The organism is Nocardiopsis sp. CA-288880 (assembly GCF_050955985.1).
GTDB classification, from domain to species: Bacteria; Actinomycetota; Actinomycetes; order Streptosporangiales; family Streptosporangiaceae; genus Nocardiopsis; species Nocardiopsis tropica.
The window spans coordinates 7,459,957-7,572,591 of the sequence record NZ_CP192105.1 but is presented as its reverse complement, the minus strand read 5'-3'; the positions used below and the strand labels follow the sequence as shown (position 1 = coordinate 7,572,591).

Here is a 112,635-nt window from a genome sequence, read left to right as displayed (position 1 = left end):
ACGGCACGAACACGCTGGCCAGCAACCCGCCGATGAGCAGGTCGTAGATCATGTACGGGACCATGCCCGCGGTCTGGTAGGCGTCGCCCAGCAGCTGGGTGCCGATCGCCGCCGCCAGGAGGATGGTCCGGACGAACCCCGTCACGCGGGAGACGATGGTGCCCAGCGCCATGACCGCGCTGGACCTGGCGATGTTGCCGGGGGCGGTGTGGGCGCTGCCGCCGATCTCGTCGCCGTCCTCCAGGCGGTCGGCGGTGCCCACGTCACCGATGTCGCTCGGATCGCGGACCGTCCGCAGCCCGGTCTCGGGCACGCCCTCCGGCTCGTCGCGCTCGTACGTGTCGAGCACGTCCTCCGGCATCACCACGGGGCGGCGATGGCGCGTCCTGGCCTCGGCGGGCGCCCCGCTCGGTGCGGGGTCCTGCTCTCTGGGGTGATCGCTGGGCACCGTCGGGACGTCCTTATCTCGGTCGGGGCGCTTCGGGGAGACCTTCGGCGGGATCAGAGCCGGGGCGCTACGGCATCAACGACGCATGCGGCCGCGGACCAGTTCCACCGCCGCGCTCAGTTCCGGCACGCGCAGCAGTCGCGCGAACCCGAGGAAGAGCAGCGCGCCAAGGACGCACCCGGTGACCGGGGCGCCGATGTAGGAGGCCAGGCCGGGGCCGACATAGGCGTCGAAGAACCAGAGCACACCGAGGCCCGCCGCGATGCTCGGGACGACGGCCAGGTGCAGGCGCAACATTGTGCCAATGATGTGCTTTCCGTCAAGTCCGCCGATGCGCCGGCTCAGGACCAGTCCGGCGATGGTCAGACCGGACAGGAACGAGACCATGAAGCCCGAGGCCACACCCACGACCACCAGGTTCGGCGGAAGCAGCAGGTAGGAGACGAGGGCCAGGCCGCTGTGCACGGCGAGGTTGGCCGCCCCGATCATCGCGGGCGTCCGGGTGTCGCCCATGGCGAAGAACACCCGCAGCATGAGCTGGAAGACGGTGAACGGCACCAGGCCCAGCGACATGACGGCGAGGATCTGGCCGATGCTGGAGGCGTCGCCGACCGAGATGGACCCGCGCGCGAAGGCCAGGACCGACAGCGGCTCCGCGAACATCGCCACCGCGAACGCGGTCGGCACCAGGACGAACGCGGAGACCCGCAGGGTCCTGGAGAAGTCCCCGCGGACCGCGTCCCAGTTCCGGTCGTCGGCGTGGGCGCTCATCCGGGGGAGCAGCACGGTGATGAGGGAGACCGCGATGATCGCGTACGGCAGCTGGAAGAGCTGGTACGCCAGGTTGTAGGCGCTGATGCCCGCGCCGACGTCGAGGCCCCGCTCGATGCTCGCCACGTTCGCGGCGTTGGCGATGTTGGTGGTGATCCACAGGCCGGCCTGCGTGAGCAGGGTGTAGAGCATCATCCACCCGGCGGTGCGGAGCGCGTCGCCGAGGCCGGAGCCGCGCAGGTCCAGGCGGGGGCGCCAGCGGTAGCCGGTCCGGGAGAGGGCGACGAACAGCACGACCGCCTGGAGCAGCATGCCGCCCGCCGTGCCCGCGCCGAGCAGCGTGAGCTGGCCGTCGGTGACGGTCTCGGGGGTGCGGCCGGGGCCGGCGACCCACAGGAACACGGCGGCCACGGACATGATGACGACGTTGTTGAGGACCGGCGCCCACACGGCGGCGCCGAACTTGCCCCGCGTGTTGAGCATGGCGCTCAGCAGGCCGCTCAGGCCGACGAAGAAGATCTGCGCGAGCAGGAACCTCGCCAGGTAGACGGACGCCTCGAACTGGACCGGTGTGAACCGGGACCCGTACATCCAGATGAGGAACTCGGCCGCCAGGATCGCGGCGGCGGTCAGGAGGAACAGGGCCAGGACCGTGGTGGTGAACAGGCGGTCCTCGGTCGCCTTACCGCCGTCCGCGTCGTTCTTCCTGCGCTTGACCAGGAACGGGATGATGACGCTGGCCATCAGCCCGCCGATGAGCAGGTCGTTGAGGATGAAGGGGATCGTGTGGGCCGTGTGGTAGGCGTCACCGAGGAGGTGGGTGCCGATGGCGGCGCCGAGCACGATGGTGCGGGCGAACCCGGTGAGGCGGGAGGCCATGGTGCCCACGGCCATGATCATGCTGGAGCGCATCATCCCGCCGGAGTCCGACCCGGAACCCGCCCCCGAGCCGCCCGCCCCGGAACCGGAAGCGGCGTCCCCGGCCGGGACGGCGCCGGGCTCGGGCAGTTCGCCCTCCTCGAAGGAGGGCATGGGGCCGCCGCTGGGACGGAGAGTGCTCTCACCCGGGAGGGGGCCTTCGGGCTGGGGGGAACGGCGGTGTTTCCCGCCGCCGTTCGGAGAGTCGGTGACCACCGTGGATCAGGGTTCCTTTCGTCCGACTGGAAGGGTCCGTCCGCGGCGCCGTGGTCCGGCGCCTGTCCGGTCGGGCCGGACACGCGGCTCGGCGCCGCGTGTGCCGACATGGAGATGTGCGGGTGTGTCGACATGGCGTCCTGTCGGTAAGGAGCCGTGTCACCCATCGGTCCGCCGGGGCCCCGGGGTCACTTCCCGGAGCCGTCCTTGTCCCGTTCCGGGGCGTCCTCCCCGGCCTCCCGGGAATCTGCCCCGGTGGCCCCGGTGCCCTCACCGGGCCCGGTGGAGGACGCGGACGCCCCGGTCTCCCCGGAGTCCGCGGGGTTCCCGGACGTCTCGGTCTCCCCGGAGTCCCCGGGCGTGGCGACCGCCCCGGGCGTCCCGGAGTCCGCGGGGTCCCCGGAGCCTCCGTCGCCGCCCCCGGCGTCCCCGGGAGCCGCGGCGGCGCCGGTCCCGGCGCCGTCCGGCCCTCCGGCCCCGGCGGCCTCGGCGTCGGAGCGGGACGCCTGCTTGCGCGCCCACTTGCGCAGGGCGCGGGGCGCCAGCGCGGCGACCAGGATCAGCAGGCCGATGCCGCTGATGAGCAGTGCCTGGGTGCCCAGGCCGGTGGCGTTCACCGGGATCACGGTGTCCTGCGTGCTGATCGGCTCGCCCGCGGAGTTGTGCAGGCTCACGGTCAGCTCGGTGCGGCCGTTGACCCGGGCCGACAAGGGGACGTACACGGTGGTCTTGGCGCCGGGGTCGATCTCGAAGAAGTCCGTGTACGAGCCGATGCTCAACCGCTCGGAGTTCTCGGAGAACACCGACAGGCGCACGATGACGGCCTGGTCCTCCAGGTCGTTGGCCACCAGGACACCGGTGGTGCCCGTCTGGCTCGCCAGGGTGACCGGCTCGCCGGGGATGACGCGCACGTCGCCCATACGGTCCTGCACGGAGTCCAGGACGAGGGACCGGGTCGCACCCGCGAGGGCCTCCTCCTCCCGCCAGTACACGGACTCCAGGCGCAGGAGCGCGGGGCGGAACGGGTCGACGTCGTCCACCAGGACGCTGTTGAACAGGCGCACGTCGTTGTTGACGTCCTCGACCAGGCCCAGATAGGTGGGGCTGAGCTCGTCCTCGGAGGCGCTGTCCGGGTAGGCCAGGTTGCGCCGGGTGTCCTCGCGCTCGTCCGCGTCGGCCGGCTCGATCTCGTCCAGCTTCTCCGGCGACAGCCACGGGAGGCCGTCGGAGGCGGCCAGCACGCCGTCGGCGAACTCCGGGCTGGGGTCCCACCCCGGCTCCGGCGACGCGACGACCACGCGGTCGCCGCCCGCGTTCTCACCCGCGATCATCGCGGTCTCGGCGGCGAACCGCTGGAGCGCGAGCGCGGACTCGCCGGGCTCCCACGACGGCATGGACAGCACGTCGGTGAGCCCGGAGTCGGCCACCAGCGCGAACGGCTCCTCGACGGGCTCCTCCTCGGGAGCGGCCAGCGGGGCCTGCGCGGTCGGGGTCGTGGACATCCAGGACGCGGGCGGCATGGCGCCCTCGTCCAGGAGGAAGCGGGTGGCGCCCTGGGCGGCGTACAGCTCGTAGACGGAGTCGTCCATCAACCCGCCGGACGGCATCGCGAAGGCGCCGTCCGCCTCGAACGACAGGGCGCGCAGGACCGCCTCCTGCCCGATCCGGAGCGAGGCGGCGGCGTCGTCCCCCATGTCGTTGCGCAGAAGGGCCCCCAGGTCGGCGCCGGCGTAGGGGGACGCCACGACCGTGTCGCGGGCGAGCACCGCGCGCGCCTCGCGCAGCCACACCTGGGCCGCCTCGTCGGGGCCGGCCCCGTGCCTGACCGGGTCGGCCTCCGCCGGCACGGCGAGGAGGTCCTCCAGGACCTCGTGGTCCTCCGCGGCCATCCGGTGGATGTCGTCGAGGGTGCCGGGGTCCACCGCCCAGGTGACCGGCACGCCCTCGGTGCGCGCGGGGCGGGGCTCCTCCTCGGCGCCGGGATCCTCCCCGCCTCCGTCGCCCTCGGCGCCGGGCTGCTCCTCGTCACTCTCCCCGCCGTCCTCGGCGGCCTCCTCGCTGGGGACGGAGTCGGCGGTCTCCTCCGCGGTGGCCTCGTCCTCCTCCGACGGCGGCTCCTCGGGCTCCTCCCCGAGGCCGAGCAGCTCGACCAGGTCCTCCTCGCCGGCCGCGAAGTCCAGGGGGACCTGCGCACCGGACGAGAGGAGGCGGCCCAGCCTGCCCTCGGCGCGGACCGATTCGTGCAGCTCGCCGCTGAGGAAGGTGTCGTCGTCGGCCCGCTGGGGGCGGTCCATCAGCGGCCACACCCACGCGATGTCGACGGAGGGCACGTCGTCCCCTCCGGAGCCCGTGTAGGGGAGGAACGTGTACTGGGAGCCGATGACACCGCCGTCCCCGTCGACCGCCTCGACCACGAGCGGGTACACGCCGTAGGACGAGAGGTCCAGGTCCTCGACCGGGACGCTCAGCGAGTACTCCTCGGAGGCCTCGGGCGGCAGTGCGGAGGCGACCTCCTCGTCCGGGCCGGGCGCGTTGGGCTGCCAGCCGTCCCCCGAGGCGAACTCGTCCAGCTCGTCGCGGTTGGTGAACGGGTGCCGGGAGTACCTGACCCGGACCGTCACGTCGCGCACGCTGTCCGCGGTGGTGTTGGTCACCTCGCCCGCGATCCGCAGGGTGCTGTCCTCGCGGACCGCGTCCGGTGTGATGCGCTCGACGACGAGCGGCTCGACGGAGCCGTCGTCCTCGGGGTCCGCCAGCGCGGGTGAGTGCGCGGCCGGTATCGGGAGCAGCGCGGTGGTCATGGCCATGACCACCGTCGCGGAGGCAATTCGACGCAACGCTTGACCGGTTTCCTGATTCGGGTCCAGGTGGCCGTCCCGCCGGGGAACACGGTGAAGGGGCGGAGACGCTCGGGGTGCCCGCACGGCGCACACGGCGTACGCGGGTCGGGTGGGCGCGAGATGACCGCGGTCCTACCACTCCACCCGAAGATACCGTCTTCCCTGTCCGTCGGGTCGGGGGAGGACCACCGCGTGGTGCTCGGCGGAGGGGCCACTCTCTCATCAAACGGGTGCGATCCACCAGAGCCGGGGCCGACCTGTGGACGACCCGGCCCGGCCGGGGGGCCGCGGGACGATTCGCAGTTTGGACCGACGGCCGCCTAATCTGCGTGGTGTGCCGAACACAGAGTTTTCGAGTGAGAACGACGCCGACCAGCGGCCGGAGGCCGGGGAGGCCCCGGGACCGGGGTCGCTGAACGGTACCCGGCGCGCGGCGATCACCGCGCTGGCGGAGGCCGTCCAGCCGGTATCGGACGAGCTCGGCGCCCGTTTCGCGTCGAACGGACAGCAGCTCGCCCTCGTCGGCGGCCCGGTCCGCGACGCGCTCCTCGGCAGGCGCTCCAACGACGTCGACCTGACCACCGACGCGGTCCCCTCGCGCATCCTGGAGCTGGTCGACGGCTGGGCCGACTCCGTGTGGACGGTCGGCATCGAGTTCGGCACGGTGGGCCTGCGCAAGGGCGGTCACCAGCTGGAGATCACGACCTACCGCAGCGAGTCCTACTCGCCCAAGTCCCGCAAACCCGACGTGGCCTACGGCACGGACATCCGCGACGACCTGTTCCGGCGCGACTTCACCGTCAACGCGATGGCGGTGCGCCTGCCGGGACTGGAGTTCGTGGACCCCTTCGGCGGGCTCGCCGACCTCGAGGCGGGCGTGCTGCGCACACCGGGCCGCCCGGAGGACTCCTTCAGCGACGACCCGCTGCGCATCATGCGCGCGGTGCGCTTCGCCGCGCAGCTCGGCTTCACGCTCGCGCCGGAGGTCGCCGAGGCGGCCCGCGGCATGGCCGACCGCCTGTCCATCGTCTCCGCCGAGCGGGTCCGGGACGAGCTGACCAAGCTCATGGTCAGCCCCGACCCGCGCCGCGGCATCGAGCTGATGGTGGACCTGGGCATCGCCGAGTACGTGCTCCCGGAGATCCCCGGGCTCCGCCTGGAGATCGACGAGCACCACCGGCACAAGGACGTGTACGAGCACTCGCTCACCGTCCTCGACCAGGCCCTCGACCTGGAGCGGTCGCGCGGCCACGAGCCCGACCTGGTGCTGCGCCTGGCCGCGCTGCTGCACGACGTCGGCAAGCCCAAGACGCGCGAGTTCGAGGGAGGGGGCAGGGTCACCTTCCACCACCACGAGGTGGTGGGGGCGTCGATGAGCCGCAAGCGGCTCACCGCCCTGCGCTTCCCCAAGGACGTCGTCTCCGACGTGTCCACGCTGGTCGGACTGCACCTGCGCTTCCACGGCTACGGCAAGGGCGAGTGGACGGACTCCGCGGTGCGCCGCTACGCCCGCGACGCGGGATCCCAGCTGGAGCGGCTGCACATCCTCACCCGGGCCGACTGCACCACCCGCAACCGCCGCAAGGCGGCGGCGCTGTCGAAGGCCTACGACGACATCGAGCGGCGCATCGGGAAGCTGGCCGAGCAGGAGGAGCTGGACCGCATCCGCCCCGACCTCGACGGCAACGAGATCCAGGAGGTCCTGGGCCTCTCGCCGGGGCCTGTGGTCGGCAAGGCGTACCGCTTCATGCTGGAGCTGCGCCTGGAGAACGGGCCGATGGGCAAGGAGGAGGCGGCGGCGGAGCTGCGCGCCTGGGCGGCGGAACACCTCTAGGAACGCCGCGCGGGGATCAGCGGTGCGGCTTCACCGCGGTCACGGCCATCGCCATGCCGAACACCCGCAGAGGGGTGCCCTCCAGGCCGTCGGACAGGGACTGGAGTCCACGGGTCCGGCGGTCGAACGGCGGCATCACGTAGTCGATGGCGCGCATGCTCAGCCCGGCCGCGCGCAGCAGCCGGCCCATCTCCTGGGTGGTGAAGGAGCGCGCGTCCGACATGCGCTCGTGGAGCGGCCGGACCCAGGGCAGGAACGGCGCCGTCAGGGCGGACCTGCGCCTGCGCCCCCACAGCACCCCGTGGGTCTCGAACGGGAACCACCGGTTGGGCGTGGTGAGGGAGAGCGCCCCGCCGGGCTTGAGGACGCGGCGGATCTCCGCGAGGCTGCCCTCCACGTCCTCGATGTGCTCGACCACCTCGAACGCCGTGACCCGGTCGAAGGTGTGGGCGTCGAAGGCCAGCGAGTCGGCGGACATCTTGTGGAGGCCGATCCGGTCCTCGAACCCGGTGCCCGCGATCCTGGCGGCGAACGCGTCGAGGCGGCCGGGCTCGACGTCGATGGCGTCCACGCGCACGTAGCCCTGGGCGAGTTCGACGGTGTACGTGCCGTCCCCGCACCCCACGTCCAGCAACCGGTCGCCGCGGACGGGCAGCTGCCGGGACACCGCCCCGATCCGCTTGGTCACCCCGCGCGCCCCGAAGGCGCCGGAGGGGTTCCCGGGGCCCAGCTCGCCGCCCATGGCGCACCATCCCTGTGTGTCGACAAGTCCTTTCCGGGACACTACAACACGTGACTCCGCCGTCACGGACGGATCGGGCGGTGTGCGGCCGGACCGGCCGGGGCACCGTTCCCCCCGCCCGGCCGGGGGGAACGTGTCGACCCGTCGCCGTGTCGCCGTGTCGCCGTGTCGTCGTGTCGCCATGTCACCACGTCGACACGTGTGCGGCCCCGCGGACACGGCGGCCCCGGAGGAGGACCGGCCGGGGAGTGACCCCCGTCCTTGTCGTGCCAGGTGGCAGCGGGGAGACTGGCGCGGTGACGATCACCACCTGGTACCTGGAGTCCACCGACCCCGCCGACCTGCGCCCCGCGCGGGATCCCGGGGCGGACGTGACGTTCTCCCGGGCCGAGATCCCCAGCCCCGTGCTGAGCCGTTTCATGCACGGCGGCGAGGTCGGCGGCGACTGGGAGGCGGCCGACGGGCTCGGGCTCTCGGCCGAGCAGTGGCGGGAGTGGGTCGACCACCCGGGGCGCGAGACCTGGGTCCTGTACGAGGAGGACACCCCCGCGGGCTACGCGGAGCTGGACGCCCAGCCCGACGGGGCGGTGGAGATCGCCTACCTCGGACTCGTGCCCGGCTTCCTCGGCAGGGGGATGGGCGGGCACATGCTCACGCTGGCCCTCGAACGCGCCTGGGACCTGGCCGGGCGCTGGCCGGACCGGGACCCGACCCGGCGGGTGTGGCTGCACACCTGCTCCCTCGACGGGGAGCACGCGCTGGCCAACTACCTGGCCCGCGGCCTCCGTGTCTACGAGGAGACCACGGAGCACGGCTGACGGGGAGCCGGTCGCGCCGGGTCGGCACGTCGACAGGTCCCCCTGTCGACATGTCGCCGGACCGCCGGACCGCCGGACCGCCGGGGCGCGTCGCGCGGACGCCCTCGGCGGGCCCGGAGCCCGCGGGCCCGGAACGCGTCCTACGCCGCCTCCCGCACGGCCTCCGGCCCCGGGACGCGGAAGCCGCGCACCACCCAGGCGGCGGCCGCCGCCGTGTAGGCGGTCGCCATCCCCGCGACCGCCGGAACGCTGATCCCCGAGGGCGGGACCAGTGCGGCGGCCAGGGCCGCGCCCAGGACGAACGTCGCGTTGAAGAGCACGTCGTACACCGAGAACACCCGGCCCCGGAACGCGTCGTCGACATGTCGCTGGACCAGGGTGTCGACGGTGACCTTGACCCCCTGGGAGACGAAGCCGAGCACGAACGCGGCCACGGGGAACAGCGCGGCGGAGAACGGCAGGCCGAACACCACCAGGGCCGCGGCCGCCACCGCCAGCTGGAGGGCGATCCAGCTCCCGGCCGCCATCCGGGCCGTCGCCCAGGGAGTCGCCACGGCGCCCAGGAAGAACCCCGCCGCCAGGAGCCCGGCCGACACGGAGAAGCCGGCGAGCCCGGCAACGCCGCCGTCGGCGAACGCGTTGTTGTACAGGAGCAGCGTCAGCAGGGTCGAGACGCCGAACAGGACCCGGTGGACGCCGATGGTGGCGAGGGCGTCCCTCGGGGCGGGGCGCTCCCAGATGTGCCGGACCCCGGAGGCCATGCCCCGCACCACGCTGCGGACGGCGTCCGCGACCTCGGTGGGTTCGCGCTCCAGGTGCGGCCCCAGCTCCCGGCGGCCCAGGGTGAGGGAGACGAGGGCCGCGCCGGCGAAGCCGAGCGCGGCGACGAGGAGGACCAGCCCCGTTCCGAGCGCGGCCCCGCCGCCGACGAGGCCGACGGCCAGGCCCGCTCCGGTCCCGAGGGAGCTGGCCGCGGTGCCGCAGGTCGGCGTGACGGCGTTGGCCATCATCAGCTTCTCGCGGGGCACGACATAGGGCAGGCCGGCGGAGAGGCCGGACAGGAAGAAGCGGTTGACGCTCAGCACCAGCAGCGCCGCGACGAAGAAGGCCGGCCCCTCGCCCCCGGACACCAGGAGGGCGCTCACGGCCGCGAGCGCGGCCTTGGCCAGGGAGGACAGGAGGAGGACCTGGCGGCGGGGCCACCGGTCGATGAGGACCCCGGCGAACGGCGCCACCACCGAGAACGGCAGGAGCAGGACGGCGAAGGCCGCCGCGACGGCGCCCGCGCTCGTGTGCTGCTCGGGGTTGAAGAAGACGAAGCCGGCCAGCCCGGCCTGGTAGATCCCGTCGGAGAACTGCGAGACCAGCCGGGTACCGAAGAGGCGGCGGAACCGCGGGCCCCGCAGGACCGCGCGCAGATCACCGAAGAAGGACACCGGACCAGGGTAGGGCGTGCCCGGGGCCGGGGCCCCGGGCAGCCGCCCCACACCGGCGGCTACTCGCCCGCGATGAAGCTCTCGACCTTGTCGTGGGCCTCGGCGTCGCTGTACTGGACGGGCGGGGACTTCATGAAGTAGGAGGAGGGCTCCAGGATCGGGCCGCCGATCCCGCGGTCCTTGGCGATCTTCGCGGCGCGGACGGCGTCGATGATGATGCCCGCGGAGTTGGGGGAGTCCCAGACCTCCAGCTTGTACTCCAGGTTGAGGGGGACGTCGCCGAACGCGCGCCCCTCCAGGCGGATGTACGCCCACTTGCGGTCGTCGAGCCACGGCACGTGGTCCGACGGGCCGATGTGCACGGAGCCGGCCTTGAGCTCGTGGGGGATCTGCGAGGTGACGGACTGCGTCTTGGAGATCTTCTTGGACTCCAGGCGCTCACGCTCCAACATGTTCTTGAAGTCCATGTTGCCGCCGAAGTTCAGCTGGTAGGTGCGGTCGACGATCACGCCCCGGTCCTCGAACAGCTTGGACAGCACCCGGTGGGTGATGGTCGCGCCGATCTGCGACTTGATGTCGTCGCCGATGATCGGGACGCCGGCCCGGGTGAACTTGTCGGCCCACTCGGGGTCGGAGGCGATGAACACCGGGAGGGCGTTGACGAAGGCGACGCCCGCGTCGATCGCGCACTGGGCGTAGAACTTCCCGGCCTCGTCGGAACCCACGGGGAGGTAGGAGACGAGGACGTCGGCCTTGGCGGCCTTGAGGGCCGCGACCACGTCGACGGCGTCCTCGGGGGACTCCTGGATGATCTCGCGGTAGTACTTGCCGAGGCCGTCGTAGGTGGGGCCGCGCATGACGGTGACGCCGGTCGGCGGCACGTCGCAGATCTTGATGGTGTTGTTCTCGCTGGCCGTGATGGCGTCGGCCAGGTCGTGCCCCACCTTCTTGGCGTCCACGTCGAAGGCGGCGACGAACTCGATGTCACTCACGTGGTACGGCCCGAACTGCACATGCATGAGGCCGGGCACCCGGGACTCGGGGTTGGCGTCCTTGTAGTAGTGAACGCCCTGCACGAGCGATGCCGCACAGTTGCCGACGCCCACGACGGCTACACGTACCGAACCCATTGGTCCTTGCTCCTTCTTCTCCGCGAACATGGATTCCACAGCGCACGGCGACGGCCCCGCGCCGGAGGCGGTCGGGTTCGTCGTCCTGCGTTCGTCTTCCGTATGTGGTCAGCAGCGAACACGGCGTTTCTGTTCCCCCGTGGGCGGCTGTCGGCCGCCGGGGAGAGAACATGCATGTATGGCTGTTTTGTTCAGCTATGACTCTATCTCCGCCCGATCGGGGGACCGCATGGCGCACCGCCGACACGGCCGGACGGCGGCGCCCGGACCCCCTCCGTCCAGCGGATATCCGGAGACACTGGGGGCAAAATCTCACACACTGCCCCCGACCTGCGCGAACGAGGCCCCCGAGTGCGGCGCGGGCACGGCCCTTGCGCCTGCCGGCGTTCGGTTCCCACGCCCTGAACAGGCGCGACGGGCGGTTTCGGACACAACATGGCCAGGTGTCCCATGACGCGCGATACCCTCGCGCGTGGGTTGTGCTATACCGTTCCATCGCTCTAACGTGACCTTTGATTTGCGTGCGTAGCCGGTAGAGCCCCCGGACGGAGCCCCCGCCGCGGTGACGTCCCGTCGGCACGGAGCACCGACGAGCGGGCAGCGCTCCCGCAGGCCAACGATCAGGAGGATGAAGCGGCTAACGTCTTCGCGACCTGTTGAAAACCCCGAACCGCCTCTGTGCGTCCCTTTTATCAAGCCTTGAACGACCGGTGAGGAGGCGGACGCGGCCCCGCGGGGCCGATTCGCCCAGGTCGCCCGAGGAACAGGTCGCGGATCACCGATCCCCCAGGGGGACCGTCCCCCCGTTTCCACCAAGGAATCGTCAGGCCGACCGGCCGTGAGAGGCAATCGAGGACCACGTGAGTACCGAACGACGACGGAATGCCGACGGCGGCCGTCGCCGGGCCGATGGCCCGGGCGACGGTCCACGGGGCGAGGGCGGAAGGCGCAGGGCCGACGGCCCGCCGCCGGGTGACCAGCAGTCCGGAGGCCGGCGTCGATCGGGCTCCGGCGGCGGCGCCCGCCGAGGCGACGGCGGGGCCGAGCGCCCGCGCCGTCCGCGCCCCCCCGAGAACGAGGCGCGCTCCGAGGGTCAGGGCGGCCGCCGCAGAGCCGAGGGCGAACGCCCCCGCCGCCCCGAGGGCCAGCGCAGGCGCCCCGAGGACGGCGACCGGCCCCGCAGGCGCCCCGAGGGTGACCGGCCCCGCAGGCCGGAGGACGGCGACCGGCCCCGGCGCCGCCCCGAGGGCGAACGCGGCGGACGCCCCGAGGGGCAGCGCCGCCGCCCCCCCGAGAACGAGGCGCGCTCCGGCGGACGCCGCAGGGCGGGGAACGGCCCGCGCGACCCCCGCGACCGGGACCGCGAGCACGGATCGCGCTCGGAGGGCCGCCGCGCCGCCGGCCGGGGCACCCGGGCCGCGGCGGCTTCGGGCGGCAGGGGGGGCGGCGGCGGACGCCGCCGGTCCCGCGACGAGGAGCCGGACGACCGCCCTTGGTACAAGCGCTTCTTCGCCAAGGCGTGGAAGCCCGCGCTCGCGGCCTTCGGCCTGATGGTCATCGGCGGCGTGGGCGCCTTCGCGGTCCTGTACGCCCAGGCCCCCGACAGGGACGAGCTCGAGACCAAGGCCGAGAACACGATGTCGGCCACCCAGATCATGTGGGCGCCCCAGGGGGACGAGAACCCCGAGGTCGCGGTCACCACGGGCGAGGTCCGGCGCGTCGAGGTCAACTACGAGGACATCCCGCCCGAGGTGATCGACGGCGTGCTCGCCGCCGAGCAGCGCACCTTCTTCCAGGACCCCGGCATCAGCATCAGCGGCATCGGGCGGGCCATCCTCTCCCGCGGCGAGGCCGGCGGCGGCTCCACCATCACCCAGCAGATGGCCCGCAACTACTACAGCGACCTCGAGCAGGACGACCGCATCGTCCGCAAGATCCGCGAGATCTTCATCGCCATCAAGCTCGGCCAGCAGATGGAGCACGAGGAGATCCTCGAGGCCTACCTCAACACGATCTACTTCGGCCGCGGCGCCTCGGGCATCGAGATGGCCTCCCAGGCCTACTTCGACAAGAGCGTGTCGGAGCTGAACTCGGAGGAGGGCGCCTTCCTGGGCGTCATCATCCAGATGCCCAGCAACTTCGAGGCCAACGAGATGGGCGACTGGACCACGACGTACCTCAACGAGGAGCGCTGGCCCTACATCCAGGAGCAGCTCGCCCTCATGCACGAGGAGGGCAGCGGCCGCGGCCTGCCGCGCGAGGAGGCCGAGGCGCTGGAGATCCCCGAGCGGATCCCCTACGACCCCACCGCCGAGGCCGACGTCGACCCCAAGTTCGGCTACGTGCGCAACGCGGTCATCCAGGAGATCACCGAGCGCTACGCGGGCTCGGGCATCACCGACGCGACGATCGCCACCCAGGGCCTGGTCGTCGAGACCTCCCTCGACCCCGCGCTCATGGACGCCGCGACCGGCGCCTTCGACGTCCTCCCCGGCACCCCCGACGACACCATGAAGGGCCTCACCGCGGTCGACCCCGCCACGGGCGAGATCCGCGCCTTCCACGGCGGCCCGGCCGTGTCCGAGGTCGTCAACAACTCGCTGCAGCACCGCACGCAGGCCGGATCCTCCTACAAGCCCTACGTGCTCGCCACCGCGCTCAGCAACGACATCAGCCTCCGGAGCATGTTCGACGGCGACTCGCCGCAGAACTTCCCGGAGCTGCAGAGCCCGGTGCAGAACGCGGGCGGCCGCAGCTACGGGCCCGTCGACCTCGTCCGGGCCACGGCGGACTCGGTCAACACCCCCTTCGTGGAGCTGACGTCCCGGCTCGGCGCCGCGGCGGTGGACGAGACCGCGGTCGCGGCCGGGGTGGACGAGGACCAGATCACGACCTCCACCCAGGGCCCGCTGGTCGCGCTCGGCACCCACCAGGTGACCGCCCTCGACCAGGCGTCCGCCTACGCCACCTTCGCCGCGGGCGGCGTCCACAGGCCGGCGCACATGGTCACCGAGCTGAGGATGGCCGACGGCACGGTCGTCGAGCCCGACGACGCGGACCAGATCGAGCAGGGCACCCAGGTGGTCTCCACCGAGGTGGCCGCCGACGTCACCTACGCCATGACCCAGGTGGTCGAGGCGGGCGGAGGCTCCAGCGCGGCGCTCCCCGACGGGCGCCCGGTCGCCGGCAAGACCGGTACCTCCAGCGGGGCGGTCTCCGCGTGGTTCGTGGGCTACACGCCGCAGCTCGTCGCGGCGGTCGGACTCAGCCGGGCGGACGCCAACCTCTCCCTGGAGTTCGAGGGGCAGGCCGAGAGCGAGATCTTCGGTGGAACCACCTCGGCCAACGTGTGGAAGGAGTTCATGACGACGGCCGTGGAGGGCATGCCCGTCGAGCAGTTCCCGGCGCCCGCCTACGTCGGCGCGGACCAGAGCTTCCTGCCCACGCCGAGCCCGAGCGAGGAGCCCACCGAGGAGGAGAGCGAGGAGCCCTCGGACGAGCCCTCCGACTTCCCGGAGTGCGACCCGGCGAACATCGACCCGAACAACCCCAACTGCGAGGGCGTCGAGTCCCCGCCGGAGTGCGAACCGTTCGACCTGGAGTGCCAGAACGAGGAGAACCCCGAGGTCCCGGTGGAGTGCACCGGACCGAACCCGCCCTCCTGGTGCGAGGAGCAGACCACGCCGGGCGAGCCCGGCGACGACGCGAGCGGTGACGACGACGGCGGCTGGGGCAACTGGGGCCGGAGCACCACCAACGAGAACAACAGGATGATCGTCCTCGGCAGGGACGAGTGACCCCCCTCCCGCCACGGCGGTAGGCCTGACCGAGGGGCCGGTGCGCGGAGGTTCCGCGCACCGGCCCCCTCGTGTGTCCGGCCGTCCACAGCCATCACCGGTGGTACGCGGCGACTGGTAACCTTGGGGGCTGTATGGCTCAGAGTCCGTGCGAGGCCCGCCGACCCCGGCGCGGAACAGCTCGCGGACTCCTGCCCTCCTGCCATGGAGATTCCATGGCCGCAACAGTCCAGAGGAGGAACGTACGCCTATGCGTCGTTACGAAATCATGGTCATCCTCGACCCGAACCTCGACGAGCGCACCGTCGCCCCGTCGCTGGAGAACTTCCTGGGCGTCGTGCGCAACGACGGCGGCTCGGTCGAGAAGGTCGACATCTGGGGCAAGCGCCGTCTCGCCTACGACATCGACAAGAACCCCGAGGGCATCTACGCGGTCATCGACCTGACGGCCACGCCCGCCACGGTCAAGGAGCTCGACCGCCAGCTCGGCCTCGCCGAGGCCGTGCTCCGCACCAAGGTCCTCCGGCCCGAGGTCCACTAGGACGGCCCTGCCCGTACCCCTCACCCCCTCCCGTCCGCCCCGGTTCTGTCAGTGCCGGCGCGGATGATCGGGGGAGCAGGCGAAACCGCCTGAACCGACTACCTCGAACCGGAGCCCATCCATGGCAGGCGAAACCCAGATCACGCTCGTCGGCAACCTCGTCGACGACCCTGAGCTGCGCTTCACGCCCAGTGGAGCCGCGGTCGCCAACTTCCGTGTGGCCTCGACGCCCCGCACCTTCGACAAGCAGTCGGGGGAGTGGAAGGACGGCGAGTCCATGTTCCTCACCTGCACTGTCTGGCGGCAGTACGCGGAGAACGTGGCCGAGAGCCTTCAGCGGGGCATGCGCGTCATCGTGCAGGGCCGGTTGAAGCAGCGCTCGTACGAGACCCAGCAGGGTGAGAAGCGGACCGTCTTCGAGATCGACGTCGAGGAGGTCGGCCCGGCTCTGCGCAGCGCCACCGCGAAGGTGACCAAGACGCAGCGCCAGGGTGGCGGCGGCTTCGGCGGCGGCAACGGCGGCGGAGGCGGTTTCGGCGGCGGCCAGCCCCAGCAGGGCGGCGGCGGCTACGGGAACCAGGGCGGCGGATTCGGCGGGGCGCAGGGCGGCGGAGGCCGCAGCGGCCCCCCGGCCGACGACCCCTGGGCGACCAACGGTGGCGGCGGTGGCGGCGGGTTCGGTGGCGGCGGCGGAGGCTTCTCCGACGAGCCCCCGTTCTAGCGCACCACCCCGCACCACGCAGCACACGGCCCGGTGCCCCAGGGCGCCGAGTCACCTTTCCATCCACAGACCATCCCCGGGAGGACCCCGGGGCTCTTGCGAAGGAGCACCACGATGGCGAAGCCGGCAGCGCGCAAGCCCAAGAAGAAGGTTTGCCTCTTCTGCCAGGAGAAGCAGTCCTACATCGACTACAAGGACACCACGCTTCTCCGCAAGTTCATCTCCGAGCGCGGCAAGATCCGTGCCCGCCGCGTCACGGGCAACTGCACCCAGCACCAGCGCGACGTCGCGACCGCGATCAAGAACGCGCGCGAGGTGGCCCTGCTGCCCTACACCAGCACCGCTCGCTAGCGGCGATATCCGAGGGAGGTTTTTGTCGTGAAGCTGATTTTGACCCACGAGGTCAACGGTCTCGGAGCCCCCGGCGACGTCGTCGAGGTGAAGAACGGTTACGGTCGCAACTACCTGCTGCCCCGCGGGTTCGCCATTCGGTGGACGCGCGGCGGTCAGAAGCAGATCGACCTGATCCAGCGCGCGCGCTCCGCGCGTGACATCCGCACCCTGGACGAGGCCAGGCAGGTCGCCGGCCAGGTCGGTGCGCTCACCGTGCGCCTCCAGCAGCGCGCCGGCGAGGGTGGTCGTCTGTTCGGTTCGGTCACGCCCGCGGACATCGTCGACGCCGTCAAGGCGACCGGCGGTCCCGAGCTGGACAAGCGCCGGATCGAGGTCAAGACCCCGATCAAGTCGGTCGGAAGCCACAAGGTCCAGGTCCGCCTGCACCCCGAGGTCTCCGCGACGATCAAGCTGGACGTCGTCGGCGCCTGATCCCAGGCACCGGACGCGTCAGGGCCCCGCCTCTCCTCGGAGAGGCGGGGCCCGCTTCGTGTCGGGACGTGTTCCGGCGGTGGCGGCCGTGCTCTCGCGGGGGTGGGGCATTCCTGACACGCCTCATTACCAAAAGCAACCCTTTGACTACTCTTTGTAACCTATCGTGTTGTCTGTGTTGGTGTCGCACCTCGCGGCGCCCCGCACGGAGAGGACGACGACCGATGGCCGTAGAGAGAACGACCGATCCGGACCGACACCCGCAGGTGGACCGCAGGACGATCCTGCGCGGGACCGCCCTCGCCGCAGGGGGAGTGCTCCTCGGCGGGATGATGGGCATCTCACCGGCGGGGCAGGCCTCCGCCGCCGCGATGCCCAAGGTGTACACGCGCGCCGACTGGCAGGCCAGGGCGCCCAGGAACAAGATCGACCTGGTGTCCAAGGGGCCGACCCACATCGTCGTGCACCACACCGCCACGGGCAACGTGTCCGACACCTCGACACAGCACGCCGCCGCGCTGTCCCGGTCCATCCAGCGCTACCACATGGACAGCAACGGGTGGAGCGACACCGGCCAGCAGCTCACCATCAGCCGGGGCGGGCACATCATGGAGGGCAGGGACCTGTCCCTCAAGGCGATCCGCGACGGCAAGCACGTGGTCGGCGCGCACACCGCCAACCACAACTCCCACACCATCGGGATCGAGAACGAGGGCACCTACACCTCGGAGACCCCGACCCAGGCGCTCATGGGGTCGCTGGTCGACACCTGTGCGTGGCTGTGCCTGGTCTACCAGATGGACCCGTCGGAGGCCATCGTCGGCCACCGGGACTACAACGCCACGAGCTGCCCCGGGGACCAGCTCTACTCGATGCTCCCGCAGCTGCGCAAGGACGTGACGAGCAGGATGCGCGAACAGCTCAGCCACCTGAGCCGGGTCGCCGGAACCGAGCTGACCCTGGAGCAGCTGCCGACCTACCCGAGGGTTCCGCAGGCCGAACGGACCGTGCCGTTCCACCACGGCCCGGCGGTCGGCGACCTCGACGCGTCCCCGTGACCCGAGGGACCTGACACGATGCCCGTCGGAGAGCCGCCCCGACCCCCGGGGCGGCTCCTTCGCGTCCCGGCGGGCCCGCACCGCCACGCGGGAGCGGCGGCGGCCGGCAGCGGCCGGGGCACGTCCCGCGGGTGGCGCGGGTCCGGTCCGGTACGCACAGGGGGAGGGACAAGCGGACCGCTGCCGTGCGGGCGGTGTCGACCCGTCCGCATATCGGCTTCCCGACAGGTCGACAAGCGGCGGAGAGGACATGTCCACAGGTCGACATGTCGGAGCGACTTGTCCACAGGTCGACATGTCCGCTCTGGACGGTGCCCGACGGTCCGTGGTCCCCTGGTTCACAAGGGGGAGCCCGCGGCCCGCCACCATGAGGCGTGCCCCCACGGGGTCCGGGCGCGACGCTCCCGCCTCCCCCTCCGGCGGGCGGCCTTTCACGCGCGTGCCCGCCCGGGGCCGGGAGCACGACGGGGCCGGGGCCCGGAGCCGACCTCCACGCGCCCGCCCGTGCGGCGGCGCCCCGTCAGGGCCTCGTCGCCCCGGTGACCAGCCAGGCGGTCCCCCGCGCACGGGCGCCCAGGGTGACGGCGCGCGCGAGGATCCACACCGTGAAAGCGATCCACAGCCCCACCAGGCCCCACAGCGAGTCCTCCGCCAAGCGGGGGATCACCAGGGCGCACGGCAGGAACGCCGCCATCGTCCACAGCGACGCCCACGCCAGGTAGCGCTGGTCGCCCGCCCCCATCAGCACCCCGTCCAGGACCATGGTCACGCCGCTCAGCGGCTGCATGAGGGCGACCACCACCAGCGTGGCCATGATGAGGGTCCGCACCTCGGCGTCGGAGGTGAAGGGGACCGGGGCCCACGGAAGCACCAGGAACACCAGGACCATGAACACCGCACCCAGCATCACCCCCCACTCCACCATGCGGCGGGTGGCCTCCTTCGTGCCCCGCACGTCCCCCGCGCCCAGGTACCGGCCCACGATGGACTGACCGGCGATCGCGATCGCGTCCATGGCGAACACCAGCAGGGCCCAGATGTTGTAACTCACCTGGTGCGCGGCGATCGACTCGTCGCCCAGGCGCGCCGCCACCGCGGTGGTCACCAGCGCGACCACCCGCATCGACACGCTGCGCAGGAACAGGGCGAACCCCGCCGAGGCCGAGGCCCGCAGCCCCGCCGCGGTCGGGGCGAGGGAGACCCCCGCACGCCGCGCGGAACGGGAGATCGCCGCCACGTACCAGAACGCCCCGGCGCCCTGCGCGATCACCGTCGACCACGCCGAACCCGCGATGCCCCAGTCCATGACCAGCACGAACACCACGCACAGCACCGCGTTGCCGGCGTAGGAGGCCACCGCGACCAGCAGCGGGGTGCGTGCGTCCTGGAGCCCCCGGAGCACACCGGTGCCCGCCATGACGATCAGCAGGAACGGCGTGCTGAGCAGGCTGATCCTCAGATAGGTCAGCGCGTAGGGCGCGATCTCGGGCGAGGCGCCCAGCAGGTCCACCATCAGCGGCCCCAGCGGCCAGCCGATCGCGATGGCCGCGGCCCCCAGCAGGACGGCGAGCCACAGGCCGTCCACACCGTCGCGGATACCGCCCGCGACGTCGCCGGCGCCGAACCGGCGGGAGACCGCCGCCGTGGTGCCGTACGCCAGGAAGACGCAGACGGCCACCAGGGTCAGGAGGACCTGCCCGGCCACGCCCAGCCCTCCCAGGGCCTGGGTGCCCAGGGTGCCGACGACCGCCGCGTCGGTGAGCAGGAACAGGGGTTCGCTGATGAGGGCGAAGAACGTGGGGACCGCCAGAGCGAAGATCTCGCGGTCGTGGCGGTGCCGGAAGGGGGCGGCCGAGAGCAGTTTTGGCATGACCAGACCACATTATCGGACAGGCGTTCTAGTCGGGTGTGGAGTTGTCCACACCCGCCCGGATGCCTGTGGATAACCTGTGGAAACACTCCCTGTGAGGCATCTTGCACGACCCGCCTACGCACAGTGTTTTTGCAGATCAAAGCCTATATGCGAGGGTCATGGCAAAGTTATCCACAGGTGATGTGCACAACCTGTTCCCGCCATGCCCCGCACGGGGCGGGACATGGTGGTAATGGCTCCGTCCACAGGCCACGTCCACGGCGTCCCCAGCGGTCGCGATGGGGCATCCTGGAGGGGGCGGCCCGTTCGGGCCGGCGGAGTACGGTCCCGGGGAGAGCGTTCGTGAGTGTCGCTGAGCAGCCACCTGAAGAAGGCGGATACGAGCGCACCCCACCCCACGACATCCAGGCCGAACAGAGCGTGCTCGGCGGCATGCTCCTCTCCAAGGACGCCATCACCCAGGTCGTCGAGATCATCCGCTCCGCGGACTTCTACCGCCCCGCGCACCAGATCATCTACGACAGCGTCGTCGACCTCTTCTCCCGCGGCGAGCCGGTCGACGCCATCTCCGTCAACGCCGAGCTCACCAAGCGCGGCGAGGCCACCCGCGTCGGCGGCGCCCTCTACCTCCACACCCTCACCGAGGCCATCCCGACCGCCGCGAACGCCGGCTACTACGCCAAGATCGTCTCCGACCGGGCGGTCCTGCGCCGCCTCGTCGAGGTCGGCACCCGTATCGCGCAGATCGGCTACGCCGGCGACGGCGAGGTGGACGACCTCGTCGACCACGCCCAGGCGGAGATCTACAAGGTCGCCGAGAAGCGGACCGGCGAGGACTACGTGGTCCTCGCCGACATCATGCCCGGCGCCCTCGACGAGATCGAGGCGATCGGGGCCCGCGACGGCACCCTGACCGGCGTGCCCACCGGCTTCGCCGACTTCGACGCCCTCACCAACGGCCTCCACCCCGGCCAGATGATCATCATCGCCGCCAGGCCGGCCGTCGGGAAGTCGACCCTGGCCCTGGATTTCGCGCGCGCGGCGTCGATCAAGAACGACATGGCCTCGGTCTTCTTCAGCCTGGAGATGGGCCGGAACGAGATCGTCATGCGCCTGCTGTCGGCGGAGGCCCGGGTCCCCCTGCACACGATGCGCTCCGGCCTGATGACCGACGAGGACTGGGCCAGGCTGGCCAGGCGCATGGGCGAGGTGGCCAACGCCCCCCTCTTCATCGACGACTCGCCGAACATGTCGATGATGGAGATCCGGGCCAAGTGCCGCAGGCTCAAACAGCAGCACGACCTCAAGCTGGTCATCGTCGACTACCTCCAGCTGATGAGTTCGCCGGGGCGCGTGGAGAGCCGCCAGCAGGAGGTCTCGGAGATGTCCCGGTCCCTCAAGCTCCTGGCCAAGGAGCTCGAGGTCCCCGTCGTGGCGCTCTCCCAGCTGAACCGCGGCCCCGAACAGCGCACCGACAAGCGCCCTCAGGTATCTGACCTGCGCGAATCCGGCTCCATCGAGCAGGATGCGGACATGGTCATCCTGCTCTACCGCGAGGACGTGCACGACAAGGAGTCGCCGCGGGCGGGCGAGGCCGACATCATCGTGGCCAAGCACCGCAACGGCCCCACCGCGGACGTGACCGTGGCCTTCCAGGGCCACTACAGCCGGTTCGTCGACATGGCGCCCGGATAGGCCATCGCGTCCACGGCCGCGTCCACGCCGTCCAGGTCGGGTGAGCCCGGGCTGTCGTGCACCAGGTGCACGGCGTCCCCGGTGATCCCGCGGAACTCGGAGACACCCACGCGCGGCCGGATGTCCGGTGACGTGTCGAAGCCGTGCGCCGCGTACTCCTCGGCGGGGTCCGCCCAGCCGGGATCGTCCCCGGGGGCAGGGCCGGGTCGCATCCCTCCCGGTACAGGACGAGGACGTCGACGGTGTACCCGGAGGAGGGGCGGGGTCCCGCCGCCCCTCCCCGGGCCCGTTTATCGGTCAGCCTCTTTGCCTATTTGTGGTCAAGCCGATTTGTCGACAAAGAGTCATGGCCGTCTCACCGGGAGTCCCCGACGATCATCCCCTCCCGCATCTCCAGGCGGCGGCCGGCGAACCTCCCGCGCATCGTCCGGTCGTGTGTCACGATCACCAGAGCCCCGGTGAAGCGCGACAACGCCTCCTCCAGCTCTTCCACGAGACCGGGGGAGAGGTGGTTGGTCGGCTCGTCCAGCAGCAGGAGGTCGTGGACCCCCGACGCCAGTCGGGCCACCTCGATCCGGCGGCGCTGACCGACCGAGAGCGACGCCACCGCCTGGTCCATCTCCTTCGGACGGAACAGTCCGAGCGAGGCCAGTTCCTCCCGGTGCTCCTCGGCGGGGCCGGGGCGGCCGGACGCGCACGCCTGGAGCACGGTCCGCCGGGAGGGGGACACACCGTCCTCCTGCCTCAGGAAGCCGACCCTCGCCGGGACGCAGACCCGGCCCGGACCGGGGGCCAGATCCCCGGCGAGGACCCGCAGCAGAGTCGACTTCCCCGCCCCGTTGGGGCCGGTGACCAGGACGCGCTCACCCGGTGCCAGCTCCAGGGCTGGGACGTCGAGCCGGTGGTCGACCCGTACCCGCTCCAGTTCGGCGACCGGCGCCGGGCCGGGCTCCCCCTGCGGGGCCCCGGTGAACTCGGCGGTCATGCGGAGCGGGACCGGAGGCGGCGCCACCGGGTCCGAGGCCAGTCTCTCCAGCCTCTCCTTGGCGTTGCGGATACGGCCCATGGAGCCGTGCGCCCGACTGCGCATCCTGAACCCGCCGTGCCCGAACGCGGCCTTGTCCACCTTGCGCGGGATGGCCCGGAGCGCGGCGACGCCGTTGTCCGCCAGCGTCCTCTGTCTGGCCAGGTCGGCCCTCCAGTCCTGGTACTCCCGGATCCACCGGGCCCGGGCCGCCGCCTTCGCGGCCAGGAACCCGGAGTACCCGTTGCCGTACCTGTTGATCCGGCGGAGGTCGTGGTCGACCTCCAGGACGGTGTCGGTGACTCCGGCGAGGAAGGCGCGGTCGTGGGTGACGGCGACCACCGTGCCCCTGTGGTTCCGGAGCCGGTTCTCCAGCCAGGCGACCGCGCGGTCGTCCAGGTCGTTGGTGGGCTCGTCCAGGAGGAGCAGTTCGGGCGAGGCCGCCAGCATCGCGGCCAGGGCCAGACGTGAGCGCTCCCCTCCGGAGAGCGTGCGCAGCGGGCGCTCGCGGTCCAGCCCGGGAAGGCCCAGGCCGTGGAGCCCGGCGTCGACGCGCGCGTCGGCGTCGTAGCCGCCCCGTGTCTCGAACTCGGCGAGCAGGTCGCCGTAGCCGTCCATCTCCCGGGCCGTGGCGGAGCCGAGGCGGGCCTCGGCCACGCGCAGCCGCGCCTCCAGGTCCCGCAGGTCGGCGAGTGCGGAGTCGATCGCGTCCGCCACGGTGCCGGTCCGCACGCCGACCCCCTCCAGGGTCTGGGGCAGGTAGCCGACGCCGCCGGGCGCCCTGACGGTGAGGTCCCCGTCGTCGGGGCGCTCCTCGCCCGCCAGCAGGCGCAGCAGGGTGCTCTTGCCCGATCCGTTGTCCCCGATGACTCCGACGCGTTCGCCCGAAGCGATGGTCAGGGTGACACGGTCGAGGACGGTGTGGTCGTCGTAGCGTTTGGTGATCTCGTCGAGGGTGAGCTGGGAGTGTGCTCGACGTGCGGCGGTGTGCATGTGCGCGCCTCCTGGGCTGCGGTGCGGTCTGTCGGTACGGGGCCGCGGATCGCCGGAGGAGCACGCGTGCCGACTGGTTTCGGACAGGTCCCGCACAGGCGAGACGGGGTCCGGTACAGCGGGGACGCTGAGGCTTCCCTGGGTCGACCGCGGTACGGCGACGCCGGCGGAGCCGCACGGTGCCGGAGGGGCGACAGGGGTGTCGCCGCTGGACAAGCGGGTGCGACGGTGCTCGGACGCGGGCGTCTGGCGCGGATCTACAGGAAGATGTACAGCCTCATCTGTAAGACGGTACGTCTCGTTTTGCCTGGCGTCAAGTGTGCTTTCGGTGAGACGGGGATCACTCTCGGTCGGCGCCTGGGGTCCTATATGCGGTCGACCAGATTCTGATTAATTGACAAACCGCTTTATCGGCGGGGGTGCCGTTGTCCGGCTCGGGGCCGGTTCCGGGACGCGTGAAGGGGCCGCCCCGCGGGGGCGGCCCCTTCACGTCACTCGCTCTTATGAACTCCGGAGCACTCGCCGCGATGGCGAAGGGCTCACTCGACGGTCGCTCGCGCGGCTACAGCCAGCGGGCCTCCGGGCGGGTCCGACCGTTGTGGTCGGTGACCAGCACCCAGTGCATGATCGGGTATTCGGACGCGATGGCGTCGGCGTCCTCGCGCGGCTGCGGGACGTGCACGGGCTCGGGCGTGAGGCCGGAGAGACGGCGGGTCGCAGCCGCGGGGCGGATACGCCGACGGGGCGTCGCGGAGCGAGTGGGGTGTGGTGCACGGTCTGTCCAGCGCGCCATGGGCCCTCCTCGTTTCCGTATCAGATGTTATGAGTTAACCCTATGTTCACCTTCGCGTCAATTCGATTGGCTTGCGAAGGTTCGCGCCCGCTGGGTAGGGATGCCGTGTTGCGGATCTGAAGGGGGTTCTTCCCCGGGGGGTGTTCTCCCATGCCAGGGCGGTGCGGGCGGCCCTCCCCGGCGTGCGGGCGGCTGCGGTGCGAGGGCAGGGAAGTGTGACCTCGAGGCAAGGTGAACGGAAGGTGAACGAAGGGCGAATCGGACGGGGCGACCCCGCGCCCGGGGTCCGCACCCGGATTCACGGCCGGCGAGGGGGCCCGGAGCACGACGAAGGGCATCCGCCCTCGGCGGATGCCCCGTGACGGTGATCGGGACCTGCGGCGGCTCACTCCTTGAAGATGAGCCCCACGACCTCCAGGTAGAGCTGTTCCGGGTACGGGATGAAGGAGATCCGGCTCAGGGCCTGGTCCTGACCGGCGGACTCCATCACGAAGGTGCCGTAGCCGAGGAAGCGGCCCACCAGGGTCCGCTCGAACCTCATGTCCGTGACCTTGCCCAGCGGCATCATGTTGACCTGTCGGGTGATCAGCCCCGTGGTCAGCAGGAGGCGCGCCGACGTGATGACGAAGTAGTCCACGGACCACTCCGCGACCCGCCAGACGAACCACACCAGCACCAGCAGCCATAGCCACCAGATGATCGCCAGAGCCGCGGCGCTGTCCGCGATCTGGGTGTTGCTGATGATGCCGGCGACGATCAACGCACCGAGGACGGCCCCGACCGGCCCGATGAGGACCGCGGGGTGCCGACGGATGGTCACGACGTCCTGCTCGTGCGGCAGAAGGTAGCGGTTGACCGACGCCGGAGCGCTGTTACTCGACGCTACGAGCCGCATGGCACCCGTCCATCCCCACTACGGCAGCAGTGCGTTGACGAAGCGGGACATGGACTCCGCGCCACCCATCAGACCGCCCAACGCGCTCTGGATCACACCAGCGGCGCTTTCAGGTTGCGTGAGCAGATAAAACGCCACGAAACCGATGAGAGCGTAGCCGCCCCATTTCTTCAACTTCGCCACGACTGACTCCCCTTGGAATCCACCTGACCCACCAACCCAGCAGTGATTGTTCCATTGACAATGATGCCCGTAAAGCCTGGGGCGCACCCTCGGCGTGGCGGTATGTCCGTCCTACCGCGCTTGCGGGCTGTGTCCGGTTCCGGTGGTGTTGGTGAACCAGTGTTCGGTCGACCGGAATACGGTCGAAGCCCCTCGCAGGTCAGGGCATTAGGGATGGTTTGTCCGGAGAAGGGAGGGACTTCCCCGGGACCGATTCGATCCCCGGCCGGATGCGAGTGACGGTCGGGCCGAAACTCGTGGTTCGTGCGGAGCGGATCCCTAGTGCTGCTCGGCGAAGGCCAGGGCGAGCACCTGGAGGTGCTGCCGGGCGATCCGCTCGACGAGCTCGGGGGTGGACCGGCCCATGACGTCCTCGGCGCCGTGTCTGGCGGCGTCGACGCAACGGGTGACGGTGGAATCGTGGTGGACGCCGGAGAACTCCGTGGACAGTCGGTCGACGACGGAGCCGTAGCGGGGGTCGCGGTCGGTCGAGGGGGAGGGGGTCTCGGGCATCTCACTCCTTGAGGGCCGTGGGGGCTGATGGCGCAGCGTGTGCGGTCGGGGTCTTTGGGTAGTCGACGGAGGGTTGCCTGAACGCCGCGCAGGAAGCGGACACGGGCCTCCGCTCCAGCGGACCCCGGCCGTGCGGCGTGGTTTCGGTCCGGCTGGCCTTCGCGGTTATGGGTGGTCAGGAACCATGATCACTCTAATCTGTTACGTTCCAATCTCGAAATGAATTCGGCTAATGCAAGCCGTGTCGACGCTTGCGTCCGGAGGGGTGCGCCACCTGGTTCGACGCGGCTGCCTCCGGGTTCAATGCCCGATTTTCGGTCGATCATTCGTCCGGTGTTCAAAAGAGCCGAAAAAGCGCCCAACCGGTGATCCGGTTGGGCGCTGAGGCTCATGGGGCCGCGGGGAGGGCTCAGGCGCAGCCGTACAGGCGGTCGCCCGCGTCGCCCAGCCCCGGGAGGATGAACCCGTTCTCGTCCAGGCGCTCGTCCACCGCGGCGGTCACCACGCGCAGGGTGGCCCCGTGGTCCGGATCCAGGGTCTCGGCCAGCTTCTGCTCCACCGCGACCAGCCCCTCGGGGGCGGCGAGCAGGCAGATCGCGGTGATGTGGTCCGCGCCCCTCTCCACCAAGAGCTTGAGCGCGGCGGCCAGGGTGCCGCCGGTGGCCAGCATCGGGTCCAGCACGTAGCACTGGCGGCCGGACAGGTCCTGCGGCAGCCGGTCGGCGTAGGTCGCGGGCTGGAGCGTGTCCTCGTCCCGGGCCATGCCCAGGAAGCCGACCTCCGCGGTCGGGAGCAGGCGGGTCATCCCGTCGAGCATGCCCAGGCCCGCGCGCAGGATCGGGACCACGAGGGGCGTGGGACGCGTCAGCTGTGTTCCGGTGGTCTCCACGAGAGGAGTCCTGATGGTGACGTCCGTCACTCGGACGTCGCGGGTCGCCTCGTAGGCGAGCAGGGTCACCAGCTCGTCGGTCAGGCGCCGGAAGGTCGGTGAGTCGGTCCGCACGTCGCGCAGGGTGGTCAGTTTGTGCGCGACCAGGGGATGGTCGACGACCAGGGTTTCCAAGACGTTCTCCGGGTGAGCTGGGATAACGGGACGGTGGCTGGGGATGGGGGCCCGCCCGAGTCTAACCGCGCGTACCACCCGGAACAGGGCGTCCCGGCGCCGCGCCTGTCGCGCGGTGGACCTGCGGGGGCGCCCGCCCGCTCCCGGGGCGGCCCGACGGAACCGCCGGGGCGGCAGCGCGGGCCCCGTTCTCATGAGAGCGTGGTCCGGACTGACACGGACCGAGGGAGACGGCGGAGCGGGAGTGATCGTTACCATTGCACTCGCGCGGGCGCGGCTCTTCCTCGTCCGCACCGATACACCGGCCGGGTTGGGGTGACGATGACAGTACTCGATCATGGTGACGACGACTCGGGTGACTTCGCGGCGGTCGCGTACAGGGAAGAGGAGTACTGGGACGTCGACCTCCTCCCCGTGACGCTGACGCACGACCTGAAGGGCCTGATCCACGCACTGCGCCAGCAACCGAGCATCAGCGGCTCCCTCGGGCTGGTCTCGGTCGGCGACGACTTCTTCATCATCGTGCGGGTCTACGGGGAGGACGTCTCCCTCTTCCTCTCCGACGTCACCGCGTCGGTGGACTGGCAGGTCGCCAGGGACGTCCTCGACTACCTGGACATCGACCTCCCCGATGACGACGACCTCGACCAGGTGCTCCCCGCCGGTGACCTGTCCATCGTCGCCGACCTCGGCCTGGACGAGATGGAGCTCGGCGCCCTCGCGGGCGATCTCGACCTGTACCCCGACGAGGTCCTGGCGAGCGTGTCCGAACGCCTCGGATTCGCACAGTCCTTCCAGCGTGTCCTGGACGGTATGGGGTAAGGGACCCCTGGTAAAACACCCCGGAGAACAGGAGAGCACGCGGTGTCGACCTTCGCAGCTGTCTTCGCCCCCAACGGGAGGACATGGCGGGGAACCGAGGTCGAACTCGGGGACGTGGACGTCATCGACGACGTCACCGACCTGATGCTCGACTTCGCGGCGGAGCGGGGCAGCGACAGCGCGCTCCTTCTGGTGGAAGCCGACGACGAGTGGTTCGCCGTCGTGCGCGCCTCGGACGACGGCGGTGAGCCGCGGGTGTACCTCTCGGACGGCCGCGTGGTCCACGACCACCCCGTCGCCTCGGTCCTCTCCGAAGCGGGCGCCCTCGGCGCCCCGCAGCCCTCGGAGAGCGCGGGCGCGCGTCCCAACCCGGTACCGGTGGGCGACGGCGACCTGATCACCGACCTGGGCGTGGCCGGCGACGAGCTGCGCTCGCTGTCCGTCGGCAGCGGCGTCCTCCCCGCCGACGTCCTCGCCGTCGTGGCCGAGCGGGCCGGGTTCGGCGACATCCTCGACGCCATGAGGCTGTGACGTGGACGACCGCGGGGTCCTCGACGCCGCACTGTGGACGGCGGTCGCCGAGGCCGAGCTCGCCCTGTCCACGGGCGACGTCCCGGTGGGGGCGATCGTCCTGGACGCCGCGGGCGCGGTGCTGGGGACGGGGCACAACGAACGCGAGGCGGCGGGTGACCCCACGGCGCACGCCGAGGTGCTGGCCCTGCGGGCCGCGGCCCGCGCACGCGGTGAGTGGCGCCTGAGCGGCTGCACGCTGGTCGTCACCCTCGAGCCCTGCGTGATGTGCGCGGGCGCGACGGTGCTCTCACGGGTGGACCGCCTGGCCTTCGGCGCGCGGGACGCCAAGGCCGGCGCCGTGGGGTCGGTGTGGGACGTGGTCCGCGACCCGCGGCTCAACCACCGGCCGGAGGTGGTTCCGCCCGACCTGGTCGGCGCGGACGTCGCCGCGAGGTGCGCCGAACTCCTGACCGCCTTCTTCGAGCAGCGCCGCGGGGGCCGGGACCGCGGCTGACCGGCCCGCCCATGAGGACGTCCGGGACGCCGCCGGAACCGCTCGCGCCATCCGGTTTTCCGCACGGCGGAGCATCCGGTAGAGTTGCTCGCGGTGGAGTCGCCTAGTGGCCGATGGCGCCCGCCTCGAAAGCGGGTAAGGGGCAACCCTTCGAGGGTTCAAATCCCTCCTCCACCGCACGAGGCCGACGTTCACGCAGGTGAGCGTAGGGCCGGCAGAGGTAGCGAGGGCCGGTTGATCCGGGCCGGTGCACAGACGGTGCACACGGTCGGAGAGACCGGCCTTTCGCGTTACCGGGGTCCGGTCCCCGGGGAAGCTCCGTAAGAATCCTTACGCAGCGGTGCCGAGAGCCTTCGCGCGGGCCGCGTCCATCGCGTCGGCCACCTTATCCAGGCGGTCGGGGAACAGGTGCCCGTACCGGTCGAGGGCCATCATGGCGGTCGCGTGGCCGAGCACGGCCTGTACCACCTCGACGTCCGCGCCGGCCGCGATGGCGAGTGACGCGGAGGTAAGCGGCGGTCCCAGTGACCGACCGCAGACCCGGTTCGGGGCAGGGCAGAGGGGTGATGGGCGGGTCATGCGGCCCTCGTCCCGGGTGGGTAGGACTTCCCCGGTCGCTTCGTCGACATATGCCCCTGTCGCCATGTCCCAGTCGGGCAGGTGGTCGCGCTGGAAGTGGACGGTGTCGGCGGCCGACCACCAGACCTGGTGGTAGGTCGCGGAGGCGCTCTGTTCGGCCACCTCACGGGCCAGGGGTTGCGCGAGGCGTTCGGCCCTCGTTGACTTACCGGTGGGCGCCGGCATCAGCCCACCCCCATGACCACAGAACGAGAGTCCCCGATGAGAGCATCCCTCGGACCCCTGCTTGTTGTTCTTTGCCCTGATCAGCCTCGTCGGTTCGGTTCTGGCACTCTCTGAACTCCTCGTCTTTCCCGGGGTCCTGCTCTTCAGCAACGCCGGTCAGGTTCACCCCATAGCCGGCCAGCGGCACCGATGCCCACATCCACAGCAACAGAGCAGGAGCGCCCACGATGGCGAGACTCTCCAAGGAGCTCCCTTTTCGCTGGCAGGCGATCCTGTGCGCGTTCGGGGTTCTGTGGTTCGCGGTCGAAATTCACATGAGCTGGGGCGGGGGCGAAGGCCTGGCAGGGGTGTCCCCGATGGCGTGGTGGAGCGGCCCCGTGTGCGCCTTCGGGATGCCGTTCTTCGTGGTGGAGTACCGGCAGCGTCGCTGGGCGGAGCGCACCCGACAGGCCGCCCCGCTCGTCGAGGAAGAGTCCCATCCGCAGTCTGCTACCAGTGCCGCTGAACACACCCGCAGAGCGAGATCCCCCCATCCGATGGGCATTCCCCTACCTGCGGCCCGCTGGCCGGTCCTTGTCCCGGCCGTCGCCTTGCTGTTCGGAGTGGTGTGGGCGGTACTGACACGGGTGGCCGAAGGCCGGATCAACCCCCTGGCGACGTACTGGATCTGCCTGTGGGTCTGGCACCTGACCGTGGGCGTCGTGACGTACAGGCGTGAACACCGCGAATCCCTTGCGCATCGGGCCGCTCCTGCCGCTGAGGAGAAACCGGCCCCGTAGCCTGCTGTCCGCGCGACCGAACACACGCACAGAACAGGAGCGCATCAGATGGCCAGACTTTCCAAGGAGGCCTCTCTCCTCCTGAGGGCGATTCTGTGCGTGGTCGTGCTGGGTTGGCTCGCTGTCGACGTCATCGTGAAGTGGGGTGGCGACGAAGCCTTGGTAGGCGGGCCAGTCATGACGTGGTGGGGCGGCATCATGTGCTCCATCACGCTGGTGTTCCTCGTGGTGGAATACCGGCAGCTGCGTTTGGCGAAGCGGGCCCAGGAGCCCGCCCCTCCCTCCGAAGCAGAGCCGACCGCGTAGCCGACTGCCGGCACGCCTGAACACACCCACAGAGCGGGAGCCCTCGTGACCGTACGCAGTCCCCTTGAACTTCTGGTGCTGAGGGCAGCTGCCGGAATGATGTTCGTCGGTGCTCTGATCATGCTGGTGTGGGCCGGCCCCTGGACGGGGGAGCCGATGTGGCCGCACATGCTGTTCGCCGGAGTCATGCTGGTGTGGGCGCCGATGAACTACTGGCTGCTTCGTCGTCACGACCGGGTTCAGCATTCCGTCTCCTCGGCGACGGAGGAGCGCACCCCGTAGCGAACAGCCATGGCGGTGACGTCCTCGTCGGAGACGTAGGCCGCCCGGCCCCGGCCGACCCTCCCCGGCCCGGGGAGCGGGCGGCCCGCCCCGCCGCCCGCTCCCTCCCGCTACGGGGTGGGGGCCGGGCCCGTGCTCCCGCGGGCCGCGAAGGCCGCCGCGGGGGACCACCGCTCCGCGACGGGGCGGCCGTCGGCGCACTCCAGCGCGGACGCGCCGACCTCCGTCCCGTACCGGTAGACGTCCACGCTCACGCTGGTCAGCGCCGGAGAGGACAGGCGGCACAGGGTCGAGTCGTCCCACGCGACCATGCTGACCTGCCCGGGGACGGAGACGCCCATGTCGCGGGCGGCCTCCAGGCCGGAGACGGCCATGACGTCGTTGTCGTACAGGATCGCCGTCGGGGGCCGCTCGCGGCCGAGCAGTTCCCGGGTGAGCCGTGCGCCCTCCTCGTGCGAGTAGTCGCCCTCCAGGACGACGGGGGCGGCGATCCCGGCCCGGCGGCAGCCCTCGGCGAGGGCCGCGGTGCGGGCGCGCGTGTGCAGCAGCCGGGCGGGCCCGGACACCCGGGCGATCCGCCGGTGACCCAGGTCCAGGAGGCGTGCCAGGGCCTCCCGGACCGGGGTCACGTGGTCGGTGCGGACCGCCGGTGAGCCCTGGGGGTCGGGCTCCTGGACGCCCGCCAGCACCGCCGGCAGGCCGAGCCCGCGCAGGAGGGCGGGCCTCGCGTCCTCCGCGGCGAGGTTGACCACGACCACCGCGTCGACCAGGCGCCGCTCCGCCCACCGGCGGTAGGTGGCGTCCTCGGCGTCCGCGTCGGTCACCAGGTGCAGCAGGAACGCCATGTCGCGGGCGGCCACGCGCTCCTCGATCCCGGCGACGAACTCCATGAAGAACGGTTCCGCGCTGAGCAGGCGGCGCGGCCGGGCCAGGACCAGCCCGACCGCGCCGACGGGTTCGGGACGGCCCATCAGACCTGTTTCGCCGATGCGTGCGGCGTGTTCGCCGAGCGGAGGACGTGGGCCGTGGTCAGCGAGAGGGGGTCGATCTCCGCCCCGGTCCGCACCGTGAAGCTGTGCGTCTCCCCGGCCAGCAGGTCCACGAGCATGTCGTCCACCTCGGCGTCGCGGGCCGCCCGGTCGGCGAGCACCGAGACGTCGCGGGCGAACGAGGACGCGCGCACGTCCACCCGGTAGCCGCCCGGGACGGGGGCCGCCACGGCGGTCAGGGCCTCGGGGTCGTAGGCCAGGTGGCGGTCCTCCCGGAACGTGTGGACGACGCGCACCTCCCCGGACGAGGCCACGAAGACCTCCCGGTCGGGGTCGGCGGGGGCGAGGAGCCGCCGTTCCGGCTCGACCTCGGCGGTCGAGCGGGGCGGCACGGAGATCTGTGCGCTCCCGGTGTGGAGCACCTCGCCCCCGAAGCCCTGGCGCCGCAGGTCGAGGGGGCCCGTCCAGGGCTCGTCGGTGTCGTTGACGGCGATGACGACGAGGCGCCCGTCCCTGGGCTGGACGGTGAGCATGCGGGGCGCGTAGGCGCGGCGGAGCGCGTACCAGAGGGGCTTGAGCCTCTCGTCGCCGTCCACGGCCGCCCAGGAGGTCACCGGCCAGCAGTCGTTGATCTGCCAGACGAGGGCCCCGGAGGTGCGGGGCCACCAGGACCGGTAGTGCTCGATGCCGAAGGCGACCGCGCGGGCCTGGTTGAGCTGGGTGGCCCAGTGCCAGTCCTCGAAGGTGCGCGGGGTGTACAGGTGGGCCGAGTACCCCCGGTCGAGCTTGCCGTTGCCGTCCTCGGCCTTCTGGTGCAGGAGGAAGGCGGGCGAGGTGGGTGTGAGCGGCTCGTCGTGCACCCAGTCGGTGAGGGTGGTCCAGGTCGGGGGGCCCTGGAAGCCGAACTCGGAGCAGAACCTGGGGACGTGGTCCTGGTAGGCCCGGTAGTCGGTCTGGTTCCAGACGGTCCACTCGTGGCGGGTGCCGTGCGCCTCGGCGTTGGGGTGGACGTCGTCCGGGGCGAACCCGGGGCTGTACGGGCTGCCCGCGGAGTAGAAGCGGGTCGGGTCGAGTTCGGCGACGATCCGGGGGAAGAGGTCGGTGTAGTAGCCGTGGCCCCAGGTGCGGTCCCCGAGCTGCTCCTGCCAGCCCCAGTCCATGAAGCCCCAGAGGTTCTCGTTGCCGCCGTTCCAGAGGGCGAGCGAGGCGTGCGAGGTGAGGCGGGCGACGTTCTCGCGTGCCTCGGCCTCGAACTCGCTCCACAGCGGCTCCTCCTCCGGGTAGGCCGCGCAGGCGAGGAGGAAGTCCTGCCAGACGAGGACGCCGCGCTCGTCGCAGACGTCGTAGAAGTCCTCGCTCTCGTAGATCCCGCCGCCCCACACGCGCAGCATGTTCATGTTCGCGTCGACGGCCTGGTCCACGCGCCGGGCGAGGCGGTCGCGGGTGATCCGGGTGAGGAAGTGGTCGTCGGGGATCCAGTTGGCGCCCTTGACGAAGATCGGCCTGCCGTTGACGGTGACGGTGAAGGGGGTGCCGTGCTCGTCGGGCTCGGTGTCCACGGTGACGGTGCGGAAGCCGATCCGGCGTTCGGCCGTGTCCAGGGCCGCCGGTGCGTCGGGGCCGGCGGGCGCGTCGCCGCCCGGGGCGAGCGTGACGGCCAGGTCGTACAGGGGGTGGTCGCCGTAGCCGACCGGCCACCACAGGCGGGCGTCGGGGACCTCCACCACGACGACGCCGGTGTCGGCGTCCGGGGCCAGGGTCGCGGTGGCCGTGTGCCCGGCGACCTCGGCGGTCAGGGTGAGGGCGGCCGGGGCCTCGGTGAGGGAGCGCTCGACGTCGGCGTGGACCTCGACCCGGCCGACGCCGTCCTCGCCGACGGTGACCAGCGGGCGGACGGAGGCCAGGCGGGCGGTGCTCCAGCGCTCCAGGCGCACGGGCTTCCAGATCCCCGCGGTCTGGAAGTCGGGGCCCCAGTCCCATCCGAAGGAGCAGGCCATCTTGCGGACCATGTTGTACGGGTGGGTGTTGGTGTGGGGGCGCGCGCCGAGCGCGTCGCGGACCTCCTCGGCGTACTCCAGCGCGGGCCGGAACGAGACGGTGAGGTCGTTGGAGCCCTCGCGGAGGACGCGGCCCACGGGGAAGCGGTAGCCGCGGTGCATGTTGGCGGTGGTCCCCAGCTCCACCCCGTTGAGCTCGACGGTGGCCACGGTGTCGAGGCCGTCGAAGGCCAGGTCCACGTGTTCGGAGGGGGAGGCCTCCTCGGCGTCGAAGGTGAGGGTGTAGCGCCAGCCCACGCGGTGGGCCCAGGCCAGCTCGGTCTCGTTGGAGTCGAGGTAGGGGTCCGGGATGAGCCCGGCGGCCAGCAGGTCGAGGTGCGTGCTTCCCGGTACCAGGGCCGGGACGGAGCGTCCCGCGATGTGCTCGGGGACGGTTCCGGTGGCGCTCGTCAGCAGCCAGCCGTCATGCAGGGTGCGGCGGATCATCCTCTGCCTCTCCGGGGGTGTGGGGACGGCCGCCCGGGGGAGGCGGACCGTCGGCGGCCGGACGCGCCGATGTGCGCCGGACCACTCCGGAGATTCTTACTTCGATGAACTAACTAAGTCAATGGGGTGCGGCGACCTCGTGGGAGGAGGGCGGTCCGCACCCCCGCTCGTGGACGGGGCCCGCGCCCCGCCGAGCGGCCCGCGGGGCTCCCCCGCGCCGGCCTCCCCGGACGCCCGGACCCGGGCCGCCTGCCGGGGGCCGGGCGACCGCCCGAGGAGGGAGCCCCGCGGCGCCGACGCCGCATCCCGGGGGCCGGGCGAGCGCCCCTGGGGAGGGGCGCGTGCGGCGGTACGCTGGTACGCGCCCCGCCGGGGCGCGGCGGCAGGGCCGCCGGGCGTACACCGGGGCCGTTCCCCGCGCGGACGCCACGGCACGGAAGCGGCGGAGGTTCCCTTGGGCGGTCCATCACGCGCCACCCCCCACACCACGAGCAGGGCGGCGGTCCTCGACGTCATCCGGGCGGCGGGCACCATCAGCCGGGCCGGACTGGTGGCCGCGACCGGGTTCACCGGGGCGACCATCTCCACGGTCGTCCGCGCGCTCATCGACGACGGCCTGGTCCGCGAGACCGGCCGCGCCGAGTCGACCGGGGGCAAGCCGCGCGTGCTGCTCCAGCTCGACCACGGGGCCCGGTACGCCGTCGGCGTGCACCTCGACCCGATGGGCGTCACGTACGCGCTCACCGACCTCACCGGCGCCGTCGTGTCCAGGGTGACCAGGGCCGACGCGGTCGGCGACGACCCCGCCGCGATGGTCGCCCGGACGGCCCGCCAGGTCGACGCGCTGGTCGAGGGGGCCGGGGTGGAGCGCGACCGGGTCCTGGGCGTGGGCGTGGTCTCCGCGACCGGGGGCGCGAGGCCCCTGCCGTCGATGCGGCACTGGGCGCACTTCCCCGTGGCGGAGGAGCTGGAGAGGGCCTGCGGGCTGCCCGTGGTGCCCGGCAACGACGCGACCGCCGCCGCGCTCGGCGAGTACTGGTCCGGAGGCGTCGGCGAGACGTCGGTCTTCGCCGCCGTGTACATGGGGACCGGCATCGGCGCCGGGCTCCTGGTCGACGGCATCCCCTACCACGGGGCCAGCGGGAACGCCGGGGAGATCGGGCACGTGTGCCTGGACGTGGACGGTCCGCCGTGCTGGTGCGGCGGGCGCGGGTGCGTCGAGGCGCTCGCCGGGCCCGCCGCGGTGGTGCGTGCCGCGCGTGCGGACGCCGGTCTGGCGCGCGCCGCCGAACTGGGGGCGCCGGCGGCCGGCGGCGCGGACGGCGGCCCGACGGACGGCCCCGGGGGCGGCGGGCGCGGGGAGCGGTCCGAGGCGGCGGAGTTCGCCGCCGTGGTCCGGGCCGCGCGCCGCGGCGAGCCGACCGCGCGCGCCCTCCTGGAGCGCTCCGCCCGGTACCTGGCGGCGGCGGTGCGGACGCTGGCCAACGTCATGGACCTGGACCTGCTCGTGCTGACGGGGCCGGGCCTGGCGGTGGCGGGGTCCGTCTACCTGCCCGCGATCAGGTCCGAGCTGGAGGGCGCCTTCTTCGCCCGCGCCAGCCACCCCGTCGAGGTGCGCCTGTCCGCGTCGGCGGCGACGGCCCCCGCGATCGGGGCGGCGACCATGGTCCTGCAGTCGCGGCTGGTGCCGCTGCGGCCGCGCGTGCGCCTGCCCGAGGACCTGTCGGAGTCGGCGGCGCCCGCTCCCCGGTGAGCCGGGGCGGAGCGGGGCGCGTACCGCTCAGGCGGGCGCGCTCGGCCCCGACCCGGGCCACGTCCCGGCCCCGGCGTGGCCGGGCCCCGGCGTGGCCGGGACGCGGGGACGGCCGCGACGCCGCGACCGCCCGGGGCCTCCGCCGCGGACGCGGCTCAGCCGGCGCCCTCCAGGTCGGCGAGGGCCCGGTCGAGCCAGGTCAGCCAGAAGAGCTCCAGCTCGATCCCGCCCTGGAGCACCAGGCGGTGCACGCGGTCCCGCTCGGTCCCGTGGCCGCGCGCCGCGTCGCGCCTCTCGAACTCCCGGTACTCGGCCAGCCGCTCCCGGTGCAGCGCGCGGTGGCGGCGCAGCTCGTCCACCATGTCCCCGCCGACCCCCACGACGCCCGTCGCGCGCAGGCGCAGCAGAAGGGGGTCGCGGGGCGCGCGCGGGTCCTCGCGCACGCCGACCCACCGCTCCAGCTCCTCCCGGCCCGAGGGCAGGACCTCGTACTCCTTCTTCTGCCCCCGGGTCGGCCCCTCGCCGTCCAGGGCCCTGATCAGCCCCGCCTTCTCGAGCTTGCCCAGCTCCCGGTAGATCTGCTGGTGGGTCGCCGACCAGAAGTACCCGATCGAGCGGTCGAAGCGGCGGGTCAGCTCCAGCCCGGAGGACGGCTTCTCGAGCAGGGCGGTCAGGATCGCGTGGGGCAGGGACATGAGCGCATTCTAGGAAGGCCCGGGGACGTCAGGCGTCGGGCGGAAGGCGGCGGACCCGCACGGTCCCGCCGGTGACGGACGTCTCCAGGGTCTCCAGCCCGGCGGTCGCCGGACCGTGGACGACCGACCCGTCGTCCATGTCGAACCCGCTCCCGTGCCAGGGGCAGCGCAGGCACCCGTCCGCGAAGGAGCCGTCCGCGAGCGGGGCCCCCATGTGCGTGCACGTTCCCAGCACCGCCCGCACGGCGTCCCCCGTCCGGACCACCACGACCGGAACGTCGCCCAGCGAGGCGCGCACGGGCTCCCCCTCGCCGAACCCGTCGAGCGGGCCGAGGTCGTGCCAGCCGCCGGGCACCAGGTCGGTCAGGTGGTCCGCGCTGTTGGCGCCGCCCGCCCGGTAGTAGGCGATGTGCCCCCCGAGGGAGCCGCCGAGGGCGACCGCCCCCACGCCCGCCAGGGCCAGGACCCGCCCCCAGCCCTGGCGGTCCCGCGCCCGGGCGAGCGAGGAGGACGCGAACAGCAGGCTCCCCGCGGCGTTCGACGCGGCGTGGACCACGCCCACGCGCTGCTGTCTCGCGTGCTGCTGCGACCAGTCGGCGAGCCCGCTCACGACCGCGGGCAGGGTGGCCAGCAGCCCGGTGTTCACCAGCGCGTGGGCGCTCCGACGGTGGTCCCCCGGCAGGAGGTCGAGCAGGACCGCCGACATCCACGCGCCGATGGGCAGCTGGACCAGGATCGGGTGGGCCGGGTGCCCGAGCTGCACACCGTTCAGCAGGTCGCGCGCCCGGCCGCGCGGGATGCGCCCCGCCACCCGCTTGAACAGGGAGACCGCGGGGTCGAGCCCGTCGTTCCGTTCGATCTTGCGTACGCCTTCACCAAGCCTCATGGTGGGACGGCTACCCCGGCCCCCCGGGTTCACTCCCCGTTCCGGGGGCCCGGGGAGGGCTTGAACCGGATTTTCCCTGTCCGGCCCCGGGGCGCGGACACCCCGGGACCGGCCCCTCCGCCGGGCCCCGGCTACAGCGCGGCGGCCAGCCTGGTGCCCTGGTCGACGGCCCTCTTGGCGTCCAGTTCGGCGGCGACGTCCGCGCCGCCGATGACGTGCACGCCGATCCCCGCCGCCGCCAGCTCGTCGGCGAGGTCGCGGCGCGGCTCCTGGCCGGCGCAGAGCACCACGGTGTCCACGTCGAGCACGGTCTTGTCGTCCCCGACGGTCAGGTGCAGGCCCTCGTCGTCGATCCGGTCGTAGGAGACGCCGGCGATCATCTCCACACCCCGGTGGCGCAGCTCCAGGCGGTGGATCCACCCGGTGGTCTTCCCGAGGCCCGCGCCGACCTTGTCCGCCTTGCGCTGGAGCAGGTGCACGGTGCGCGGCGGGGCCTGGCGCTCGGGGGTCCGGAGCCCGCCCGCCGCCGTGTGGCCGGTGTCCACGCCCCACTGGCGGAAGAACACGTCGGGGTCACGGCTCGCGCCCTCGCCGCCGTCGGTCAGGAACTCGGCGACGTCGAAGCCGATGCCGCCCGCGCCGATGATCGCGACCCGCGCGCCCACGTCCGCGTTCCCCCGCAGGACGTCCGCGTAGCCGACCACCTTGGGGTGGTCGACGCCGGGGATCTCCGGCGTGCGCGGGACGACCCCGGTGGCCACCACGACGTCGTCGAAGCCGGTCAGGTCGGCGGCGGTCACGGTGGTTCCCAGCCGCACGTCCACGCCGTGCTTGTCCAGCTGAACCCGGAAGTAGCGCAGGGTCTCGTCGAACTCCTCCTTGCCGGGCACGCGGCGGGCCATGCGGAGCTGGCCGCCGATCTCCTCGGCCGCGTCGAACAGGGTGACCTCGTGGCCGATCCCGGCGGCGGACACGGAGAAGGCGAGGCCGGCGGGGCCGGCGCCGACGACGGCCACGCGCTTGCGGTTCCTGGTAGGGGAGAGCACCAGTTCGGTCTCGTGGCAGGCGCGCGGGTTCACGAGGCAGGAGGTGATCTTGAGGCTGAAGGTGTGGTCGAGGCAGGCCTGGTTGCAGCCGATGCAGGTGTTGATCTCCTCGGGTGTCCCGGCGGCCGCCTTCGCGACGAAGTCCGGGTCGGCGAGGAACGGCCGGGCCATGGAGACCATGTCGGCGTCGCCCCCGGCGATGACGGCCTCGGCGACCTCCGGGGTGTTGATGCGGTTGACCGCGACCAGCGGGACGGACACCTCGCCCATCAGCTTGCGGGTCACCCAGCTGTAGGCGCCCCGCGGCACGGACGTGGCGATGGTGGGGACGCGGGCCTCGTGCCAGCCGATGCCGGTGTTGATGATGGTCGCGCCGGCCTCCTCGACGGCCTTGGCGAGCCGGACAACCTCGTCGAACGTGGAGCCGCCGGGCACCAGGTCGAGCATGGAGAGCCGGTAGACGAGGATGAAGTCGTCGCCGACGCGCTCGCGGACGCGCCGCACGATCTCGACGGGGAAGCGCATCCGGTTCTCGTAGGAGCCGCCCCAGCGGTCCTCCCGGTGGTTCGTCGCGGAGGCGATGAACTGGTTGACGAGGTAGCCCTCGGAGCCCATCACCTCGACGCCGTCGTACCCGGCGAGCCTGGCGAGCTCCGCTGCGCGCGCGAAGTCCTCGATGGTCTGCTCGACCTCGGAGTCGGACAGGGCGCGGGGGGTGAACGCGCTGATGGGGGCCCGGATCGCGCTGGGCGCGACGGACTGCTCGCTGAAGGCGTACCGGCCCGTGTGCAGGATCTGCATGGCGATCCGGCCGCCCTCGCGGTGCACGGCGTCGGTGATCACGCGGTGTTCGGCGGCCTCGGCCCCGGTGGTCAGCTTGGCCGCGCCGGTGTAGGTGGCGCCCTCGGGGTTGGGCGCGATGCCGCCGGTGACGATGAGGCCGACGCCGCCGCGGGCACGCTCGGCGTAGAAGGCGGCCATCCGCTCGAACCCCTGGGGGGCCTCCTCCAGGCCGATGTGCATGGAGCCCATGATCACGCGGTTGGGGAGGGTGGTGAAGCCCAGGTCCAGGGGTTCCAGAAGGTGGGGGTAGTCGCTCATGCTCGTCTCCTCGCGCGGTTGCCCGGTCGGTGTCCGGCCGACCTCGACTTCATTATGCAACAAGTTGCAAAATGACTCGCGCGGTGCCCCGGCGACGGTTCGCGGACGACGTCCACGCGCGCCCGGGACCACGGTCGGGGCGGAGCCGCGGCGACACCCGGAGGCCACGACGTGCACGCGCGCCCGGGACCACGGGACCGCCGGGCGTGCGGCTCAGGCGGGCTCCACCGGCAGGAGCGCGGGGCGCTTGGCCGCGCGGCCGTCGCCCGAGGAGCGGCCGCGCAGGCGCCGGAGGATCCACGGGCCGAGGAAGGTCCCCAGCCAGCGGACCTCCTCCGCCACCGCGAGCAGCGCGTTCCGCTCGGGCATCCGGGGCAGGGCGTCCGCCCACGCCCCGTCGGCGCCGGGGAGCGTCAGCGCGGAGGCCAGCGCTCCGGCGATCCGGTCGTGCCCCAGCGGCGTGCAGTGCAGGCGGTCGGCGGCCCACAGCCGCCGGTCCGTGGACACCTCGTGCGCGGCGACGTCGGCCACGACGACGCCGTGCCGCCCGGCCGCGGCGCGCAGGCGCTCGTTGAAGTCCAGCACCCTGGGCACCAGGGGCCTGGTCAGCGGCGCGATCCTGGCGATGTCGGGGAAGGTCAGGGTCGCCACCCGGGCCCCCGACGCGGTCAGCTCGGCGAACATCGCCTCCATGTGGCCGACCACCGCCCCGGCGTCGTACCCGGACCGGATCACGTCGTTGACCCCGGCGAACACGGTGGCCACGTCCGGGCGCATCTCCAGGGCGGGGGCCAGCTGCTCCTCGCGAACCTGGCGGGCCAGGCGCCCCCGGACCGCGAGGTTGGCGTACTCCACCCGCGCGCCGGTGGCGGCGAGGCGGTCGGCGAGGCGGTCCGCCCAGCCCCGGAGCCCGGTCTCGTCGTCGCCGTCCCCGACCCCCTCGGTGTGGCTGTCGCCCAGCGCCACGTAGCGCACCCTGTCCCCAGGACTCATCCCAGACTCCTCACCTCGTGGCCAGGACGGCATCTTATTCCACAAAGTGATTAGTCGACTTATGTACCAGCACCCGAGCCGACCGCCGGGGTCGGCTCGGGGACCGGTGCCTTCGTGCCCTGTTTCAAGGCAGGGGCGGCCCGCCCGCCGTATCCGGCCCGTCGGCGCGCCAGGCGGGGTCCCTGGCGATGGTGCAGAGATGGCGCAGCGCACCCGGGGCGAGCAGGGGCAGTACCGGGATCGTGTGGGGCCACGCGTCGGTCTCCGCGAGCCCGCGCACGATGTCCCGGGCCGCATCCTCGGCCGGGGGAGTGCCGTCACCGGAGGCCCGGGCCAGGGCCAGACAGGTACGGAGCACGCGGTCGTCGGCCCGGCTGTCCGTGGACAGCGCCACCGGGGCGCCCGCCAGGTACGCGGCTGCGGCCCCGAGCGCCTCCGACCGCGCCTTGGGTGTTCGCAGGGCATCGGCCCGGCGCCACAGCTCTGCGATATCACCTTCTACGGCCGCGTGCAGTACGAGTTCGGCGCTGTGTTCCCGTGCCGTTCGATGTGAACGCAGCCACCGGTCCCTCAGGCCGGTGACGGTGTCGCCGTCCTCCTCGGAAAGGCAGCCGAGCTGTTCCAGCAGGGCGAAGACGACCAGTGAGTGGGCGGGCGGAGACGTCGGTGAGCCGGCCAGGTGTTTCACGGCGCGGTGGAGCGCGTCGCGCAGGCGCGGCTCCGGGGCGCGGATGTCCGGGAAGGCCAGGAGAAGGGCCGCCAGTTCGGGAAGGACGCGGAGCGGGCTGCCGGGCGTGATCCTGCCCGCCAGGGCCTCCACCAGGGGGACGGCTACGTGTTCCGCCTCGTCGGGACGGTGCCGGGCGAGCCCGGCCGCGACGGCCGTCATCGCCTGCCTTTTCTGCGCTGCGGAACCTCCCGTCGCCATGGCCGAGGCGGCGGCGCCGTCCCCGGCGTGCGCGAGGGCCTGGGCCACCGTGTTCCGCAGACCGGCTTCCCCGCTGTCGGGCACCAGGCCCGCCGCATCCCGGGCGTAACGGGCCCCCGCCTCATGGAATCCGCCGAGGGAGCATCCGAGGGAGAGCGAGCCCAGGTGACGCGCCCGGGATCCGGTGTCGGACAGACCCGCTGTGACGGCTTCCGCGAGCGGGAACTCCCCCGCCAGCCCGAGGGCCCGGCACAGTTCCACCGTCCAGGATCCCGGGACGGGCAGCTGCGCCTCCGGGGCCGGACTCCGCCGCAGCCCCTCCTCCAGAAGCTCCCGGCAGAGCAAGAGGTTGCCCTTTTCCGCCTGTTCCTCCGCCTCTCGGAGCAGACGGAGGTGTGCGGGCCCGTCGCGGTCCGTTCGACCCTCGGACCGGCCCTGCGGCTTCTTCGGCGCGGAGGCCTGCGCATCCGACTCGGCCCACCTCGTCTTTGTCGACGTGGCGACTCTCTCCGCCCGTTCCGACAGCGAATCCCCCAGAAGGCCGATGCGGTCGCCCTCGGTCAACGGGGCCATCAGGGACGTGGCGTCGTCGAGGGAGGACCGCGTGATCCCTGCTTCGCCGACAGCCTGGACGAAACGTGCCAGCGTCCCCCCTATTTCACGGCCGAGATGGGCGCGGTCCTCCTCCGACAGCTCCTCCGGGCGCTCCTCAAGGGTCGTGATCGCCTCCCTCAAGCGGGCCTCCGCCCGGTGCACCAGCTCGACGGCTTGCCTGCTCCGTTTCACCGGCAGGTTGGCGAGGGCCGACGTCGCGGCGGTCAGGATATCGACCGCCCCCAACCCGCCCGAAGGGTCGATTTCCCCGTAGACGGCTTGGATGAGGTCACCGGTTGCGGGGCCCCGGCCGGGGACCGCGCGGGCCAGCGCGCCCCACAGGTCCACTGCCGCGGCCCGTGCGCGCGTTTCCCCCATGCTCAGGGTCTCCGCCCGGTCGAACAACGTCTCCACGAGCGTGGGGTCCTGGCCGGCCTCCAGCAGCCCGGCCGCCCGGACGCGAACCTCCGAATTGGTCGCGGGATCGTGTACCACGGCCAGGAGCAGCGGACGGGCGGTGCCCGGGCTGTGCAGCCTGTTGAGCGTCGCTGCGGCCCCCAGGAGCCGTTCGTAGAGTCCGGCCTCACGATGCTCGCCCGGCGACCCCCGGTCCACCCGGTCCCGGTCCAACCACTCGGCCGCCTCCCTGATGACGGCGTCCACGTCGGGGAGTCCCGCGCCCGCCATCTGCGCCCCCACCTCGGCCAGGTGGACGGCCCGCAGAATCGGCTCCGGCGCGGAGACGGCGAGATCACGAGCCCGTTCCACGTCACCGAGCCTGACGAACAGGGTGGGGGACCCGTCCGGCACCTCGCGGGATTCCCGCCGCACCAGGGTTCGCACGGCGGAGAGCGGGACGAGTTTCGCCAGGCCGTCGGCGCCCGCCTCGTCCGCGAACGCCCTGAGCCGACCGAGCGCGACGTCCGGTCCGGACGTGGCGGAGAGCCTGCGCAGCCTGGGCAGATCCAGGACGTACGCCGTGCGTTCGGCGTCGTCCCTCAGCAGCCGCAGCTGGTGCTCCAGGGGAAACGGCGGGGTACCGTCGGGCCAGCCCCGCGCACCCCACGCCCGCGACCAGGCCAGCAGTTCACCGGTACGCCGCAGAACACCGGTATCCCCCAGGCCCGCACGGACGGCGTCGACAAGACCGGGCCCGGCCAGCGCGTAGGTCCGACGGACCGTGTCGTCGAGGACGACGGCGCGGCCGGCCGGTCCGGCGAACAGGCGGTCGATCCGTTCCTCCGGAAGTTCTGTCAGCTCCGCCAGGTCCTTCACACGCAGGCTGCCGCCCGCCACGGCCAGCAGCTCTGCCACCGGGCGGCCCAAGGGGTCGGTGGGCGGTGCCGGATTCCGCTCGGCCGGGGGAAGCCCGGCGACGGGCAGGAGCGTGTGGAAGTTCTCGGCCTGGCGCAGCGGGTGCCGCTTTTCGGGGACGTCGTCGGGAAGACGTACCGAGCGGCGGAGGGAGACGATGACACGCATATCCGACGGTGGAGCGGCCGGGAGAAGCGCGGCGATGCTCCCCGGTGCAAGCCCGGGTTCGGCCGGTTCGCGGGACCCGGCCGTCGGCGCATCGCCCTCGCCCGTCAGACCCGACCAGGCGACGTCGTCATCAAGGCCGTCGACTATGAGCAGGAGCCTTCGTTCGAGGTCCTTGCTCTTCTTGGCGGCTTCGGCGAAGAGCTGCCTCCAGCCCCGGACGTTGTGGGGGACGCGCTCTTCCCCGTCGAAGAGCTTGTGGATCTGACCGGCCACTTCTTCCGCGAACGAGGCCCGGGTGTCGGTGCCTTTCGCCGGGGAGATGAAGAAGGAGAGGATGTCCCACTTGGGCGGAGGGTAACGCCGGATGTAGTCGGCAAGCAGCACCGACTTGCCTACCGGCGCGTCTGCTTGCCAGCAGAGATACGACGGTGCCTCTGACCCTCTGGCCTTGATGAACGCGTTCATGATCTCACGTTCGTCCTTGCGTCCCTGGACGATGTCGGGCACGGGTAGGCAGAGGGTTTCCGAGTGGTCGCTGACGGATCGGGGCCCACACTTCTCCTTCACCTCCGCTTTCATACGAGCCTGAGCGGAACCCCGCCGACTGGCGTTGGCTTTCCGATCCCTCTCCTCCTGAGCCGCGTTCAGGGCCTCCAGCCACGCGGCTTCCGCGTACACGGTGCGGCCGGTGACCTGCTCAAGCCGTCGCACCGCAGAGAGGAACTTGTCGGTCTGATTCGGGACTGAACCGGCCAACCATGCCTGCCATGTGCTCCTCGCGACTCCCAACTGGGGCCCTACCTGTGATTGGGGCAGGCGGGATCCCTTCCACGCCTTTTGCAGCATGTTGCCCAGTGCTTCGCGCGAGTTCTTCGGTGAAGTCGTCACTTTTTCCTCTCTGGTCGCCGCCGGGAAAACTGCTGGCCATAAAATTAATTCACCTGGTCTGACCTGCGTAAATCGTGAAGTAGGGGTGTGATTGGGTGGGCTGGCGTCCACGTTTTGCGAGATTCTTTGGCCAAGGCCGAAAAGGTCAGAAATTTGATTCCAGGAAAGGGGTGGACCGTGTTCGATGTCTCGCAGGTCCTTATCGGTGTCACGGCTGTGTGCGGACTGGTTGCCAGTGTGATCCGTGCGGTGGTTTGCCCTGTTGTTGTATTGGTGTCTGTTTTCGCCCCTACCGCGGAGCGGCGCAGGGACGCTCGGTCGACCCTGACCATCCTGCTGCGCAAGAGGTAACGGCAAGGGTGGCGCCAGCGTGGTCGTGGAGCTTCGGCAACTCGACTGCTTCTTGTTCCCGTAGGGGTTATAGGCGGCGGATAGTTTTCCTGAATGCCTGCGCGATGGCGACTTGGTGCGATAAAAAGGTGTGCGTCGCCATCGACCGCCTCGTTCCGCTGTTGAGGGACGAGGCGGTGTGCAAGTCCCTGCGGCATGCCGGCGGATTCCTGTGAGACTGCGGGCATGTCGGCGGCCTGCGGGTCAAGGCAGTCCATCCCAGTGATTTCACCTTGTATGTCCGATATTCGTGTGATGGGGGTGGAGGCAGGGCGACGGAGTCCCGCGGGAGGCGGGAGTGGCCCCTCGACGGCTTCACGATCTCGTGTTGATTTCCTCCCCGCGGATGCGGGGGTGTCCTACTCCCCCTGCAAGAGAGGGCTTTCCGGTCTGCGACGAACGCTTCGTGTGTTCGGCCATCGAGCACATGGAGATCCGATCGCTGTGCCTGTCGTCGGTCTTCGAGAGAGCGGTAGTGAATCATTGTCAGAGATCCCCCCGGCGTCCCCCACACACACGTTTCCGGGCGAACCCCTCAGCTGGGACCCCCGTCACCAGCCCTGCGTGCCCGCCGTCGCCCTTGACGGCGCTATGGCACACCACTCCCTGCGTGCCCTTCTGGCACAGGCCGACGAACTGGCATTCCTCGACTGTGTCTCCCCGGGGGAGAACGTCGCCGTCATCGAGTACCTGTTGGCCATCTGCTTCGCGTCCGGCACCTGCCCGTCCTCCGACCAGGAGTGGCAGGACTGGATCGTTGGCAGGCACCCCCTCATCTCCGCCGCCGACTGGCTGCGCGACCAGCCGGACGAGTTCTGGGATTTGTTCCATCCCACGCATCCCCTGGCCCAGAACGCGCAGTTGGCCGGAGACTTCGCCGAAAGCGCTACGGGAACGGCCCAACTGGTCATCGAGCACTCCGGCGACTACAACCAGCACTTCGACCACCACCACCTGGCCCGGGGGAATCCGCTTCCTGCCTCGGCCGCCTTCCGTGCCGCGCTCACACAGCACGTCTACGGCCCCTACGGGCGTGCCCGTATGCCGGGAAAGCGCCTCGGGCCCAAGGTCACCAACCTCGCGGCGGGGCGGCTCATCGGAAGGATCCGTGTCGTCGCCCTCGGCCAGACGCTCGGCGAGACACTGCGCTTGAACCTCCACCCCCCGTACGGCCCACCGGACACGTTCAACACGTCCTGGACCACGGGCGGGGAGCGCCGCACGTTCACCGGGCCGGTCAAACCCCGCAGACCCCGTGGCCCGGCGGACCTGCACAGCTCACTCGGGCGGTCGGTGCTGCTGGGCGGGGTACGCGGGCCGCAGGGGCAGGCCATGGTCGACCGCGTCCTGATCGGGGCCGGGGAGGTCCTGGAACTCGACCCGGAACTCCACCTCCAGGACGCCGTCTTCAGCGAGACGGTGAGTGGCGTGCGCAAGCCGCTGTGGCCTTCGCCCACCAGGGATCTCTGGCAGCAGGCCCACGCCCTGTACAGCGCGGTCAGGGACGCGCCGAGCGGGATGTACGCGCGGCTCCGGTCGCTCCGGTACGAACGCGAGGGTACCGGAGCGCCCTACCAGATCTGGGCTGTGGGTCTGCTCACCAACCAGTCCCGCCCGCTCTCCTGGGTGGACGGTGCCTATCCCTACGCCCCGGGCATGGCCACCCACCTCTACCGGGCTTCACGGAGGGGATCGGACATCGCCGAGTACATCGCTTCGACGCTGAAGAAAGCGGCCATCAGGGCGGCCGAGACGGCCTTCCCGGCCATGCGTGCCGCCGACGAGGCCGGACAGGTGGCCCGGCTCGACGCCCGGTCTTCCTTCTGGCCCTCGGCCGAAGACCCCTTCCATGAACTCTTGGACGAGGTGGTCGGGCTTGGCCCCGAGGACGACGACCCCACCTCCGAGCCGTTGATCGCGTACGCGGCGGGGCTGATGGCGACGGCCCGCACCCAGCTGCTCCAGAAACTCGACGCACTGCCCCCGAGCGACACCAATCACGAGGCCCGGGCTCGGGCCGTGCGGCTCTTCGAGGACGCCATGTCCGGTTCCCGGGGTCCGGCTGAACTCCGAGGGGAGACCCAACGTGACTGAGCACGACCCGTCACCCGGAACGGGGCCGAACCCGTTCCCGCACGACAGCGAGGCACTCACCGCCTGGCTCACCACCCTGGTGCACCAGCGCGACACGGGGGCCCTCGCCGAGTTGCGCCGCGCCGGAGTCCGTACCAACGCGCACATCCGTGCGGGCTGGTACGGCGGTGACGACCACCGCGACCTGTTCGAGCGCATGGCCTTCCTCTTCGCGGTCTTCCACCAGGGGCGGTCCGTGCCCTCGTACGGATACGGCAGCCTCGGGGCCGCGGCCCGCCAGATCGGTGACACGACAGGACGGGGGCCCGACAACCCGGGCGCCCTGCGCTTGGTGGGCCGCGTCGTCGCCAGCCGGCGCATCCCCTGGCGGCATCTTCAGCACGCGGTCACCCGACTCCGGTCCTGCGAACAACCCCCTCCTTCCTGGACCGGGCTGACCGAGGACCTCATCAAGTGGAACGACCGCAAGGCGCGGGTCGCCTACCAGTGGTCGGTCGACTTCCACCTCCCACCGGGGCACACCCGGAAAACCCCGAACAAGCCGACGACGCGGAAGGGCAGCACCCCATGACCGAGCCTCCCCGGAGCCAGTTCCTCTCCCTCCACCTCATCGAGACCCTGGCGGCGGTGCTGCCTGTGCGCGACGAGAACGCCCAACCCAAGACCCTCGTGTTCGGCGGAGTCGAGCGGCACATGATCACGAGCCAGGCCCGCCGTCGCGCTGAGCGGATCTATGCGCGCAACCGCGCCAACGCCGGGCGAGGGGCGCTCAAGGGACGGAGCATGGGCGTCCGCACCCGGGAGTGGGCGCTGCTCACCAGCCGCGAGCTGGAGTCCTCCCACGGCTGGGACAAGGAGAAGGCACTGGCCACAGCCCGTGCGGTGCTGGAGGCCAGCGGTCTCAAGTTCGGTGACCCCAGCAAGAAGACGGTGGCCGATCTGACCAGGGTGCTGGTCTTCGCGCCGTCCGACGCCGCCGTGCGGATCGCGGAACACGTCGCGGGTCGGGCGGAAGAACTCACGCAATGGTGCGACGCCTACCTTGCGGCGCAGGCGCGTGCGGCGGAGAAGAAGAGCCGCGGCAAGTCCGGCCGGAAGTCCGAGCCGCAAGCAGGCGGGGAGCAGGCGGAGGACGACAAACTGCCTCCGCTGTCCAAGGCCACCCGTGACGCCGTTCTCCTGGCCATCGCTCCCCGCGACGCCGTGGACATCGCCCTCTACGGCCGGTTCCTCGCCGAGATCCCCGACTCCCCGAACGTCGACGGCGCCGTCCAGACCGGGCACGCCTTCAGCGTGCACGAGTCCGAGCAGATCGAGGACTTCTACGCGGCGGCCGACGACGCGAAGCTGGACCGCAAGCGCAACGCCCTCGACTTCCTCGACGCCGCCGACGACGCGGGGGCGGGAATGACCGGGTACCAGTCTCTGATCTCCGGCACCTTCTACCGGCACACCGTCCTGGACCGCCACCAGCTCCGCGTCAACCTGAGGGTGGCCGGTATGGACGAGGCCGAGGCGGAGAAGACCGCATCGGAGGCGGAGAAGGAGTTCGTGAACGCCTTCGTCGAGGCTTTCCCGGAGGCGAAGAAGAACTCCACCGCATCCACCGGGTCACTGCCCGCGCTCGTTCTCGCCTTCGAGGGGGAGCGCCCGTACAACTACGCGGCGGCCTTCCAGAAACCGGTGGACGAGGGCCCCGAGTCGACCGGGGGTGAGGGACCGGCGGGCCCGGCCGCCGTGCGCAGGCTGCTGCGCCACCACTCCTTCGTCAGCCGGCGCCGCGAGGACCTGCGGACCGCTCGGCTGCTCACCTATGACCCGGAGATCGACGCGCTCCTGGGGGAACTGGGTCTGCCTGAGACGATGGCGGTGGTGGAGCGGGCCGAGGAGCTCACCCCGTGAGCGATCCGCACGTCCTGCTCGTCCGGCTGGCGGGCCCCCTCCAGTCCTGGGGCCTCAAGGGCAGGTTCAACCGTCGGGACACCCACCGCCGCCCCACGAAGTCGGGAGTGATCGGCCTGTGCGCCGCGGCGCTCGGCCTCGACCGGGAGGAATCCCTCGGAGAACTCGCCGACGTGCGCTTCGGAGTCCGGGCCGACCGCCCCGGAACGCCGGTGCGCGACTACCACACGGTGGGCGGGGGGACCTATCCGCTCCGCCCCCGCGATCTCGTCGTCGACCATCAGCGGGCGGCGAAGGCGACGGCGGCCATCGAGGAGAGCCGGACTCCGGGTCCGTTCGGCCGCGAGGAGCTGAAGGGCTGGTACGGCTCGCCGAAGTACGTGGCCGCCGACCCTGTCTCGGGAGTCCTGGTCTCCGGTGAGGTACGCCGACACTCCCTGATCACCGAGCGCTGGTACCTGTCCGACGCCGCCTTCCTCGTCGGGCTGGAATACCCGGACGCCGCGTTCCTGGCGCGGATCGCCCATGCGCTGGAACACCCCAGGCGCCTGCTCTGGTTGGGTCGGAAGGCCTGCCCGCCCTCCGGTGACCTGGCCCTGCGCGTCGTACCGGGAACCCTCATGCAGGCGTTCGAGACAAACGCCCTTCTCCCGGACGCCGCCTTCAGCAGGAAGGGGCATGTGGTCCCGGTGACCGGCGCGCAACCGTCCGCATGGATCGAGAGCCATCGCCCGCTGCCCGGTGTCGGTTCCCTGCCCGACCAGCCCGTGCGGTTCGGTGCCGACGGAGGCGAGTACAGCCTGCGCTCCGAGGTCCGCCACCGCGTCACCATCACTCCGCACGCCCGTGGATGGGACATTATCTTGTGAACACGACAGCAGCCACACCGCACTCTCTGTCAGACCCGGCCGGGGCTGGCAGGTTCGTCACCTCGCAGTCGCTTCTCTCCCTGGACGCCCGACACCCCTTCGTCGGCAAGTCGCTCATCGACGCCCAGGACATGCACCGGACCGTCATGAGCGGTTTCCTCGGTTGGCTGGACGACGGAAGCCCCGGCCCCCGCTCCCGGATGGGCGTCCTGTCGACCTGGACGATCGACCTGGAGAAGGCGCGGCTCAACCTGGTGGTCCAGGCGTCCGTCCCCGCCGACTGGAGCCGCATCCCGCGGGCGGCGCTGGCGCGGACACCGGAGACCCTCACGGTCGACCGGACGTTCCGTATCGGTGACCGTGTCGATTTCCGCGCGGTCGTCAACCCCGTTCGCAGTGTTCCCCCGCCTTCGGGCTCGTCACCGAACACACGCGGAACCCGTGTTCCGCACACCCGCCCCGAGTACGTGAAGAAGTGGTTCGTGCGCCGTCTGCAAGCACTCGGTGAGCCTGCCGTCGCCCCCGACGGTGTTACCCGTATCGGGGCCGACACGGATGTCGAGAGGCTGGACGTACGCATGCTTCCGCAGGTTTCCAGCCCAGCGACGGGCAAGAAGCTGCGTATCGCCCGGGCCGAGATCCACGGAACCCTGGAGGTCACCGACCCCGAGACATTCGTCGCGGCACTCGGCCAGGGCGTCGGCCACGCCCGCGCCTACAGTTGCGGGCTGATACTCGTCCGCTGACGGAGAACCCGGTCGGTCGGGCTCAGGAGAGCGTGTACCCGCTGCTCCCGTTGGGTGACAGGACATGGCCCGGCCCCGGCGGCCGAAGAGAGAACGAGATCGACGAAGGCCTCGCCCGGTGTCCGGTCGGGGTCTTCGTCGCTGGGACGAGGACCGAGGGCACGGGGCTGTTCCCATGACCCCTGCGCGTGGCTGGCGAACGCCTATCCTTGTCGGCGCTGCTCTCACCCTCCGACCGCCTTCCACGAGGGCGACCCCCGCTTCGTGGAAGGGCGCCGCTCGAGAGGCCCCGATGCCGTTCGCGGGCATCCCTCGCTCCGGGCGCGTGGCGGTCCGGCACGGCGCCGGCTCCTGCTCCTAGCGTTGACCGGGGCGCCCCCGTGGCGCCCCGGACCAGCGATGACGTGCCCAGGAGGAACCAACGTGGCCAGGAACACCGTCGCCGAACAGCTCGTCCGGACGTTGGTCGCCGCCGGGGTGACCCGGATCTACGGGGTCGTCGGCGACAGCCTCAACCCGGTCGTCGACGCCGTCCGCGAGATCGACGGCATCGAATGGATCCACGTGCGCAACGAGGAGGCGGCGGCGTTCGCCGCCTCGGCCCAGGCGCAGATCGACGGGAGGCTCGCCGTCTGCGCCGGGTCGTGCGGCCCCGGCAACACCCACCTCGTGCAGGGCCTGTACGACGCCCAGCGCAGCGGAGCCCCCGTCCTGGCCATCGCCTCCCACATCCCCTCGCGCCAGATCGGCACCGGCTACTTCCAGGAGACCCACCCCGAGCGGCTGTTCGCGGACGTCACCGAGTTCCGCGAACTCGTCTCCGAGGCCGAGCAGATGCCGCGCCTGGCCCGGATCGCCGTCCAGCACGCCCTCGGCACCCCCGGCGCGGCGGTCCTCGTCCTGCCCGGGGACATCGCCGGGCGCAAGGCCGTGGGCCCGGCCGACACCAGCCCCGTGGCCGCGGGACGCGCCACCGCCTGGCCCGCCGAGGACGACGTGCGCGCGCTGGCCGAGCTGATCAACGCCGCCGACAAGATCGCCCTGTTCTGCGGCGCCGGGGCCAGGGAGGCGCACGACGAGGTGATGGCCCTGGCCGGACGGGTGCACGCCCCGGTCGGGCACACCCTGCGCGGCAAGGAGTGGATCCAGTACGACAACCCGTACGACGTCGGCATGATCGGCCTGCTCGGCTACGGCGCGTGCTTCGAGGCCCTGCACGGCGCCGACCTGGTGCTGATGCTCGGATGCGACTTCCCCTACGACGACTTCCTGCCCAGGAAGAACGTCGTCCAGGTCGACCACGACCCGCGCCGCCTCGGCCGCCGGGTGCCGCTCCGGCTGGCGGTGCACGGGGACGTCGCGGCGACCCTGCGCGCCGTGAGGCCGCTCGTCGGGGAGCGCACGGCCGCCTCCGCCACCCGGTTCCTCCACGACATGCTGGCCCGCCACGAACGCGCGCTGACCAAGGTGGTGGACGCGTACACGAGGGACATCGAGCACCACACGCCCGTCCACCCCGAGTACGTGGCGAGGATCCTCGACGAGGAGGCCGACGGGGACACCGTGTTCACCGTCGACACGGGCATGAACAACGTGTGGGCCGCCCGCTACCTGACCCCGAACGGCCGCCGCCGGGTGATCGGGTCGTTCACGCACGGCACCATGGCGAACGCGCTGCCGCACGCGATCGGCGCGGCCTACGCGGCGCCCGGCCGGAAGATCGTCTCGATGTCCGGCGACGGAGGGCTGAGCATGCTGCTGGGCGAGCTGATCACCGTCCACCAGCACGACCTGCCGATCACCACGGTCGTGTTCGACAACTCCTCGCTCGGCATGGTGAAGCTGGAGATGATGGTGGACGGGATGCCCTCCTTCCAGACCGACCACCCGCGCGTGGACTACGCGGCCGTCGCCGGGGCGATCGGCATGCGCGCCCTGCGGGTGGAGAGCCCCGACCGGGTCCGCGACGCGCTCCGGGAGGCGCTGGCGGCCCCCGGGCCGGTGCTGGTGGACGTCGTCACCGACCCCAACGCGCTCTCCATCCCCTCCCGCATCACCGCCGACCAGGTGGCGGGCTTCGCCCTGTCCGCGGGACGGACCGTGCTCCGGGGAGGGGTGGGGGCGATGGTGGACATGGCCCGCTCCAACCTGCGCAACATCCCCCGGCCTTAGGAGAGCGAGGGAGGCCGCGCCGCTGTGGCCAGTCACTACCAGAGGTCGGGACAAGGAACGGTGAAGGGCCCGACCGCGATGCGCTCGAGCCCTTCGGTGGCGGAGGACAGGGATTCGAACCCTTGGGGGCTTGCACCCAACACGCTTTCCAATCCCGTACACGGGCGTTCGCGGTTGATCGGCGGAGCATTAGTCAGAGGACGGAGCCGCGGGGGAGCAACTCCGAACGGCTGTGAACGAGACTGGAACTGAGATTACGAGGAGGTTCTCAGAGCGCTGATGGGCAACAGTCTCGTGACCATGATGGACCACCTGTGAGTGACCGTCTTCGGTCCACAGCTTCTACTGTTGGAGGCCGTCGTCCGGCCTTTCCCTGTTGACACTGTCACGCAGATTACCCGCTTGAAGAAGGCCGTTGAACGGGGCTCGCTAGACATAGAAGAGTTTGGTGCTCAATTCGTCATATGAGCCGCCTTTGGTTACTTTGACGGTGCCCCATGTTTTTATCCTGTCGAGTTTTTCTTCAGAGGGAGTTCCCCATCCGAGGGCGGCACTGATGACGTGCATGCCAAGTCGCGGGGGAACGGCGTTTCCGATTTGCTGGCTTATGTCGCGTCCTGACCATGGATAGTCGAATGGGAAAGTTTGAAGACGTCCGGCCTCCGAAAACGTGAAACGTGGCATCTCCTTTCCGTCGACTGAGACAACACGGTTTCGAGATATTTTCCCGGTAACTGTGGCTGATGGCTCGGAAGAAGACCGTTGTCCGCGAGCTTTGGGGTCTCCTCCTGTTCCATAGTTAGAGATCACAGAGAAACCTGAATCTCGGTCGAGGGCATCGGCCATGGTCCTCCATGGGGCCAGGCTCATGTCTCCTTCCTCACGTGGCACTCCCTTGCGGTAGGTGCGATGTGTAGGAGAAGGCAGGGAGACCGGTTCACTCCCAAAGCGGGCAATGAGTACGGCCCTTTTTCGCGTTTGAGGTACCCCGTATGCTTCTGTGTGTAGAATTCCGCAGTCTGTGGAATATCCTTCGTTTTGAAGCGCCTTGGCATAGGCTTCCCAGACCGGGAGTACTGCGGGCACCTGCTCAAGAATTATCGCTTGATAAGGTGTTTCCTGTTTGTCGATTGCTTCAAGTGTCCAACGGAGCGGCTCTAGAACCAGGCCAGTTCGTTCGTCCTCCATTTTCGAAAGTTCTTTTTTGATCTCTCGAAGATCTTCTCGCGCTACCATGCGTTTAACAAAATGTAGTACGTCGTCGAGTGCCCTACGTCCGGCTCCGCTGCCAGCAACGGTGAAGGTCTGACACGGAGGTCCTCCGGCAAGGACATTTGCCCGGGGAAATTGGGAAGGTCCGTAGTTGCGCACATCGCCTTCGACTGTTTCCAACCCAGCTGCTCGACGAGTTTTGCAGGCGGAGGCATCCCATTCGACGCCTACTGTTTGTATTCCGAGTTTCTCCGCTGCTACATCGAGGCCACCGGGGCCAGCGAACAGGTCCACAATCTGTACGGGGCGCACTTGGTCTCCAGGGATTTTATGGGATCACTTTTTGCATGATTCATGTTCTTGGCGCCCCTCAGCACTGCTGATTGATGGCGACCACACAGCGTACCGTGTGCTGAGGGTGTGGAGTGACAACGCCGCAGTGCAAGGGGTTTTGATCAGATTACTTCTTTGATGACAGGTGCTTCGTTCGGTTCATCACCGTTCTTCCAGATGCCGTAGCGAATCCCATCGATCATCGTTGTCGGACGGGAATCATCTTCGGATACACGAGCTATTCTGGCGGAAACCCAGAACCCATTTTTGGGGATAGGTAAATTCAGGTCCTTTGCAATCTTAGGCGCAGGTTTCCTGTGGCCGAGAACTATGATTCCTTCTGGCCTTAGGTGATTTCGTGCGTCCCGTGCTCGTTTTGGGCCGTCGTGCTGTGTCGCAACAGTCAGCACCGTGGTGCGATCGACGAGTCGGCCGGTCATTTGCCTGAAGAGTTCATTTGTTCTAAGCTGTCCACCGTTTCCACTTCCTTTGTATCCCTCTGATGCGCGAAATATAGATTCGACTTTTTTGGGGTCTTCTCGCTTTAAGTTGAGGAGAAGGTTCTCGGGAAGATCTCCATTCTCGATGATCCATTTAATTTCTCTTCGGGCTGCCGCCGAGACGGTTCTTTTTTTGTCACCATTGCGGCCGCTGTTGAGGTTCTCCTCGGATATTCGAATGAGTCCTACCTGGAAGGTGCCATTTTGGTCGTTTGCTCGCATCAGGAGGCAAATGTGCCCCATGGCCTCCTTGGGGATCGTCCATGTGCTTCCCATGGTAAATTTTGCATCCACCTGATGGTCGTTGATGCTGTAATCCATGGTGTGGCCGTATCCCAAGTCGAATTCTACTCGAGCCACAATTTCAACTTTTGTTCCAAGGTATGTCTTCTCCGTCTTTTCTACTCTTCCTTCTCCTTTTTTTATGTAGAGGTCATATCGTCCTGTGCGCTGTCCGTCCAGTACTTCGTCGATGGATTTTCTGAATACTTGGGCGAAGCGTTCTTTGTAGTTTTTCTGATCGAGAAACCAGTTGTAAACGTCCTCGATGCCTGCATCGTGCTCCGGGGTGAGTGGCGAAGGGGTGATGTGTTTCACAACTTCCTTCGGGGTAGAGGCGCTCGCATGGAGGGGTTCGACGGGAAAAAGGAAAGGTTCTTGGGTCACGGTCTGACTCTACGGTTGGGCGCTGACACGTCGCCAGGGGGTCACTGCCGCTGTGGATAACTCCGGGCCTGATCCGTTTTTCACCCTGAACTCTTGGTGGCCACCCGTCGTGGGGGCGAGGACTGTGGGTACCCGTCGGCCTTCGGCCTCCAAGCGCGGTTCGACGGCTCTCGGCTGGGGACTTCGACGCAGAGCACCGGAGAGCCGCAGGATCTCGAACCCGACCGCTCCGGGGGGCGGTGAAGATGTTCGGTGTGCCCTCGACGGATCCCTCCGAGAACATCGAACCGAACACCCTCGATGACCACCTCGAGTCACCGATGACCTAGCAGATCCACCCTGTGAAAGGTGAGGTCTCCCTCTGAGGCCGACCGGTTGCTCCAAGGAGTACTCCGAGGCAAGCGCACGCCGCGTTCCACTTGATGTACCAGACCTGGATCGACCATGGCTTGACCACCTTCCGGGCACTGGACGTAGGGAAGGGGCTGAGGAAGAACGGTATCGATCACAAGCGCACATGGGTCTACCGCCAGTTCGACGGCGGACCGCCGCGGGCACGCGGTCGGCGGGGACCGCGCCGGCGTCGCCGACCGTGTCGGAGGGCGGCCAGGGAAGGGCCGGCCGGGACCAGGGCCGGGACCACGAACGGCGAAGGCCCCGACCGGTGTCCGGTCGGGGCCTTCGTCTCGGCAGCTAGCCGCTGCGGAGGATAGGGGATTCGAACCCCTGAGGGCTTGCACCCAACACGCTTTCCAAGCGTGCGCCCTAGGCCACTAGGCGAATCCTCCGCGCACAACTCTACACGCCGGAGGGGGGTGGTCCGAACGGGTTTCCCGGGGCGCTCCCCGGGGGCCGGCGGGGAGCGCCCCGGGAAGGCTCCGGGGAGCTCCCCGCCGGGCGGTCGGGGCCGTCGCGGGGACCCGCTCCGTCCCCGGTCCCGCCCCCGCCGGGCCGCCCGGCGGCTCAGCCTGCCCGGCTGGACCGCACCCCCTCGATGGCGTTGTTGCGGAACGCGTCCACGAACAGCGAGTGGTCCGCCCGGGCCTGGGCCGCGTAGCGGTGGGCGAAGCGCACGCACCACTCGGTGAACTCCGCCTCGCGGCCGTCGAGCACCGTCATGAGCGCCTCCTCGGTCTCCCACGCCACCAGGGTCGCGTCCGCGTGCGAGTCGGACACGCAGTGCGCCTTGGCGGTCGCGCGTCCCAGGTAGTCCAGTACGGGCACGACCTCCTCGGGCTCGGTGAGCCCTTCCCAGTCCAGGTCGTTCGTGTACGGGGACACCTCGCTCACCACGAAGCCCACGCCGTCGATCTCGGTGTGCCCCAGCAGCGGGTCGGCGTGGGCCTGGAGCGCGCGCTGGGACACGGCGGTGCGGTGCCCGTGGTGCTCGAAGGCCTCCATGATGCGCCGGTCCGTCACCACCCGGGACGGCGCGGCCACGTTCCCCTGCTTGACGGACAGCACGATGTCGTTGTCCCACGCCTCGGACCGGCCCTCGATGAGCACGCTGTAGGCGGGGAGCCCCGCGGAGCCGATCCCGAAGCCGCCGCTGCCCACCACGTCCTTGACCCCGTAGTCCAGCGAGGCGAAGCGCCGGTCGTCCGGGATGGTCCCCAGGTAGTCGTGGTAGGCGGCGAGCACCTTCTCGCGCTCGCCGTCCTCCAGCCGGCGCACCCGGGGCCCCTCCCGGAACCGGCGGTTGTAGCCGTCCCTGTCGGTCATGGACGCCAGCATGGCGGCGCGGCTGCGGAGGCGGGCGCGCTGGAGCACGTCGTGGACCGTGCCGTCGGTGTTGTCCAGCTTGAGGGAGAACCCGGAGTCGCCGCCCCGCGTCGCGAACTGGCGGACCTGGGACACGTAGGCGTCGACGTAGCACGGCACGATCGCGCCGATGTCCTCGTCGGACAGGGCCTTCTGCCATCCCATCAGGGCGATGCTGGAGACGAACCGGAGCACGTCCCACGTGAAGTGGCCGAGGTAGGCCTCGTCGAAGTCGTTGACGTCGAAGACCAGGCGCCCGGTCGAGTCCATGTAGGTGCCGAAGTTCTCGGCGTGCAGGTCGCCCTGGATCCACACCCGTGAGGTGCGGTCGTCCGCCCAGGGGTCCTCCATCGACGCCACGTCGGAGTAGAAGAGCGAGGCGCTGCCCCGGTAGAACGCGAAGGGACTGGTGGCCATCTTGCGGAACTTGGCCCGGAACGCGGCCGGGGCCGTGGACATCAGGTCGGAGAAGGCGTTCTCCAGCGTGTCCACGATGAGGTCTTGCCGCTCGGAGGAGTGGTCGGTGGTTTCCAGGGGGTCGAACATGCCGTCCATGATGGCCCCGCGGGGCCGCCGTGGCCATGCGCGCCGGGATCCGGGCGCCGTGGGACGCCCCGCGGGGGCGGGCGCGCGGGGTTGCCAGAGCGGTCGGGAGGTCGGATACACTCGGGGCAGACCCCTCGTGCGGCGTCACCCTATGAACCTCCCCAGGGCCGGAAGGCAGCAAGGATAAATGGGCTCTGGCGGGTGCGCGGGGGGTCCTTTCTGTTTCTCGGGCCCGATCGGACCCTCCCGGTTCCTCGATCCGGTGCGAGCTGTCACTGCCGGCGGGTTGAATGGGCGGGTGGCAGGGACCAGGGGAGTGAGCACACCGTGAGCATCGCGCTGTACCGCAAGTACCGTCCCGCGACGTTCGGCGAGGTGCGGGGCCAGGAACACGTGACCGACCCGCTCCGCCAGGCGTTGCGCAGCGGTCGCATCAACCACGCCTACCTGTTCAGCGGCCCGCGCGGCTGCGGCAAGACGACCAGCGCGCGCATCCTCGCCCGTTCGCTGAACTGCGCCGAGGGGCCCACCCCGGACCCGTGCGGGACCTGCGACTCGTGTGTGGCGCTGGCCCCCGACGGCGGCGGCAGCATCGACGTCATCGAGATCGACGCCGCCTCCCACGGCGGTGTGGACGACGCCCGCGACCTGCGCGAGCGCGCCTTCTTCTCGCCGGTCAACTCGCGCTTCAAGATCTACATCATCGACGAGGCGCACATGGTGACCCGCGAGGGTTTCAACGCGCTCCTCAAACTGGTGGAGGAACCGCCCCCGCACCTCAAGTTCGTGTTCGCGACCACCGAGCCCGAGAAGGTCATCGGCACGATCCGCTCGCGGACGCACCACTACCCGTTCCGGCTCATCCCGCCGAGCACGCTCCGGGAGCTCTTCGAGGACCTCCTCAAGGAGGAGGGGATCTCCTACGACCCCGCCGCGCTGCCGCTGGTGGTCAGGGCGGGCGCCGGTTCCGCCCGTGACGGGCTGTCGGTGCTCGACCAGCTCATCGCCGGTTCCGGCGAGGGCGGCATCACCCGTGAGGGCGCCGTCTCCCTGCTGGGCTACACCGACTCCAGCCTGCTGGGGGAGATGGTCGACGCGCTCGGCGCCCGCGACGGCGCCGCCGTGTTCGGGCTGATCGACCGCGTGGTCGAGGGCGGACACGACCCGCGCCGGTTCACCACGGACCTGCTGGAGCGCTTCCGCGACCTGGTCGTCCTGGCAGCGGTGCCGGACGCCCTGGACAAGGGCCTGGTCAACGTGGCCGACGAGGCGGCGGAGCAGATGCGGGGGCAGGCCGCCCGGATGGGGCCCGCCGAGCTGACCCGCGCCGCCGACATCCTCAACCAGGGCCTGACCGAGATGCGCGGGGCCACCGCGCCCCGCCTGCTGCTCGAACTCATGTGCTCGAGGGTGCTCCTGCCCGGCACCGACGGCGGCCAGGGCGCTGCCCTGCTGGCACGCCTGGAGCAGATGGAGCGCCGGATCGCCTCGGGCGCCGCCGCACCCGCCGCCCCTGCCGCACCCGCCGCGCCGGTCCGGCCCGCCGCCCCGGCCCCCGAGCCGGTGCGGGCCCCCGAGGCCCCCGCGCCCCAACCCTCCCGTGCCCCGGCCGCCCCGCAGGCGGCCCCCGCGCCGACGCCCGCCCCCGAGCGCGCCGCCGAGCCGGCGGGCTGGGACGCTCCGGCCCGTCCGAGCACGCCCGAACCCGCCCGCCACGCACCGCCGGCCCCCGCCGCCCCGTCCGGCGGGGGCGGAGCCCTGGACCTGGGACGCGTCCAGGGGTCGTGGAGCCAGATCCTGGAGGCGGTCAAGGGTCTGCGCCGGTTCACCTGGATGGTGCTCTCCGGCGGCGAGGTCCGGCCGGTGGGGGTCGAGGGCAACGCCGTCCTGCTCGGCTTCTCCCGCCCCAGCGAGGCCAAGGGCTTCAGCAACAGCGGCAGCGACCAGGTGGTCGCCAACGCGATCCGGCAGGTCCTGGGCATCGAGGTGCGGGTCGCCGCGGCCGGCAGCGCCGCGTCGGCCGCGGCGCCCGCCCGGCGCCCCGAGCCCGCGCGCCCGGCCGAGCCCTCGGGGTGGGACGCCCCCGCCCCGGCACGGCCCGCCGAACCCGCCCCGCCGTCCGCCGCCCCGGAGCCGGAGGCCGCGGGCCGGCCCGCCGGCCCGCCGCCGGACCGGATCGTCACCGGTCTGGAGGAGCCGCCGCCGGACCCCTACGAGGACGCGGCCGCGTCCCCGCCGCCGGAGTACGACGACCCGTCCGCCGGCCGGTCGCAGCCCCGGACGGCCCCCGGGACCGGGCGGCAGGAGGCCGCGCCCTCCCCGACCCCCGCTCCGGGCGGTGCGCAGCGGCCGGCTCCGGCGCCCCCGGGCGGACCGTCGTCCGCGGCCGTGGACACCGCGCCGACCACGGGCCGGGCCCCCTCCGGCGGGTCCGCGTCCCCCGGCGGGGGCGGAACGTCTCTCATCGAGACGGAGCTGGGCGGCCGCGTGATCGAGGAGATCGAGCACGGGGCCGACACGGACGCGCCCTTCTAGGGAGTGTTTTTTGGAGGCTTTCGGGTCGGCGAGCGGCCGTCCGGGCCGTCTCCCGCAAGCCGATGTGCGACGTTCGGCCCGGTCGCGCTTCACGAGCGCAGAGGCGCGGCGAGAGGCAGCCCGGTGGACGTGAGCCCGGAAGAACCCGCAGAACACGACCTGGGTGCGGCGGGCGCCACTCTGCCGGGCGGCGGGGGCACCCGCCGGGCGCGCTCCCCGGGAGAGGCCCGAAACGTTGCCGGTGTGAGCTGAGGGGCGGGACGGGAGCGCCGTTTCGGTCACCGCGCCGGCGTGCCCGGCGGAGGCCCCGGCCGGCCCCGGAGCCCGCGCCCGGCACCGGGGGCTCCGTCCCCGGCCGACGCGGTCAGTCCCGAGGTCCCACGGCGGCCAGGACCGTCTCCACGAGCTCGTCCGCGTACGCGTGGGTCAGCGGCCCGGTGCGCATCAGCCAGCGGTGGTGGAGCGGTCCCGTCAGCAGCTCGGTGACGATGCCGAGGTCGGCCCCGGCCGCGAGCTGGCCCGCTTCGCGTCCGGCGCGCAGCCGGTCCTTGAACGCCTCCGTGTTGGGTCGGAGCAGGCGCTCGTTGACGGCCTCGGCGAACACGGGGTCGTTCTGGAGCTCGGTCGTGAACGCGCGGGTGGTCCGGTCCATCTCGGGGTCGTTGAACTCGTCGACGACGGCGCGGAGCACGGTCCTCAGGTCGGCGGCCAGGTCGCCGGTGTCGGGCAGGGGTTCGCCGGCCGTGCCGCCGGTCAGCGCGGTGAAGACGTCGAACACCACGGCGGCCTTGGAGGGCCACCAGCGGTAGATGGTCTGCTTGCCCACCCCGGCCCGCGCGGCGATCGCCTCGACGGTCACCTTGGCGTAGCCGACCTCGCCCAGCAGTTCCGACGCGGCGCGGAGGACGGCGCGTCGCGCCCGTTCGCTGCGGCGGCGGGGGTCCGGGCCGCGCCGGGGTGCCCGGGAGTCTTCCAATGGGGTGCTCTCAGCCATACCTGCCACGTTAACCGCTCGAAAAATGACGAGACGTATCGTCTTGACATCGATACTCTACAGAGGCAGGATCACATCTGGCGAGACGACACGTCTCGCCTCAACCGAAAGGAGGTCCGCATGTCCAAGAACAGTGACAACCTTCTCGGTATGGGCGGACAGCGCACCACGGTCTCCCGCTCCGCGATGCGCGGAGGCGCCGGCGGGGGCAAGGGCGGCCCCAGCGACGAGGCCCGGGAGCGCAAGCAGGAGCTGCTGCGCAAGCTCCGCGAGAAGAACGCGCCCCAGAGTTCCGAGGAGTCCGAGGACACCGAAGGAACGGCGTGAACGCACGGCGGCGGCCCCCACCGGAGACGGTCGGGGGCCGTCGGCGTTCCCGCCCGCAGTGCCCGTCCGCGCGGCCCCGGCGGTCCCGGCCCCCGTCCGGCCGGGCGCCGCTGTGAGGACCGGACGCCCTCACACGTCCCAGGCGCGCCCGCCCGCCGAGTCCAGCCACACCCGGTGCGCCCCGTCGCCCGACACCGACAGCCCGAACCGGTCCGGTTCGGGGCTGCCCAGCTCGGCCCACAGGGCCAGGGCCTCCTCGAACTCGTCCCAGATGCTCCTCGGGCCGCCCTGCTCGATCATCCACGACGTTCCGTAGGGGTAGACCCTCACCCACGAACCGCCCTCCCGGTCGCACACCCACACGCCCGATCCCGTCCCGATCCACCGCCGCCGCACCCGCCAGTCGGGCACCATCACCGACAGGGCGAACGCCGTCGTGAAGGCCATGAGCGGAGCCAGGGGGTCGGTCTGCGTGAGCCGGTACTCGTCCGGCTGCTGCCCGGAGTCGCGCGCGGGCGGGGCCGCCGGGTCGGGCGTGCGCAGCGGGACGAACCCCACGCCGCCGTGGAAGCTCGCCCGCGCGGTCCCGTCACCCGGGCACTCCACCCGGGCGAGCACCCCGGCCCCCTCCAGCAGCCCCCACGGGCACACCACCAGCCCGCCGGGCCGGACCTGGTCGAGCCACGCGGGCGGGAGCCGCCGCACGCCGCAGGTGGAGACGATCCTGTCGTAGGGGGCGCCGGGGGCGTGGCCCCCGTACCCGTCGGCCACGTGGACGGCGGGGGAGAGGCCCTCCGCGTGCAGGGCCCCGCGCGCGGTCCCGGCCAGGCGGGGGTCGATCTCCACGGAGGTGACGGCTCCGTCGCCCAGCCGGTGGGCCAGCAGCGCGGTGTTCCAACCGGTCCCCGTGCCGATCTCCAGCACCGTGTTCCCGGCGGCGAGGTCGGCGAGCTCCAGCATGCGGGCGAGGACCGTGGGGGCCGCGCTGGAGGAGGCCGAGGCCGTTTCCGGCGCGGGGGCCGGCTCGGGCTCGCGCGGCCCGGGCGCCTCACGGTCCCGGGGGATCCCGGCCTCGTCCACCTGGGTGACGATGGCGTTGTCGGCGTAGACGGCGGCCAGCCAGCGCTCCGGGTCGCTGGTGGCGTCGAGCACGCCTCCGCGCGCGGTCAGCGCGCCGGTCTCGGGGATGAACCGGTGTCGCGGAACCGACCGGAAGGCGTGGATCAGCGCGGCGTCGGTCAGGGTGCCGTCCGCGATCATCGCCTCGATCAGTGCCGAGTGGCGTTCACTGGCGGTCAACACGTCCTCAGTCCCCCGTGGCTGTCGTGATGCCGGCGGCGCCCGCGGGCTCCACCGGGACGGCCGTGCCCCGCGGGACATCTCTTCGACCGAAAGTGATATTACCGCTACTCTTCGCGCTGGCCGCGGGTCGGGGCGCCTTCCGGAGAGTCGACTCCGCGTCGCCCCGCCCGGCCGCCGGGCCGCCCCGGGTCGGTCCAGCATGTTCCCTGACGACCGGTTAGTCTCACAGCGACAGCCACACAACTGCGAGACCCAGCACCATGAGTGCGGCGAGGAGACGGCCGTGAACCCTGGCGGAATGGACATGCAGGCCCTGCTCCAGCAGGCCCAGCAGATGCAGCAGCAGCTCGTGGAGGCCCAGCAGGCCCTGGACGAGGCCGAGGTCGAGGGCACCTCCGGCGGCGGCCTGGTCAAGGTCAGGCTGAGCGGCCGCGGCCAGGTGGAGGACATCACGGTCTCCGCCGACGCGATCGACCCGAGCGACGCGGACGAGAGCGCGCAGACCGTCGCGGACCTGGTCCTGGCGGCCATCCGCGACGCCGAGGCGCAGGTGGAAAGGCTCCAGCAGGAGAAGATGGGCCCGCTCACCCAGGGGCTCGGCGGCGGCGGGATGCCCGGGGGCATGCCCGGCCTCCCCGGTTTCTGACCCGGAGCGGCCGCCGGGCGGGGCGGCCTCCGCGGCGCGTACGCGAGAGGTCGTCGCGCCGGATACGGTGGTGTCAGGGGATACGGACCGCCCCGCCGATCCGGTCCGACCTGGTGGGTAGGCGATGTACGAAGGCGCGGTGCAGAATCTGATCGACGAGCTGGGGCGACTGCCCGGCGTCGGTCCGAAAAGCGCGCAGCGAATCGCCTTCCACCTGCTGTCCGCCGAGCACGCGGACGTCAAGCGCCTGGTCAACGCGCTGGTCGAGGTCAAGGAGAAGGTGCGTTTCTGCTCCGTCTGCGGCAATGTCGCGGAGGAGGAGCAGTGCCGTATCTGCCGTGACGCCCGGCGCGACACCGCCGTCATCTGCGTGGTCGAGGAGTCCAAGGACGTCGTCGCCATCGAGCGCACCCGCGAGTTCCGCGGCCGCTACCACGTCCTGGGCGGCGCGATCAGCCCGATCGAGGGCGTCGGCCCCGACGACCTGCGCATCAAGGACCTGATGGTCCGCCTGGCGGACGGCCAGATCACCGAGCTGATCCTCGCCACGGACCCCAACCTGGAAGGGGAGGCCACCGCGACCTATCTGGCGCGGCTGGTCAAACCCATGGGTCTGAAGGTGACGCGCCTGGCCAGCGGGCTGCCCGTCGGCGGCGACCTGGAGTACGCCGACGAGGTCACCCTCGGCCGCGCCTTCGAGGGCCGCCGCAGCCTCGAGTTCTAGCTCACACTTCGCCGTAATCCGGGCGAAATATGAGTAACCTCCGTTTCACCGGGTAGGCCCGAGCGCTGGTGCGTCATGCACTCCGAGCGTTCCCGTCCCAGGTCGGACGGTGTAGACGACGGCGTCGCTGGCTACACTCCATTTCATTGTCTTGATCCCAACTCCTCAGGAGCAATCGATCGTGGCCCTAATCGTGCAGAAGTACGGTGGGTCTTCCGTATCCGACGCGGAAGCCATCAAGCGAGTAGCCCAACGGATCGTGGCTCAGAAAAAAGCGGGATATGACGTCGTCGTCGTGGTCTCGGCCATGGGCGACACCACCGACGAGCTGATCGACCTCGCCGAGCAGGTGTCCCCGCTGCCGCCCGCGCGCGAACTCGACATGCTGCTCACCGCAGGCGAGCGCATGTCGATGGCACTGGTCGCCATGGCCATCGAGAACCTGGGCTTCGAGGCCCGGTCCTTCACCGGTTCCCAGGCCGGTGTCATCACCACGTCGCTGCACGGCAACGCCAAGATCATCGACGTGACCCCGGGCCGCATCAAGGAGGCCGTGGACGAGGGCGCGATCTGCATCGTCGCCGGGTTCCAGGGCGTGTCCCAGGACACCAAGGACATCACCACCCTCGGCCGGGGCGGCTCGGACACCACCGCGGTGGCGCTCGCCGCCGCGCTGGAGGCCGACGCCTGCGAGATCTACAGCGACGTCGACGGTGTGTTCACCGCCGACCCGCGCATCGTCCCGTCCGCGCGGCGCATCCCCCAGATCTCCTACGAGGAGATGCTGGAGATGGCGGCGTGCGGGACGAAGATCCTGCACCTGCGCTGCGTCGAGTACGCGCGCCAGTACAACATGCCCCTGCACGTCCGTTCATCTTTCAGCCAGAAGCAGGGGACCTGGGTCGTCCCGGAAGTCGAGGAAAGCGAAGGCATGGAACAGCCGATCATCTCCGGGGTCTCCCACGACCGGAGCGAAGCCAAGATCACCGTCGTCGGAGTGCCCGACAAGATCGGTGAGGCCGCGACGATCTTCCGGGCCCTGGCGGACGCCGAGATCAACATCGACATGATCGTGCAGAACGTGTCGGCGGTCTCGACCTCGCGCACCGACATCTCCTTCACGGTTCCCAAGGACTTCGGGAAGGAGGCGGTCGCCGCGCTGAAGAAGGTCCAGGAGAAGGTCGGCTTCGAGTCGCTGCGCTACGACGACAAGATCGGCAAGGTCTCGCTGATCGGCGCGGGCATGCGCTCCTACCCCGGCGTGACCGCGCGCTTCTTCGACGCGATCGCCGCCTCCGGCACCAACGTCGAGATGATCTCCACCTCGGAGATCCGCATCTCGGTCATCGTCGAGGAGGACCAGGTCGACGAGGCCGTCCGTGCGGCCCACAGTGAGTTCCGGCTCGACGCAGACCAGGTCGAGGCCGTCGTCTACGGAGGTACCGGCCGATGAGCAACCGTCTTCCCACCCTCGCCGTCGTCGGCGCCACCGGAGCGGTCGGCACCGTGATGCTCGGCATCCTGTCCGAGCGCGAGAACGTCTGGGGCGAGATCCGCCTCGTCGCCTCCCCGCGCAGCGCGGGCAAGGTCCTGCGGGTCCGCGGTGAGGACGTCGTGGTCCAGGCCCTGGCCCCCGAGGTCTTCGACGGCGTCGACGTCGCCATGTTCGACGTCCCCGACGAGGTCTCCAAGGAGTGGGCCCCGATCGCCGCCGCCCGCGGCGCGGTGGCCGTCGACAACTCCGGCGCGTTCCGCATGGACCCCGACGTCCCGCTCGTGGTGCCCGAGGTCAACGCGGACCAGGTCGCCAACCGTCCGCGCGGCATCATCAGCAACCCCAACTGCACCACGCTGTCGATGATCGTGGCCATCGGCGCGCTGCACCGCGCCTACCAGGTCTCCAGCCTGGTCGTGTCCTCCTACCAGGCCGCCTCCGGCGCGGGCCAGGAGGGCATCGACACCCTGCGCGACCAGATGGCGAAGGCCGGCGCCGACCGCGGCCTCGGCGACAGGGCGGGCGACGTCCGCGCCGCCGTCGGCGAGCTCGGTCCGTTCCCGGCGCCCCTGGCCTACAACGTCGTGCCGTGGGCCGGTTCGCTCAAGGACGGCGGCTGGTCCTCGGAGGAGCTGAAGGTCCGCAACGAGTCCCGCAAGATCCTGGGGCTCCAGGACCTCCGGGTCTCCGCGACCTGCGTGCGCGTCCCCGTGATCACCACCCACTCGCTGGTCGTGCACGCCACCTTCGAGCGGGAGGTGACCGCCGACGCCGCCCGTGAGCTGCTCGGTTCCGCCGAGGGCGTCGCGGTCCTGGACGACCCGGCCCGGGGCGAGTTCCCGACCCCGGCCGACGTGGTGGGCACCGACCCGACCTGGGTGGGACGGATCCGCCAGTCGATGGACGACCCGAAGGCGCTGGAGCTGTTCCTGTGCGGGGACAACCTGCGCAAGGGCGCCGCGCTGAACACCGCGCAGATCGCCGAGGTCGTGGCCCGGGAGTTCACCTCCTAGGGGCATCGATCCGGGGGCGGTGGCCGCTCCCCTCCGCGGAGGGGAGCGGCCACCGCCCTTCGTCGTGTCCGGGCCGGCGCCGGGGGCCGTGCGCCCCTCAGCGGCGCCGCGGGTCCCCGGGCCGGCGGGGTCGGGCCAGTGTCAGTTTGTAGAGGAGTCGACACTGCTCGGCCGTCCCGATGAGGTCCGAGGTCTCGACGGGCCGGTTGGCGCTGAAGTGGGTGCGCTCCACCACCAGCACGGGTATGCCGGGGGCCGATCCGAGCAGTGAGGCCTCGGAGTCGCGCAGGGAGCGCACGCCCACCTCCTCGACCACGCGGTCGACCGGGTGGCCCGCGGCGCTGAGCCGGTCGAGCAGGCCGATGTCGGGCGCCGCGTCGAAGGGGGTGCGCAGGGTCCCGGCGGTGAGCGACGCCGGTTCCCACGACTGGTGCAGCGTGATGGGCAGTTCCGACGCCAGCCCGCGCGAGGTGGTGCGGTAGACGGGCTCCCCGTCGCGCAGCCGGAGCCGCGAGCTCAGCGGGGCCGAGCACGGCTCCTGCTCGGTGCCGATGTCCTCACGTCGGAGTTTGCCCAGGCCGGAGCCGGAGGAGGAGTCCGTCCGGCACAGCCGGAAGAGCTCGGGGACCGTGCGTACGAAGTACCCGGAGCCGGGCCTGGCCTCGACGAGGCCCTCGGTCACCAGGAGTCGGAGCGCGGTACGGGAGATCTGCTCGCTGACCCGGTAGGAGCGCGCCAGCCGGGTCCTGGAGGGGAGACGTGTGCCGGGCGGCATCTCCCCGCGCAGGATCGGCTCGCGAAGCTGCTCGGCCAGCCACAGGTAGCGCGGTTGCCTCACCACGGTCATGAGGCCCGGGACGCGGGGCCTCCCGTGGACGGGGTCTCTCTGTGCTTGCGCGAAATGGGGGCGGTACGCCCGAGTTGGTGGTCGCGGGGGCCGGTACCGCCACCGTTTCCGGTGGAGACGCCGGTTCGGAGGAGGGGAGTGAACCTGCAAGATCGCCGAAGCTCGCCCATGGTTCCCAGTAAAGCAGTGAAAAGCCTGGTAGGGGGCGCTAATCGAAAGTCTTCGGTCCGGTCGCGCGCGGTCCGAAGAATCGGAACCGGGGCCTCAAGGCCAGGAAACGCCCGAAAACCACGAAATGCACGGGAGTGGGCACCCCAAAAGACTACTCTGCGTGACAATACGATCACGTCATGCTTGGGGGAGTCATGTTCACGAGCCTTGCTGACAGTACGGACACCGCCGTCGCCTGGATGAGCGGGATCACCGGGCTGGTCTTCCTGCTCATCGGCCTGTTCCTGCTGGTGCTGGTGATCGCCGCCGTGATCTCCGCACTGGTCGACGGCGACACCACGGGGGGCGGCAAGCTCCTGTGGATCATCTTCATCCTCTGGTTCCCGCTGTTCGGGGCCGTCGCCTGGTTCGTCGTCGGCAAGAAGGGCCACCTCAACCGCTTCCTCGGCATCGACAGGGGGAGGGCGCGCCACACGGTCCCGTCCAGCGTCGGCCAGCACAGCAACGTGGCCAACGGCAGGAACGGGGGGTCGGGCGGGGCCCAGGCCCACCCGGGCGAGGACCGGCCCGGGACGGACGAGGACCGGCCCGTGGCGCCGGAGGAACGGCACGCGGACGAGGACCGGCCGGGGGCGCGTGAGGCGCGGCCCGGGGCGGACGAGGACCGGCTCCGCATGCGCGAGGTCCGGCCCGTGGCGGGCGACGAGCGGCTCGGCCTGCGCGTGAGCCGTCCCCGGATGGGTTACGGCGGGCCCGCGATAGGCCACAGCCAGCCGGAGATGGGACACGCCTGACCGGGAGGGACACGGTCCCGGAGCGACCCCGGACGGGAGGCGCCCGTCCGGGGTCGCGCATGTCGCCGGGGCCTCCTCCGGCTCCCCCGGTCGAGCGGGCCCGCGGCCCCGCGCGCCGCGGCGGACCGCCGGCGTCCCACGGCGGCCGGGTCAGCTCCCGGCGGACCCGAAGTCGGCGAAGTCGAAGCCCGGCGACACGAAGCAGCCGGCGAGGACCTCCTCGTCCGACAGCGGACGGGCGGTCTGCCAGGTGTCGCGGGGGACCACGAACTGGAGGAGCTCGCCCCGTTCGATCGCGGGGCCCAGCACCGCGCCGCCCTCGGACACGGGGGAGTCCCCGCGCCCGCCCAGCTCCAGCCACAGCGGACCGCCGCGGTGGTGGGCCCACACCTCCTCGTGGTCCAGCCGGTGCCAGCGCGACTCCTCACCGGGCCCCAGCAGGAACGTGATCCCCGTGGCGGTCGGCCGCGGCCCCCGTCGTCCGTCCGGCCGGACCTCCGTCCCGGAGCGCCAGGTCGGCCGGTACCAGCCGCCCTCCGGGTGCGGCAGCAGGTCCAGGAGCTCGGCGGTGGCCGACCGCTCCTCCGCGGCGGTGTACCTGCCGGAGGGGTCGTGCCGCAGGTGGAGCACCCTTCGCACCGCGCCCCGCGGCAGGGGGCCGTAGACGTGCGGGAAGAGCACGTCCGGGCCCACCCCGGGCGGGGGGACGGGGTCGGCGGCCTCCCATCTCACCTCCGCGGCGACGGCGTCCGTGTCCACGACGAGGGCGACCAGGGGGCCGGCCGCCCCGGAGTACAGCGCGTTCGCCACGGCGAGCAGCGTCGGCTCGTCCGGGGAGGCGTGCACGAAACCCTGTTCGCGCAGGGACGGCGGCTCGACGTCCCCGCCGGCGGACCAGCGTTCCAGCTCTGTCAGGTGCAGGATGAGGGCCATGCGGCCGACCGTACCCCGCCCGCGCCGCCCCGCGGGGCCCGTTGGACGGATGCCCCTTCCGTCCGTTCCCGCCGGTAATCGGCGGGAGGACTCGTGCCGGTTCCCCGGACGGGCCGGCGGCACTCAGGCCTCTGCCGGGTGTTCCCACGTGCCCAGGCAGGAGCGGAGGGTGTGGGCGGCGCTCCGCGTGTCCACCTCCAACGTGAGGGAGTCCAGGCCGGGCCACCCCGCCTCTTCCCACATCGTGTACGCCTTCGTAAAGGCGGTCAGGGCCCTCGTGCCGTTGCCCGTGGCCGAACCGTCCGGCCAGATGTGGGTCCAGTCGTCGCTTTCTCCCAGGGCGACGACCGGTGCGGCGGTGCCCTCCCAGGGACGGCCTCCCACGGCGATGTACAGCTCCGGGCAGGTGAGCACGAGCCGGGTCAGCCGGTCGTTGCGCAGGAGGTCCCTCGATCCCTCGGGGAAGGCCGTTCGGTCGGTGGCCTTCTCACCGTTTCCCGGAAACCTCTGCCGGGCCCCGTGTTGCCTGCGGTCGCGCATGAACGCGGCGTCACGGACCAGGGGTCCGACGGCCGTGGTGGTCCCCGTCCTGCGCAGCGCGACGACGGGCGTGGGCCCGCCCTCGGGGTAGGGCGCCCAGGGGATCACCAGCCGCGCGTCGCGACCGACCAGTTCCACCCATGCGAGGGGGACCCGCCGGACCGCGCACGTGGCGATGAGGGCGTCGAAGCCCCCGGGCCCGTCCGGGGCGGTGCCGGTGACCACCTGCACGTCGGTTCCCCTGAGGCGGCCGCGGGCGTGCGCGGCCACACCGGGATCGATCTCCACGCTCGTCACCGATCCCGTGGGGCCGACGAGGGACGCGAGGATCGCGGCGTTCCACCCGGTTCCGGTGCCGATCTCCACCACACGCATGCCCGGTTCGATCTCGGCCGCCCGGAGCATGTCCGCCATGAGCTGGGGTGCTGAGGAGGACGAGGTCGGGATGTTCACGGGTCCGGCGGCGCCGTCGCCGATCTGCGTGGTGACGTAGTCGTCCGCGTAGACGGAACTCGCCCACCCGTCCGGGTCCTCGGCCCGGTCCAGCGCGGCCCCGACCGCACCGGGCCAGATCACGTCGGGGACGTACTCGTGGCGGGGATGGGCCGCGAAGGCGGCCCGGATCTCGTCGGTGGTGTCCAGCCGATCCGTCAGGAGGGCATGGGCCCGGTCGAGGTCGGTCACTCCCTCATACCTTCCCTGTTCCGCTGCACAGCGGGCACTGCACGGGCTGTTTGTCGGTCCACGGTCCTTGACCGTCCCCACCGGGGAAGACCCATCCGCTTCCCCGGCAGTTGTCGCAGTCGGCAGCACGGGGAAAGAGCGGCCGGCCCCGGAGCGGGCTCGGGAAGGGCGTCGCGCCCTTGGGAGGGGCGATAGCCGTCATCGGTGTTCTCAACGCTGTGGTCATCGCTGCCCTGGGTCGGGACCGCCGCGTCGCCGAGGTCGATCGGGGTCGGGTGCCATCGAACTGCTCTTCCATGCGAGCCCCCTTCGTTGAACCTGAGAGCAATCTATGGAAGTGAGTACCCCTCGGCTACGAAGATTCTCAGATATTCGAATGAGAAACATAATATCGACCATGGAAAGAATAATCCAGAATATTGCTGGACGCTTGTCTCTGGGGTTTTTGTTGGTTAAGTAGTGGCTTGTTTTGCTGCGTTTCCGATCAGGGTTCTTGCCTGGCTGTTGAAGCAAGCGCCCGACGCGGTCATTTGGAAAACGTGAAGGTACTGCTCGACCTCGATTTTGTGGCTTAAGGTCAGTTCGGCGGAAATCGTTTCGACGACAACAGATGTTTCATCCCGGATCAAAAAACCGTGGTTGGGTAGATAAGGAGGAGATGAATCAAAGGGGATGATGCCGAAGGAGATATTGGAAAGCCTGCTTAACGTGATCAGTCGATCCATCTGGGCAGCCATGGTGTCTCGGTTGCCACGCCTGTGGTGTAAGGCAGCCTCGGCGACGATGTAACGAAAACTCTTGTCGCGACGGTAGAGCACCTCTTGGCGCTGGATCCGTTGCTGGACGGCGTCTTCGATGCCAGAGGTCGATCTGTTCTTCCGGTTCGCCGCCTCAAGCACCGCACGTGCGTAGTCCGGTGTCTGGAACAGGCCGGGAATGAGCGTCGGTTCATAGCCGCGGAAGACGCGAACTCGCTTCTCTTCGCTGGCTATACGTGCCTGAATCCCGCTATGGCCATGATGCAATTGGTCTTTCCAGGCGACCCACATCGACTCAAGGTCGTTCAAACGGTTGATGAGGTCGGCCGCCTCGTCTGCCCTTCCACAGGCCTGGGCCCAGTTGGCAATCTCAGCTGCCTCCGGGGCCTGGCGCCCGGTCTCGATCTTGGAGATTTTTGGCTGGCTCCAGGCCAACAGCTCCGCGAGCTGTACACCCGTCAGTCCCGCTGACCGGCGTATCTCGCGGAGCCGCCTGCCCAGTTCTTGTCGGGCACGATCAATGCTGTAGGTCACCTATTTATTGAACCGCTTACTGCTCTCGGGGTCGTACTCGGCGTGTGGGATCGCATGGCGCCAGGCGATATCGCGCCACCGGCAGTAGCGAGCGATTGTGGCTGGGTCATCGATGCTCTCGGACTTGGAGGGGGCGTCATCGTCATCGAAGTGCAGGAGGCAACCCCACTCGCTGTCGAACAACCAGAAGTCGAAGTTCGGTAGCTCAGCCGCACCTGGGTGGTGCCGGGGGAGCCATCGGATGTCTTCTCCTGCTTCGATGTTGAAGCGGGTGACGGCATGTTCCCAGCGGATGTAGTTGCTCAAAGGCTCCGAGACGACTCGGACGCGCTGCCAGGTTTTTCCCTCGGCGCGACCGCTGGTGACGTTCCTGTGCCATGCAGAGGTCTGGGCGAAGTTCGCCTCACGCCCGAGGTCGCCGGTCCGGAGGAACCACTGGATGTCTTGGGTTTCCTTGCCGACGTTGTAGCGGTCGCGGACCTCCAGTTTCCAGGCCGTGTGCTTGAAGTCCTTGAACTGCTGTGAGAACTCGGCGTCGGTGATGACCCTGGCCATGCGTCACTTGCCTTCGTTCGCGTACCGGAGGAGTTCGCTGGGGATCTCGACCAGGGTTTCGTTGTCCGCCAGGTCTCGGACGTCGCCCATCGCCTCGGGGTCGAAGACCTTGTACCCCTGAACAACGATGGTGCCGCGATCTGTCTTGTAGAGGGTCGGGCAGTGTCCGTCCTCGCTGTCGGTACCCAGGAACGTCAGCCGCATCAGCGCCTGCCTTCTCATAGTCGAGAATATTCTAGGATGATCGTGTCATGGCTCTCCGGGGTTGGACAGACGTTTTACGTGACCGGATATGGCCACGAGAGTGTCGGGCAGTTGCGCCTCAGGTCCGATGCCGCGCGGGAGCAGTTCCGCGCCTGGTCTGCTTCCTGAACGACGACGCCCCCGGCCGACGACCGGGGGCGGAGGTGGTTCGGAGGCTAGGGCTGGTCGCTCTGGGCGGTGCTGAGGAAGGCCCGCCACTCAGGGCTGGGGAAGCTGAGCGCACCGAGGTCTCTGTGCTTGGTGTCGCGTATCGCGGCGCCCGCACGGGCGGGCGTCGCGACCTCCACGCATGCCTGGGCATTGGCGCTGTACGTGGACTTACGGAACTCCATGTCGAACATCGGTATCACTCATGTCCTTCTACGCGTAGTTGTCACGCATTACATTCTCGATCAGCTCCACCGAAGGCTCAGGCAGGAGCGCTGACCCTTGTAGGTGTCCGTACACCTCATTGTGCCGTTCGATCTGGTGGGGTTCCTCCAGGAACTGGCTGGTTGTGACGGATTCGGTGAAGGCGAGTGACTGGTCCAGGGGGTCCTCGAAGTCGAGAATGAGGAACGAGCCGAGCATCGCCGCGTGTGCTCCGGCGGAGAAGGGGAGTACCCGAAGATCCACATTGTGCCTGGTTGCGGAGTTGATGAGGTGCTGAAGTTGTTCACGCATGACCTCAGCACCGCCGACTTCGCGCCTGAGCGCACCTTCGTCGATGATCGCGTAGAGCTTGGCCGGGTACACGCCTTCCAAGATCCTCTGGCGTTCCAACCGGGCTTGTACGTGGCGTTCGACGACGTTGCCTGGATGCGCGGCACCTCCGCGAAAGATGGCCTCGGTGTAGCTCGGTGTCTGTAGGAGACCGGTGATGACCTGAGCCTCGAAGGTGCGGATGGTCGATGCTTCAGCCTCGAAGTCCGGCAGTGCCCCGGAACCGAAGACATCCCTGTAGTCCGACCACCAGCCTCGCTGTTTCGCATCCTTCGCGAGCTGCATGAGCCCGTCTCGGTATGCCTGGTCCCCGGCTTGGTAGAGGTCGAGGAGCGTAGCCAGGTCGGGCTGCGTGATCCCCTGATCTGCCCGTTCGATACGTGTGATTTTTGAGTGCTGCCATCCGAGGTTCTTGGCAGCGGTGGCCCCGGTGAGGCCCGTCTGCTCACGGAGCTTACGCAGCTCGACGGCAAGACGGCGGCGACGGACGCTGGGGCTGTGGGCAGAGGGACGGCGCATGGGTCGATGGTAGCTCGTCATTCTCTATTTCTATGGCAGTTTGCTTCTTGTAGCTTGCAAAATCGCAGTTTGCTATGCATCATGGGTGTGGTTGGACGATTGCTGAGTGTAACGCCGGGATGGCTTCTTGAAGGTCGTCTTGGGCGGGGAGCTCACGGATTAGCTGTTGATGTGGCTGACCAGAACCGTCGAGAGGTGATGTCGCATGAGGAGTTCCAGTAGTCGAGCAGACGAGGTGAGGGGCGGCCCGGACGGGGAGTGGAAGCGGTTCGGGCGGCGGGTGGGGGAACTGCGGGAGGCGGCCGGGCTCAGCACCCACGACCTGGTGGTGCGGGAGGTGTGCGGGGCCTCCGAACTCCGCCGGGTGGAGGGGGGCGACACGGCCGTCCCGCGCCATCTCGCCGAGTACCTGGACCGCAAACTCGACGCGCAGGGCAGCCTGGTCAACGCCTGGGCCCGTGCCACGCTCAACACCCATCTGGCGTCGGGGGCCCGGCCGCACGAACTCGACTCCTCGGTGAGCGCCCTGCGCGAGTTCCACCCCGGGGCGCTTCCGACCACGGTCCAGACCCACGCCTACGCGACCGCGCTCGGCCGTCCGCGGGGAAGGGCCGTGGGGCAGTCGCTCGGCTGGAACAGCACGGCTTCGCTGCGGGTGGTGGTCAACGAAGCCGCGGTGCGGACCCGGGTGGGCGGGGTCGAGGTGATGCGCGAACAGCTGGGCCGCCTCATCGGTTCCATGCGGGCGAGCGGGCTCTGCCTCCAGGTTGTCCCGGCCGACGTGGCCGAACACCCCTGCCCGATGGGACCGTTCCGCCTCCTGTCCCTGGGGCCGGTGTACACCGTCGCCCACCTGGTCTCCCCCTGCGGGGACGGTCAGCTCGTCTCCGCGCCCCAGGAGGTCCGGGCCTTCTCCGACCTGTTCGAGGAGCTGCGCGGCGCGGCGCTGCCGGTCGGTGACTCCCTGGACCTGCTGGTCCACATCGCCGAATCCCTCAGGCTCCCGGCGGAACGCAAGGCGATCACCAGCGGAGAAGAGGCCGGCGGGGTTCTGGCAACGCTCTCCGCACGCCGGGTCGCCCACCCCTGAGGGCGACCACGAAAAAGCTCTGGCGGGTGCTGAGAACACCCCCAGAGCAGGCCGACACCACCAAGCAATAATCCAGAAAGCGAGTTGTCGACATGTCCATTCTGCCGCACACGACCCCCGCGGAACACCGATGGCCTGCGCGGATCTACCCCGGAACCCTCGTGCGGATGAGCACCGTACGCGCGGACCTGCGCTCCGACCTCGCCGGGTTCACCGAGGACCTGGTGGAGGCCGTCGTCCTGTGCGCGAGCGAGATGGCCGCCAACGCCGTCGAGCACACCCGATCGGGAGCCGATCCGGACGGCCGGGTGCTGCGAGCGCTCCTCCCACCGGAACCGGGCGTGCTGCGCCTGGTCGTCGTGGACGACGGGGCACGGGAGTCCTCCCCGGAGATCCCGGCGCGGCGCACCGAAGCGGAGTGGATGAGCGCCGAACGCGGACGCGGCCTGCTCCTGGTCGACGCACTCGCGCGAGCGTGGGGCGCCTACCCGGTGGTCCCCTTTCCCTTCTGCGCCGACCTGGGCACGGCCGTGTGGGCCGAGTTCACCACCGGGGAGACCGGCTGATGACCACCGCTATGGACCCACGCATGCGTGCGGTGCCCTCCCCGCCTCGTGGACACCGTTCCCCCCGCACCGCTCTCACCTCCCACGCCTCCGGGCCCACTCGGGAACAGCAGCTCCTCGACCAGATGTGCGGCAACCCACGGGTCGCCTACCGGATCGAACACGGAGCCCTGCCCCACTGGATGAGGGTGGTGGAGGAGCAACGCGCCCAGCGGGAGCGGCCCCCGGTCCGACCGGATACCCCGGAGGATGATCCCGTGTCCGCCGAAGGCGGGCGTCATCGGCGGCCCCGTGCCCGACGGGTCCGGTGGTCCGGACGGCGGGCGCTGTCCTACGTCCTCGCCGTCGCGGGAGGCGTCCTCCTCGGCCAGGTCGTCGCCATGTCACCCTGGTGACCTGTCGCCCCGGCCGCCCGCACGCCTTCCGACTTGCTCACCGGTCCGCTTTGTCCACAGGCTGTGGACGAAGTCCGCCGATCCTCCGGCGCGCGGCGGTCCCGGGAACGGCGGACGCCCCGGCCGTTCCTCGGCCGGGGCGTCCGCGTTCGGGTACTGCGGGTACTACAGGATGATCCGCATCGGCTCTTCCAGGATCTCCGCGAGGTCCTTCAGGAAGGCCGCGCCGACCGCGCCGTCCACCGCGCGGTGGTCGACCGACAGCTCCAGGGAGATCCGGTTGCGCACGACGACCTCGCCGTCCACGACCACCGGCTCCTGGCGCATCGCGCCGACCGCGAGGATCGCCGCCTCCGGCGGGTTGATGACCGCCGAGAAGCTGTCCACGCCGAACATGCCCAGGTTGGACACGCTGAACGTGCCGCCGCTCATCTCCTGCGGCTTCAGCTTGCCGTCGCGGGCCTTGCCCGCCAGCTCGCGCGTGCGCGTGGAGATCTCCGACAGCGTCGCCTTGTCGGTGTCGTGCAGCACCGGTACGACCAGCCCGGCGTCCACGGCGACGGCCACGCCGACGTTGACGCGGTGGTGCTGGAGCAGCTTGTCGTCGACCCACGAGGTGTTGACGGCCGGGTGCAGCTTCAGCGTCGTCGCGCACGCCTTGACGATCAGGTCGTTGAAGCTGATCTTCGCGCCCGTGGACGCCAGCTGCTCGTTGATCTGGCCGCGGAAGCCCTTGAGGGCCTCGGCGTCGATCGTGCGCCGCAGGTAGAAGTGCGGCACCGTCTGCTTGCTCTCGGTCAGGCGGCGCGCGATCACCTTGCGCACGTTGCTGACCTTGAGCTCCTCGGAGTCGCGGCCGTCGTCGAAGGCCGGCGCGGACGGGGCCGCGGCCGGTGCGGGACGCGTCTCCTTCGCGGCCGGCGCGGCGGGGGCCGACTCGCGTGCCGCCCCGTCCTTGGCGGCGGCCTCGATGTCGGCGCGCACGATCCGGCCCTTGGGGCCCGACCCCTCGATGCTGTTGATGTCCAGGCCGTACTCCCGGGCCAGCCTGCGGGCCAGGGGGGACGTGCGCGGACGCGGACCGTCCTCGCCGCCGCCGGAGGACGGGGCGGGGGCCTCGGCGGGAGCGGACTCCGCGGACTCCTCGGCGGGCCCGGAGGCGCCCTCCTCCGCCCCGGCGGAGCCGGAGGACTCCTCGGCGGGCTCGGAACCGCCGGAGCCGGAGTCCTCCGGCACCGCGTCGGGGGAGTCGCCGATCACGCCGATGACGGCGCCGATCGGCACCGTGTCGCCCTCGGACACGGACTGCTTGACCAGGTAGCCGTCCTCGTAGGCCTCGTACTCCATGACGGCCTTGTCGGTCTCGATCTCGACCAGGACGTCACCGGAGGCGACCTTGTCGCCCACCTGCTTGACCCACGTACTGATGACGCCTTCCTCCATGGTGTCGGAGAGGCGCGGCATCTGGATCTCGCTCATACTTGGAATCTCCCTCTACCCGACCCGTTTGCCGACGGCGCTCAGGGTCTCCTTGATGGCGGTGCTGATCGACTCGACCGACGGCAGGGCGGCCGTCTCCAGCGGCTTGGCGTACGGCATGGGGACCTCCGCCATCGCGACCCGGCGCACCGGGGCGTCCAGGTAGTCGAAGGCGCCCTCCTGGATCGACGCGGCGATCTCCGCGCCGATGCCGTAGGTCAGCCAGTCGTCCTCGCAGATCACCGCGGCGCCGGTCTTCTTGACCGAGTCGACGAAGGTCTGGCGGTCGAGGGGCCGGAGGCTGCACAGGTCGACGACCTCGACGCTGATGTCCTCCTCGGCCAGCTTCTCGGCGACCTGGGTGGCGACCATCGCCATCCGGGAGTAGCCGATGAGGGTGATGTCGGAGCCCTCGCGGGTCACCTTGGCCCGGCCGATCGTGGCGACGGTGTCGTTCGACGGCTGGGCGTAGTCGTCGGGGACCTCGCCCTTGGAGTTGTACAGGCCCAGGTTCTCCAGGAACAGGACCGGGTCGTCGTCGCGGATGGCCGCCCGCAGCATCGCTGAGGCCTCGGCCGGGGTGCTGGGAGCGAGCACCTTGAGGCCGGGGATGAACGAGTAGAACAGCTCGATGTTCTGCGAGTGCGTGGCGCCGAGCTGCTGGCCGCCGCCCCCGGGGGTGCGGATGACCATGGGCACGCTGGTCTGGCCGCCGAACATCCCGTAGATCTTGGCGGCGTGGTTGATGATCTGGTCGATGGCGATCAGCGAGAAGTTGATGGTCATCAGCTCGACGACCGGTCGCAGGCCGAGCATGGCCGCGCCGATCGCGGCGCCGACGAAGCCCTCCTCGGCGATCGGGGTGTCCTTGACCCTGCGGGGGCCGAACTCCTTGAGCAGGCCCTCCGTGATCTTGTAGGAGCCCTCGAAGACGCCGATCTCCTCGCCCATGACGAGGACGTTCTCGTCGCGGACCATCTCCGCGCGGAGCGTGTCGCGCAGAGCCTGGCGGTAAGTGATCACAGACATGTGCTCGGTCCCTCTCTACTCTGCGAACACCGGGTCGGCGGGCATGCGGCGCGACTCGTTGGGGACGGGCGTGGCGTACGTGTAGTCGAACAGCGTGGACACGTCCGGGTGCGGGCTGTTCTCGGCGAAGTCGGCGGCCTCGGCCACCTCCTCCTTGACGGACGCGGCGAGCTCGTCGCGCAGCTCGTCCGTGAGGATGCCGGCCTCGGAGAGCCTGGCGCCGAAGAGGGCGATCGGGTCGTTCTCCTCGGACCGGGCCTCGTCCTTCTGCTCGTCGGTGCGGTACTTGGCCGGGTCGACCACGGAGTGGCCCTTCATCCGGTAGCTCCACGCCTCCAGCAGGAACGGCGTCTGCTCCTCGCGGGCGCGCTCGACCAGGCGGGCGGCGGTGTCGCGGACCGCGAGCACGTCGCGGCCGTCCACGCGCTCGCCCTCGATGCGGAAGGCGGAGCCGCGCTTGTACAGCTCGGGCTCGGCGGAGGACATGTCGACGGTGGTGCCCATGCCGGTGAAGTTGTTGATCACCACGAACACGATGGGCAGGTTCCACAGCTTGGCGATGTTGAGGGACTCGTGCCAGGCGCCGATGTTGGTGGTGCCGTCGCCCATCTGGCACATGACGACCTCGTCGCCGCCCCGGTAGGAGATGGCCAGGGCGGCGCCGGTGGCCAGCGGGAGCTGCCCGCCGACGATGCCGTAGCCGCCGAGCATGCGGGTCTCGGTGTCGTACATGTGCATGGAGCCGCCCCAGCCCCTGGACACGCCGTCGGAGCGCCCGTAGAGCTCGGCCATGACCCGCTTGGGGTCCATGCCCTTGCCGATCGCGTACCCGTGGTCACGGTAGTTCGTGAACAGGTAGTCGCGCTGCTGGAGGGCGGTCATCAGGCCGACGACGGTGGCTTCCTCACCGAGGTTGAGGTGGCAGTAGCCGCCGATCCGGGCCTGTGTGTAGGCCTGCGCGGTGCGCTCCTCGAACCGCCGGATGAACAGCATCTGGCGGTAGTAGTCGAGGAGGACGTCGGGGGTCTCGCCGGCGAGGCCGGCGGCGGTGTCCTTGCGACCGCGCCGCCGGGTCCCTGAGGACCGGGCGGTGCCGGTCTTCGGCTTGGCCGTGTCAGCCATGGTGTGCCTTTCTACGTACGAGAAGGCCTGTCTCCCCGGCCTGTGGGCCGGAGTGCCAGGCCCGCCGCGGTCCCGCTGTCGGGCGCGACCTCGGCGTGCGCCGCCGCCGGGCTCATTCGGCTGCGGTGCTCTGTGGCTGTTGCGGGGCGCGTCGCGGGAAGCGTGGCTCGTCCTTCCCGGACGCGAAGCGCTCGTGGGGTCTCGTGTGCAGTTGTCGCCCGGACCCTCGACCGCATTGCTTCCCGGTCTCCACTGCCCTATGCATCCGTGGCTCGGCGTGGCAGTGTCGGTCGCGAGGGTTCGTCCACCGGCCGGATGAACGACTCCCCGCACCCGAGGGGGCGCGCGTACGTGTGACGTGCGTCGCGCACACTCTACGGTCTGATCGATGATCGATCAATACGACTTTACGGCAGATAGCCCAAGTTTGGTGCAACGGGGCAGGTCAAGGTCGGAAGGGGGGATCCGGGACGAGGGGGCGACACGCGGGGAGGGCCCCGGCCGCCTCCCCCGGGACGGGAAACGGCCTCAGCGCACGCTCTCGTGGGACTTCAGCGCGGCCTCGACGTAGTTGAGGACGTGCTCGCTGACCATGTCCCCCACCGACGGGTCGCCGTCGCGGAAGGCCCGGGTGATCTGGTCGTGGTCGGCGGCCTTGGCGTGCAGCTCCATGTTCAGCCAGCGCACGGACAGCGCGGTCCACACCTCGACGCCCAGCGACTCCCACGTGTGCAGCAGCACGCTGTTGTCGGCGGCCCGCACGATCTCCCGGTGGAACTCCACGCTGTGCCTGATCTGCTCGGAGACGTTCCCCTCCGCGGTCGCCCGCTTGAGCGCCTCCACCTCGCGCTCCAGCGCGGAGGGGTCGACGGCGAGCCGGGGCGCGGCCAGCCGCGCGGCGACCAGCTCCAGGCCGGCGCGGACCGGGTAGATCTCCGCCATGTCCTGGACGCCGAAGTCCCGCACGCGGGCGCCCTTGTTGGGCACGGTCTCGATCAGGCGCAGGGTCTCCAGCTCCCGGAGCGCCTCGCGGACCGGGGCCTGGCTCACCTTCAGCTCGGTCGCGACGCGGCGTTCCACGATCCGCTCGCCGGGCTGCCAGCGTCCGGACAGCAGGCCCTCGACCAGTACCTGCCGGATCTGCTCCCTCAGCGGCTCGCGCGCGAGCTTCGAGGGATCATCCGGCAACTGGGGCAGGTCGACCATCCAGGGCCCTTCCGTTCCACGGCCCGCGCACACCGTGTGCCCGGGCCGGTTCGCTCAGCTTCGTACAAGCTCTTTGAAGGGTGCCACACGCCGACGGGTCAACCGGCCAGTAGGCCTCGAAAGGCTAACGGATGGCTCACGAACGTGTCGCGTCGCGGTGAACCGACGGGGACCGCGGGCGGGGCCCACGGCAAAGCCCGAGGCAGAAGCGTCACACTTGAGCGGCCGTGCCGCCGATGCGGCGAAGTGTCCGGGTAGGCTCATCTGTTGGCAACACTCACCCACCGTTGTACGTGGTAGGGGCCACGCAACGGCAACGAGTCCGACAAGGGCGCCTTGACCTGCGCCGACCACCGCCGGGCGGATCCCGGCGCGACACATCCAGCATTGTTGGGCCGCGTGTTCCCCGACACGGGACCTGACCGGTGGCCGGTCACGACATAGTGAACCAGTCCCCGGGTAGGGCCGTCGAACGGGATGAGCGGGGTAGGTCTACCCCGGCGCCCGTCCCAACCCCGAGTCGACCCTGAGGACGTCAGGATCAGTTCCAGCAACCACGGCTAGCCCGTCCCCCACGCTTCCCAGGTGCCACAGGCAAGCCCACGACGTGTGAGACAGCACTGAGCACATGACGCACTCTTCGAGGACCCGACATCCACGGTCCAGGCAGTTGAACCAACCACACGACAGGGAAGAGCGTACGACCCCGGCGGCGGGGCCGTACAGCGGACCCATCCCCGTGGTGCGTGCCACCGAGTACGCCCCCGGCCCCCCTGTCGTGCGCGCGGTCCGATGGCCGAGCGTGAGCGAGATCGCGTGGGGCGTCGCCTCCGACCGTGTGGCCATCATGCTCGCCGTGGCGCTGATCGTCATGACGATGCTCGCGGCGGGCCCGCTGCACCCTGTGGACAACTTCCTGAACGAGCTGCCCCGGCCCTACTGGGACGTGCTCCGCGAACCGATGATCCTCTGGCCGGACACGGTCGCCTCCCGTGCCGTGGCGCTGCCCGTCCTGGGCGTCACCGTGCTGCAGCTCGCCTACTGGCACCGGAGCTGGCGGCCGATCGTGCTGGGCACGGTCGGGGTCGTGGGGATGATGTCCCTGGTGTCCGTGATGAAGCTGGGGACCAACCGCGGGCACGCCAAGCACTTCGACCCGGACTTCTTCATGGGCCCCGGGAACGTGGCCTTCCCCTCCGGCCACGGGGCGAACGCGATCCTGATCTACGGGCTGGTGCTCTTCCTGATCATCAGGTTCGGCGCCGCGCGGCCGCACATCATCCGGCGCCTCGCGTACTGCATCGTGGGCATCGCCCTGCTGCAGTCGACCGTCTCCATCTACCTGCACTTCCACTGGTTCACGGACCTGGTGGCGGGGATGCTGGCCGGAGGGTTCGCGCTGAGGGTGACCATCCGCCTCGACCGGATGATCCCGCACGGGCGCACGGTGGAGTGGTGGCCGTGGTACGGCCGCAAGGAGGGCCCGCTCGCGGCGAAGGAGTGAGTGCGGCGGCCCCCGCCCCCGGGGCGGGAGGCCCGCGAAGGCGGCGCCCGCCGGACACCGTCCGGCGGGCGCCGTCCGGCGGGCGCCGTCCGCCGTCCGGAACCGGTCGGCGGCGGCGTGCGGCCGGGCCGGGGACCCGGCCGACCCTGCGGCGGAGCCGCCGGTCGCGGCGGGCCGGATGTCGGCGCGGACGGCCGCGCATTCTACGGCAAGCGCTTACCGATCAAAGCCCTGAAAATACGCCGGGAAGGCATATCCGGGCGCGGTGCCACCTGGGACGGCGTCCATTTCGGAGAATGCCGACGCGGTTCCACCGGGTGACCGCAAGCCCGTTCAGCAGGGAGAACGCTGCGCCTTCCTTCTTGCGCTACGTAATCAGTTGGTGATTCTCCGGACATGGGGTGTTGACACGGCGTCGGCCGCCGATTTACCTTCCTGGCACGGAAAGCGCTTTCAGTTCGATGGCCGGACCGTTCGGGCAACCGGACGGCAACGGCACACCGGCTCCGGAACGTGCGGGGCCGCGTCACTCCCCAGACCCCTCCCGGAAGAGACCCGCCATGTGCACACCCCCGGGCACGCCGCAGACACGAACCACGTCACCGCGGGTCGCGGCCGTCGAAGGCCTTGCGGACCCCGTGGAACCGGTCGGTCCCGCCGCGGTGCCGGGCGGCCTCTGACCAAGGACCCGGCGGGCGCGGTCCCCACTCTCGCGTCCGCCGGCACGGAGTCGGCGCCGTCCGGTGCGCGGCCGACCTCCGGAGAACCCCCGTCGCACCACGCCTCCCCTCACACCAGAACGAGGAGAACCCCCCATGAGAACAGAACACCCGAAGACCCCCTCGGCCAGGGCGCTCGGCGTCGGCGGCGCCGCGCTCGGCGCGGCCGCCCTCGCCCTCGGACTGCTCGGCGTCCCCGGCAGCGCGTCGGCGGCGGTGGGCAGCCCGCAGGGCTGGGCGTCCCAGAACGGCGGCACCACCGGGGGCGAGGGCGGCGACACCGTCACCGTCTCCTCCGGATCCGAGTTCCTCGACGCCCTGGAGGGCGACGGGCCCCGGGTCATCGAGGTCAGCGGCTCCATCGACATCTCCGGCATGAACGACGTGCCCTCGGACACGACGATCATCGGCCTGGACGGTGCGGAGATCACCGGTGGCGGGCTGGACATCAGCGGCGTCAGCAACGTCATCGTCCAGAACATCGCCTTCTCCGGCTGGGACGACGACGCCGTCAACATCCAGGAGGGCTCGACCAACATCTGGATCGACCACAACAGCTTCACCGACGGCTACGACGGCGCGGTGGACACCAAGCGCGAGTCCGACTTCGTGACCGTCTCCTGGAACCACTTCTTCGACCACGAGAAGACGTCCCTCGTCGGGCACTCGGACGGGCACACCGAGGACGAGGGACACCTCCGGGTGACCTTCCACCACAACTTCTACGACGGGACGGGGAGCCGGCACCCGCGGGTGCGCTTCGGCAACCCCGTCCACGTGTTCAACAACTACTACCTCGACAACGCGGAGTACGGTGTCGCCTCCACCATGGGCGGCGGCGTCCTGGTCGAGGGCAACTACTTCGAGGGGGTCGACAACCCGACCCACACCGGCTACGCCGATTCGGACATCGGCGCCGTCGAGGAGCGGGACAACGTCTACGACGGCTCGGGCGAGCCCGAGACGGGAGGCGGCGACGTCGCCGCGATCCCGTACGCGTACGACCTCGACCCGGCCGAAGACGTCCCCGCGATCGTGAGTGGCGGCGCCGGACCCGGGAACATCTAGATGGCCGCGGAGTCCTTCCGGTAGCGGGAGGGACACCGCGTGAGGCCACCGTCCCGATCGGATACGGGACGGTGGCCGTCTCACGTCCGCCGCCCGCCCCCGCCCCGGCGCGCCCGGTCCGGCAGGAGGCGCCGCCACTCCGGGTCGAACGCCGGGTGGTCCTCGTAGGCGAGCGCGACGCAGGCGAGCACCCGCACCGCCACCGCGGCGGCGGTCCGCTCGGGGTCGTCCCCGAAGACGCCGGTGTCCGCGGCGGGGTCCTCCTCCGCGGGGCCGCCCCCGGAGAACCATCCGCCGAAGACGTCCGCGACGGTCTCCGCCCAGCTCCAGTCCTCCTCCGCGGACGCCTCCTCGCGGAGCGCGTCCACGGTGGCGAGGAGCGCCAGGTGGGAGCGCGTGCACGGGTCCGGGCGGCCTCCGCCGGCCTCCCCGACCCGCTCCCTGACGAACCGCTCCAGCCTCCGGCCGGCCCTCGTCGTGCTGTTCATGCCGTCCTCCTCCCGGTGGATTCCGCCCCGCCCGGTCATCCGGGCGGGCGCAGCGAGTCCAGATGGGCCCGCAGGACGCCCGTGGTCCGCCCGGCGACGGCCTCCGGGTCGCCCTCGGACGTGAGGGCGTGCAGGGCCAGGCCGTCGAGCAGGGCGTGCAGGCGGAGCGTCTCGGCGTCGAGGTCGGCGTCCGGGCGGACGCGGCCCCGGTCGAGCAGGTGGCGCAGCACCCCGTGGCAGGCGGCGCGGACGCCGCGGTGCGCCTCCTCCTGGATGGCGCGGAGCCCGGGGTGCGCGGGCGTCTCGGCGATGATCGCCACCTCCAGCTCCATCTCCGCCCGGCGGGTGCCGTCGAGGGGGAGGAGCTCGTGGAGGATCGCCTCGGCGAGCTCGCGGGGGTCGTGCAGGCCGGTGTGCCGCGCGACGCGCTCGCGCGCCCGGGCGTGCACCAGTGCCATGGAGAACTCCAGGAGCTCCTTCTTGCTGGGGAAGACGTGCCGCACGGAGCCCACGGCCAGGTTCGCCTCGGCGGCGACGGTGCGCACGGAGACGGCGCCCACCCCCTCGCGGAGGATGACCCGCCAGACGGCCTCCGCGATCTCCTCCCGGCGGTGTTCGTGGTCGATCAGTTTCGGCATGGGTTCATGGTAGCACGACTGTGCTACTGTGATAGCACGGTCGTACTAACAAAGATCGGGGCGAACGGCGTCGCGAACGATCGTCGGGGGTGTGTCCAGTGGTGGAGTTCATCGTCCAGAACCCTGTGGCCGCGGTGATCGTCCTGTGCGAGTTCGGCCTGTGGGCGCTGCTGGGCCTCGGCCTGGCCCTGCGCTACCTGTTCCGGCTGCGGCGTGCCAGCGCGCTCGTCCTGTGGTCGATCCCCCTGCTCGACGTCGTCCTGGTCGTCGCCACCGCCCTCGACCTGCGCGGCGGGGCGGACACGGGCACGGTCCACGGCCTCGCCGCCGTCTACCTGGGCCTCAGCGTCGCCTTCGGGCCCGTGATCGTGCGGTGGGCGGACGCCCGCTTCGCGCACCGGTTCGCGGGCGGGCCGCCGCCCCCGAGGGCTCCCCGGAGGGGGCCCGGACGCCGTGCCCACCTGCTGCGGGAGTGGTACCGCGCCGTCGCCGCCGCCGCGATCGCGTCGGCCGTGCTGCTCGGCCTCATCGTGTTCTTCGCCGCCCCGGAGGGGCGCGAGGTGCTCGCCTGGTGGATCGGCCGCGTGTGGATCGTGGTCGGACTCTGGTGCGTGTTCGGTCCGCTGTGGGAGGGCGGAAGCGGGTCCGGGCGCGGTGGCGCCGAGGCGGCCGCCGGCGGCGACGCGGGCCTGGGGGCCCGCGCCTGAGGAGGCGGAAGGCGTCCGCCGGCCGCGTCCGGAGCGCCGCCGAGGGGGGCGAAAGTCCGTTCCCGGCAGGCTTCGCGGGGGTGTCGCCGCCGGTCCGGGGCAGCACTGCCCCGGACCGGCGGGGTTTCACGTGAAACATCCCGGGCGCCCCGGCGGAGGCCGGGGCCGGGCGTCACATGGACGTCCGGGCGTACTCGTGGAGGGAGTCGCGGACGAACGCGGCGCCCTCCACGGTCCCGTACGTGGCGGAGAAGTCCGGGTGCTCGACGTACATGTCGCCGAGGCAGCGCACCAGCTCGACGGAGCGCTCGCGGTCGCCCTCGGCCACCGGGGTCCCCGGGATCGCCCGGAGCCACTCCACGTGCCGGGCGGCCAGCGCCTGCGCGCGGTCCGACCCGGGGGAGACGCCGTCCTTCCAGGCTTCGGTCCACGAGTTGACCAGGTCGTCGGTGTCCCGCTTCCACGCGATCTGCTGCCGCACGGTCTTGCCGTGCCACCAGTCGTTGCTCTCCCGGAAGACCCGCTCGCCCCAGCGGGCGACGACCTCGTCCCGGTAGGGGTCGTTGAACCCCTCCAGCATCATCTGCATGGAGGGGTCCGACCCCGAGGCCCGGGCGTCCAGGGTGTGGCGGACGGCCCTGATCCGCTGGTCCAGGCGGCTGCGCTCGGCCTCGAGGAGGTCGATGTGGTCGCCGAGGGCCCCTTCCTCGTCCCCCTGCCGGTCCAGGACGTCCGCGATCACGGGCAGGCCGAGGCCGAGGTCCCGCAGGAGGAGGATCCGCTGGAGGCGGGCCACCGCGTCCATGTCGTAGTAGCGGTAGCCGTTGTCGCCCACCCGGGAGGGGTGCAGGAGCCCGATGTCGTCGTAGTGGCGCAGGGTCCGACTCGTCACACCGGCGCGGGCCGCGACCTGCTGGATGGTCCACTCCACGCACCCCCCTCTCCGGGCCTCGCGGGCCCTACTCCTCGACGACGAAGTCGCCGCTCTGCATATTCTCCTTGACCCACTCCTTGGCGTCGTCGGCCTCCGCCTCACGGTAGGCCGTGAGGATCACCCGGTTGCCGTCCGGGTCCTCGACGGTCAGGTCGGAGGTGAACCAGGGGGTGTCCGAGGGGCCCTCGACGGCGGCGCCCGGCGGCAGGTCGGCCCGGAGGGCCTCGGCCAGGGCGGTGAGGTCCTGCCCGCCCGCGGAGAAGCTGGCGGTGGTGCTGCCGCGCTCCGGCTCACCGGGGACGAGGAGGATGTCCTGGTACTTCATCCGCCGCAGGTGGACCACGGCGGGGGGTCCGTCCGGGTCCCCGAGGACGGCCAGGGAGATGAAGCCGACGGAGTGGTAGAAGGATTCGGCGGCGGCGATGTCCGCGACCTGGAAGGTCACGAACATCGGCATGGGGTAGACGGTCCGGTCGATGACGGACGCGGTGTTCTCGCTCATGTCGCCGACCCTAGGAGTTGCCGTAGCGAGAAGGTCAAGCCGTGATCGCGCGGACGGGGCCGGGCGTGCCCGGCCCCGGACGCACCGCGGGCCCGCCCGGAGGGGGCGGGCCCGCGCGGTTGCTCAGACGGAGAGGGCGACCCCCGCCCGGGCCTGGGGCACGGTCGTCGGCGTCTGGTGGTCCAGGCAGGAGGCCATCGCCCGGTGCCAGCGGTTGCCCCTCAACCGCGGCTCCAGCACGGACACCGTGGCCCCGTACTTGCTGAACCCGACCTCGCGGAAGCCGTGCTGGTGCAGGCGGCGCTCGGTGGAGGTGAGCCCGCCGCGCGTCTTGACCTCCAGCAGGACCATGTCCGGCCTCATCCCCACAGACCACCCGTTGCGGTACCCCACCAGGTCCGTGTCCACGGTCACCCGCTCCTCTCCCGAGAACGACACGACGGTGGCGCGCCGGTAGTCGGTGACCGCGCTCGCCGTGAGCACGTCCGGCGGCTCCATGCCGTACCCGAGCAGGGTGTCGTCCAGGAACCTGCGGGTGAGGGGGGTCAGCCGGTCGGGCGGCCCCTCGTACTCGATCCGCGTCTTGTCGGTGATGCCGCGGGCCCCCTTCAGCTTCACCTCGAACATGCGCGTCCCCGTGTCCACGTAGGTGCGCACCCGGGCCTTGAACCGCACCCGCCGCCCTCTTCGATGGTCGTGGAAGGTTCTCAGATCGGGGGTGTCGAGGTAGGTGGACGAGTACCGGAACACCTGCTGACCTCCGATCGTCAGCACCCCGAACCGCTCCTCGGCCCCCGCGAACAGGGAGTCCGCGAAGGTGACGGGCACCAGGTACTTGCGGCAGGTGCGGGTGACCAGGGCAGCGCGCGAGTTGATCTCGGCCAGCGTCATCGGGCGGAGGGCGGCCAGCGCCTCGGAGAGGGCCGGGGCGGAGGTGTCGGTGCTCATCGGTTGCCCACCAGCCAGGCCGGGAGGGCGACGGAGCGCTCGGGGGAGGACAGGGCCGCGTCGGACCTCGACGCGAGGTAGCGGACGTCCACGACCATGAGGTCCCGCACGTAGTCGACCTCGGTGACGTCCACCCGCTTCACACGGCCCCGCAGCCGCGCCTCCAGGTCCTGCCGCAGCGCGACGGGGTCCTCGTGCACCACGTCCAGCGTCATCACCCGTCGCAGGTGCCGGGAGAGCAGGCGCGGGTGGTCCGCCGCGTACAGGCCGGTGAGCAGGAGGACGTTGAGGCCCAGCAGGATCCAGGGCGTCTGTGCCGCGACCGCGTTGACCAGGCCGAGGGTGATCGCGGTGAAGTAGTAGCCGATCTCCCCCTGGCTGATGAGGTCGGACCGCAGGCGCAGGATCGACAGCACGCCGAACAGGCCGAAGCCGACGGCGAGCCCCACCTCCTGGTTGGTCAGCATCGACACCACGGCGAAGATGCCCGTGTTGAGGGCCACGTAGGCCAGCAGCAGGTCCCGCCGACCGTGGCGGCGGAAGTAGAGGGCGTACGACAGGACGGAGATCGCGGTCAGGTCGACCGCCAGCGCGAACCAGAACATGGTGATCATCCTCTGGACGGGGGGTGAGGCGTCCATGAGGAGCACATGAGGGAATCCTCATCCGGTCATCCCGGGGACACGGGTCCGGGGGCCGCCCCGTACGCGAACGGGGCGGAGGCGTCACCGACGCCTCCGCCCCGCGCTTCCCCCGTGTCACCGGACCGTCGGCCGGGCCACGGGGCCGGGGACCGGCCCCCGCCCCGCGGCCGGCCCGGTCAGCCGGTCAGCCGGTACCCCATGCCCCGCACGGTCACGATCCGCTCCGCGCCGACCTTGCGGCGCAGGGCCCGCACGAACACGTCCACGACGTTCGACCCCGGGTCGTAGTCGTAGCCCCACACGTGGGACAGCATCTGCTGCCGGGTCAGGACCTGCCCGGGATGCCGCATCAGCAGCTCCATCAGCCCGAACTCCCGGGCGGTGAGGTCCACCGCGTCGCCGTTCACCGCCACCCGCCGGGTGCGCAGGTCCAGGGCGAGTCCCCCCGCCCGCAGGACCGTCAGGTCGGCGGGCCGCTCGTTGCGCATCCGCAGCCGCACCCTGGCCAGCAGCTCCTCGAACCGGAACGGCTTGGTGACGTAGTCGTCCGCGCCGATCTCCAGGCCGGTCACCGTGTCCCGCACGCCGTCGCGGGCGGTCAGGATCACCACGGGGATGTCCACGCCCAGCGACCGCACGCGTCGCAGCACGTCGAACCCGTCGGTGTCCGGGAGTCCGAGGTCCAGCAGCATCATGTCGAAACCGCCGGTCACCGCGTAGTCCACGGCCTCCGCCCCGGTTCCGACCACGGTGGTGGTGAACCCGCTGGACTCCAGGCCCTTGCGGACGAACGAGGCGATGCGCTCCTCGTCCTCGACGATGAGGATGCGGCTCACGCGTACTCCCTTCCTGCGATGGTGGGGATGACCAGGGTGAACGTGGATCCGGCCCCCGGCGCGGACCTCAGGTCCACCCGGCCGTGGTGGGCCTCGGCGATGGCCCTGACGATAGCCAGGCCCAGCCCGGCGCCCCGGTCGCCCCGGGCGGCCCCGCCGCCCCGGGAGAAGCGCTCGAAGATCCTGCCGTGCTCCTCGGCCGGGATGCCGGGCCCCTCGTCGGTGACCCAGAACAGCGCGTCGGGGCCGCTGACCGTGGAGCCGATCCGCAGGGTGGAGCCGGGCGCGGTGTGGCGGACGGCGTTGGCCGCCAGCTGCACCACGGCCTGGGTGACGCGCTGGGGGTCGAGCCGGGAGACCCCCTCGGCCACGGACTCCAGGCGCCAGTCGCGGTCGCCCAGCTTGCGCACCTTGGCGTCGATGTCGCTGGTCAGCTCGGCCAGGGACGTGTCCTCGGGACGGAGGAAGTCGGGCTGCTGGGACTTGGCGAGCAGCAGCAGGTCCTCGACTATCCGCGCCATGCGGTCCAGCTCGTCGGTGACCAGGCGCACGACCTCGCGGCGCTCCTCGGGGTCGTCCCCCATCAGCTCCAGGTGGCCGCGCACGATGGTGATGGGGGTGCGCAGCTCGTGTCCGGCGTCGTCGACGAACCGGCGCTGCGAGGTGAAGGCGCCCTCGAGGCGGTCCAGCATGCTGTTGAACTGCTCGGCGAGGGCGGCGATGTCGTCGCGGCCGGACACGTCGATGCGGCGGGTGAGGTCCTCCTCGGTGATGTACGCGGCGGTCTGCCGGATCAGCCGCACCGGTGCGAGGATGCGTCCTGCCACCCACCAGGCCGCGGTGCTCGCGGCGAGCAGGCCGACGAGGCTGACCAGCGCGATCGTCTGCATGGTGGTGATGACTGTGTCCTCGTCCGACTCGGTGAAGTAGCCGATGACGAACCATCCGGAGGCGCCCTCCCCGTCGGGGGGCAGGACGCGGATCTTCTCCCATTCGACGGGGCCGGCGGGGGAGTCCGCGGTGCCCCGGGCGTTCGGGTCCTCCAGGATCGCGGTGACCGCGTCGGCGTCGGCCGACAGGTCGTGGGGGGGCTCCTGGCCCTGGCGGATGCGCCCCGCCGGGGCCTCGGCGCCGCCGGGCGCGCCGCCCGCGCCCCCGCCCGCGGTCTCGGACCCCTCCACCCAGGCGAACAGGATCTCGGCCTCGTCGGGGTACTGGCGCTCCAGGTGGGCCCGGACCAGGGTGGGCACGTCCGTGAAGGCCTCCCCGGTGCCGGGGTCGACGCCGACCTGCGCGAACTCCTGGAACTCGCCGATCTCCTGGGAGAGGGCGCCGTCGACGCGCTCGTCGTTGCGCGTGGTGAGCGCGCTCCAGGTGACCACGTTGACCAGGACGAGCACGGCCGTCATGAGCAGGACGACCCAGGCCATGATGAGGAGCCGGGCCGGGATCCGCCGCCGCTGGGGGGCCTCGGGCTGCGGGCCCTCGAAGACCATGGTCGGGTACACGGAGGTGTCCTCCGGCCGGGACCACGCGCCCCTGCCGGGTACGCCGCTGAGGTCCTCCGTGGGAGAGTCCGCGCCGAAGTGACCCTCAGTCGTCATCGTCGTCGCCCCAGTCGTCATCGTCGCAGTCGTCGTCATCATCATCCCCGCTCCCGCACGTGTGTGCAGGTGACGGCTCCGGTTCGGCGCTCGGAGTCGTGGAGGGGGTCTCCGAGGGCGGGGCCGTTCCGGGGTGGTCGGGGTCCTCCTCGTCGGGGGTTCCGTCACCGTCGTGGTCGGTGACCGGGGGCGGTGGGGGGACGACGTCCTCGTCGGCCTGGTCCACGGGTTCGGCGCCGGGAGACTCCCCGACGACCACCTCGTGCGGGGGCGCGGCGTCCGACCCGCTCCCGGGCAGGGCCCACACCAGGACCGCACCCGCGACCAGGACGGCCGCGACGGCTGCGGCCAGCAGGGGCACCAAGGGTGATCTCATAGTCCGAGATCATCTCGGCTCTGGGCGAATACGAGATGAAACGGACATGAGGATCCTTTCATCCTGGCAGGTGGGGTGAGGGTTTCCGCGCCGGGTCCGGTCGGGCGCACGCGTCCTGCGCACGGACACCCCTCGACCTCGACCCGAGTCGGGTCTCCGGGGCCGCCCCGACCGGTCGGCGGCCCCGGCGGCGGGAACGGCGCGCGGCGGTCCGGAGGGAGGACGGCACCCATGGGCTCCACGAGCGGAGGCGACGGGACCCGGACGGCGGTCACCGTGATCGGGCAGGGGGAGACGGGCGCCGCGCTCGCGGGCGCGTTCGCGGAGGCGGGGCCGTCCCGGCCCGGCCGCGTCCCGTCCCGGAGCCAGGGGGCGGGACGGGCCGGGACGGGACAGGCGGTGGGAGACCCCGCCCGCGCCGTGGCGCGCGGCGCCCGACCGGTCCGCGCGTGCGCCTCCCGTCAGCCGGCTCCGAGGGCCGCGGTCGGATGCTGCGCGGCGGCGCGGAGCGCGGGCACCAGCCCCGCCACCGCGCCGATGGCCACCGTCGCCACGACGGCGCCCGCCCCCGCCCACCAGGGCACGGAGACCGGCCACCCCCGCAGCAGCGCGTACACCAGGGTCGCCAGCGACCCCAGACCCGCCCCGGCCACACCGCCGAGCGCGGAGAGCACCATCGCCTCCACCAGGAACTGCGACCGGATCGCGCCGCGCGTCGCCCCGAGGGCGCGGCGCAGGCCGATCTCCCCCCGGCGCTCCAGGACCGAGATGACCATGGTGTTGGCCACTCCGACCCCGCCGACCAGGAGGGCCACCCCTCCCAGGCCCAGCAGCAGTCCGTTGAAGGTCTGGTCGGCGGCCCGTCCGGCCTCCAGCGCCTCCGAGGGGCGCGACACCTCCACCTCGTTCGGCCGCTCCGGGTTGGCGTTGCGCCCGACCAGCTCCCGGGCCTGCGCCACCTCGTCCGGGTCCATGCGCATGTAGACGGTGGAGGGATCGCCCGAGCCGTCGAGCACCTCCTCCGCCACCGCCTGGCCGACCAGCGCGGAGTTGTCGAGCTCCGGCGCCAGTTCCGAGGGCTCCAGCACCCCGACCACGGAGAAGTACGTGCCGTCGACCAGCACCAGCGTGTCCGGGGTGATCCGGGTGACGCCCAGCCGCGCGGCCGCCGAGGAGCCCAGCACGACCGCGGGGTGGTCCGCGGTGGCGGCGTTCAGCCAGGTGCCCGAGGCCACGCCGGTGCGGACGGTCTCCAGCAGGCCCAGGTCGGCGCCGTACACGCCGATACCGCCGGACTCCCCGCCGGGGACGAGGTCGCTGCGGTACACGTTGGCCCCGTCGACGAACTCCACCTGCGACGTGTGCTCCACCTCGGGCATGCGGTCGATCCGGCCGCGCGCGTCCTCCGGGAGCGTCGTGTCCTCGCCGAACACGGTGCTCCCCGGGGAGACGCTCACGTGTCCGTCGTCCGGTCGATCGCCTCGGCGCACGGGGCGACGGCGACGGCACGGCCGCGCCCTGGCGGGGGGCTCGTGGCCACGGTCGGCTTCCCCGGCGGGTAGGCGTGCCCGGCCCGACGGAGCCCGGGGCGGGCGCGCCCCGCCCGGGGGGCACGCGCGGAGCCGCCGGCCTCCGGCGGAGCGCTCCCCGCCGGGGCGCGGCTCAGGAGGCCGGTTCGGGCTCCCGCTCGGGAGCGCTGCTCTGGGGGACGGTGAGCAGCCTGATCCCGTACGCCCCCAGCACGGCTCCCGCCGCGGCGACCAGGCCGCCGACCCAGCCGCCCCCGTACGTCTCGCCCATGAAGCCCACCCCCACCACGGTCGCGGCGAGCGGGTTGGTGAAGGTGGTGATCCCCAGGGGGGCTCCCAGGTCCATGCCCTGGTAGGCGGCCTGAGCCAGGAACAGCCCCAGCACGGCGATCACCGGGGTGGCCAGCGCGGAGGAGTGCAGCAGACCCGCGGCGCCGACCTCCCCGACGACGGCGACGGCGGTCTTGACCGTGGCCGAGGAGACACCGAAGGCCACGCCCGCGGCGCCCGCCAGGAGGTAGCTGCGCCAGGCGGCGGACCGGACGCGCCCCGCCATCCACGCGGTGGCGAGCAGCAGGACCGTGGTGCCCAGCCCGACGACCGCGGAACCGGTGTCGTCGAGGACCCCGCCCTGCCCGCCCGTCACCGTCACCGAGAGCAGGGCGGCCAGCGCCACCACGGTGAACGCCGCCCCGCGCCACTCCTCGCGGGTGACCCGCCGACCGCCCAGCCGGGCCGACCACGGGATGCCGAACACCAGGACCAGCACGCCGAGCGGCTGCACCACGCTCAGCGGGGCGTGGCTCACCGCCGCCACCTGGAATCCCGCGCGGCCCCCGTTGAACAGCAGCGACACCCACCACAGCGGGTGCCGCAGCAGCGCCTTCAGCTGCCGGCCGCCGGTGAGCGGCTCCGTCACCCGTACGGCGAGCCGCCGCTGGGCCACCGCGGCGGCCGTGTAGGCCGAGCACGACAGCACCGCGAACACGATTCCCAAGCCCGTCCCGAACACCATGACAGCCATGATCGCGCCCTCCGGGGGCGGTCGCGCCACGGGGGAGCGGCCGGACGGCGGGAACCCCCCGGAGGGACCGGCCGGAACCGGGGCCCGTCCGGGCGGGCGCCGCCGCCCGGAGCCGCTTCCGGGGAGGTCCCGGGGCCGCCGGGCCCGGAGGCCGGCGCCGGAGCCGGGTTCCGGAGCACCGTGGCCGAGGCCACAAGCGGCCACGCGCGCGTGTGCGCCGTGGTGGTGGGGCGGCGTTCCCCGCGCCGGGAGGTGCCGGGGCGGCGGGGACCTCAGGATCCGCCGGACGCCCGCGGTCGGCGGAAGTACCGGTTCGCCGCCGGGGTGAATGCCAGTGCCCACGCCGTCAGCACCGACGCGATGTGCGCTGTCCGCACCAGCAGATACGCGGCGCCGTGTCCCTCGTACCCCATGGCCTCGAGGATCGCCTGGCCGTCCGGCGCCGCCAGGACGACCGGCACGACCAGTGTGCCGAGACCGATCACGCCGAGACCCACCGCGAGGACGACCCGCGCCCACTGCCGACCGCGCGCGAACCACAGCACGGCCAGCGCGGCGGAGGCGTAGACGGCGAGGCGCAGTGCGAGCCCGGCCCAGGGCACCCCCTCCCCCGACACCACCATGCCCCCCACCGCCACCACGGTCTCCGCGACGCCGCACGCGACCGCCGCCGCCCACGCCGCCGCGGCCCACAGGACCGGCCGGGGCGGCCTCCGCCGCGCGACCCCCGCCCGCTCAGCCGTTCCCGGGGCCGTACTCCGCCGACCCGCCGCCACCGCTCTTGTCTCTCGCATACCTCCAGGGTCGTGCGATTCCCTTCCGGACTCCAGGGTGGACGGACCCGGAGCGCGGTGGTGCGCGCCCTACCCGCGATCGGCGACGGCGCCCCGGTACAGGGCGGCGACCACGCCCTCGATGTCCGGTTCGCGCAGCGTCAGGTCGACGACCTCGTGGCGCCCGGCGACCCGGGAGATCACCGCGGCCGGGTTGCCGGACAGCTCCAGCCACTGCCGGGGCCCGTCCACGCGCACGCACGCGCCGCCCTCCACCTCGATGGGCGGGGCGGGGGCGGCGAGGTCGACGACCAGGACGCGCGGAGTGGGCACGCTCGCGCGCAGGCCCTCCAGGTCGCCGTCGTACGCGAGGCGCCCCTTGTCGATGACGACGACCCGCCTGCACAGCCGCTCGACGTCGCCGAGGTCGTGGGTGGTCAGCAGGATCGTCGTGCCCTCCTCCGCGTTGAGCCGGAGGAGGAACTCGCGGATGGTCGACTTGCTGACCACGTCCAGCCCGATGGTCGGTTCGTCCAGGACCAGCAGGTCGGGACCGTGCAGCAGCGCGGCGGTGAGGTCGCCGCGCATCCGCTGGCCCAGGCTCAGCTGCCGCACCGGAGTGGCCAGGAACGGGCCCAGCTCCAGGAGTTCGGTGAGCTCGGCCAGGCGGCGGGCGTGGTCGGCGGCCGGGACCCGGTACATGTGCCGGACCAGCTCCAGGCTGTCCTTCAGCGGCAGGTCCCACCACAGGGTGGTGCGCTGGCCGAACACCACGCCGATCCGCGAGGCCAGGCGGGTGCGCTCGCGGGAGGGTTCCAGCCCGTTCACGCGCAGGTGTCCGGCGCTGGGTGTGAGGATGCCGGTCAGCATCTTCATCGTGCTGCTCTTCCCCGCCCCGTTCGGCCCGAGGTAGCCGACGATCTCGCCCGGCCGGACGGTGAAGGTCACGTCGGCGACCGCGCTGACGGTGCGGCGCCTCCGCCGCAGGAACGGGCCCTCGGAGAGGACGAAGTCGCGGCCCAGGCCGACGGCCTCGATGACGGGGCCGTCACCGCCGGTGCTCGGTTCGGACGTGGTCATCATCAGCTCCCGGTGGATCGGTAGTGGCGGAGGCCGAACCTCCAGCAGGCGGCGGCGACCGCGCACAGGGCGACGGCGACGAAGGGGGTGGCGAAGCGCAGGAACCCCGGCAGCCCGGTCGGGTCCGGCCGGTCGAGGAGGTAGAGGGCGGGCTGCCAGGTGACGAAGGCCAGCGGCAGGACGAAGGTCGCGGCGCGCACGACGTTCTTCGGGTAGATCGCCATCGGGTACTCGGAGAGGGCCTGCCCGCCGTAGGTGATCGAGTTGGCGGCCTCCCGCGCGTCGGCGACGAAGAACTGGAGGCAGGCCCCGATGATCCAGACCGCGCAGCAGATCGCGGTCGCCGACACCAGCAGCACCGGCAGCATCAGCACCTTGCCGACGCTCCAGTCGATGTCGCACGCCGCCAGGGCCACCGCGGTGACCGCCGAACCGGGGACGATCCGGCCCAGGCGGCGGGGCGCGAAGCGGTCCGTCGCCATCTGGACCAGCGGCGGGACCGGGCGCACCAGCATGACGTCGAGGGAACCGGTCCTGATGTGCCGTCCCAGGCCCTCCACCATGCCCATCACCATGTCGGCGCAGGCGAACGCGGTCGTGGCCATCCCGGCGATGAGCAGGCCCTCGGCCATCCCGAACCCGGAGACCTCCCCGGCATGGCCGAACACGACGAAGACGGCCCCCATCTCGGCGAAGGCGCCCAGGGAGGTCGACAGGGTCATCATGACCAGGGACGCCGGGTACTGCGCCAGGGCGCGGCACCAGGTCCATGCGAGCAGCACGTAGACCCGGACCGGCCAGAGCACGGACTCGCGGGTGCGGGCGAGGAGGTCAGCCACCCTGGACCACCACCTTCCGCGTGGCGTGGGAGGTGACCCGGGCGCCGAGGGCGAGGAGGGCGGCCGCCCACGCGGCCTGGAGGGCCAGGCCGCCGAGGGGGCTCCCGCCGGGCAGGGACTCCTTGTCCAGGAAGACCTCGGCGGGGATCTGGGCGATGGAGGCCCATGGGAGCACGCGCAGCACGTCGGCGACTGCCGGGGGGAACAGGGGGAGCGGGATCAGCATCCCGGCCGCCACCGGGCCGAGCAGCCCGGCCACCGCCCAGATCCCGGTGGAGTCCATGAGCCAGAACCCGGCCAGCTCGTACAGGTAGCGCAGCGCGAACGACACGAGCGCGGCCAGGACGAAGGAGACCAGCGCGATCGCCCAGCGGCCCGGTTCGGAGGGGAGGACCAGGTCGAACAGGACGAGGCCGACCGCGAACGTGGGCACTCCGCGGAAGACGAGGTTGAACGTGGCCCGCCCCATGTCGTCGGCCAGCCACCAGCCCATCATCGAGACGGGGCGGAGCATGTCGGTGGCGACCGCCCCGCTGCGGACGCGTTCGCCGAGTTCCAGGGGCGGCCCCATGATGGCGACCATGCCGATGAGGGCCTGGCCGATGAACACCTGGGTGACGGCGTCGCCCGCGTCGTAGCCGTTGATCTCGGGCCGCACCGAGAAGAGGGCGAGCATGACGGCCGCGTTGATCGCGCCGAAGACGGCGTTGGTGAAGATCCCGGCGATCGTGGCGGCGCGGTAGGTGGAGTAGCGGTGCAGGCCGAGGGCGTACACCGCGAGGTAGACGCGCATGGGCGCGGGCTCCCGGAGGGTCGAGACGTGCAGGTGGTGACCGGTCCCGACACCGGGGCGGAGCCCCGGCGGAGACGCGGTGTCCGGCACGTCCCTGACGCCGTGGGGCTCAGGTCCGGGTCGCCGCGAGGGACCGACGCTAGCACAGCCCTGGCCGGCGCACAGGGGGGTCCGCGCACCGGAACCGGCCGAGCGGGCACCGGGGGAGGGCGCTCCTGCGGCCGGGGTGACGCGGTCCGGTGAGTCGTCCCCGGTGGAGGCCGGTCCGGGGCGGCGACGTTGCGGCGGCCGGCGAAACGTCCGGCGCCTAGATTCTCCCGATGTGAACACCGAACAGCAGACGGGACCGGGGCGGGCCGCCGCGTCGCCGACCCCCGTACACCGGACCATCCGGCCGCGCATCCTCTACTTCGGCACGCCGGTGGTCCTGGTCTCCACCGCCAACGACGACGGCACGCCCAACCTCGCGCCGATCTCCTCGGTCTGGGCCCTGGGACACCTGCTGGTGCTGGGGCTCGGCGCCACGGGACAGACCGCGCGCAACCTGGCGGAGCGCCCCGGGTTCGCGGCCTGCTTCCCGGCGGCCGAGGACTGGTCGCGCGTCGAGCGCCTGGCCCCGCTGACCGGGCGCGACCCCGTGCCCCCGGGCAAGCCGCCCGGCTGCCGCTTCGAGGCGGACAAGTTCGCCGCCGCCGGCCTGACCCCGCAGGAGTCCGAGCTGGTCGCCCCGCCCCGCGTGGCGGAGTGCCCGCTCCAGCTGGAGGCCCGGGCGGTGCGGGCCGACGCCGACGCCTCGGGGGACCTCGTGGTGGTCCAGGCCGACGTGCTGCGCGTGCACGCGGACACCCGCGTGGTGGTGCCGGGCACCGACCACGTCGACCCGTCCCGCTGGAACCCGCTGATCTACAACTTCCGCCACTACTTCGGGCTCGGGCGGCAGCACGGCCACTCGCACCGCTCCGAGACCCCGGCTCCCTGACACGGGGTGTCACGGACGGGGGCGGGGCGCCGGCGCCTCCCCGGTCACCGGCGGCCGCGCCGCCCCCGCCGCTCGGCCCGACCCGCCCCCTCTCCCCCGGGAGGGGGCTCCGGGTCAGGCGAGTCCGCGCCCTCCGGAGCGGCCCGACACCGACATGCGGACCACCGTCGGCAGGCGTTCGAGTTCGAGGGACTCCCTCAGGGAGGCGACGGGCCCGTCCCGGCAGGTGCGCCACACGTCGGCGGGGTCCGCGTCCTCGGTCAGCACCAGGTCCAGCCACAGGCGGGGCTCGCGGGAGGACTCGGTGAAGTGCGCCCGGCCGCGCCGCACCCGGGGGTCCGCGCAGGCCTCGGCGACCACGGCGTCCCCGGCGGCGGACGCGGGGACGCCGGTCCGCCCGGACGCCGTGTCCTCGCCCACCCGCAGCCGTCCGGCACGGTTCGAGCGCCCCTGTACGAGCAGCCACCGCACCGCCGACACCGTCACGACCAGGGCGACGGCGACGACGACGTACGGTGTCCACGGCCAGGCCAGGGCCGTTTCCAGGGGGCCGCCCCCGACCGGCGCGGCGGCGGTGGCGCCGCCGAGGAGGCCCACGCCGGCGGCGAGGCCCGCTGCCCCGCACAGCACCAGGGGCAGCCCCGTGAGCACCAGGCCGAGCCTGTTGCCGCGCGCGGTCCTCCGGGCCCCCTTGTGCGGGAACCCCCGGATCGTGGACGCGGTCGGCCCGGGGGAGGGCCCGTCCGGCTCCGCGACCCCTCCCGGCGGGATCTCCCGCAGGGCGCCGTTCTCCTCCATGGTCACGCCTCCTCCCTGAGCCGGACGACGACCCGCGGGGCACGGAGCGGCCGGAGGTCCTCCACCCTCCGGCGCACCACCGCCTCCACCCGCTCGCCGAGCCAGCCCGCCTCGCGTATGTGCGTCCGGACCTCGATCCGTACGGTGCGGCTCCCGCCCCGGACCCGGACCGAGCCGACGCCGTCGACCCCGCGGGCCTCGACGGCGAGGATGTCGCGCAGGCCCCTGCGGGTCAGGCCCGCCACCGTGTCCCGGTCGTCGGTCCGCAGGGCCAGATGGCCGCCGGTCCCCGGCAGGAGCGCGGTCAGCACCAGCGTCAGGCCGACGGCGGCGGCCACGGCCGAGAGCACCATGGCCTCGGGCGCCTCCCAGGGCGTGGACGACACGCGGGAGAGGCTTCCGTCGATCCCCGTGAGCGGCGACGGCGCCCCGCCCGCCCCCGCGGTGGTCACCGCGACCGCCAGCCCGCCGACGACGGCCACCGAGACCGCCGCGACGGCGGCGGGCAGCGACCTCTGCGGCCGGAAGACCCGCACGGCGGTGCGCCGCGCGGTCCGGACCCCGGCGGGGGAGGGGCCCGCGGGTGTCCTCTGCGTCTGTGACGCCTCCTGGAGGGAAGTCATGTCCGCGTCCTTCGTGTCAGGGGTCAGCGCACCCGCGGGGCGGGCACGAGTTCGACGATCTCGATGTCGGCGCTGTGGACGGTGAGGCCGGTGAGCGCCTCCACCGTCGCGGTGACGTGCGCCCGGACCTCCTCCGCCGTCCGTGCGAGGGGTGACGGGTAGGCGACGGCGATCTCCAGGCGCAGCGCGACGCGGGATCCCCCGCGCCGTACCCCGGCCCGTGCCGGTCCGCGCCCCGCCAGCCCCCCGAGCCGTTCGGCGAGGGGGCGGACGCGGGGGTGCTCGGCCGCGGCCGAGAGCGCCACGCGCTCCACCACCCGGTCGGCGACGGTCGTGGAACCCCGCTCCTCCGGCGGGGTCGCGGAGGGCCCCGCGGGCGCTCCCCCGCGGAGGGGGGAGCGCGCCGCGTGCGCCCGCCGGCCCGGCGCCCCGGCGGGGATCACCGGCGGTCACCCCGTTCGCGCCGGGTGAACAGCTCGGCGAGGTCCACCTCGCCCGCGTACGCCCGTCCGGCCAGGAACCCGGCCGTCCCGAGTACGAGGACGAGGAGGAAGGCCCCGAAGCCGCCGAAGGCGGCGGCGAGACCGAGGACCGCTCCGAAGGCGAGTCCGACGATCGGCCACATGGGTCCCGCTCCTCCTCTCGTCCCTGCGGCCGGTCCCCGCTCCGGGGACCGGCCGGTTCTCATCGGACCCTCGGCTCGGCGGAGGGCTGGTCCTCGCCCTCGTCGGGGAGGTGGATGTCGTCGACGGCCACGTTGACCTCGGTGACCTCCAGGCCCGTCATGCGCTCCACGGCGGTGATGACGTTGCGCCGCACCGCGCCCGCGAGGTCGGGGATGGAGACCCCGTACTCGACGACCAGGTTGATGTCGACGGCCGCCTGGCGCTCGCCCACCTCGACGGCCACGCCGCGCGCGGCGGTGTTCGTGGAGGTCGAACCGGGGATGCGCTCACGGACGGCGTCGAAGGCGCGGGCGGCCCCGCCGCCCATCTGGTGCACGCCCCGGACCTCGCGGGCGGCCATGCCGGAGATCTTGGCGACCACGTGGTCGGCGATCGACGTGCGTCCGTTGCCGGAACCCGCCCCCCGGTCGCGGTCGGTGCGGGCGGGGGCCGAGGCGTCCCTCAGCGGGGCGGGGGCGAGACCGCCGCCGGCCACCGCCCCGTCACCGCGGTTCCCGTCGTCCTGAGCGCTCTTCGCGGTCATGGGCCGTTCTCCTTCGTCGGTGGGATGCGTCTTGCGTTGTCGCGTCGTCACAGGGGAGGACACGGGGAACGGACCCGGGCTCACGCCCTCTCTTGTGTGACCTGCATCACTATCAGGATAGGAGGGCCGGGGCGGTGCTGTGCGTGTTCGAACGAAAACCTAGGGTAGTTTCGCTGTGCGCGTGTACTGGGAGGGGTGGCCTTACCACCGATGCACAGGGAAACCGCACTGCCGGAGAGCGTGCTCGTGGAGCGCGCCCAGGACGGGGACGACCGGGCCTTCGAGATCCTCGTCCGCAGGCACCAGGACACCGTCTACCGGATCGCCCTCCGCGTGGTGGGCGACCCCGGCGACGCCCGCGACGCCGCCCAGGAGGCCCTGGTCACGGCCTGGCGCAAGCTCCCCGAGCTCACCGACCCCCGGAGCTTTCCCGCCTGGCTCCACCGGATCGTGGGCCGGCGCGCGCTGAACGTCCTGAGGGCCAGGAGGCCGGAGGCGCCCGTCGAGGACGACGACGGGTTCGCCGCCCCCGGCCCCGGGCCGGTGGGGGAGGCGATCGCGGGCGACCTCCGGGAGGCGCTGTTCAACGCGCTCTCGGGGCTCCCGCCCCCGCAGAGGACCTGCTGGGTCCTGCGCGAGATGGAAGGATTGGGTTATGAAGAGATAGCGGCGATCGTCGACACGACCCCGACCGCCGTGCGTGGACGCATTCACCGCGCGCGTACCCATCTCGTGGAGGCGCTTGAGCCATGGCGGTAGACCCGTCCGACGACCACGACCGGCTCCCCTGCGGGAATTCGGTGGACGCCCTCCTGCGACACCTGACGTCCGGGGAGCCCACACCGCACGAGTCCGCCTGCGAGTACTGCCGGGAGCAGGCGGAGGAGCTGCGCCCCCTCGTCTCGGCCGTCCGGCGGACCGGTGACCAGGAGGTCGGCGCGCCCCCCGGCCTGCTGGCGGACGTGATGCGCGCCGTGCGCGCGGAGAGGCGCACCGGCGGCACCGTCGTCCTGTCCGGCCCCGGGCCCGGCGGCACCGAGATCCGGGGGGCCGCCGTGGCCGCCATGCTGCGGGCCTCCGTCGAGTCCGTCCCCGGCGTGGTCGTGGGCCGCTGCCGGGTCGAGCAGACGCCGGAGGGGCTCGTCGTCCTGGCCACGGCGCGGGTGGCCCTCGGCCTGCCGATCGTCGAGGCCGCCGAGGAGGCGCGGCGCGCCATGCGGTCCCTGGTGGAGGACCGGCTGGGGCTGCGCGCGGCCCGCGTGGACATCGACGTCGTCGACCTCGACGACCCCGCGGGGTAGCCGCGCCGGCCAGAGCTCCGGTGCGCCTCCGCGCCGCTCCCCTGTCCTTCCGGCGCGCCTCCGTGCCGCGCGCCCCGTCCTTCCGGCGGGCTCCGTGCCGCGCGCCCCGTCCTTCCGGCGGGCTCCGTGCCGCGTGCCCCGGCCGACCGGCGCGCCGATCCGGCCGATCGGGGGATGCCCGTCCGACCCCCCGCGCACCACCCTTGGCCGGAGGGCACGCCGACGAGAGGACGCACGGGATGGACGCCGCAGCGGTACCGCCGGAACGAGGGGAACGCAGACTCGCCCCCGACCTGGCGCGGGGGTTCATGCTGCTGCTCATCGCCATGGCCTACGCCGGGGTGTACGCGGGGGCGGGCTTCGGCACGGAGGCGGCCGGGGGGACCCCGCTCGACCGGGGCGCCGCCTTCGCGACCACGCTGCTGCTGGACAACCGGGCGTTCCCGATGTTCGCGATCCTGTTCGGCCACGGACTGGCGTGGACGGTCGCCCGCCAGTCCGCGCGGGGCGCCTCCGAGGCGGAGGTCCGCCGCCTGCTGCGCAGGCGCGGGCTCTTCCTCCTGCTGTTCGGCTTCGTGCACGCGCTGCTGGTGTTCCCCGGCGAGATCCTCGCCTCCTACGGCGTCGCCGCCCTGGCCACCGGGTGGCTGCTGCTGCGCCCCACCCGGGCCGTGACGCGCGCGGCGGCGGTGTTCGCCGCGTTCTACGCGGTGACCGTCCCCCTGGCGATGGTCGGGATGAGCCTGGGCGCCGCCGGGGCCGAGGGCGGCGAGGTGTACGCCGTCGCGGGGTACCTCACCGCCGGGGACTGGGCGGCCCGCCTGATCGGGCTCCCTTTCGGACCGGTGTTCATCGCGCTCGCCTACCCGCTGTTCCTGCTGGTGGTGCTCGGCTACCGGGCGGGCCGCGCGGGGCTGCTGGACGTCCCGGAGGCGCACAGGGGGCTGCTGGCGCGTGTCGCGGCGGTCGGCGTGGCCGTGTCCGTCGCGGGAGCCCTGCCCTCCGCCCTCACGGCGGTGGGCGCGCTGGAGCCGGGAGCGGTCGCGCAGGGCCTGATGATGGCGCTCCAGGTGCTGACCGGTGTCTTCGGCGGGGCCGGGTACGCGGCCCTGTTCACGCTGTGGGCGATCCGGCCGGACCGCGGCCGGGGGCCGCTGACCCGCGCCGTCGCGGAGGTGGGGCAGCGTTCGCTGACCTTCTACATCCTCAACTCGGTGCTGGTCGCGGCCGTGCTCCATCCCGACCTCGCGGGGATGGGGCCGAGGGTGGGAGGCTTCGGCGCGCTGGTCGTCGCGGCCCTGGTCTGGCTGGTCGGCCTCGGCCTGGCCGCGTGGCTCGCCCGGTCGGCGCGTCCCGGGCCCCTGGACGCGCTCATGCGCCGCCTCGTGCACGGAGGCCGGCGCCGCGCCGGGCCGCACGCGGGCTGAGCCCGCAGGCCACGCCCACCTCGTACGGCGTCCCCGCACGGCGGGGCCCGTGCCGCTCCGCGGTCGCGGTGGCCCCCCGGCCTTCCCGGGACCCGGGCGCGCCGTCGGCCGGGGCCGCGTCCGACCCGGCCCCGTCGTCCGGGCCGGGCACGAGCGCGAGCATGATCAGGGAGAGCCCGACGGCGCTGATCAGCGTCAGCGCGAGCATCATCTCGGGGGACCGCCAGACCGCGTCGACCCCTCCGGGGCCGGTCCCCGGGGCTCCGAGGCCGACTCCGGCCCCGATCGACGTCAGCCCCCGGACGGGGAAGCCCGCCAGGCCGACGGCGATCTCGGCGGCGGCCAGGACCGTCACGGCCCCGGCGGCGGCCCTGACGGCGAGCAGGGGACCGCGGCGGTGGGGACGGGGCCGGGGTTCCGCCCCCCGGCGCGCCCCCGGGGACGCGTTGCGGGCTCCGGCAGCGGTTCCGGTCGGCTCGATGTCGGTCACGTCGCGCACCTCGTGGATCGTCGCGTGCGAGTGGGGTCGCACCTCGCTTGCACTCCACCCCGTGGAACGGTGGCGACCGTCCGGATCATCGCAGGCGGAGTGCGGTTTCGCTCACACTCGCCAGGTGTTCCCGGAGTGGTGCCGCGCGGATGCGCCGGGCCTGCGCCGTCCGCCCGGACCGGACCCGCGGCGGCCCCTCCGGTGCGGGTCCGCCGCGGGCGGGGACGGCGGCGGCCGGTCGGACCACGGGCGGCGACTCCGCTCCGTGACGAACGTCACTCCGAGTCGTTACCTCGTCGTCACGGAGTGACGAACGGGCGCAACGTCCGCCGGGCACCTTCGGGTTCATGGACGTCTCCGATGGTGACCACGGGAACAACGACCACCGCCACGGCTTCCTCGGCCGCGAGGCACTCGACCTGGGCGCGCTGCTCCTCGCGGCGGGGGCGTCGCACGTCGTGGTGCTCTCCCTCGGACACAGCGACGGCGGTGTCCGCACGCTGATCGGCGTGGGGGTGCTCCTCCTCGCGGTCTCCGCGCTGCACCGCTGGCACCGGCACCGAGCCGCGCACGCGCCCCGGCGCCGCGGTCCGCGCGCGGACGCGGCCGGGACCGGGCCCGCGGCCGGAGCGGACCCGGCCCCGACCGGCGGGGCCGCGCCGGACGGCGGCGCCGGGGCGGGGGCCGCGCCGTACGCCGCGCACGACCCGGCGGACGACCGGCTGTGGGGGGTGAGGGTGACCGTCGCCGACGTGCCCGGCGGCCTGGCGGCGCTCACCGCCCGGTTCGCGGCCCTGGGGGTCGACATCCGGCTGATGCAGGTGCACCCCGCCGGGACCGACGCCGTGGACGAGTTCTTCGTCAGCGCCCCCGCGCACGTGGGGGAGGAGGCGCTGCACACCGCCGTGCGCGAGGCGGGCGGCCGGGACGCGCTCGTGCGGCCCGCCGACGTCCACGAACTCAGCGACACCACCAGCCGCACCCTCGCCCTGGTCAGCGCGCTGATCGCCGGTTCGGCCACCCTGGAGCGCTCCCTGCTCGCGCTCACGGCGGCCCACGAGGTGGAGCACGCCGGCAGCCCTCCCGCCGGGCTGGGGAGGGAGGACCTCTCGGGCGCCTCCATGACCCTGCCCGCACCGGACGGGGGCGTGCTCACCGTCCGCCGGAACGGGGTGCCGTTCACCGCCGTGGAGTTCGCCCGGTGCCGCGCGCTGGTCCAGGTGGCCTCCTCCCTGCACGCCCGGACGCGCCGGGGCTGAGCCCGCACGGGCCGCGGCGGGGGACGCGGGGGACCGTGCCGCGGCCCGGGAGGCGGGGCCGCGGCCGGTGTCCCCGGGGCCGGGACGGCTTCCGGAAAAAGGGGCACGCGCGTGACGTGCCACGACGCGCGGGAGCCGTCCACAGGTGCGTGGATTCGGGGAGAGCCGGCGTTTTCGTGGGTACAGGTGACGTATGGCAACTCCCCCCTCACTCCTCACGCTTCCCCCGCCCGCCCGGGCACGGTCCGTCCGCTCGACGGTCGCGGTCCTGGCCGCGGCGTGCGCCCTCCTCCTGGGCGCCGCCGTGCTCGCGCCCCCGGCGTCCGCCTCCGCCGCCCCCGCCTCCGCCGCCTCCGGACCTGAGCTGCGCCAGGGCAGCACGGGACCGGAGGTGACCGCCCTCCAGGAGCGGCTCACCGAGCTGGGCTACTGGATCGACGGCGTGGACGGCCAGTTCGGCTTCCACACGGACCAGGCGGTCGTGGCCCTCCAGAAGGCCGCCGGCCTCGACCGCGACGGCGTGGTCGGCCCCGCCACCCGCGCAGCGCTCGACGAGGGCGTGCTCCCCTCCGCCACGACCACCTCCGGCGACCTGCTGGAGATCGACCTGGAGAGGCAGCTGCTCCTGGTCGTCTCCGACGGCGAGGTCGAGCGCGTCGTCAACACCTCGACCGGCTCCGGTCAGCCCTACGAGGGCTCGGACGGCAGCGAGCGGATCGCCACCACCCCCACCGGCACCTACACCGTCTTCCGCGACGTGGACGCCTGGGACCCCGGCCCCTACGGCGCCCTCTACCGACCCAAGTACTTCAACGGCGGCATCGCCGTCCACGGATACCCGAGCGTTCCCGCGCAGCCCGCTTCCAAGGGGTGCGCGCGGGTGAGCCTGGCCGCGATGGACTGGCTCTGGGAGAGCGGGAACATCGACGTGCACACCTCCGTCCTCGTCCGCTGACCCCTCCCGGCACCGGGGCGCTCCGCCCCGGTGCCGGCACTCGCGGCGCCCGGCAGGGGCGATTCGGCCGACGCGCCCTGTGCGCGGTCCGGGCGGCGGTCCGGCGTGAACGCCGCCCGGGCGGGAAGATGACGGGCAGCCGGGCGGAGACGCCGTCCGGCGGAGAGGAACTGCCCGGTGCCCTTCCTGATCGCCACGGAGCCGGGAGACCCCGGCCGGCCGAACGAGGACTTCGCCGCCGCCACCGCGACCAGCGCCGTGCTGTTGGACGGGGCCACCGCCCCGGACGGCCTGGACGACGGCTGCTCCCACGGCGTCGCCTGGTACACGCGGCGGCTCGGCGCGCTCCTGCTGGCCGGAGCGGACGCGGGGGCGCCCCTCCGCGACTCCCTGGCCGAGGCCATCGCCACGGCCTCGGCGCTGCACGCGGACACCTGCGACCTCGACAACCGGCAGACGCCGTCGGCGACGGTGGTGGCGGTGCGGGTGGGCGGCGGGCGGCTGGAGTACCTGGTGCTGTCCGACTCCGTCCTGCTGGTGGAGGACGGAGCGGGCGGAGCGGTCGTGGTCGCCGACACCCGGCTCGACGACCTGAGGGCCGATCCGGACCGCCGGGGCGCGGTCCGGGACCTGCGCAACGTGCCCGGCGGCTTCTGGACGGCGGGTGCGGACACGCGCGCCGCCGAGGAGGCGATCACCGGAACCCTGCCCGCACGCCCCTTCGCGGCGATGACCGACGGGGCGGGCCGGGTGGCCGAGACTTTCGGCGACCTGGATTGGGGACAGATTCTCGTCCTCGTATCGGACAAGGGACCCCGTTCCCTGGTGGACCGGGTCCGCGTACTGGAAAGAGCCGATCCGGAGCGGTCGGAGTTCCCGCGGGGCAAGGTGAGCGACGACGCCACCGTCCTGGCGTGGGCACCGGAGGGCCAGTTTCGGTCCTGCTCAAACTGATGATTCGGTTAACCTGCTTTTCGGGGAAGCAAGATCATTTCCCTGCTTTCCCAGGTCGCGCCGCTCCCACTATTTCCCATCATTGCGGACGTTTCCCTCGGGGCGTCAGATGACATTTGCTGTGTTGCGCACAAAAATTCCCCAGTGGGGCGCGACGGGGCGTCCACGTCACAGGCCAGGGAGACCCATGCCTCTCCGGAACCCGGGCACCAGGCGCTTTCGCGTGTCGTGTTCATCCGGTAGATTTCCTGGTAACCGAACCGTCGGAGTTCCCTCCACAACATCCCGAGACCGGCCTTCGGTGTTCTCTCAGCCCCCTTGTTCGCGTTTGCGCCACTCGGGCGTACCACGCACGGAAGAACTACATGACGTCGATTTCGACCGGTGAAAAGGAGACGATGTGAGTCCCACAAACATCCTTGAGCCCACCGGTCCCAACATCGCCCTCGGCCGCACCACATGGCTGGACAGCGTCCTGTCCACCCCCAGCGCAACCGTCGAGCGCCGCCTCCCCGTGCGGGCGCTGGTCGGCTACGAACAGCGCCCCAACCCCCTGGACGCCGAGAACCCCGCCGAGTTCCTGCTGACCATGCGCCGCTACCTCGTCTGGGCGGGCGACTGGTCCTACCTCGAACTCGAGTACCTGTGCGGGGGAGCGGTCAAGAGCTCCACCTTCCAGCAGGCCCTCGAAGGCACCGAGCTGCCCAGATACGTGTTCCTCATGGCCTTCGTCACCGCCTGCGCGGGTACCGACGACGGTGAGCGCCGGCGCTGGGTCACCGCCTGGCAGCGGCTCCGCTCCGCCGGGTACTGATCCCCCGGGGCCCGTCCCCCTCCGGAGACGGCCGCCCCGTCTGCTGTGCGCGCCTGTCCGAAACACCCACACCGCTCGCGGCGGGCCCGCAGGTCCGGCGAGTTCCCCCCTGTCGGCGCACCGCCCCGGACGCCGACGGCGCCCACCGCGCGGTGGGCCTCCGACACGCCTGGACCGCCCTCCCACCGGGTTCCGGCAAGCCCCTCGCCGGACTCGGAGTGCCCCGGCGCCCCGGCCGCCGCACCGTCGTCCCCGTGCCCGAAACCGCGGTCCGGGGCCGGTGTGCGGCCCGCAGGGAGGCCGGCGGCCGGTCCGAAGAGCGCTCCCCGGACACAGGCGTGACCTCGTGCACCGCGCGGCCGGGGCCCGGTCCCGCCGAGGACCTCGGAGGAGTTCTCCGAACAGGGCCACAGCGGCACCCGGCACAGGGATACTGGTCCCCCGAGCGCGCGGTCCCTTCACCCTCGCGCCACCACCCGTTCGGCCGTCCCCCGTTTCGAGCTGGTTGGCTGCGGCGCGGGCGTGTCCGCGCCCCCTTCCCCCTCACCCCCAGGAACGACCCATGAGCAAGACCATGGCGGCCACAGCGGCTCTCACCGTCGCCCTCACCGGGACGGCCGCCCCCGTACACGCCGACGAACGGCTCTCCGCCGGAACGGACCCCGGGGGCATCGCACTGTCCGCGGTCGGCACCTACCGCACGGACTCCTTCGACGCGGCGGCCGCGGAGATCGTCGCCCACGACCCGCGCTCCCAGCGGCTGTTCGTGGTCAACGCCGCGGCCGCCGCGGTCGAGGTCCTCGACATCTCGGACCCGTCCGCGCCCGCCAAGCTCCTCGACCTGAGAGTTCCCGGTGTGGCGGCCGCGGACGGGTCGGTGGTCGGGGAGGGGGCGGTCGCCAACTCCGTGGCGGTCCACGACGGCGTCGTGGCCGTGGCCGTCGAGGCCGCGGACCGCACCGACGACGGCTGGGTGGTCTTCTTCGACACCGGGGGCAGGGCGCTGAACGCGGTCCGGGTCGGCGCCCTGCCGGACATGGCGACCTTCACCCCCGACGGCCGACACCTCCTGGTCGCCAACGAGGGCGAGCCCGACGACGCCCACACCGTCGACCCGGAGGGCTCCGTCAGCGTGGTCGGGGTGGACCGCCGGCCGGCCGCCCTCACCCAGGACGACGTGCGCACGGCCGACTTCCGCGCGTGGGACGGGGACAGGGAGCTCCACCCCGACGTGCGGGTGTTCGGGCCGGACCTGTCCACCGGCGAGCCGGGATCCCCCGGCCGGGTGGCGCGCAACCTCGAACCCGAGTTCATCGTCGCGGACACCGCCTACAGCGCGCACGTGGTCCTCCAGGAGGCCAACGCGTTCGCCGTCCTGGACCTGCGTACCGCGGAGTTCACCGACATCGTGCCCTTCGGGGTCGAGGACCACCTGGAGCCCGGCAACGGGCTGGACGCGTCCGACCGCGACGGGGCGGTCCGGATCGAGAACTGGCCGGTGTACGGCATGTACCAGCCCGACGGCTTCGACAGCTACCGGTGGCAGGGCCGGACCCTGCTGGTCACCGCCAACGAGGGGGACTCCCGGGACCGGGACGGCTACTCGGAGGAGGCCAGGCTGGCCGACCTGGTCGAGGAGACCCCGCTGTGCGAGGACTCCCCGCGCCTGCGCGACTTCGTCGACGGCAACGGCCTGGGCGTCACTTCGCCGGAGGGGCTCGCCGACGACGCCGCCCTCGGGCGGCTGACGGTCACCGCGGCCGACGGCCTGCGCGAGGATGGCTCCTGCTACGAGGACGTGTACGCGTTCGGCGGCCGGTCCTTCTCGATCTGGACGGCGGACGGGGAGCAGCTCTTCGACTCCGGTACCGACTTCGAGCGGATCACCGCGGAGGCCGAACCGGACTTCTTCAACTCCAACCACGTGGAGAACAGCTTCGAGAGCCGCAGCGACGACAAGGGCCCCGAGCCGGAGGGCGTCGTGCTGGGCGAGGTGTCCGGCCGCACGTACGCGTTCATCGGCCTGGAGCGCGTCGGCGGGGTCATGGTGTACGACGTCACCGACCCGAACGCCGCCTTCCACGTGCAGTACCTCAACAACCGGGACTTCTCCGCCGATCCCGGGACCGGGGAGGCCGGAGACCTCGGAGCCGAGGGCCTGGCGTTCATCGCGGGCGACGACTCGCCCGTTTCGGGGGTGCCCCTCCTGGCCGTGGCCAACGAGGTGTCCGGGTCGACCACGCTCTACCGGGTGGACCCGGCCTGACGCCGGGACCGGACCCGGCGTCAGGCCGGGTCCGGTCCCCAACGGCCTGCCAGGGGCGGCTACTCGGTGAACTCCAGGCAGAACGGGTGCCCGGCCGGGTCCGCGTAGACGCGGAACGGGACGCCGGGGGCGTCGTGCGTACGCGCCAGCGGTGTGGCTCCGAGGGCGACCACCCGGTCCTCCGCCACGTCGATGTCGTCCACCCGGATGTCGAAGTGCATCTGCTGGGGCCGCTCCGGGTCCGGCCACGCGGGCGGCCGGTGGTCCGGGGCGAGCTGGAAGGCGAGGTGCGGTGCGTCACCGTCGCCGATCTCCACCCAGGAGCCGTCGGCGTCCTCGTAGGCGACGGGCAGCCCCAGGAGCTCGGAGTAGAACCCGGCGAGCGCGGCCGGGTCCGGGCAGTCGATGGCGATGGTGCGCAGTCGTCCGATCATGGCCGCAGGATGCCACAGGCCCGCCGGGGCGGCCAGGGTTTTGCGCGCGGTCGGGCCGCGGGCCGCAGCGGCCCGGCCTCCCCGTCCCCCGGCGGGGGCCGCCCTGGGAAGGCCGGACGGCCCCGGCCCCCGCCGCCGGTCGGCGGGCCGCCCGGGACGGTCCCCTTCCCGTACAGTGGTCAATGCGGAGAGTGAGACATAGGTCACTCAATGACATGGCATTCTCCGCGTCAGACCTCCGTTCCGGCTCCGTCAGGTGGATGAGGCGCCGCCGCGGAGTACCGGCCGTGTCCGGTGCCGGACCACGACACGGAGAAGGAACAGGAAGGCCACCATGGCTCGCAAGGACCGCGACCCCATTCCCGACGACCTGACGCCCGAGGAGCGCAAGGCCGTCGAACGCCAGGGCGACCAGCTCGCCTGGGAGCGGAGCCAGGGCAGCATCCCCGGTTTCGGCGAGCACGGCTGCGGCTCGTCCGGCGACGACTAGCCCCTTCCGGGACGCGCGGGACGGACGCCGGGAGGGGTTCTCCGTCCCGCGGCGCGGCCCGGCCGCGAAAGGCCGGCCCGAGGGGTGGCGGGATGCCGCGGCGCTCCTCGTACGACGCCGCCGGGGAGCCGGCGGGACGGGCCGGTGCTGGTCCGCCGCACACGGCGGCCTCCGGAGCGGGGGCGGCCGCG

General features: G+C 71.7%; 104 protein-coding genes, 2 tRNA genes, 1 other RNA gene and 2 pseudogenes (1 of these 109 only partly in view). 47 read left to right on the top strand and 62 right to left on the bottom strand.

Annotated elements, in window-relative coordinates; all coding sequences use genetic code 11:
* The 3 genes from murJ (ACQPYD_RS32830) to ACQPYD_RS32820 form a co-directional block, all read right to left on the bottom strand.
* Nucleotides 1-448, bottom strand: the start of a protein-coding gene (murJ, locus tag ACQPYD_RS32830) for a murein biosynthesis integral membrane protein MurJ (protein ID WP_433699210.1). Its footprint begins 1,418 nt before the window's first position; 448 of the gene's 1,866 nt are visible here — the first part of the coding sequence; it begins with the start codon at nt 446-448; the stop codon falls past the left edge of the window.
* A 75-nt stretch (nt 449-523) separates the two neighbouring features.
* Nucleotides 524-2,353 carry a murein biosynthesis integral membrane protein MurJ gene (gene murJ / locus ACQPYD_RS32825; protein ID WP_433699209.1) on the bottom strand — a complete coding sequence of 610 codons (1,830 nt, stop codon included), beginning with the start codon at nt 2,351-2,353 and terminating at the stop codon, nt 524-526.
* 188 nt (nt 2,354-2,541) lie between these two features.
* A complete protein-coding gene (locus tag ACQPYD_RS32820; RefSeq protein ID WP_433702202.1) occupies nt 2,542-5,160 on the bottom strand; it encodes a DUF6049 family protein in 2,619 nt (872 codons plus the stop codon).
* Between the two features lie 367 nt (nt 5,161-5,527).
* On the opposite strand from ACQPYD_RS32820, the gene ACQPYD_RS32815 reads away from it, so the two are divergent.
* Nucleotides 5,528-7,027 carry a CCA tRNA nucleotidyltransferase gene (locus ACQPYD_RS32815; protein ID WP_433699208.1) on the top strand — a complete coding sequence of 500 codons (1,500 nt, stop codon included), beginning with the start codon at nt 5,528-5,530 and terminating at the stop codon, nt 7,025-7,027.
* Nucleotides 7,028-7,043: 16 nt separating this feature from the next.
* Here ACQPYD_RS32815 and ACQPYD_RS32810 read toward each other — a convergent pair whose 3' ends face one another.
* Entirely contained in the window at nt 7,044-7,769 is a 726-nt protein-coding gene (locus ACQPYD_RS32810; RefSeq protein ID WP_433699207.1) for a class I SAM-dependent methyltransferase, read from the bottom strand.
* 296 nt (nt 7,770-8,065) lie between these two features.
* Between ACQPYD_RS32810 and ACQPYD_RS32805 the strand changes: the two genes are divergently transcribed.
* Complete coding sequence (locus ACQPYD_RS32805) at nt 8,066-8,587, top strand: GNAT family N-acetyltransferase (protein ID WP_433699206.1); 522 nt, start codon at nt 8,066-8,068, stop codon at nt 8,585-8,587.
* Nucleotides 8,588-8,727: 140 nt separating this feature from the next.
* Here ACQPYD_RS32805 and ACQPYD_RS32800 read toward each other — a convergent pair whose 3' ends face one another.
* Nucleotides 8,728-10,023, bottom strand: coding sequence for an MFS transporter (locus ACQPYD_RS32800; RefSeq protein ID WP_433699205.1), 1,296 nt, complete (start codon nt 10,021-10,023; stop codon nt 8,728-8,730).
* Between the two features lie 59 nt (nt 10,024-10,082).
* Nucleotides 10,083-11,153, bottom strand: coding sequence for an inositol-3-phosphate synthase (locus tag ACQPYD_RS32795; protein ID WP_267947335.1), 1,071 nt, complete (start codon nt 11,151-11,153; stop codon nt 10,083-10,085).
* 860 nt (nt 11,154-12,013) lie between these two features.
* Here ACQPYD_RS32795 and ACQPYD_RS32790 point away from each other — a divergent pair.
* The 6 genes from ACQPYD_RS32790 to ACQPYD_RS32765 all read left to right on the top strand — a co-directional run bounded on the left by ACQPYD_RS32790 (nt 12,014) and on the right by ACQPYD_RS32765 (nt 18,095).
* Nucleotides 12,014-14,950 (top strand): transglycosylase domain-containing protein, encoded by a 2,937-nt coding sequence (locus ACQPYD_RS32790; protein WP_433699204.1) that lies wholly within the window; start codon nt 12,014-12,016, stop codon nt 14,948-14,950.
* Nucleotides 14,951-15,200: 250 nt separating this feature from the next.
* Complete coding sequence (gene rpsF / locus ACQPYD_RS32785; protein WP_267947333.1) at nt 15,201-15,491, top strand: 30S ribosomal protein S6; 291 nt, start codon at nt 15,201-15,203, stop codon at nt 15,489-15,491.
* A gap of 121 nt (nt 15,492-15,612) precedes the next feature.
* Nucleotides 15,613-16,212 (top strand): single-stranded DNA-binding protein, encoded by a 600-nt coding sequence (locus tag ACQPYD_RS32780; RefSeq protein ID WP_267947332.1) that lies wholly within the window; start codon nt 15,613-15,615, stop codon nt 16,210-16,212.
* Between the two features lie 114 nt (nt 16,213-16,326).
* Nucleotides 16,327-16,563, top strand: coding sequence for a 30S ribosomal protein S18 (gene rpsR / locus ACQPYD_RS32775; RefSeq protein ID WP_013155832.1), 237 nt, complete (start codon nt 16,327-16,329; stop codon nt 16,561-16,563).
* Between the two features lie 27 nt (nt 16,564-16,590).
* On the top strand, nt 16,591-17,037 hold the full coding sequence (gene rplI / locus ACQPYD_RS32770) for a 50S ribosomal protein L9 (protein WP_330162361.1): 447 nt from the start codon (nt 16,591-16,593) through the stop codon (nt 17,035-17,037).
* A 224-nt stretch (nt 17,038-17,261) separates the two neighbouring features.
* Complete coding sequence (locus ACQPYD_RS32765) at nt 17,262-18,095, top strand: peptidoglycan recognition protein family protein (protein ID WP_433699203.1); 834 nt, start codon at nt 17,262-17,264, stop codon at nt 18,093-18,095.
* A 520-nt stretch (nt 18,096-18,615) separates the two neighbouring features.
* Here ACQPYD_RS32765 and ACQPYD_RS32760 read toward each other — a convergent pair.
* Nucleotides 18,616-19,965, bottom strand: a complete 1,350-nt coding sequence (locus ACQPYD_RS32760) for an MATE family efflux transporter (protein WP_433699202.1) — start codon at nt 19,963-19,965, stop codon at nt 18,616-18,618.
* A 345-nt stretch (nt 19,966-20,310) separates the two neighbouring features.
* Here ACQPYD_RS32760 and dnaB point away from each other — a divergent pair, with 345 nt between their 5' ends.
* Entirely contained in the window at nt 20,311-21,663 is a 1,353-nt protein-coding gene (gene dnaB, locus ACQPYD_RS32755; protein WP_330093570.1) for a replicative DNA helicase, read from the top strand.
* On the opposite strand, the gene ACQPYD_RS32750 is transcribed toward dnaB, so the two are convergent.
* The 7 genes from ACQPYD_RS32750 to upp all read right to left on the bottom strand — a co-directional run bounded on the left by ACQPYD_RS32750 (nt 21,630) and on the right by upp (nt 27,166).
* Complete coding sequence (locus ACQPYD_RS32750; protein WP_433699201.1) at nt 21,630-21,875, bottom strand: hypothetical protein; 246 nt, start codon at nt 21,873-21,875, stop codon at nt 21,630-21,632. The two genes, dnaB and ACQPYD_RS32750, sit on opposite strands and share 34 nt — an antisense overlap.
* Nucleotides 21,876-22,018: 143 nt before the next feature.
* Entirely contained in the window at nt 22,019-23,680 is a 1,662-nt protein-coding gene (gene abc-f, locus ACQPYD_RS32745) for a ribosomal protection-like ABC-F family protein (protein WP_433699200.1), read from the bottom strand.
* A gap of 562 nt (nt 23,681-24,242) precedes the next feature.
* On the bottom strand, nt 24,243-24,473 hold the full coding sequence (locus ACQPYD_RS32740) for a hypothetical protein (RefSeq protein ID WP_267947325.1): 231 nt from the start codon (nt 24,471-24,473) through the stop codon (nt 24,243-24,245).
* Nucleotides 24,474-24,858: 385 nt separating this feature from the next.
* Nucleotides 24,859-25,368, bottom strand: a complete 510-nt coding sequence (locus tag ACQPYD_RS32735; RefSeq protein WP_267947324.1) for a PH domain-containing protein — start codon at nt 25,366-25,368, stop codon at nt 24,859-24,861.
* Nucleotides 25,369-25,386: 18 nt separating this feature from the next.
* Complete coding sequence (locus ACQPYD_RS32730; protein WP_170293704.1) at nt 25,387-25,551, bottom strand: hypothetical protein; 165 nt, start codon at nt 25,549-25,551, stop codon at nt 25,387-25,389.
* Between the two features lie 318 nt (nt 25,552-25,869).
* A complete protein-coding gene (locus tag ACQPYD_RS32725; RefSeq protein WP_433699199.1) occupies nt 25,870-26,103 on the bottom strand; it encodes a hypothetical protein in 234 nt (77 codons plus the stop codon).
* A 409-nt stretch (nt 26,104-26,512) separates the two neighbouring features.
* Entirely contained in the window at nt 26,513-27,166 is a 654-nt protein-coding gene (gene upp, locus ACQPYD_RS32720; protein WP_433699198.1) for a uracil phosphoribosyltransferase, read from the bottom strand.
* Nucleotides 27,167-27,487: 321 nt separating this feature from the next.
* On the opposite strand from upp, the gene ACQPYD_RS32715 reads away from it, so the two are divergent.
* The 4 genes from ACQPYD_RS32715 to ACQPYD_RS32700 all read left to right on the top strand — a co-directional run bounded on the left by ACQPYD_RS32715 (nt 27,488) and on the right by ACQPYD_RS32700 (nt 29,192).
* On the top strand, nt 27,488-27,988 hold the full coding sequence (locus ACQPYD_RS32715; protein ID WP_267947321.1) for a tRNA adenosine deaminase-associated protein: 501 nt from the start codon (nt 27,488-27,490) through the stop codon (nt 27,986-27,988).
* Between the two features lie 42 nt (nt 27,989-28,030).
* On the top strand, nt 28,031-28,519 hold the full coding sequence (locus ACQPYD_RS32710) for a tRNA adenosine deaminase-associated protein (protein WP_433699197.1): 489 nt from the start codon (nt 28,031-28,033) through the stop codon (nt 28,517-28,519).
* Between the two features lies 1 nt (nt 28,520).
* Nucleotides 28,521-29,015 (top strand): nucleoside deaminase, encoded by a 495-nt coding sequence (locus tag ACQPYD_RS32705; RefSeq protein ID WP_433699196.1) that lies wholly within the window; start codon nt 28,521-28,523, stop codon nt 29,013-29,015.
* 92 nt (nt 29,016-29,107) lie between these two features.
* Nucleotides 29,108-29,192: transfer RNA gene (locus tag ACQPYD_RS32700), tRNA-Ser, on the top strand.
* Between the two features lie 153 nt (nt 29,193-29,345).
* Here ACQPYD_RS32700 and ACQPYD_RS32695 read toward each other — a convergent pair.
* Nucleotides 29,346-29,819 (bottom strand): hypothetical protein, encoded by a 474-nt coding sequence (locus ACQPYD_RS32695; protein ID WP_433699195.1) that lies wholly within the window; start codon nt 29,817-29,819, stop codon nt 29,346-29,348.
* Between the two features lie 227 nt (nt 29,820-30,046).
* Between ACQPYD_RS32695 and ACQPYD_RS32690 the strand changes: the two genes are divergently transcribed.
* The 3 genes from ACQPYD_RS32690 (at nt 30,047) to ACQPYD_RS32680 (ending at nt 31,186) form a co-directional block, all read left to right on the top strand.
* Complete coding sequence (locus ACQPYD_RS32690; RefSeq protein WP_433699194.1) at nt 30,047-30,598, top strand: hypothetical protein; 552 nt, start codon at nt 30,047-30,049, stop codon at nt 30,596-30,598.
* A 48-nt stretch (nt 30,599-30,646) separates the two neighbouring features.
* Nucleotides 30,647-30,904, top strand: coding sequence for a hypothetical protein (locus ACQPYD_RS32685; protein WP_433699193.1), 258 nt, complete (start codon nt 30,647-30,649; stop codon nt 30,902-30,904).
* 75 nt (nt 30,905-30,979) lie between these two features.
* On the top strand, nt 30,980-31,186 hold the full coding sequence (locus tag ACQPYD_RS32680; RefSeq protein ID WP_433699192.1) for a hypothetical protein: 207 nt from the start codon (nt 30,980-30,982) through the stop codon (nt 31,184-31,186).
* 110 nt (nt 31,187-31,296) lie between these two features.
* On the opposite strand, the gene ACQPYD_RS32675 is transcribed toward ACQPYD_RS32680, so the two are convergent.
* Together ACQPYD_RS32675 and ACQPYD_RS32670 are read right to left on the bottom strand one after the other, a co-directional pair.
* Nucleotides 31,297-32,157: a LacI family DNA-binding transcriptional regulator gene (locus ACQPYD_RS32675; RefSeq protein ID WP_433699191.1), complete on the bottom strand. Its 861-nt coding sequence runs from the start codon at nt 32,155-32,157 to the stop codon at nt 31,297-31,299.
* Nucleotides 32,157-34,658 carry a glycosyl hydrolase 2 galactose-binding domain-containing protein gene (locus tag ACQPYD_RS32670; RefSeq protein ID WP_433699190.1) on the bottom strand — a complete coding sequence of 834 codons (2,502 nt, stop codon included), beginning with the start codon at nt 34,656-34,658 and terminating at the stop codon, nt 32,157-32,159. Before ACQPYD_RS32670 ends, ACQPYD_RS32675 begins: the two co-directional genes overlap by 1 nt.
* A gap of 454 nt (nt 34,659-35,112) precedes the next feature.
* Here ACQPYD_RS32670 and ACQPYD_RS32665 point away from each other — a divergent pair, with 454 nt between their 5' ends.
* A complete protein-coding gene (locus tag ACQPYD_RS32665; protein WP_433699189.1) occupies nt 35,113-36,411 on the top strand; it encodes an ROK family protein in 1,299 nt (432 codons plus the stop codon).
* A 155-nt stretch (nt 36,412-36,566) separates the two neighbouring features.
* Here the strand turns inward: ACQPYD_RS32665 and ACQPYD_RS32660 are convergent, their stop codons facing one another.
* The 5 genes from ACQPYD_RS32660 to ACQPYD_RS32640 all read right to left on the bottom strand — a co-directional run bounded on the left by ACQPYD_RS32660 (nt 36,567) and on the right by ACQPYD_RS32640 (nt 44,643).
* A complete protein-coding gene (locus ACQPYD_RS32660) occupies nt 36,567-37,106 on the bottom strand; it encodes a PadR family transcriptional regulator (RefSeq protein ID WP_267947313.1) in 540 nt (179 codons plus the stop codon).
* 28 nt (nt 37,107-37,134) lie between these two features.
* Nucleotides 37,135-37,992, bottom strand: a complete 858-nt coding sequence (locus ACQPYD_RS32655; RefSeq protein ID WP_433699188.1) for a Rieske 2Fe-2S domain-containing protein — start codon at nt 37,990-37,992, stop codon at nt 37,135-37,137.
* Between the two features lie 131 nt (nt 37,993-38,123).
* Nucleotides 38,124-40,139: an FAD-dependent oxidoreductase gene (locus ACQPYD_RS32650; RefSeq protein ID WP_433699187.1), complete on the bottom strand. Its 2,016-nt coding sequence runs from the start codon at nt 40,137-40,139 to the stop codon at nt 38,124-38,126.
* Nucleotides 40,140-40,352: 213 nt separating this feature from the next.
* Nucleotides 40,353-41,132, bottom strand: a complete 780-nt coding sequence (locus tag ACQPYD_RS32645) for an SGNH/GDSL hydrolase family protein (RefSeq protein ID WP_433699186.1) — start codon at nt 41,130-41,132, stop codon at nt 40,353-40,355.
* Nucleotides 41,133-41,256: 124 nt separating this feature from the next.
* Entirely contained in the window at nt 41,257-44,643 is a 3,387-nt protein-coding gene (locus ACQPYD_RS32640) for a hypothetical protein (RefSeq protein WP_433699185.1), read from the bottom strand.
* Between the two features lie 1,362 nt (nt 44,644-46,005).
* On the opposite strand from ACQPYD_RS32640, the gene ACQPYD_RS32635 reads away from it, so the two are divergent.
* The 6 genes from ACQPYD_RS32635 (at nt 46,006) to ACQPYD_RS32610 (ending at nt 53,197) form a co-directional block, all read left to right on the top strand.
* The gene (locus tag ACQPYD_RS32635; protein ID WP_433699184.1) at nt 46,006-47,508 is read left to right on the top strand and encodes a type I-E CRISPR-associated protein Cse1/CasA; all 1,503 of its coding nucleotides are present in this window, start codon (nt 46,006-46,008) and stop codon (nt 47,506-47,508) included.
* The gene (gene casB, locus ACQPYD_RS32630; protein ID WP_433699183.1) at nt 47,501-48,079 is read left to right on the top strand and encodes a type I-E CRISPR-associated protein Cse2/CasB; all 579 of its coding nucleotides are present in this window, start codon (nt 47,501-47,503) and stop codon (nt 48,077-48,079) included. The genes ACQPYD_RS32635 and casB overlap by 8 nt, the downstream gene beginning before the upstream one ends.
* Nucleotides 48,076-49,410: a type I-E CRISPR-associated protein Cas7/Cse4/CasC gene (locus ACQPYD_RS32625; RefSeq protein WP_433699182.1), complete on the top strand. Its 1,335-nt coding sequence runs from the start codon at nt 48,076-48,078 to the stop codon at nt 49,408-49,410. The genes casB and ACQPYD_RS32625 overlap by 4 nt, the downstream gene beginning before the upstream one ends.
* Entirely contained in the window at nt 49,407-50,279 is an 873-nt protein-coding gene (cas5e, locus tag ACQPYD_RS32620) for a type I-E CRISPR-associated protein Cas5/CasD (RefSeq protein WP_433699181.1), read from the top strand. Before ACQPYD_RS32625 ends, cas5e begins: the two co-directional genes overlap by 4 nt.
* Nucleotides 50,276-51,025, top strand: coding sequence for a type I-E CRISPR-associated protein Cas6/Cse3/CasE (gene cas6e / locus ACQPYD_RS32615; protein ID WP_433699180.1), 750 nt, complete (start codon nt 50,276-50,278; stop codon nt 51,023-51,025). Before cas5e ends, cas6e begins: the two co-directional genes overlap by 4 nt.
* A 423-nt stretch (nt 51,026-51,448) precedes the next feature.
* On the top strand, nt 51,449-53,197 hold the full coding sequence (locus ACQPYD_RS32610; RefSeq protein WP_433699179.1) for a pyruvate dehydrogenase: 1,749 nt from the start codon (nt 51,449-51,451) through the stop codon (nt 53,195-53,197).
* A gap of 429 nt (nt 53,198-53,626) precedes the next feature.
* Here the strand turns inward: ACQPYD_RS32610 and ACQPYD_RS32605 are convergent, their stop codons facing one another.
* The 4 genes from ACQPYD_RS32605 to ACQPYD_RS32590 form a co-directional block, all read right to left on the bottom strand.
* Nucleotides 53,627-54,721, bottom strand: coding sequence for a DNA cytosine methyltransferase (locus ACQPYD_RS32605; RefSeq protein WP_433699178.1), 1,095 nt, complete (start codon nt 54,719-54,721; stop codon nt 53,627-53,629).
* Nucleotides 54,722-54,864: 143 nt separating this feature from the next.
* Entirely contained in the window at nt 54,865-55,908 is a 1,044-nt protein-coding gene (locus ACQPYD_RS32600; RefSeq protein WP_433699177.1) for a NaeI family type II restriction endonuclease, read from the bottom strand.
* 703 nt (nt 55,909-56,611) lie between these two features.
* A tRNA-Ser gene (locus tag ACQPYD_RS32595) sits at nt 56,612-56,696 on the bottom strand.
* 175 nt (nt 56,697-56,871) lie between these two features.
* On the bottom strand, nt 56,872-58,224 hold the full coding sequence (locus ACQPYD_RS32590) for a DUF2252 domain-containing protein (RefSeq protein WP_433699176.1): 1,353 nt from the start codon (nt 58,222-58,224) through the stop codon (nt 56,872-56,874).
* Between the two features lie 116 nt (nt 58,225-58,340).
* Between ACQPYD_RS32590 and ffs the strand changes: the two genes are divergently transcribed.
* Together ffs and ACQPYD_RS32580 are read left to right on the top strand one after the other, a co-directional pair.
* An RNA gene (ffs, locus tag ACQPYD_RS32585) (signal recognition particle sRNA small type) lies at nt 58,341-58,436 on the top strand.
* 106 nt (nt 58,437-58,542) lie between these two features.
* Nucleotides 58,543-60,750: a DNA polymerase III subunit gamma and tau gene (locus ACQPYD_RS32580; protein WP_433699175.1), complete on the top strand. Its 2,208-nt coding sequence runs from the start codon at nt 58,543-58,545 to the stop codon at nt 60,748-60,750.
* Between the two features lie 364 nt (nt 60,751-61,114).
* Here the strand turns inward: ACQPYD_RS32580 and ACQPYD_RS32575 are convergent, their stop codons facing one another.
* Nucleotides 61,115-61,744 (bottom strand): TetR/AcrR family transcriptional regulator, encoded by a 630-nt coding sequence (locus tag ACQPYD_RS32575; protein WP_433699174.1) that lies wholly within the window; start codon nt 61,742-61,744, stop codon nt 61,115-61,117.
* Nucleotides 61,745-61,864: 120 nt separating this feature from the next.
* On the opposite strand from ACQPYD_RS32575, the gene ACQPYD_RS32570 reads away from it, so the two are divergent.
* Nucleotides 61,865-62,071 carry a DUF6243 family protein gene (locus ACQPYD_RS32570; protein ID WP_433699173.1) on the top strand — a complete coding sequence of 69 codons (207 nt, stop codon included), beginning with the start codon at nt 61,865-61,867 and terminating at the stop codon, nt 62,069-62,071.
* Nucleotides 62,072-62,200: 129 nt separating this feature from the next.
* Here ACQPYD_RS32570 and ACQPYD_RS32565 read toward each other — a convergent pair whose 3' ends face one another.
* The gene (locus tag ACQPYD_RS32565; protein WP_433699172.1) at nt 62,201-63,370 is read right to left on the bottom strand and encodes a methyltransferase domain-containing protein; all 1,170 of its coding nucleotides are present in this window, start codon (nt 63,368-63,370) and stop codon (nt 62,201-62,203) included.
* 301 nt (nt 63,371-63,671) lie between these two features.
* Here ACQPYD_RS32565 and ACQPYD_RS32560 point away from each other — a divergent pair, with 301 nt between their 5' ends.
* The 4 genes from ACQPYD_RS32560 (at nt 63,672) to ACQPYD_RS32545 (ending at nt 67,251) form a co-directional block, all read left to right on the top strand.
* Entirely contained in the window at nt 63,672-64,019 is a 348-nt protein-coding gene (locus ACQPYD_RS32560) for a YbaB/EbfC family nucleoid-associated protein (protein ID WP_267950577.1), read from the top strand.
* A 124-nt stretch (nt 64,020-64,143) separates the two neighbouring features.
* Nucleotides 64,144-64,743 carry a recombination mediator RecR gene (recR, locus tag ACQPYD_RS32555; protein ID WP_267947303.1) on the top strand — a complete coding sequence of 200 codons (600 nt, stop codon included), beginning with the start codon at nt 64,144-64,146 and terminating at the stop codon, nt 64,741-64,743.
* Nucleotides 64,744-64,924: 181 nt separating this feature from the next.
* Nucleotides 64,925-66,196, top strand: a complete 1,272-nt coding sequence (locus tag ACQPYD_RS32550) for an aspartate kinase (protein WP_267947302.1) — start codon at nt 64,925-64,927, stop codon at nt 66,194-66,196.
* Nucleotides 66,193-67,251, top strand: coding sequence for an aspartate-semialdehyde dehydrogenase (locus tag ACQPYD_RS32545; protein WP_433699171.1), 1,059 nt, complete (start codon nt 66,193-66,195; stop codon nt 67,249-67,251). Before ACQPYD_RS32550 ends, ACQPYD_RS32545 begins: the two co-directional genes overlap by 4 nt.
* A gap of 97 nt (nt 67,252-67,348) precedes the next feature.
* Here ACQPYD_RS32545 and ACQPYD_RS32540 read toward each other — a convergent pair whose 3' ends face one another.
* Entirely contained in the window at nt 67,349-68,098 is a 750-nt protein-coding gene (locus ACQPYD_RS32540) for a GntR family transcriptional regulator (protein WP_378554227.1), read from the bottom strand.
* A gap of 365 nt (nt 68,099-68,463) precedes the next feature.
* Here ACQPYD_RS32540 and ACQPYD_RS32535 point away from each other — a divergent pair.
* A pseudogene (locus ACQPYD_RS32535) lies at nt 68,464-68,796 on the top strand (PLD nuclease N-terminal domain-containing protein); the annotation flags it as partial.
* 417 nt (nt 68,797-69,213) lie between these two features.
* Here the strand turns inward: ACQPYD_RS32535 and ACQPYD_RS32530 are convergent.
* From ACQPYD_RS32530 to ACQPYD_RS32500, 7 genes are all read right to left on the bottom strand, one after another.
* Nucleotides 69,214-69,996, bottom strand: coding sequence for a cupin domain-containing protein (locus ACQPYD_RS32530; RefSeq protein ID WP_433699170.1), 783 nt, complete (start codon nt 69,994-69,996; stop codon nt 69,214-69,216).
* 123 nt (nt 69,997-70,119) lie between these two features.
* Nucleotides 70,120-71,220 (bottom strand): rRNA adenine N-6-methyltransferase family protein, encoded by a 1,101-nt coding sequence (locus tag ACQPYD_RS32525; protein ID WP_433699169.1) that lies wholly within the window; start codon nt 71,218-71,220, stop codon nt 70,120-70,122.
* A 452-nt stretch (nt 71,221-71,672) separates the two neighbouring features.
* On the bottom strand, nt 71,673-72,512 hold the full coding sequence (locus ACQPYD_RS32520) for a helix-turn-helix domain-containing protein (protein ID WP_433699168.1): 840 nt from the start codon (nt 72,510-72,512) through the stop codon (nt 71,673-71,675).
* The gene (locus tag ACQPYD_RS32515) at nt 72,513-73,067 is read right to left on the bottom strand and encodes a DUF6879 family protein (RefSeq protein WP_433699167.1); all 555 of its coding nucleotides are present in this window, start codon (nt 73,065-73,067) and stop codon (nt 72,513-72,515) included.
* Between the two features lie 3 nt (nt 73,068-73,070).
* Nucleotides 73,071-73,271: a hypothetical protein gene (locus ACQPYD_RS32510; RefSeq protein ID WP_330160020.1), complete on the bottom strand. Its 201-nt coding sequence runs from the start codon at nt 73,269-73,271 to the stop codon at nt 73,071-73,073.
* Nucleotides 73,272-73,486: 215 nt separating this feature from the next.
* Nucleotides 73,487-73,672: a DUF397 domain-containing protein gene (locus ACQPYD_RS32505; RefSeq protein WP_433702201.1), complete on the bottom strand. Its 186-nt coding sequence runs from the start codon at nt 73,670-73,672 to the stop codon at nt 73,487-73,489.
* A gap of 19 nt (nt 73,673-73,691) precedes the next feature.
* On the bottom strand, nt 73,692-74,573 hold the full coding sequence (locus ACQPYD_RS32500; RefSeq protein ID WP_330160008.1) for a helix-turn-helix domain-containing protein: 882 nt from the start codon (nt 74,571-74,573) through the stop codon (nt 73,692-73,694).
* Nucleotides 74,574-74,757: 184 nt separating this feature from the next.
* Between ACQPYD_RS32500 and ACQPYD_RS32495 the strand changes: the two genes are divergently transcribed.
* From ACQPYD_RS32495 to ACQPYD_RS32485, 3 genes are all read left to right on the top strand, one after another.
* The gene (locus ACQPYD_RS32495; protein ID WP_433699166.1) at nt 74,758-75,642 is read left to right on the top strand and encodes a helix-turn-helix domain-containing protein; all 885 of its coding nucleotides are present in this window, start codon (nt 74,758-74,760) and stop codon (nt 75,640-75,642) included.
* Between the two features lie 167 nt (nt 75,643-75,809).
* Entirely contained in the window at nt 75,810-76,208 is a 399-nt protein-coding gene (locus ACQPYD_RS32490) for an ATP-binding protein (protein ID WP_433699165.1), read from the top strand.
* Entirely contained in the window at nt 76,208-76,603 is a 396-nt protein-coding gene (locus tag ACQPYD_RS32485; protein ID WP_433699164.1) for a hypothetical protein, read from the top strand. Before ACQPYD_RS32490 ends, ACQPYD_RS32485 begins: the two co-directional genes overlap by 1 nt.
* Nucleotides 76,604-76,768: 165 nt before the next feature.
* Here ACQPYD_RS32485 and ACQPYD_RS32480 read toward each other — a convergent pair whose 3' ends face one another.
* The 4 genes from ACQPYD_RS32480 to ACQPYD_RS32465 form a co-directional block, all read right to left on the bottom strand.
* Entirely contained in the window at nt 76,769-78,082 is a 1,314-nt protein-coding gene (locus ACQPYD_RS32480; RefSeq protein ID WP_433699163.1) for a dihydrolipoamide acetyltransferase family protein, read from the bottom strand.
* Nucleotides 78,083-78,097: 15 nt separating this feature from the next.
* Entirely contained in the window at nt 78,098-79,111 is a 1,014-nt protein-coding gene (locus ACQPYD_RS32475) for an alpha-ketoacid dehydrogenase subunit beta (protein ID WP_402916057.1), read from the bottom strand.
* 15 nt (nt 79,112-79,126) lie between these two features.
* The gene (gene pdhA, locus ACQPYD_RS32470; RefSeq protein ID WP_433699162.1) at nt 79,127-80,233 is read right to left on the bottom strand and encodes a pyruvate dehydrogenase (acetyl-transferring) E1 component subunit alpha; all 1,107 of its coding nucleotides are present in this window, start codon (nt 80,231-80,233) and stop codon (nt 79,127-79,129) included.
* A 528-nt stretch (nt 80,234-80,761) separates the two neighbouring features.
* The gene (locus ACQPYD_RS32465) at nt 80,762-81,439 is read right to left on the bottom strand and encodes a GntR family transcriptional regulator (protein WP_433699161.1); all 678 of its coding nucleotides are present in this window, start codon (nt 81,437-81,439) and stop codon (nt 80,762-80,764) included.
* Between the two features lie 739 nt (nt 81,440-82,178).
* Between ACQPYD_RS32465 and ACQPYD_RS32460 the strand changes: the two genes are divergently transcribed.
* Nucleotides 82,179-82,943, top strand: coding sequence for a phosphatase PAP2 family protein (locus ACQPYD_RS32460; protein ID WP_433699160.1), 765 nt, complete (start codon nt 82,179-82,181; stop codon nt 82,941-82,943).
* Between the two features lie 815 nt (nt 82,944-83,758).
* Nucleotides 83,759-84,730 carry a pectate lyase family protein gene (locus ACQPYD_RS32455; protein WP_330160000.1) on the top strand — a complete coding sequence of 324 codons (972 nt, stop codon included), beginning with the start codon at nt 83,759-83,761 and terminating at the stop codon, nt 84,728-84,730.
* 80 nt (nt 84,731-84,810) lie between these two features.
* Here the strand turns inward: ACQPYD_RS32455 and ACQPYD_RS32450 are convergent, their stop codons facing one another.
* Nucleotides 84,811-85,218: a hypothetical protein gene (locus ACQPYD_RS32450; RefSeq protein WP_433699159.1), complete on the bottom strand. Its 408-nt coding sequence runs from the start codon at nt 85,216-85,218 to the stop codon at nt 84,811-84,813.
* A gap of 35 nt (nt 85,219-85,253) precedes the next feature.
* Nucleotides 85,254-85,856 (bottom strand): TetR/AcrR family transcriptional regulator, encoded by a 603-nt coding sequence (locus ACQPYD_RS32445; RefSeq protein ID WP_433699158.1) that lies wholly within the window; start codon nt 85,854-85,856, stop codon nt 85,254-85,256.
* A 98-nt stretch (nt 85,857-85,954) separates the two neighbouring features.
* Here ACQPYD_RS32445 and ACQPYD_RS32440 point away from each other — a divergent pair, with 98 nt between their 5' ends.
* Nucleotides 85,955-86,563, top strand: coding sequence for a hypothetical protein (locus ACQPYD_RS32440; RefSeq protein WP_433699157.1), 609 nt, complete (start codon nt 85,955-85,957; stop codon nt 86,561-86,563).
* Between the two features lie 172 nt (nt 86,564-86,735).
* Here ACQPYD_RS32440 and ACQPYD_RS32435 read toward each other — a convergent pair whose 3' ends face one another.
* The 13 genes from ACQPYD_RS32435 to ACQPYD_RS32375 all read right to left on the bottom strand — a co-directional run bounded on the left by ACQPYD_RS32435 (nt 86,736) and on the right by ACQPYD_RS32375 (nt 98,445).
* Nucleotides 86,736-87,494 carry a MerR family transcriptional regulator gene (locus ACQPYD_RS32435; RefSeq protein WP_433699156.1) on the bottom strand — a complete coding sequence of 253 codons (759 nt, stop codon included), beginning with the start codon at nt 87,492-87,494 and terminating at the stop codon, nt 86,736-86,738.
* Between the two features lie 28 nt (nt 87,495-87,522).
* Nucleotides 87,523-87,999, bottom strand: a complete 477-nt coding sequence (locus ACQPYD_RS32430) for a VOC family protein (RefSeq protein WP_433699155.1) — start codon at nt 87,997-87,999, stop codon at nt 87,523-87,525.
* Nucleotides 88,000-88,122: 123 nt separating this feature from the next.
* The gene (locus ACQPYD_RS32425; protein ID WP_433699154.1) at nt 88,123-88,947 is read right to left on the bottom strand and encodes a polyphosphate polymerase domain-containing protein; all 825 of its coding nucleotides are present in this window, start codon (nt 88,945-88,947) and stop codon (nt 88,123-88,125) included.
* Nucleotides 88,944-89,552 carry a DUF4956 domain-containing protein gene (locus ACQPYD_RS32420; RefSeq protein ID WP_433702200.1) on the bottom strand — a complete coding sequence of 203 codons (609 nt, stop codon included), beginning with the start codon at nt 89,550-89,552 and terminating at the stop codon, nt 88,944-88,946. The genes ACQPYD_RS32425 and ACQPYD_RS32420 overlap by 4 nt, the downstream gene beginning before the upstream one ends.
* 215 nt (nt 89,553-89,767) lie before the next feature.
* Nucleotides 89,768-90,427 (bottom strand): response regulator transcription factor, encoded by a 660-nt coding sequence (locus ACQPYD_RS32415; RefSeq protein WP_267947280.1) that lies wholly within the window; start codon nt 90,425-90,427, stop codon nt 89,768-89,770.
* Nucleotides 90,424-92,031, bottom strand: a complete 1,608-nt coding sequence (locus tag ACQPYD_RS32410) for a sensor histidine kinase (protein WP_433699153.1) — start codon at nt 92,029-92,031, stop codon at nt 90,424-90,426. Before ACQPYD_RS32410 ends, ACQPYD_RS32415 begins: the two co-directional genes overlap by 4 nt.
* On the bottom strand, nt 92,021-92,407 hold the full coding sequence (locus ACQPYD_RS32405; RefSeq protein ID WP_433699152.1) for a hypothetical protein: 387 nt from the start codon (nt 92,405-92,407) through the stop codon (nt 92,021-92,023). The genes ACQPYD_RS32410 and ACQPYD_RS32405 overlap by 11 nt, the downstream gene beginning before the upstream one ends.
* A gap of 461 nt (nt 92,408-92,868) precedes the next feature.
* Nucleotides 92,869-93,864, bottom strand: a complete 996-nt coding sequence (locus ACQPYD_RS32400; RefSeq protein WP_433699151.1) for an ABC transporter permease — start codon at nt 93,862-93,864, stop codon at nt 92,869-92,871.
* Between the two features lie 205 nt (nt 93,865-94,069).
* A complete protein-coding gene (locus ACQPYD_RS32395) occupies nt 94,070-94,951 on the bottom strand; it encodes a DMT family transporter (protein ID WP_433702199.1) in 882 nt (293 codons plus the stop codon).
* A gap of 281 nt (nt 94,952-95,232) precedes the next feature.
* Entirely contained in the window at nt 95,233-95,754 is a 522-nt protein-coding gene (locus ACQPYD_RS32390; RefSeq protein ID WP_352982217.1) for a hypothetical protein, read from the bottom strand.
* Between the two features lie 69 nt (nt 95,755-95,823).
* Complete coding sequence (locus tag ACQPYD_RS32385) at nt 95,824-96,813, bottom strand: ABC transporter ATP-binding protein (protein WP_433699150.1); 990 nt, start codon at nt 96,811-96,813, stop codon at nt 95,824-95,826.
* Nucleotides 96,814-96,815: 2 nt separating this feature from the next.
* Complete coding sequence (locus tag ACQPYD_RS32380; RefSeq protein WP_433699149.1) at nt 96,816-97,652, bottom strand: ABC transporter permease; 837 nt, start codon at nt 97,650-97,652, stop codon at nt 96,816-96,818.
* Entirely contained in the window at nt 97,645-98,445 is an 801-nt protein-coding gene (locus ACQPYD_RS32375) for an ABC transporter permease (RefSeq protein WP_433699148.1), read from the bottom strand. Before ACQPYD_RS32375 ends, ACQPYD_RS32380 begins: the two co-directional genes overlap by 8 nt.
* Before the next feature lie 322 nt (nt 98,446-98,767).
* Here ACQPYD_RS32375 and ACQPYD_RS32370 point away from each other — a divergent pair.
* A pseudogene (locus ACQPYD_RS32370) lies at nt 98,768-99,421 on the top strand (flavin reductase family protein); the annotation flags it as partial.
* Between the two features lie 117 nt (nt 99,422-99,538).
* On the opposite strand, the gene ACQPYD_RS32365 reads toward ACQPYD_RS32370, so the two are convergent.
* From ACQPYD_RS32365 to ACQPYD_RS32345, 5 genes are read right to left on the bottom strand one after another with little or no spacing between them, the layout of a single operon-like run.
* Complete coding sequence (locus tag ACQPYD_RS32365; protein WP_433702198.1) at nt 99,539-100,222, bottom strand: hypothetical protein; 684 nt, start codon at nt 100,220-100,222, stop codon at nt 99,539-99,541.
* Nucleotides 100,223-100,224: 2 nt separating this feature from the next.
* Complete coding sequence (locus ACQPYD_RS32360) at nt 100,225-100,845, bottom strand: DUF6286 domain-containing protein (protein WP_433699147.1); 621 nt, start codon at nt 100,843-100,845, stop codon at nt 100,225-100,227.
* Nucleotides 100,846-100,868: 23 nt separating this feature from the next.
* Nucleotides 100,869-101,288, bottom strand: coding sequence for an Asp23/Gls24 family envelope stress response protein (locus tag ACQPYD_RS32355; protein WP_433699146.1), 420 nt, complete (start codon nt 101,286-101,288; stop codon nt 100,869-100,871).
* Nucleotides 101,285-101,470: a hypothetical protein gene (locus ACQPYD_RS32350; protein ID WP_330159983.1), complete on the bottom strand. Its 186-nt coding sequence runs from the start codon at nt 101,468-101,470 to the stop codon at nt 101,285-101,287. The genes ACQPYD_RS32355 and ACQPYD_RS32350 overlap by 4 nt, the downstream gene beginning before the upstream one ends.
* Before the next feature lie 59 nt (nt 101,471-101,529).
* On the bottom strand, nt 101,530-102,054 hold the full coding sequence (locus tag ACQPYD_RS32345) for an Asp23/Gls24 family envelope stress response protein (RefSeq protein WP_433699145.1): 525 nt from the start codon (nt 102,052-102,054) through the stop codon (nt 101,530-101,532).
* Nucleotides 102,055-102,264: 210 nt separating this feature from the next.
* Between ACQPYD_RS32345 and ACQPYD_RS32340 the strand changes: the two genes are divergently transcribed.
* The 3 genes from ACQPYD_RS32340 (at nt 102,265) to ACQPYD_RS32330 (ending at nt 104,782) form a co-directional block, all read left to right on the top strand.
* Nucleotides 102,265-102,813: an RNA polymerase sigma factor gene (locus ACQPYD_RS32340; RefSeq protein WP_433699144.1), complete on the top strand. Its 549-nt coding sequence runs from the start codon at nt 102,265-102,267 to the stop codon at nt 102,811-102,813.
* The gene (locus ACQPYD_RS32335; protein WP_330159980.1) at nt 102,804-103,355 is read left to right on the top strand and encodes a hypothetical protein; all 552 of its coding nucleotides are present in this window, start codon (nt 102,804-102,806) and stop codon (nt 103,353-103,355) included. Before ACQPYD_RS32340 ends, ACQPYD_RS32335 begins: the two co-directional genes overlap by 10 nt.
* 239 nt (nt 103,356-103,594) lie before the next feature.
* A complete protein-coding gene (locus ACQPYD_RS32330) occupies nt 103,595-104,782 on the top strand; it encodes a DUF418 domain-containing protein (RefSeq protein WP_433699143.1) in 1,188 nt (395 codons plus the stop codon).
* Here the strand turns inward: ACQPYD_RS32330 and ACQPYD_RS32325 are convergent.
* A complete protein-coding gene (locus ACQPYD_RS32325; protein WP_433699142.1) occupies nt 104,727-105,314 on the bottom strand; it encodes a hypothetical protein in 588 nt (195 codons plus the stop codon). The two genes, ACQPYD_RS32330 and ACQPYD_RS32325, sit on opposite strands and share 56 nt — an antisense overlap.
* A gap of 305 nt (nt 105,315-105,619) precedes the next feature.
* Between ACQPYD_RS32325 and ACQPYD_RS32320 the strand changes: the two genes are divergently transcribed.
* The 5 genes from ACQPYD_RS32320 to ACQPYD_RS32300 all read left to right on the top strand — a co-directional run bounded on the left by ACQPYD_RS32320 (nt 105,620) and on the right by ACQPYD_RS32300 (nt 111,520).
* Complete coding sequence (locus ACQPYD_RS32320) at nt 105,620-106,531, top strand: ACT domain-containing protein (RefSeq protein WP_433699141.1); 912 nt, start codon at nt 105,620-105,622, stop codon at nt 106,529-106,531.
* Nucleotides 106,532-106,724: 193 nt separating this feature from the next.
* Nucleotides 106,725-107,486, top strand: a complete 762-nt coding sequence (locus ACQPYD_RS32315) for a L,D-transpeptidase family protein (RefSeq protein ID WP_433699140.1) — start codon at nt 106,725-106,727, stop codon at nt 107,484-107,486.
* A gap of 177 nt (nt 107,487-107,663) precedes the next feature.
* A complete protein-coding gene (locus ACQPYD_RS32310) occupies nt 107,664-108,440 on the top strand; it encodes a hypothetical protein (RefSeq protein WP_433699139.1) in 777 nt (258 codons plus the stop codon).
* Between the two features lie 400 nt (nt 108,441-108,840).
* Nucleotides 108,841-109,254 (top strand): hypothetical protein, encoded by a 414-nt coding sequence (locus ACQPYD_RS32305; RefSeq protein ID WP_402916115.1) that lies wholly within the window; start codon nt 108,841-108,843, stop codon nt 109,252-109,254.
* A 562-nt stretch (nt 109,255-109,816) separates the two neighbouring features.
* The gene (locus ACQPYD_RS32300) at nt 109,817-111,520 is read left to right on the top strand and encodes a choice-of-anchor I family protein (RefSeq protein WP_433699138.1); all 1,704 of its coding nucleotides are present in this window, start codon (nt 109,817-109,819) and stop codon (nt 111,518-111,520) included.
* A gap of 59 nt (nt 111,521-111,579) precedes the next feature.
* On the opposite strand, the gene ACQPYD_RS32295 is transcribed toward ACQPYD_RS32300, so the two are convergent.
* Nucleotides 111,580-111,954, bottom strand: a complete 375-nt coding sequence (locus tag ACQPYD_RS32295; RefSeq protein WP_433699137.1) for a VOC family protein — start codon at nt 111,952-111,954, stop codon at nt 111,580-111,582.
* 334 nt (nt 111,955-112,288) lie between these two features.
* On the opposite strand from ACQPYD_RS32295, the gene ACQPYD_RS32290 reads away from it, so the two are divergent.
* Nucleotides 112,289-112,444 carry a hypothetical protein gene (locus ACQPYD_RS32290; protein WP_267947258.1) on the top strand — a complete coding sequence of 52 codons (156 nt, stop codon included), beginning with the start codon at nt 112,289-112,291 and terminating at the stop codon, nt 112,442-112,444.
* The last annotated feature ends 191 nt before the right edge of the window (nt 112,445-112,635 follow it).

What these genes read in the sequence shown, in the direction of transcription:
- ACQPYD_RS32820 (WP_433702202.1), bottom strand. Translation starts at nt 5,160, where the DNA reads ATGGCCATGACCACCGCGCTGCTCCCGATACCGGCCGCGCACTCACCC.
- ACQPYD_RS32810 (WP_433699207.1), bottom strand. Translation starts at nt 7,769, where the DNA reads ATGGGCGGCGAGCTGGGCCCCGGGAACCCCTCCGGCGCCTTCGGGGCG.
- ACQPYD_RS32795 (WP_267947335.1), bottom strand. Translation starts at nt 11,153, where the DNA reads ATGGGTTCGGTACGTGTAGCCGTCGTGGGCGTCGGCAACTGTGCGGCA.
- rpsF (WP_267947333.1), top strand. Translation starts at nt 15,201, where the DNA reads ATGCGTCGTTACGAAATCATGGTCATCCTCGACCCGAACCTCGACGAG.
- ACQPYD_RS32780 (WP_267947332.1), top strand. Translation starts at nt 15,613, where the DNA reads ATGGCAGGCGAAACCCAGATCACGCTCGTCGGCAACCTCGTCGACGAC.
- rpsR (WP_013155832.1), top strand. Translation starts at nt 16,327, where the DNA reads ATGGCGAAGCCGGCAGCGCGCAAGCCCAAGAAGAAGGTTTGCCTCTTC.
- ACQPYD_RS32765 (WP_433699203.1), top strand. Translation starts at nt 17,262, where the DNA reads ATGGCCGTAGAGAGAACGACCGATCCGGACCGACACCCGCAGGTGGAC.
- ACQPYD_RS32760 (WP_433699202.1), bottom strand. Translation starts at nt 19,965, where the DNA reads ATGCCAAAACTGCTCTCGGCCGCCCCCTTCCGGCACCGCCACGACCGC.
- ACQPYD_RS32750 (WP_433699201.1), bottom strand. Translation starts at nt 21,875, where the DNA reads ATGCGACCCGGCCCTGCCCCCGGGGACGATCCCGGCTGGGCGGACCCC.
- abc-f (WP_433699200.1), bottom strand. Translation starts at nt 23,680, where the DNA reads ATGCACACCGCCGCACGTCGAGCACACTCCCAGCTCACCCTCGACGAG.
- ACQPYD_RS32740 (WP_267947325.1), bottom strand. Translation starts at nt 24,473, where the DNA reads ATGGCGCGCTGGACAGACCGTGCACCACACCCCACTCGCTCCGCGACG.
- ACQPYD_RS32735 (WP_267947324.1), bottom strand. Translation starts at nt 25,368, where the DNA reads ATGCGGCTCGTAGCGTCGAGTAACAGCGCTCCGGCGTCGGTCAACCGC.
- ACQPYD_RS32725 (WP_433699199.1), bottom strand. Translation starts at nt 26,103, where the DNA reads ATGCCCGAGACCCCCTCCCCCTCGACCGACCGCGACCCCCGCTACGGC.
- ACQPYD_RS32715 (WP_267947321.1), top strand. Translation starts at nt 27,488, where the DNA reads ATGACAGTACTCGATCATGGTGACGACGACTCGGGTGACTTCGCGGCG.
- ACQPYD_RS32695 (WP_433699195.1), bottom strand. Translation starts at nt 29,819, where the DNA reads ATGCCGGCGCCCACCGGTAAGTCAACGAGGGCCGAACGCCTCGCGCAA.
- ACQPYD_RS32690 (WP_433699194.1), top strand. Translation starts at nt 30,047, where the DNA reads ATGGCGAGACTCTCCAAGGAGCTCCCTTTTCGCTGGCAGGCGATCCTG.
- ACQPYD_RS32685 (WP_433699193.1), top strand. Translation starts at nt 30,647, where the DNA reads ATGGCCAGACTTTCCAAGGAGGCCTCTCTCCTCCTGAGGGCGATTCTG.
- ACQPYD_RS32675 (WP_433699191.1), bottom strand. Translation starts at nt 32,157, where the DNA reads ATGGGCCGTCCCGAACCCGTCGGCGCGGTCGGGCTGGTCCTGGCCCGG.
- ACQPYD_RS32670 (WP_433699190.1), bottom strand. Translation starts at nt 34,658, where the DNA reads ATGATCCGCCGCACCCTGCATGACGGCTGGCTGCTGACGAGCGCCACC.
- ACQPYD_RS32660 (WP_267947313.1), bottom strand. Translation starts at nt 37,106, where the DNA reads ATGTCCCTGCCCCACGCGATCCTGACCGCCCTGCTCGAGAAGCCGTCC.
- ACQPYD_RS32655 (WP_433699188.1), bottom strand. Translation starts at nt 37,992, where the DNA reads ATGAGGCTTGGTGAAGGCGTACGCAAGATCGAACGGAACGACGGGCTC.
- ACQPYD_RS32650 (WP_433699187.1), bottom strand. Translation starts at nt 40,139, where the DNA reads ATGAGCGACTACCCCCACCTTCTGGAACCCCTGGACCTGGGCTTCACC.
- ACQPYD_RS32645 (WP_433699186.1), bottom strand. Translation starts at nt 41,132, where the DNA reads ATGAGTCCTGGGGACAGGGTGCGCTACGTGGCGCTGGGCGACAGCCAC.
- ACQPYD_RS32635 (WP_433699184.1), top strand. Translation starts at nt 46,006, where the DNA reads ATGGCACACCACTCCCTGCGTGCCCTTCTGGCACAGGCCGACGAACTG.
- ACQPYD_RS32625 (WP_433699182.1), top strand. Translation starts at nt 48,076, where the DNA reads ATGACCGAGCCTCCCCGGAGCCAGTTCCTCTCCCTCCACCTCATCGAG.
- ACQPYD_RS32590 (WP_433699176.1), bottom strand. Translation starts at nt 58,224, where the DNA reads ATGGACGGCATGTTCGACCCCCTGGAAACCACCGACCACTCCTCCGAG.
- ACQPYD_RS32575 (WP_433699174.1), bottom strand. Translation starts at nt 61,744, where the DNA reads ATGGCTGAGAGCACCCCATTGGAAGACTCCCGGGCACCCCGGCGCGGC.
- ACQPYD_RS32570 (WP_433699173.1), top strand. Translation starts at nt 61,865, where the DNA reads ATGTCCAAGAACAGTGACAACCTTCTCGGTATGGGCGGACAGCGCACC.
- ACQPYD_RS32560 (WP_267950577.1), top strand. Translation starts at nt 63,672, where the DNA reads ATGGACATGCAGGCCCTGCTCCAGCAGGCCCAGCAGATGCAGCAGCAG.
- recR (WP_267947303.1), top strand. Translation starts at nt 64,144, where the DNA reads ATGTACGAAGGCGCGGTGCAGAATCTGATCGACGAGCTGGGGCGACTG.
- ACQPYD_RS32545 (WP_433699171.1), top strand. Translation starts at nt 66,193, where the DNA reads ATGAGCAACCGTCTTCCCACCCTCGCCGTCGTCGGCGCCACCGGAGCG.
- ACQPYD_RS32540 (WP_378554227.1), bottom strand. Translation starts at nt 68,098, where the DNA reads ATGACCGTGGTGAGGCAACCGCGCTACCTGTGGCTGGCCGAGCAGCTT.
- ACQPYD_RS32530 (WP_433699170.1), bottom strand. Translation starts at nt 69,996, where the DNA reads ATGGCCCTCATCCTGCACCTGACAGAGCTGGAACGCTGGTCCGCCGGC.
- ACQPYD_RS32515 (WP_433699167.1), bottom strand. Translation starts at nt 73,067, where the DNA reads ATGGCCAGGGTCATCACCGACGCCGAGTTCTCACAGCAGTTCAAGGAC.
- ACQPYD_RS32510 (WP_330160020.1), bottom strand. Translation starts at nt 73,271, where the DNA reads ATGCGGCTGACGTTCCTGGGTACCGACAGCGAGGACGGACACTGCCCG.
- ACQPYD_RS32505 (WP_433702201.1), bottom strand. Translation starts at nt 73,672, where the DNA reads ATGTTCGACATGGAGTTCCGTAAGTCCACGTACAGCGCCAATGCCCAG.
- ACQPYD_RS32500 (WP_330160008.1), bottom strand. Translation starts at nt 74,573, where the DNA reads ATGACGAGCTACCATCGACCCATGCGCCGTCCCTCTGCCCACAGCCCC.
- ACQPYD_RS32495 (WP_433699166.1), top strand. Translation starts at nt 74,758, where the DNA reads ATGAGGAGTTCCAGTAGTCGAGCAGACGAGGTGAGGGGCGGCCCGGAC.
- ACQPYD_RS32490 (WP_433699165.1), top strand. Translation starts at nt 75,810, where the DNA reads ATGAGCACCGTACGCGCGGACCTGCGCTCCGACCTCGCCGGGTTCACC.
- ACQPYD_RS32485 (WP_433699164.1), top strand. Translation starts at nt 76,208, where the DNA reads ATGACCACCGCTATGGACCCACGCATGCGTGCGGTGCCCTCCCCGCCT.
- ACQPYD_RS32480 (WP_433699163.1), bottom strand. Translation starts at nt 78,082, where the DNA reads ATGAGCGAGATCCAGATGCCGCGCCTCTCCGACACCATGGAGGAAGGC.
- ACQPYD_RS32475 (WP_402916057.1), bottom strand. Translation starts at nt 79,111, where the DNA reads ATGTCTGTGATCACTTACCGCCAGGCTCTGCGCGACACGCTCCGCGCG.
- pdhA (WP_433699162.1), bottom strand. Translation starts at nt 80,233, where the DNA reads ATGGCTGACACGGCCAAGCCGAAGACCGGCACCGCCCGGTCCTCAGGG.
- ACQPYD_RS32465 (WP_433699161.1), bottom strand. Translation starts at nt 81,439, where the DNA reads ATGGTCGACCTGCCCCAGTTGCCGGATGATCCCTCGAAGCTCGCGCGC.
- ACQPYD_RS32455 (WP_330160000.1), top strand. Translation starts at nt 83,759, where the DNA reads ATGAGAACAGAACACCCGAAGACCCCCTCGGCCAGGGCGCTCGGCGTC.
- ACQPYD_RS32450 (WP_433699159.1), bottom strand. Translation starts at nt 85,218, where the DNA reads ATGAACAGCACGACGAGGGCCGGCCGGAGGCTGGAGCGGTTCGTCAGG.
- ACQPYD_RS32445 (WP_433699158.1), bottom strand. Translation starts at nt 85,856, where the DNA reads ATGCCGAAACTGATCGACCACGAACACCGCCGGGAGGAGATCGCGGAG.
- ACQPYD_RS32430 (WP_433699155.1), bottom strand. Translation starts at nt 87,999, where the DNA reads ATGAGCGAGAACACCGCGTCCGTCATCGACCGGACCGTCTACCCCATG.
- ACQPYD_RS32425 (WP_433699154.1), bottom strand. Translation starts at nt 88,947, where the DNA reads ATGAGCACCGACACCTCCGCCCCGGCCCTCTCCGAGGCGCTGGCCGCC.
- ACQPYD_RS32420 (WP_433702200.1), bottom strand. Translation starts at nt 89,552, where the DNA reads ATGTTCTGGTTCGCGCTGGCGGTCGACCTGACCGCGATCTCCGTCCTG.
- ACQPYD_RS32410 (WP_433699153.1), bottom strand. Translation starts at nt 92,031, where the DNA reads ATGACGACTGAGGGTCACTTCGGCGCGGACTCTCCCACGGAGGACCTC.
- ACQPYD_RS32405 (WP_433699152.1), bottom strand. Translation starts at nt 92,407, where the DNA reads ATGAGATCACCCTTGGTGCCCCTGCTGGCCGCAGCCGTCGCGGCCGTC.
- ACQPYD_RS32395 (WP_433702199.1), bottom strand. Translation starts at nt 94,951, where the DNA reads ATGGTGTTCGGGACGGGCTTGGGAATCGTGTTCGCGGTGCTGTCGTGC.
- ACQPYD_RS32390 (WP_352982217.1), bottom strand. Translation starts at nt 95,754, where the DNA reads ATGCGAGAGACAAGAGCGGTGGCGGCGGGTCGGCGGAGTACGGCCCCG.
- ACQPYD_RS32385 (WP_433699150.1), bottom strand. Translation starts at nt 96,813, where the DNA reads ATGACCACGTCCGAACCGAGCACCGGCGGTGACGGCCCCGTCATCGAG.
- ACQPYD_RS32375 (WP_433699148.1), bottom strand. Translation starts at nt 98,445, where the DNA reads ATGCGCGTCTACCTCGCGGTGTACGCCCTCGGCCTGCACCGCTACTCC.
- ACQPYD_RS32365 (WP_433702198.1), bottom strand. Translation starts at nt 100,222, where the DNA reads ATGGAGGAGAACGGCGCCCTGCGGGAGATCCCGCCGGGAGGGGTCGCG.
- ACQPYD_RS32360 (WP_433699147.1), bottom strand. Translation starts at nt 100,845, where the DNA reads ATGACTTCCCTCCAGGAGGCGTCACAGACGCAGAGGACACCCGCGGGC.
- ACQPYD_RS32350 (WP_330159983.1), bottom strand. Translation starts at nt 101,470, where the DNA reads ATGTGGCCGATCGTCGGACTCGCCTTCGGAGCGGTCCTCGGTCTCGCC.
- ACQPYD_RS32345 (WP_433699145.1), bottom strand. Translation starts at nt 102,054, where the DNA reads ATGACCGCGAAGAGCGCTCAGGACGACGGGAACCGCGGTGACGGGGCG.
- ACQPYD_RS32340 (WP_433699144.1), top strand. Translation starts at nt 102,265, where the DNA reads ATGCACAGGGAAACCGCACTGCCGGAGAGCGTGCTCGTGGAGCGCGCC.
- ACQPYD_RS32335 (WP_330159980.1), top strand. Translation starts at nt 102,804, where the DNA reads ATGGCGGTAGACCCGTCCGACGACCACGACCGGCTCCCCTGCGGGAAT.
- ACQPYD_RS32330 (WP_433699143.1), top strand. Translation starts at nt 103,595, where the DNA reads ATGGACGCCGCAGCGGTACCGCCGGAACGAGGGGAACGCAGACTCGCC.
- ACQPYD_RS32320 (WP_433699141.1), top strand. Translation starts at nt 105,620, where the DNA reads ATGGACGTCTCCGATGGTGACCACGGGAACAACGACCACCGCCACGGC.
- ACQPYD_RS32315 (WP_433699140.1), top strand. Translation starts at nt 106,725, where the DNA reads ATGGCAACTCCCCCCTCACTCCTCACGCTTCCCCCGCCCGCCCGGGCA.
- ACQPYD_RS32300 (WP_433699138.1), top strand. Translation starts at nt 109,817, where the DNA reads ATGAGCAAGACCATGGCGGCCACAGCGGCTCTCACCGTCGCCCTCACC.
- ACQPYD_RS32295 (WP_433699137.1), bottom strand. Translation starts at nt 111,954, where the DNA reads ATGATCGGACGACTGCGCACCATCGCCATCGACTGCCCGGACCCGGCC.
- ACQPYD_RS32290 (WP_267947258.1), top strand. Translation starts at nt 112,289, where the DNA reads ATGGCTCGCAAGGACCGCGACCCCATTCCCGACGACCTGACGCCCGAG.